We start from the raw sequence: 111,981 nt of genomic DNA on the forward strand, positions 1-111,981 counted from the left end.
TATGATCGCCTTCAGCTGCGCCTGGCAGTCAGGGCGGATCAGGGTCCCCGGATAGTCCGAGCCGATCGAGAGATCGAAAAAGCGGTCTACCGGATCGCCGGCTTTCGAAACATCGAAATTTATGATCCGCACATTCTCCCCGGCCTGCGGCCCCGCCAGGGCGGGCTTTGTCGTCGCCGCTGCCGAGAGCGCGGCGATCACCGCGCGACGCGATACTTTCATGGCTACCCTCACAGCACGAAGCCCACGCATCTGCGGGCCGCCTCGGCCTTTGCTCCCGCTCGGGCCAAACCGGGCTATGGTAGCGATACCATAACGGGATAAACCAGCGAAGACGCTTCTGCGACATTCTTATCCACGAGGCGAAGTACGTGTGGATACTCGGAGTGGAGTTTGGCGACGCACCGGCCGAGCCCCGACGCCATCACGCTCGCCAAGCGTAAGCCCTAGTTCAAAGCAAGCGCTTCACTGGGCGGACCTCGGCCATGCATGTTGGAAGCCGCCGAATTTGAAATCGGCTGCCCGATCGCCGCCATGGCGGCGGAAGCACCCCGAACTCTCAAACCTCGGCGAAACGGCCGCTCGCGGATTTTCGGATGGTCTGAGATCATCACCGATCAACTCAAGCCCTGAGGCACGGCAGACCAGCCGGCGTGTGATCTGGCGGAACCTATGATCGCGCGGTCAGCACCGAGCCGGCGTTGCCCCAAGAAACTCGCATCCGTGACCGGTGTCGCCAATCGGATACGTGAGCGATTCCGCGGCCATCCGGGTGGCTCAGAAAGGCGTTTTGGGGAGCGCTTCGTGGGGCAAAGGGGAGATCAGGTGACCGTTCTCGACCTAACCTTTTGAAAAACCTGGTGGATGCGACAGGGATTGAACCTGTGACCCCCTCGGTGTGAACGAGGTGCTCTCCCGCTGAGCTACGCATCCAGGCCAGGGAGGGCGAGCGTATAGCCCGGTCGCCCACTCACGGCAAGGGCCGAACGAAGCGCTCGGCGGCGTGGCTCCGAGAACCGCGAAAGGTTCAGCCGCAGCGGCGTTGCAGGAAAGACGGCCAGGTGTCGGATTGGCCCTGCCAGCGGTCGGCGCCGGGCAGTTGAGCGGTGGAGTCGTTCAGGCTGACCTCCTCCACCACGATCGACTTGTAGCGGCTGACCGAGACACGGGCGTTTTCGCCCGGGCGCAGTTCGCGGCGGATGGTATGGCCGCCGAAGGTCTCGATGATCTTGACGATGTTGCCGCTCTCGACGGCGTTCTCGACGAAAATGACGGTCATGGCGCGAACTGGTCCTGACACCGCAAGCTGCGGCGCCCAAAAGGCGGATGATGGGTTGAAAAAGGGCGCCCGCCGCTCGAGGGGCAGCGGCGGGCGTCAGGGGTGCTAACGAACGGCGATGCTGTCTGGGCGACGACGGTTGTCGCTGGCCTGCTTCAGCCAGTATTCGACCTCGGCGTTGACCGCGGCTTCCGAGCGCTTGCGGCGCAGGGAGGTCTGGGCGTGGTCGGCGCAATAGGATCCGACGCCATCGCGCGGTCGGCCGCAGAAGCCGAAATCGCTGGTCCCCGGATCGCCGATCGGCCAGCGGCAGGCGTGGCCGCCGAGGGAAAGAAGATTGGTGGTGGGCTTGAGTTCGAGATTGACCGGCGGCGCCACAGGCGCCGGACGCGGGGCAGGAGTGATGGTGGGGACGGTGGTGGCGCTGCGGTGCGCCTGGACCACGTTGGCGGCGGCGCGGCCAGAGCCGGCGGGGCGGCCGCCCAGCGAACGGGGCCGCGAGGGGGCCTGGCGGCTGTCGAGGCCCAGGCGGTGAACCTTTCCGATCACAGCATTGCGGCTGACACCGCCGAGCTGGCGCGCACATTGGCTGGCGCTCATGCCCTCGAGCCACATCTTGGTCAGTTGGGCCGTGCGTTCCTCATTCCAGTCCATGGCTGCGCCCCTCTTCCTTCAGGCCTGTAGCCGCGCGCCGAATACCCGAACAACACTGTTCAAGATAAGCAAAGCGACGAAACAGAACCGTCAAAAACTGTGATATCTGCCTGGGACGTCGCATCTCCCCGACGTCGTGACCTGAGTATTGCCGGCCGGAATTATGGTTAACAATGCGACATTCCGTGCGCACCCCGGCCGTCCGGACCACCTGAAACCGCCGAAAGCTTTGCCTGGCGAGACTGGAATAGCGTCGATCCGGGAAACGAATCTCATTTGTTGTGGGTCAAGCCATCCGCAGCCACAATCTGTTGTGGTCGCCACGCAGGACGAGCGGAAATCGCTGAGATTCACCCACCCGCTCGGGCGCAGCCTCGAAATCGCCCCTTTTGTAGGGCCCCATTCCCAATAAGCGTCGAATCTCAGCCTAAATTTATCCAATTATTTCAGATAATTAACCAAGCCGCAGTCGGCCGGCGGCCGATAAGCCGGCCCAAGTCCAGTCCCGCCTGTGCGACGCATTGGCACAGCAATGGAACCATCGTGGCCGGGCATCGCCAAGACGTTCCATTTTGTCGCACCCCCGATGAGTTCAACCCGCTTGATCGCCCCCAGGTTTTGGTAACTATTGATGCTCGCACCGAGCGCCACAAACGTGTCCTTAACAACAATAAATACAAGACGACGCTAGGTGTTGGACGATCTGCGCCGGGGGGCGCGTAAGATAGGTGCTGCGCCTTGTCAGTAAGAGAAATCGAATCCACAACCAAATCGGGCCGGCCGGTCAGTCTGCGCCAGCGCTTCCTGCGCGCCGGCATACTCCGGGCTTTTGTCGAAGCGGCCAACCTGCTGAGTCTCGACTGGGCAGGGCTGATGCGGAGCGCCGGGATCGACCCGGTGGTGCTCGACGATCAGGAAACCCGGGTTCCGGCCGCAGCGGTCGCGCAATTGTTGCACCTTGGCGTGGAAGCGTCCGGTCGCCGCGACCTACCCCTGGTGATCGCCGAGGTTTTCCAGCCCTCGATGCTTGGGCCGCCGGTATTGTGGGCCCTGCGCCAGGCGACGGTCGCCGAAGGCCTGGAGGTCTATGAGGACCGGCTGAAGAGCCGCAACAACTCGCTGCTGATCAAGGTCGAGCGCAAGGGCGACCTCGTGCTGTTCCAGCCGCTGATCCTGGATCCCGAGCTGCGCAACGACAGCCTGGACCAGGACCTGGTGATGGGCATGTGCCTGCGCCTGCTTCGCTGGCTGCTGGGCGAGGGCTGGTGGCCCCAGACCGCGTATTTCAGCTGCCCGCGGCCCCAGGATGTCTCCGCGCATCGGCGGCTGTTCGGCGAGGTCGTTTTCGACCATGGCTTCAGCGGCATGGCGATCGACGCCGCCGACCTGGAGCGGCCGATCCAGGCCGCCGACCCCGGCGTAATGGCGGTGATCCAGCGCCATGCCCTGGCCAACGCCCGCAGCGGCGGAGCCAGCGCGGTCGATGTTATGAGCGAGATGATCGCTCGCCTCCTGCCCACCGGCCATTGCGGCATAGACCAGGCCGCCCAGCGCCAGGGGGTCGATCGCCGCACCATCCACCGGCGCCTCGCTGCTGAAGGCTGCTCGTTCACCGACCTGGTGGAGCGGGTGCGGCGGGAACTGATCGCCGAGGAGATGAGCGATCAGAGCCGCTCCTTGACCAGGATCGCCGAGCTGCTGGGCTTCTCCAGCCTCAGCACCTTCTCGCGCTGGCACCGCCACGCCTACGGCGTCGCGGCCCGGGACGTGCGCAAGGGCCGTCACCCCGATCTTGCCAATGCGCCGAGATCGAGCGCGGCGTGAAGCCGGCGGGGTTCAGCCCCTCCCCTCCAGAATCTCCAGCGCCTGGGCGGCCAGGGGCGGGGCGCCGTTGATCGCCTCGCGCTCGCTGGCCAGCACCCCGTCCAGGGTCCGGCGGTAGACGCCCTGCGAGATCGAAGCCAGGCGGAATATCCCGAAGGCCATGTAGAAGTTCCAGTGGGGGATTTCGGCCCGCCCCGTGCGCCGGCAATAGGCGTCGACATAGGCCTCCTCGGTCGGAATGCCGCTGGTCGCGAAGTCGACCCCGTCCAGCGAGCCCCAACTCGGCGAATGCGAGCGCCACATGAAGGCGTTGTAGGCGATGTCGGCCAGGGGGTGGCCGATGGTGGAGAGCTCCCAGTCGAGCACGGCGATCAGCCGCGGCTCGGTCGGGTGAAACATCACGTTCTCCAGCCGGTAGTCGCCGTGGGCGATGGAGACGGAGTCATCCTCGGGAATACGCTCCGGCAAGGCGGCGATCAGGGCCTCCATGGCCGGGATGGTCTCGGTCTCGGCGCCGCGGTACTGGCGGATCCAGCGGGCCGCCTGGCGCTCGAAATAGGCGCCGGCCTTGCCGTAGTCGCCGAGTCCGACCGCTTGGTGATCGACCCCGTGCAGTCGCGCCAGGACCAGGTTGAGCTGGTCATACACCTCCGCCCGCTCGGCAGGCGCCAAGTCCGGCAGCGTGGCGTCGCGAAACACCCGGCCCTGCAGATAGTCCATAACGTAGAAGGCGGTGCCGATCACCGCCTCGTCCTGGCAGAGCAGGCGCATGACCGGGGTCGGCACGCCCGTGCCCTCCAGCGCCTTCATCACCCGGTACTCGCGATCGACCTGGTGGGCGCTGGCGAGCAGCTGGCCCGGCGGCTTCTTGCGCAGGACGTAGCGGCGAGGTCCGGCCGCCGTCTCGGTGGTCAGGAGGAAGGTCGGGTTGGAGGCGCCGCCCTGGAACTGGCGCACCACCATCCCTTCGCCGAAGCCATCGATGCGCGGCTTCAGATAGGCTTCCAGCTTGCCCTCGTCGAAGCGGTGGGCCGGGGCCACCTCGCGAACCGGCGCCGAAAGGGTCTCCATGAAACCCTCCCTCAGAGGACGATGACGCCGGGCCCGGGCGGCTCGGCATGTAGCGCCTCGACCAGGGTGTGGCGGCGCTCGAGGGTGGCGCGCTGATTGACGTAGCCCTTGTCGGTGATCTCGCCAGCGTCGATCGAGGGCGGCTCGGTCATCACCAGCACCCGGCCGATGCGGCGTGAAGAGCCGCCGGCGCCGGCGTTGAAGGCGCTGAGGCGCTCGCGAAGCGCTGCGGCCAGCGTCTCCAACGGATTTCCGCCTTGCGCCGCCAGGGTCTGCATCGCCGCCGGCGAGGGCCAGACCAGGGCGCCGATGAAGGCCTTGTCCTGGCCTGTGATCACCGCATCGAAAACATAGGGGCTGCAGGCCGCGATCAGGTCGGGCCTGAGCGCCCCCACCGAAACCCAGGTGCCGCTGTCCAGCTTGAAGTCCTCGGTCACCCGGCCGTCGAACACCAGGCCCTGCGCGGGCTCGTCGGGATCGACGAAACGCGCGGCGTCGCCCAGCTTGTAGAAGCCTTCCTCGTCGAAGGCCGCGGCGGTCTTTTCCGGGTCATTATGATAGCCGGTCGTGACGGTCGGCCCCTTGACCCGCACCTCGAGCTTGCCGCCGTTGGGGACCAGCTTGAGCACGATGCCCGGCAACGGCAGGCCGACCAGGCCTACCCGTTCGGCCAGCCAGTGGACCACGGTGATGCCTTGGGTCTCGGTCGCGCCGTACATGGTGGTGAGCGGGATGCGCTTGCCGGTCTCGGCGATGGCCAGGGCCTGCATGCGCTCATAGACATCGTTCGACAGGGTGGCGCCGCCATAGCCCATGTAGCGCAGGTTCCTGAAGAACGAGGCGCGCAGGACCGGATCGCGCTCCATGGCCTCGGCCAGCATGCCGAAGGCGATCGGCGCCGAGCCGAACACGATGGGCGAGACCTCATAGAGGTTCTTGATGGTGGTCTCGAACATGCCGGGCAGGGGCTTGCCCTCGTCGAGGTGCAGAATGCCGCCAGCCCACAGGTTGCCATTGAAGCCGATATTGCCGGCCGAGATGTGGCTCCAAGGCATCCATTCCAGGGAGACGGGGATCTGATCCGGATCCGGAACTTCGTCGCGCAGCCCCTCCTGGCCGGCGATCACCCCCGCCATCATGCCGTGGGTCTGAGGCACCCCTTTGGGCAAGCCGGTGGATCCAGAGGTGAACAGGTATTTAGCCACGCTGGCGGGGCCGAGGGCGGCGCGGGCGGCCTCGACCGCGGGCGTGGGCGCCGTCGTCGCCAGGTCGCCCAGGGCGATCTCGCCCTCGCCGGCGCCATCAGCGGTGATCACCAGAAGGCCGGGGTCCAGGGCGCGCAAGGCGGCGAGCGCGCGCTCGAACTGGGCGCCGCTCTGGGCGAACACGGCCTTGGGGCGCACCACGCCATAGCAGTGCTTCAGCTTGGCCAGGTCCTGCGACATCAGGCTGTAGGCCGGGCTGATCGGCGCCGCCGGGACTCCGGCTGTGTAGCAGCCCAGCATGACCAGGGCGTGCTCGATGGAATTGCCGGACAGGATCAGGACGCTGTCGCCCGCGCCCATCCCGCGGTCCAGCAGGGCCTGGGCCACGCCCTCGGCGGTCCGCAGCGCCGCTCCATAGCCGACCTCGCGCCAGGGGCCGTGACCAGGCTCGCGCTGGCGGATGAAGGGGCGATCGGGGTGGGCGGCGGCGCGCTCGGCGAGCAGGCGGGCGATGGAGACCGGCCCTTCGCCCGGCGGATGGTTGGAGGAAATCAGGATTGAGCCGTCCGCGCGGCGCTCGACCGAGACGTCCGGCCCCTTCATCGGCAGGGGCTTGAACGGCGGCGGAGCCGCCTGCGCTCGCGCGCCCAGATCGTCCGCCGGCGTCATGTCCTTGCTCCCTGCACATCTCGGTTTGCGCCAACCTACGCGCGGAAGGGCGCGCGGCAAGCGTGACCTGACGGAAGCTGGCGGCCTTAGTTGCTGGGCGGCAGGGGCACCACCAGGCTGGAATCGAACACCAGCCACTGGTCGGGCACGAGCGGGATGGAGAGCTGGTACTTGTAGGTCCAACTGACCCGCTCGACCGTTTCGGCCGCGCTGATCGTCTGCTGGGTGATGCTGACGGACAGGTTGTTGACCGGCACGTCGACCAGCAGGGCCTGGGCGGAGGCCTGGATGGTCGCCGCGGAGGTGTTGGGATAGGTGATCAGCGTGCGCGACGCGTTCTGCACGGCGCTGCGCACCGCCGAGCCGGCATAAAGCGCCAGGCCCATGTCGAAGATGCCGTATATCATCATGATGAGGGCCGGCGAGAGGATCGCGAATTCCAGCGCCGTCGCGCCGGAGCGATCCGCCGCGAACCCCTTGCCCCCTCGCCTGCGCGCCTGGCGCATCATCGGATACGGACCTGCTCCTGGGTGGCGATCGGCTGGGTTCCAGACGGTCCGCTGTAGGTTTCCGAGGCGCTGACGGTGATGAAGGCCTGGGGAACGCTCTGATCGGGGCACAGCACCGAGCAATCGGAGCTTGACGAGCCGCATAGGCACATCTTGGTGGCGGTGACGCTGGCGCTCGAACTGTGGCCCGACCAGGCCGACATGGCGACGGTCTGCACCGTCGGCAGGTCCTGGCCGCCGCTCATCACATATTGCGCGCCGGCGGTGACCCCGGTGCGCATAGCGTTGTAGGCCAGCATCAGGGTGGCGCCGTTGATCACCCCCAGGACGATGACGGCGATGACCGGCGCGATCAGGCCGAACTCGACCAGAGCCGCCCCCTTCTCGTCGCGCCAGCCTGCCCCGCCGCGCCGCGCCAAGCTCTTCATCCAGTGAACGATGCGCATCCGTTTACTCCGCGAGCTTGACGACGCCGCCGACCTGCAGGTTGTTCATCCCGTAGGCGGTGCAGTTGGCGGCCAGGTTGGCGTTGCCGCTCCAGGCCACGGTCAGGGCCACCACCTGGGTGCAGCCATTGGCCCCCGCCATGTCGCCCAGATAGGAGACCGGCTGGCTGGGGAAATAGATCGCGCCGGTCATGACGGAGCCGGCGGTGCCATTCAGCTTGATCAGCGACGAGCTGGTGTTGGAGCGGCTGCCGAAGAACAGCATGCCGGAATAGGTTCCGCTGGTCGGCGCCGAGAGGTTCAGCGAGGCGTTGCCGTTGAAGGTCAGCGAGGCGTTGTTGGCGAGGAAGAAGGTGACGCCGGAACCGGTGATGTTGGCGCTGCCGTTGGCGGTCAGCGAGCCGCCATCGATGATGTAGACGCCCGGCTTGAGGTTGACCGTCCCGTTCAGGGCGAGGCCGCCGCAATAGCGTCCAGGCTGCAGGGTCTTGCCGCTGGAGGGCTGGCAACTGCCGCTGACGGTCGGCTCCGGCACGCTGCGGAACGGGTCGGCCACCGGAGCCAGGTTGGTCATGGCCGACTTGCAGCTCGTCTGGGTGACCAGCGCGTTGAGCGCCACGCCGCCGGCGCTCATCAGGCAGGGCACAGTGACGGTGGTGGCCCCCTGGCTGTAGATCGCCGAATTCGAGATCGAATTGGCCATTACATTGCAGCCGCTGAAACTGACCGTCGAACTGCCGGAAAAATAGACCGCCTGGCTGACGCTGGGATCGAGGGCCAGCACGCAGGCATTGGCGGCCGTGGTGAAGGTCGCGACGGCGCGGGCGGTCACATAGACCGGCGTGGAGCTGAACACAGCCGAGAAATAACGAGTCTCCTGGCGCTTCAGGATCACCTCGGCGGAGTTGGCGTTCTGGTTCGGCCCGGAGGTCGGCGGGGTGTTCATGGTGAAGGTGTCGGTGACGGTGGTGAAGCCGTCGCTGGCCGCCGCAGCCTGGGCGGCCGAGGACATCACCCCGGACGAAGCGCCTTCCCGATCCTCCATCGCCGCGGCGTAGGCGCCGGCGTCGGCGGCCTGCTGCAGCTTGAGCTGGTCGTAATACCAGGACCCGACCTCGAGGCCGAGCGCCGCACCGGCCGCAATAACCGGCATCGACAATGCGAAAACGATCGCGACCGAGCCAGATTTCGACCGCGAAAACTCGGAGTATGGTGTCAAATATTTCAGCATTTCGATGCCATACTACTTCGCACGATTGAGCATTCAGATTCGCACAATCGTCATTAACAAGTGTCCTCCAACATTCGTTAATCGCAGATTCAGCACTCTTAGGTTGTTGAAAATTCAAACACTTTATAATTTTTTCTAATATCTCTTCAGTAGCACGGGGCGATGCCACCCGGATCGCGCGTCATGCGCCCGCGGGGAGGGCGCCCGTTTGAAGGCGATTTCGAACCGCAACCGGCTCACGATGTCTCCAGCGCCTCGCTGACGCGGGCCTGACCATGCTAGCCAAGAGGCGAGTCGGAGGGGCGAATCCATGGACTGGCTGCAGCGTTTGACCTTGCGGATTGGCGCGGTTCTCGCGGGCTTGAGCCTGGCGGGCGGCGCTCTGGCGTCCATGCCCCACAGGACCGAAGTGCGGGTCGTGGTCGTCACCACCTGGGAATCCACGCGTGGCGGCGAAGACCATGGCGAGCTGCACGCCTGGCAGGCGCGATGGCCGCTGAGCCAGGCCTTGCCGTTTCCGGTGGGCGTCCATTCCCTGCAATACGACCCCAAGCGGCATGTTCTGGCGATCCTGACCGGCATGGCCACGGCCCGCGCCGCCGCCTCGATCATGGCCCTGGGGACCGACCCCCGTTTCGACCTCAGCCACGCCTACTGGATCGTCGCCGGGACAGCGGGGGTGGATCCCAAGATCGGGTCCGTCGGTTCCGCCGCCTGGGCGCGCTGGGTGGTGGATGGGGATCTGGCGCAGGAGCTGGACGCGCGCGACATGCCGGCCGACTGGCCGACCGGCATCCTGCCCTATGGCCGCACCCGCCCCTACGAGCAGCCGGCGCCCAACGCGCACAATGCCGACGGCAACGTCGCCTACGCGCTGAACCCCAGGCTGGTCGACTGGGCCTTTTCCAGGACCCGCAACCTCACCCTGCCCGACGATCCGGCCCTGGCCCGGCTGCGGGCGCCCTATGCCGGGGCCGGCGCCAGGCCGCCCTTCGTGCTGGAGGGCGAAGGCCTGATGTCGGCGCGCACCTGGTACGGCGCGCGGATGAACGACTGGGCCGAGCGGTGGGTCGACTACTGGACCGGCGGCAAAGGCCAGTTCGCCATGTCGGCCGAGGAAGACACCGGGATCATGCAGGCCCTGACCTTCCTGGCCAGGGACCGCCGGGTGCGGCTGGACCGGGTGCTGATCCTGAGGGCCGCCAGCGACTACACGGTCCAGCCGCCGGGCGTGACGGCCGCCGACTTCGTCGCCCAGGAGGCCAGCGCCGGCTTCCCGGCCGAACCCCAGGCGCTGGACTCGCTTTACCGCGTCGGCGAACCGGTGGCGCGCGCCCTGGCCGACGACTGGAAACACACGCGGGACGTCACCCCCGGCGGCGCGCCCTGAGCGGATTTGACTCGGCCACCAGCGCCTGGGCCGTCAGCCCGACCAGGAGCGCGCCCAGCATGTACCAGGCCGGCGCGAGCGGGCTCTTCGCTGCATCGGTCAGGGCCTTTATAGCGAACTGGGCGACGCCGCCGCAGACCGCGACCGCCACGGCATAGATCAGAGCCAGGCCGCCGGAGCGGATGCGCCGCGGCAGGGACTCGGTGACGGTGATGAAGGCCGGGGCGCTGCCGATCTCCTGCAGCACGGTGAGCACCGCGACCACGGCATAGACCGAGACCGCCGAATGCAGCCGGCTCATCACCATGAAGCCGGGGATGACCAGGATCGCCATCACGGCGCCCGCGCTGATCATCACCGGCTTGCGCCCCAGCCGGTCGGAGAGAAGACCCGCGATTGGCGAGGCCAGAAGGCCGCAGACGCCGAGCACGATGGTGGCGCCGAACGCCTGGCTGACCGGCAGCTTCAGGCTGTCCTGGGCGTAGGTGGTCATATAGTCCAGGCCATAGGCGCAGCTGGTGGCCGAGCCGATCATGACCAGGCCGAGGATAATCAGCCGCAGCGGCGGCCTGGCCGTCTGGGCGGCGTCGCCCTCCTCGCCGGGCGCCGCCAGGGTCTCCGGCAGGCGGCGGCGCAGCACCAGCCCGATCGGGATCACCGCAGCCCCGACCAGAAAGGCGCACCGCCAGCCCCAGGCGTCGAGCGCCGCCGGTGAAAGCGCGCTGGAAAGGCCGAAGCCGACCAGGCCCGCGGCCAATGAGGCGGCGTACTGGGTGGTGTCCTGCACCGCTACGTAAAGGCCGCGCCGGTGCAGCGGGGCTGCTTCGACCAGATAGGCGGTCGATGGGCCGATCTCCCCGCCAAGCGCAAAGCCCTGCAACAGGCGGAAGGCGACCAGCAGCACCGGTGCGGCCGGGCCGATCTGGGCGTAGCCGGGCGTCAGCGCCAGGCCGGTGATGGCCACGCCCATCAGGCTGAACGACACCACCATGGCCGGACGGCGCCCCAACCGGTCGCCCAGCCGCCCGATCACCAGCCCGCCCAGCGGCCGGGTGAGAAAGCCGACGCCAAAGGTCGCCAGTGTCAGGCTCAACCCCCTGCCCGCCTGGCCGGCCGGGAAGAAGCAGTGGCCGATCTGCACGGCGAAGAAGGAGAAGGTCAGGAAGTCATAGAATTCGAGGGCGTTGCCGAGGGCCACGGCGGCGAGGCTTAGGGCCGAAGGTCGCTTCGTCATGACCTGGCCGTCGGCGCTCGCCTGCATTCCGCATTCCTCCGCAACGGCCCGAACGGCGCACGCGCCTTCGGCTTAGCCTGTCGCGAGGCGCGCCGCCTCATCAAATGTGTTCGGTCCCCAGGGGCTCCGAGCGGCGCCAGGATGGCGGGCGCAACTCAGCGCAGGCCCGGCAGTTCGCCGCGGCTGGCGGCGATGCCGAGCTGCAGGCTCTCGGCGATCATCTGCGACTTGGCCACGGCCAGGGCTGCGGCCTCCGGCGGCCAGAGGGCCTCGGCGGTCTGCTGGAACAGGTGCAGCCAGCGGGCGAAGTGGGTCCCGCGAATCCCGGCGATGCGGGTGTGGGCGACCATGGGCTGGCCCTTGAAGCGGCCGCTCATCAGCAGGACCGACGACCAGAAATCGCACATCCGCGCCAGGTGCGGGTCCCAGCCGTCGCCGATTACCCGGTTGAAGATCGGCCCCAGCGCCGGGTCGCGGCGCACCTGGGCGTAGAAGGCATGCACTAGGTCGTGGATCATCTCATCGGTCACCCCGGCCGCCACACCCGGCCCGACCCGCTCGGCTGCGCTCTTCATCGGCCTCCCCCTCAGGCGACCTGCCGGATGATCACCCCGATGCCGGCGACGCCGAAGGCGACGGCGAGGGGCACGGTCAGCATCTGGGCCAGGGCCGCGCCGGCGGAGACCCGGCCCGTCCAGGTCACCAGGCCCCGCTCAAGGAAATCGGCGAAATCGGGCCGCGGCCCGGCCTTGGGCTCCATGCGTAACAGCACGGCCGGCGCCCCGACATACATGACCAGATAGACCGCGCAAATCGCGATCATGAAGGCGGCCCCTGCCGTGGTCGCGAAGGCCAGGGCGAAGGCCCCCAGGAGCGCAGCGTAGGAGCCGGCGATCAGCACCCCGACCGTCACCGGCAGATCCGGCGCCGCAGCCTCGGACATGACCGGTGCCCTGGCGTCGTTGGCCGGCTGCAAGCTCTCGGCGACAGGAATAGCGGGCGCGCGCCAAGCGGCGACGGGTTGCTCCGGGACTGCAGGCGCCTTGGGCAGAACGGCGACGGTCATGGCGAGGTCTCCTGGATCGCTTAAATATTCATATGAAATACCTCTAATGAGACGCGCTATAAGATGCAAACGAAATATGGATTTGATAGGCAGACGCGCTTGATACCGATCAAAGCGCCGGAGGCCTCGCTGGCGCAGGCGTCCCGATTGGTGCATACTGAATGCATCTTACGCCGCTCCGGCGGCGCCGCTCCGAGCCACAATGCGCCTGACCCGCTTCACCGACTACGCCGTGCGCGTGCTGCTGCATCTGGGGGCCAAGGGCGAGGCGCAGTCGTCGATCGCCGAGATCGCCGAACTCTACGGCATCTCGCGCAACCACCTGATGAAGGTGGTGCAGGACCTGGGCCATGCTGGCTTCGTGCGGACCGTGCGCGGCCGTGGCGGCGGCATCCGGCTCGGCCGGCCCGCCGAAGAGATCAACCTGGGCGCCCTGGTGCGCCAGACCGAGGACGGCTTTCAACTGGTCGACTGCAGCGATTGCCTGGTGGCCGGCGCCTGCACCCTGCCTCGGGTGCTGAACGAGGCGACCGCGGCGTTCCTGGGCGTGCTCGACAAATATACCCTGGCCGACCTGCTGGGCCGGCGGCAGGATCTGCGCCAGATCTTCGGCCTTGCCGGGTGAGCCCGAGGATTAGCGCGACGGCTCTTCGCCTTCGACGATGGTGCGGTGCATCTCTCGACGATAGCCGTCGTGGTCGTTGAACGCCTGGTGGATGCACAGGCGGTTGTCCCAGAGTGCGAAAGTGCGCGGCGCCCAGCGCAGGCGACAGGTGAAGGCCGGCTGGGTCACGTGGCTCTGCAGGAAGGCGATCAGGGGCGCCGCCTCGCGGTCGGTCAGGCCCTCGATGCCGCGGGTATAGGTCTCGTCGACATAGAGGGCCTCGGCGCCGGTCACCGGATGCCGGCGCACCAGCGGATGGGCCGCCCCCTCGACCATGGGCCCGGCGTCCGCGGATATCGCGGTCGAGCCCAGTCGCCCGGGTTGGCCGGTGGCGGCGGCGATCTCGTTCATGGTCCTCAGGACCTCGCCCGCCGACATGCGCACCTTCAGCGGACGCAGGATCTCCTGCATGGTCGGGCTGAGGCAGCGGAAAGCCAGTTCAGTGTCGGACCAGATGGTGTCGCCGCCGAAGGGCGGAATCTCGAACCCGTAGAGCAGGCTGATGGCCGGCGGCCGGGCCAGGAACGGCGAGTCGGTATGCCAGCCGCTGCCAAAGATCAGGGGCGTCCTGGCGTCGGCCTCCTTGACCACGCGCTGCACGTCGGGATGGCCTTCGATCCCCTGCGTATAGGCGTCGCGGCCGAACGGGCCGAAGCGCAGGGTGAAGCGCTCCTGGTCGGCGAGGCCCATGTCCTGGTCGCGGAAGAAGATCATCTTGTGCCGGTAGAGGGCGTCGGCGATCTCGGCGAAGGCCTCGTCGGTAAGGCGGCTGACCTGCACGCCCCTGATCTCGGCCCCCATGGCGGCGGCCAAGGGCTCGGCGACAATGTGGACGTAGGACCTGGCCGAATTGTCGAACCGCCCCGTGGGGTGCAGGCGCATGGGCTTCCTCCGGTTCAGCGACTGGCGCGAAGGATGGCGGGTGACGCGGTTGGCGGCAAGCGGCTGCTGTTGGTGAACCATCGGTGGGTACGCCGCGCCCTTGACAATGACCAAGGGTCAGTAGTTAATGACCAACAGTCATTAGGATCTGGCCAATGGGCAAGCCGGCGCGCCGGCGCCTCCACCCCGAGGCGCGTAAGCGGGAGATCGTCGAAGCCGCCGAGCGCCTGCTCAATCAGGACGGCGCTCGGGTGCGGGTGGAGGACGTGGTGCGCGAGGCAGGCGTCGCCAAGGGCACCTTCTTTCTCTACTTCCCCACCTGGGACGACCTGCTGGAGACGGTCCGCCAGCGGCTCGTGTCCGAGTTCGACCTCGCCTATCCCTTGCCTGCGGAGGTCGACGGGCCGGTGGATTGGCCGGGGCTGATGGACGTCCAGGCCGCCGCCTTCATCGACTTCACCCTGTCGCGCCGGGGCGTCGGCGAGGCGGTGTTCCATTCCGATTTCGCCGAGCGCCGCCCCCTGGCCATCAACGGCGTCCAGCGGCTTTCGGCCGTCATCCGCGCCGGCCAGGAGGCGGGCGGCTTCGGCCCGGTCGATCCCGACCCTACAGCGCGCCTTCTGTTCGCCGCCATTCACGAGGCCGCCGACGCCGTGGCCGGCGGCTCTGACCGCCAGGCGGTCGTCGCCGCGCTGCAAGGCCTGCTGCGGCGAACCCTGGCGCCCTGAACCCAATCACAAGAATGAGGAGGAGCCCGATGAGCGAAACCGCCGTGAATGTCCGCTACATGGTCAGCGACGTGCAGGCCTGCGTCGATTGGTACGTCGACCACCTGGGATTCAGCCAGGTGATGAGCGCCGCCCCGGCCTTCGCCGCCGTGGAGCGCGGGCCGGTCCGGCTGCTGCTGAGCGGCAGGGCCAGCTCGGCGGGCCGGCCGATGCCGGACGGGCGCCTGCCGGAGCCCGGCGGTTGGAACCGGTTCCAGCTCGTGGTCCAGGACCTGGCCGCCGAGGTCGAGCGCCTGCGCGCCCAAGGCGTCAGCTTTCGCAACGACATCCTCAGCGGCCCCGGCGGATCGCAGATCCTGGCGGAAGACCCCTCCGGCAACGTCGTCGAGCTGTTTCAGCCGGCGGCCTGGGCCTGAGTTCGGCCGCGACAGAGCCTCACGGCTTCGGGCAATCCTTCACCGTCAGCCGGTAGTCTTGGCTGACGTCCTTTCCGGGGTTGGCCTTGTCGTGGATGCTGACCGAGAAATGGTACTTCCCCGCATCGTCAAGCGGGCCAAAGAGTTCGCCCGATTTATTGACGTCCAGGCCCTGAGGCGCGACGCCGTCGAGCAATCCGTAGTAAGGCGGCGCCCCGCCTTCTATGAGCTTGGTCTTGGGGTAGGGCTGGTTCGAGCAGCCGTCCGGCAGCGCCGTGACAATGAAATGGATCGCGCCGCCGTGGTGCTCCGCGGACTGGGCATAGGCGGTCCCCGCGGCCAGCAGAGCCGCTGCGAGTCCGATCCTGAGCTTTCTCATCATAGGCGCTTCTTGAGTTCGGCGACCTTTGACTGTGGAGCTTACACCCGATTGCGCGGGTTAGATACCGCCCGCCGATTTATCGCCCTCTGAACACCGGCTCGCGCTTCTCCACGAAGGCCTTGCTGGCCTCGCGGTGATCTTCGGTCTGGGCGCAGTGGACGTGATGGGTGGCCTCCAGGTCCAGGCAATCGTCCACATCGCCGGCCATGGCCCGGTTCAGGTTCTCCTTCATGTAGCGGTAGGCGACCGTCGGCCCAGAAGCCAGGCGCAGCGCGATCCGGGCCGTCTCTTCCGCCAGGGCGTCCGGCGCGACCACCCAGTTCGCCAGGCCGAGCCGCAACGCCTCCTGGGCCGAGACCCGGTCGGACAGGAAGTAGAGCTCACGCGCCTTGGCCGAGCCGACCAGCTGGGTCAGGAAATAGGTGCCGCCATAGTCGCCGGAAAAGCCGACCCGGGCAAAGGCCGTGGTCAGGAACGCAGTCTCGGCCATGATCCGAAGGTCGCAGGACAGGGCCAGCGACAGTCCCGCTCCGGCCGCTGCGCCCGGCAGAGCGGCGATGGTCGGCTTGGGCATGGAGAACAGCTTGCCGGCCGTAGCCCGCTGGTTGACCCGCTGGCGATGTATGGCGGCGTCGATGGAGCCGCCGCCTGCGCCGCCCTCCCCGCGCGCAGCCATGCCCTTGACGTCGCCGCCAGCGCAGAAGCCGCCGCCCGCGCCGGTCAGCACCAGGCACTTGACCTCCGGGTCCAGCTCGGCGCGAGCGATCTGCTCGGCCAGGGCCGCGTTCATCTCGCCCGACATGGCGTTGCGCGCTTCAGGCCTGTTGAGGGTCAGGGTCAGCACCCCCTCGTCCTGGCTGGCCAACAGGTGGGTGGTGCCGGTGTCGACGCTCTGGGCGGCCATGGCGCGCTTCCTCGTTGTTTTGAGAAACCGATGCTATCGCCGCCGGCCACGGGTTGCACGGCCGGAATCCTTGTTGCACAGTCGTAAAACAGTGCGAATGAGACGCGCTGGAAGAGGGACGCCATGACCAGAGGATTCATCGTCGCCGCCGTGCTGGCCGCGCTTGCGCCTACGGCGGCCCTGGCGGGCGTGTCCTATGTTCACGCCGGCCGGCTGGTGGATCCGGAGCAGGGTCGCGTCCTGACCGACCAGCTGATCCGCATCGAGAACGGCCGGGTCACCGCCGTCACCCCCTGGAGCGGCGCGCCCGCGGACGGCCCCGTGGTCGACTGGACACGCTACGAAGTCCTGCCCGGCCTGATCGACATGCACGTGCACCTGGCCGATGCGGACGAGACCAGGAACCCCTCCGAGGCCTTGATGCACTCGGTCGGCGAGATTGCCTATATCGGCGCCCGCCATGCCCGGCAGACCTTGATGGCCGGCTTCACCAGCGTGCATGACGTGGGCTGCTTCCGCGCCTTCGCCGACACCGAACTGCGCGACGCCATCAACCGCGGCGACGTGGTCGGCCCGCGCATGAGCGCGGTCGGCGCCTATATCACCATCCCCGGCGGCGGCGGCGAGGTCACCGGGTCAGCGCGTGATGTGAAGCTTCCCGACGACATGCGGGTCGGGGTGGTCACCGACCCCAACGACGTGCGGCTCAAGGTCAACTACCTGTTCCAACACGGGGCGGACTCGATCAAGCTGATCGCCACGGGCGCCGTCCTGGCCGAAGGCACCGAGGTCGGCCAGCAGGAACTGTCGGAGGACGAGATGCGCGCCGCGGTCCAGACCGCCGCGGCCCACGGCGGCTGGGTCACCGCCCACGCCCACGGCGCCGAGGGCATCAAGTCGGCCATGCGCGCCGGCGTAAAGGCGATCGAGCACGCCTCGCTGATCGACGACGAGGGCATTGCGCTCGCCAAGGCCAAGGGCGTCTATCTCGACATGGACGTCTATAACGGCGACTACATCGACGAAGTCGGGACCCGCGACGGCTGGCCGGCCGAATATCTGCGCAAGAACCGCGAGACCACCCTCGCCCAGCGCCAGGGCTTCCAGAAGGCGGTCAAGGCCGGGGTCAAGATGACCTTCGGCACCGACGCCGGGGTCTATCCGCACGGGCTGAACGCGCGCCAGTTCAAATACATGGTCCAGTGGGGCATGACGCCGATGCAGGCGATCCAGGCCGCCACGGTCAATTCCGCGGCCCTGCTAGGCTGGTCCAAGGACGTGGGCGCGCTGTCGCCTGGCCACTATGCCGACATGGTCGCGGTGGAAGGCGACGCCCTGAAGGACATCACCGTGCTGGAGCACGTCTCCGGCGTGATCAAGGGCGGCGAGGTGGTGAAGTCGTCCCTATCTATTGGGCCTTGAGTTCCCGCCGGCGCCGCTTCATTGCTCCGCTGTCGGCGACATCGCCGCAGGTTGGCTTGGAGGCCCCATGTTGGACGAGATCATCGCCGCCGCGATCGCCGCGGGCGAGGCGATCCTCGAAATCTATCGCCAGGCGGACTTCGGGGCCCGGGTCAAGGGCGACGGCTCGCCGGTGACTGAGGCCGACGCCAGGGCCGAGGCGATCATCCTGGAGGCCTTGGCCAAGGCCGCGCCCGGCGTGCCGGTGGTGGCCGAGGAGGCTGTCGCCGCCGGCCACATCCCGATCTGCGGCCAGCGCTTCTTCCTGGTCGATCCCCTGGACGGCACCAAGGAGTTCCTGAACCGCAACGGCGACTTCACCGTCAATATCGCCCTGATCGAAGACGGCGCCCCCGTACTGGGCGTGGTCTATACCCCCGCCCACGGGGACGTCTTCGTCGGCGAAGCCGGCAAGGGCGCCCGGCGTGCTCGGTATGAAGATGGCCGGATCGGCGAATGGCGCCCCGTGACGGTGCGCCAGCGTCCCGCCGAAGGTCTCGATGTGGTCGCCAGCCGCTCGCACCTCAGCCAGGAGACCAAGGACTTCATCGACCGCTTTCCGGTCGCCGAGATGGTCTCGGCCGGCTCGTCCCTGAAGTTTTGCCGCGTGGCGGCGGGCGAGGCCGACCTCTATCCCCGCCTCAGCCGCACCATGGAGTGGGACACGGCGGCTGGCGACGCCGTGCTGCGCGCGGCCGGCGGGCGGGTGGTGACCCTGGACGGCCGTCCCCTCACTTACGGCAAGCAGGACCAGGTCGAAGACAGCGCTTTCGCCAATCCCTGGTTCGTCGCCTGTGGCCCCTTCGATCCGCTGACCGAGCCGGCCTGAAGCCGGCCGGCAGATTAAGCTTTTGTCAGACTAGGCCCGCGCGCTTGACGATAGCGGCGGGCATGGCGTTCAAGCCGGGCGGGTCATTGCTCACGCGGCGGAGTCTCAGTTTGCGTTTACTCTCTCCAGCCCTGGCGACCTTATGCCTTGCGACGGCGCTCGCCGGATGCAGCGCTCACGCTACCAAAGGCCAAGGCCAGGATCAGGGCCCGCCGACGGTGGGCGTGGTCACGCTGAAGACCGAGGCGGTGACCCTGACGAGCGAACTGCCCGGCCGGACTGCGCCCTATGAAATCTCGGACGTGCGCCCGCAGGTCGGCGGCATCGTGATCGATAGGCCGTTCACCGAAGGGGCCGAGGTCAAGGCCGGCCAGGTGCTCTACCGCATCGACCCGGCCCCGTTCCGGGCCGCCTACGACCAGGCCAAGGCCCAGCTGGCCAGCGCCGAGGCCAATCTGACCACGACCAGGCTCAAGGCCGAGCGCTACGCCGACCTGGTCAAGATCAACGGCGTCGGCAAGCAGGACTATGACGACGCCGAGGCCGCCTTCCGCCAAGCCGCCGCGGCCGTCGAGCAGCAGCGGGCCGCCGCCGAGACGGCGAAGATCAATCTCGCCTGGTCGACCATCCGCGCGCCGATAACGGGGCGCATCGGCCCCTCGGCGATCACCGAGGGCGCTCTGGTCACCCCTGGCCAGGCCACCGCCCTGGCTACGATCCAGCGGCTGGACCCGATCTATGTCGACGTCACCCAGTCCGCCGCCGAGGTGCTGAAGCTGCGCCGCGCCGTCGCCGCCGGCCAGCGAGACGCCAAGAGCGCGGCCAGCGTGGCCGTGCGGCTGAAGCTGGAGGACGGCTCGGACTATCCCCTGGAAGGTCGGCTGCAATTCACCGACGTCACCGTCGACCAGGCCACCGGCGCAGTCACCCTGCGCGCCCTGTTCCCCAATCCCGGCGGCCTGCTCCTGCCCGGCATGTACGTCCGCGCCGAGGTGGCCCAGGGAACCGCGCCCCAGGCGCTGCTGGCGCCCCAGCAGGGCATCTCGCGCGACGAGAAGGGCCTTCCCATCGCCATGGTGGTCGACGCCCAGGGCCGGGCGCAGCAGCGCTCGGTGCAGACCGACGGCGCGGTGGGCAACCAGTGGCTGATCCTGGGCGGGCTGAAGGCCGGCGACCGGCTGATCGTCGAGGGGCTGCAGAAGGTCAAGCCCGGCGAGCCCGTGCACGTGGCCCAGGCCAATCTGGCCCTGACGCGGTAGCCGCCCCATGTCGCGCTTCTTCATCGAGCGGCCGATCTTCGCGACCGTGATCGCGGTCGCCGTCATGCTGGCCGGCGCCCTGGCGCTCTTGACCCTGCCGATCGCGCAGTATCCGAACATCGCCCCGCCGCGGGTGTTCATCGGCGCCACCTATCCCGGCGCCGACGCCGCCACCGCCGAAGCCTCGGTGACCCAGGTGATCGAGCAGCAGCTCAAGGGCGTCGACCACCTGCTCTACTTCTCGTCCACCAGCGGCTCGGACGGCTCGATCAACATCACCGCCACCTTCGAACCCGGGACCAACGCCGACATCGCCCAGGTGCAGGTGCAGAACAAGCTGGCCCAGGCCACCCCTCTCCTGCCCGCCCCGGTGCAGCAGCAGGGCCTGTTCGTCGGCAAGTCAGGCGCCAGCTTCTTGATGGTGCTGGCGCTCTACGACACCACCGGCAAATACAGCGACGTCGACATCTCCGACTACCTGAACAGCCGGCTGCGCGACCCGATCTCGCGGGTCAACGGCGTCGGCAATGTCAACGTGTTCGGCGGCCAGTACGCCATGCGGATCTGGCTCGACCCATACAAGCTGAACAATTTCAAGCTGATGCCGTCGGATGTTAAGAACGCGGTGCTGGCCCAGAACGTCGAGGTGCCGGCCGGCCAGGTCGGCGCCCAGCCGGCCGTGCCGGGCCAGGCGCTGAACGCCATCATCACCGCCCAGTCGCGCCTGCAGACCGCCGAACAGTTCCGCGACATCGTGCTGAAGACCCAGCCCGACGGCTCGGTGGTGCGCCTGGGCGATGTGGCCCGGGTCGAGATCGGCGCCGACGGTTATGGCGTGGTCAGCCGCCTGAACGGGCGCCCGGCCAGCGGCATCGGCATCTTTCTGACCCCCGGGGCCAACGCCCTGACCACCGCCGAGGCGGTCAAGAAGCGGGCCACCGAGCTTTCCGCCGGCTTCCCGCCCGGGATCAAGCTGGCCTTCCCGGTCGACACCACCACCTTCATCAAGCTCTCCATCGAACATGTGATCGTCACGCTGTTCGAGGCCATCGCGCTGGTGGTGGCGGTGATGTTCCTGTTCCTGCAGAACTGGCGCGTGACCCTGATCCCGGCCCTGGCGGTGCCGGTGGTGCTGTTGGGCACGTTCGGGGTGCTGGCCGCCTTCGGCTATTCGATCAACACCCTGACCATGTTCGCCATGGTCTTGGCCATCGGCCTCCTGGTCGACGACGCCATCGTGGTGGTCGAAAACGTCGAGCGGATCATGAGCGAGGAAGGCCTCTCGCCCAAGGACGCCACCATCAAGTCGATGAACGAGATCACCGGCGCCCTGGTGGGCATCGCCCTGGTGCTTTCAGCGGTGTTCCTGCCCATGGCCTTCTTCCCCGGCTCGACCGGGGTGATCTACCGCCAGTTCTCGGTGACCATAGTTTCGGCCATGACTCTGTCGGTGCTGGTGGCCCTGGTCCTGACCCCCGCCCTCTGCGCCTCCTTGCTGAAGCCGATCGACAAGGATCATCCGGCCGGCCAACGCGGCTTCTTCGGCTGGTTCAACCGCACCTTCGAGGCCACCGTCGCCCGCTACAACGCCACTGTGCGGGGCGTGATCGGGCGGCCACTGCCGGCGCTGGCGGCCTATGGCGTGGTGATCGCGGCCATGATCGGGCTGTTCTTCGTCCTGCCCGCGGGCTTTTTGCCGGCCGAGGACCAGGGGACCCTCTTCACCATCTACAATCTGCCGACAGGCGCAGTGGAGGACCGCACGGTGGCGGTCGCCAAGCAGGTCGAGAGCTACTATCTGAACCAGGAGAAGGCCAACATCGACACGGTGTTCGTCGTCACCGGATTCAGCTTCGCCGGCTCCGGCCAGAACCAGGGCCTGGCTTTTGTCCACCTGAGGAACTGGGCGGACCGCCCTGGCGCCAGGAACCGCGCCCCGGCCATCGCCCAGCGCGCCATGCAGGCTTTCTCCAAGATCCGCGACGGCATGGTGTTCGTGCTGGTGCCGCCGGCCGTGCAGCAACTGGGCAATTCCTCGGGCTTCGACCTGGAGCTGCAGGACCGCGCCGGCCTGGGGCACAAGGCCCTGACCGAGGCGCGCGACCAGCTGATCAGCATGGCTTCGAAGGACCCGATCCTCAGCGGCGTGCGTCCCAACGGCCTGGACGACACCCCGCAACTGCACGTCGATATCGACCAGGCCCGCGCCGGCGCCCTGGGCCTGGCCCAGGCGGACATCAACGACACCCTGAGCTCGGCCTGGGGCGGGTCGTTCATCAACAACTTCATCGACCGCGGGCGGGTGAAGCAGGTCTATGTCCAGGCCGACGCGCCGTTCCGCCGCTCGCCCGAGGACCTCGGCCTATGGTTCGTGCGCGGCGCGTCTGGGGCCATGGCGCCCTTCTCCGCCTTCGCCAACTGGCGCTGGACCACCGGCCCGGCCCAGCTGGAGCGCTACAACGGCATCGCCTCGATGGAGATCCAGGGCGGCCCGGCCCCCGGCCAGAGCACCGGGGTGGCCATGACCGAGATCGCCAAACTGGTCGGCAAGCTGCCCCAGGGGATAGGCTTCGACTGGACGGGCCTGTCGCTGCAGGAGCAGCAGTCCGGGTCCCAGGCCCCGGCGCTCTATTCGCTCTCGATCCTGGTGGTGTTCCTGTGCCTGGCCGCCCTCTACGAGAGCTGGTCGATCCCACTGGCGGTGATGCTGGTGATCCCGCTGGGCGTGGTGGGCGCCCTATTGGCCGCCACCTTGCGCGGCTTCAACAACGACATCTATTTCCAGGTCGGCATGCTGACCACCATCGGGCTCTCGGCCAAGAACGCGATCCTGATCGTACAGTTCGCCGACGAGGCCGAGCGACGTGGCGCAAGCCCCGTCGAGGCGGCGATGGAAGCCGCGCGCCTGCGCCTGCGCCCGATCCTGATGACCTCGCTGGCGTTCATCGCCGGCGTGTTACCCCTGGCCATCTCTACCGGCGCCGGGGCCGGCAGCCAGAACGACATCGGCACCGGGGTGATCGGCGGCATGCTGTCCGCCACCATCCTGGCCATCTTCCTGGTGCCGCTGTTCTTCGTCTTCGTCCGCCGCGCGTTCCGCAAGCAGAGGGCCTGAACCATGGCCCGCTCGCTTCCCGCCCTGGCCCTCGCCTTCGCCCTGCCGACTGCCGCCTGCGTCGACCTCGCCCCGGCCGATCGCCGGCCGCCTGCGCCGGTCCCCGCGAGTTTCCCGGCCGGACCGGCCTACGCCCCGGCGACCTCAGAACGCGCCCTGGCCGGCTGGCGCGCCTTCTTCGCCGATCCGAAGCTTAAGCAGGTCATCGAGCAGGCCCTGGCGAATAACCGCGACCTGCGCATCGCCGTCGCCAATGTCGCCGCCGCCCGCGCCCAGTTCCACGTCCAGCGCGCCGCCCAGCTCCCGACGGTGACCGCCAACGCCGCCGCGACCCAGTCCCGGGAGCCGGCCGCCGTGGCGGGCGCACAAGGCTCGGGCGCCGTCGACACCCGGCTCTATAGCCTCACCGCCGGGGTCAGCGCCTACCAACTCGACCTGTTCGGCAAGCTGCGCGACCAGAGCCGAGCGGCCCAGGAGCAGTACCTGGCCACCGCGGCTGCCCGCGACGCCGCCCAGATCACCCTGGTCTCCGAAGTCGCCGGCGACTACCTGACCCTCGCCGCCGACCGCGACCTGCTCAAGATCGCTCAGGACACGCTGTCCTCCAGTTCGGAAAGCCTGAAGGTGATCCGCAGCCGCTTCGAGCACGGTGTCGGCAGCCAACTCGATGTCAGCCAGGCCGACACCATCGCCCAGCAGGCCCGCTTCGATGTCGCCCGCCTGACCACCCAGGTCGCCCAGGACCGCAACGCCCTGGAGTTGGTGGTGGGCGCGCCGGTGGGCGACGAGCTTCTGCCCGCCGGCCTTGGCGCCCCGGTGGCCGTGCTGGAGCAGTTGCCGGCCGCGGTCAGCTCCAGCGTGCTGTTGGGGCGCCCGGACGTGATCCAGGCCGAGGACCAACTCAAGGCGGCCAACGCCAATATCGGCGCCGCCCGCGCCGCCTTCTTCCCAGACATCAGCCTGACCGGCTCCGGCGGCCTGACCAGCCTGGCCCTCTCCAGCCTGTTCAAGAGCGCGTCCGGAACCTGGAGCTTCGCGCCCGCCGTCAGCCAGACCCTGTTCGACGCCGGCGCCAACCGGGGCGATCTCGACTACGCCAAGGCCCAGCGCCAGCTACGGTTGGCGACCTACGAAAAGGCGATTCAGACTGCCTTTCGCGAGGTGGCGGACGCGCTGGCTCAGCGCGGCACGATCGACGAGCAGGTCACCGCCCAGCGCGCCCTGACCGCCGCGGCGGCCGACAGCCTGCGCCTTTCGACCGCTCGCTACGAACGCGGTAGCGACACCTATCTCAATGTGCTGGTGGCCCAGCGCACCTACTACGGCGCCGAACAGACCCTGGTGGCGACCGAACTGGCCCGCTCCACAAACCTGGTCGCCCTCTATACCAGCCTGGGCGGCGGGCTGAACTAGGCCGGCGGCATGTGGCTGGGGTCGCGCGCGCCCGGCCCCGGGATCGGCCGCACGTCGCGCGGCGAAACTTTCTCGCCGCAGGCCGAGCAGGTCATCACCGGATCGAACAGGCAGCCGCACTTCAGATGCCGGTGCAGCAGCGGCCGCCCCGCATCGCTGGCCAGGTGCATATCGCCGAAATGGACCAGCGACATGATCACCGGATAGAGGTCCAGCCCCTTGGGGGTCAGGCGATATTCATAGCGGGTCGGCCCCTCCTGATAGGCGACCTTGGCCAGGATGCCGCCGCCGACCAGCTTCTTCAGCCGGTCGGCCAGGATCGGACGGCCGATCCTGAGACGCGCCTGGAACTCGTCGAACCGGCGCACGCGCAGGAAGCAATCGCGCAGGATCAAGAGCGTCCAGCGGTCGCCGATCGCCGACAGGGTGCGGGCCAGGGAACAGGCCTCGCCATCGAGTTCGCTCCACTGCATCGGTGCGTTCCTACCAGGCCTCGCTCCAGGGCCTCAGGTCCATCTCGTGGGTCCAGGCCGACGGCTTCTGATGGTAGAGGGCGACATAGCTTTCGGCGATGTCGGCGGGCTTAAGCACCCGGTTTTCCGCCAGGCGCTGGTCCAGGTCGGGGATGTTCTCGCGCGAGAACACCCCGTCGATCGATCCGTCACAGATCACATGAGCGACGTGGATCCCCTTGGGCCCCAGTTCGCGCGCCATGCTCTGCGCCACGGCCCGAAGGCCGCTTTTGGCTGCGGCGAAGGCGGCGAAGCCCTCGCGGCCGCGCTGGCTGGCGGTGGCGCCGGTGAAGAAGATCGCCCCCCGACCCCGCGGAACCATGACCTTGGCCGCCTCGCGCCCGGCCAGGAAGCCGGCGAAGCAGGCCATTTCCCAGACCTTGGTGAAGACGCGCGCCGTGGTCTCCCGGATACCGAAGCGGACATTGGCCCCGATGTTGAACACCACCACCTCCAAAGGGCCGATCTCCCGCTCGATGTGCTCGAACAGGGCGACAGTCTCCTCCTCCGAGCGGGCGTCGACGCCCATGGCGTGGGCTTTGCCGCCGGCCGCGGCGATCTCGTCCGCCAGGGCCTGAAGCTGATCCAGGTGGCGGGCGCGGCGGGTGACCACGACCTCGAATCCGTCCTGGGCGAAGGCCTTGGCGAGCGCTCCGCCGACCCCGTCGCCGGCCCCGATCACCAGGCAGACCCGTTTGGCTGCATCCTGCGGCATGGCAAATTCCTGTGGTTGAAAATCCTCACCCGGCCTTCTGGGTCAGGATCTCGTCCTCGACCTCGCCTAGTCGGTCCTTGCCGAAGAACAGCTCCCTGCCCACCAGGAAGCTGGGGCTGCCGAACACGCCAGCGTCGACCGCGGCCTGAGTGTTGGCCACCAGCCTGGCCTTGACCTCGTCGGTCTGGGACAGGCGCAGAAGTTCGTCCGTCGGCAAGCCGGCATCGTCCAGGGCGGCGCGGATCACCTCCGGCTCGTCCATCTTGCGCCCGCGCTCCCACATGTCGGCGAACACCGCCTCCACATACGGCTTGAACACACCCGCGACCTGGGCGGCCACGGCGCCGCGCATGATCTGCAGGGTGTTGACCGGGAAATGCGGGTTCATGCGGAACCGCTCCAGCCCGTGGCGGGCGATGAAGCGGCGCATTTCCAATTGGTCGTAGGCCAGCTTGTTCTTGATCCCGGCGAAGGCCAAGGCCGGCGACTGGTTGCCGGTTAGCTTGAACACCCCGCCTAGCAGCACCGGCACGTAGTCGAAGGGGACCCCGGTGCGTTCGCTCATCGCCGGGATAACCTTGTGCGCGAGATAGGCGTTGGGGCTGCCGAAATCGAACAGGAACTCGACTTTGACCATTCCAACGCTCCTCGCCCTTTCGAGTTCTATTTTAGAACTTACCAGCCGAAACCGGGATTGCAAGCTGAGCAGGGCGAACGAAGTTCAGAGCGCGGCGCGTTCGGCGGGCTTGCGAGCCACGGCGGGGCGGCTCCAGCGGGCGACCTTGTCGATCAGTTCGGCCACCTGCAGAGGCTTGGCGATGTGGTCATCCATGCCCGCCGCCAGGCACTGGGCGACCTGATCGGCCATCACATTGGCGCTGAGCGCCAGGATCGGCGTCGCCGCGTTGGCCCCGCCGCCATCACGGATCAGCCGGGCGGCGGTCATGCCGTCCATGCCCGGCATCTGTACGTCCATCAGGATCAGGTCGAAGGGTTCGGCGATGCTGGCCGAGACCGCCTCGGAGCCGCTGGCGGCCTCGGTCACCGCGTGGCCGATCGCCTCCAGCAAAAGGCGCACCAGTTCGCGGTTCTCGACGAGGTCATCAACGATCAGGATGTGCGCGGCGCCCGGGGCGAGCTCTTCCGGAGCCGGCGCGGTCACAAGCGGGCGCGGCCGGGCCGACGCCACGGGCGCCAGGATGTCGAAGGTGAAGCTCGCCCCGCGGCCGACGGTCGAATGGACCGAGATCTGGCCGCCCATCAGTTCCACCAGGCTCTTGCAGATCGCAAGGCCGAGGCCCGTACCCCCATGCCGGCGATTGATAGAACCGTCGACCTGCGAGAAGCGCTCGAACAGGCGGTCGAGCTTGTCGGCCGGAATGCCGGAACCGGTGTCTTCGACCGTGACCCGCAGGCGCCGCTGGTTGGCCAGGTAGGAGGCGACGAGCGTCACCCGGCCGGCCCCGGTGAACTTCAGGGCATTGCTCAGGAGGTTCAGCACGATCTGGCGCAGGCGGGAACTGTCGGCGCGGACCAGGGCCGGCAGGTCCGGGGAGAGGTCGAGGACGAGCTCCAGCCCCTTGGCCTCGGCCTGGGCGGCCACAAGCTCGACCGCTTCGTTCAGCGCCTCTGTGGGATCGAAGGGCTGCGGGTCCAGTTCGACCTGCCCCGCTTCCAGCTTGGAAAAGTCGAGGATGTCGTTGACCACCGCCAGCAGCGTGCGGCCGCCGTTGGCGATGCGGCGGGCGTAGAGCCGGGCCTCGTCATCCAGGGCCGGCGTCCGGTTCAGCATGTCGGAGAAGCCCAGGATGGCGGTCAGAGGCGTCCTGATCTCGTGGCTCATATTGGCCAGGAAGTCCGACTTGGCCAGAGCCGCAGCCTCGGCCGCCTGGTGCGCTTCGGCCAGGCGCGCCTCGGCGGCCTTGCGTTCGGTGATATCGCGGATCACGTCCTGCACCGAGAGATACTCGCCGGTCTCCGAGTAGTTGATCCGCGGGCGTCCCTCGATCCAGATCAGCCGCCCGTCGCGATGTCGGGCGCGGTACTCTACGACCGTCGGCGGAGCGTCGGGGCCGGTGGCGACCAGTCGCTCGATGAAGCCCACCAGGCCATCCAGGTCGTCAGGCGCGACGAAGTCGGCCATCGGCCGTCCGATCATCTCGTCCGGCTCGTAGCCGACCAACGCGGCGCAACTCGGTGTGACGAACAGCACGACCCCGTCGGCGCCGACCTGGATGATCACGTCGGTGGCGTTTTCCGCCAGGAGGCGATAGCGCGCTTCGCTGCGCGCCAGGGCCTCGGCCGCCTCCTTCTGCGCGGTGACGTCGCGCATCACCGTGACCATGCCGCGCACCTGGCCGGTGCTGGGATCGAAGGTGAAGGTGGGCTTGCCCTCCAGCCACACCCAGTGGCCGTCCTTGTGCCGGGCGCGATAGGCGTTCAGCCGCGGCTCGGCCGACGGCCCCTCCGCGATCTGCTCGAGGTTGGACCGGATGACCCGCTCGATATCGTCCGGGTGCACATAGGCCAGGGTCGATCCGCCGGGGTCCTCGTCCTGGCCGTAGCCCAGGACCTTGGTCACGGCGGGGCTGACATAGGTCAGGCGGCGATGTCCATCGGGCGACACCGTGGTCTGCATGATCATGTCATTGGACTTGTCGGCCAGCAGGCGGAAGCGCTCCTCGCTCTCGCCGAGCGCAATCTCGCGCCGCTTCGCATCGGTCACGTCGAGGATCGCGCCATAGACCGTGACGATCCGCCCCTCCGCGTCACGCTCGGCGGCGCCGTTGGAGACGACGTGCCGGACCTCCCCGTCTTCGCGCAGCAGCCGAGCTTCGAGCGCAAAGGGCGTTCCGTCACGCATGGCCCTGGTCAGGCAGTCGTTGATGAGCGCGCGATCCTCCTCGGCCCAATAGCGCGGCAGGGAATCGGGACCTGGCGCAGCCTGGCGCTGATCGAGGCCGACGATGCGATAGACCCCTTCGGACCAGAGGAACTGCCGGCTGGCCACATCCAGCCGCCAATGCCCCACCCCGGCCAAGGCCTCGGCCATCGTGGCGATTCGATGCGCCTCTTCCAGCCGGCGCGCATTGGCCTCGGCCCGGTCGGTGGCTTCGGCCAGTCGGCGACGGCTGCGCACGAGATGGTCGTGCAGCGAGCGGAACACCAAGAACACTGCGAACGGGCTGGCGACGACGGTGACGATTTCCTGCGGACGATGATGGCTCAGGCGCAGGTACGAGGCCGCGACCTGGACCAGCACGATGGAAGCGGCGGGCGGGATCAGGTCGATGACCAGCCGGCGGGGGTTCTGGTATTCGCGCACCAGCACGTCGAACAGGATCACCCCGAACAGGGTCACGCCCAGGGTCTGGGCGGCGCCGGTATGCGCCATCACCAGATAGAGGGCGCACAGCGAATAGCCTGTGCTGAGCGGCCAGGACGGCAGGCCCCGGCCCTGCCCGCCGGTCTCGTCCGCTGGCCGCGCAGCCAGGGTCAGCACCGCCATCGCCACGAACCAGGCGCCCGGCAACGCCGCCCCGGCGAAGGGGACCACCGCCACGGCCACCACCAGCGGCAGCAGCAACCGCGCCCAGACCGCAGGCGTCAGACGCCCGCCCGCAACGCGCCGCGCGCGGGCCAGCAGGCCCGTGCGCCCGGCCGAGCCCGGCGCGGCGACGGGGGCCTTCGAACTGGCGAGATCGACGTTCAGGGTCATACGAACGGGCGTGAGCGGACCATGGTGAATCGCGTAACGACGCTATAGGTGCCACGCCGAGCTTTATCTCACCTTAAGCCCGTGGCGCGCGCGCATCCGTAAGACTACGTAGCCACCGGCCGGCGCACACATAGTATTTTCATATAAATCAATTGGATAATGGGAACCAATCCCGCGCCGCCCGCATACCTGCGACGATCGGCGCGGCGGCGCCAGCGCTCAAGTTGGGGCGCCGCCGCATGATCGTCGCACGACCAGACGCGTCGGCAGCATCCGGCTCTCCACCGTCTGCTTGCCGATCTGGCCGATCAGGGCGTCGACCAGGGCCGCCCCGGCCTCGCGCGAATCCTGGGCGATGGTGGTCAGGGGCGGATTGGCGAAATTGGCCGCCAGGATGTCGTCGAAGCCGGTGACCGCGACGGTGTCCGGCACCGCAAGCCCGTGCTCCTGCAACGCCCGGATGGCGCCGATGGCGATCAGGTCGCTGGCGCAGACCACGGCGTCGAAATCGAGGCCCCGCCCGATCAGGGTCAGCGCCGCTTCGTGCCCCGATTCCTCGGTGGAGATGGCGTCGACCTGATTCGCAGCCAGAACCGGCAGCTCCGCCTCGCTGAGCGCCTTCACATAGCCCCGGTAGCGGTCCTGGAATTCCGGATAGCCTGATGACGCGGCGCCCAGGAAGGCGATCCGCCGCCGCCCCAGGCCGATCAGGTGACGGGTGATCTCGTAGCCGCCCTGCAGGTTGTCGCAGCCGATGGTGATTCCCGGCTGGCCCTCCTGCACCGAACCCCAGCGCACGAAGTTCGCCCCCTCGGCCACCAGCTTGTCCAGTCGCCAGCGGTATTCGTCGTAGTCGCCGTAGCCCAGGAGGATGACGCCGTCGGCCTTGCCGCTGTCCTGGTAGTCGGTGTGCCAGTTGCCGGACAGCTGCTGGAAGGAGACCAGCAGGTCATAGCCCCTGATCGCGCAATTGCGGGTGATCGAGCCGAGCATAGACAGGAAAAACGGGTTGATCAGCGAATCGTCCGGAGTCGGATCCTCGAACAGCAGAAGGGCCAGGGTGTTGGTGTGCTGCGAACGCAGATTCGAGGCGTTCTTGTCGACCTTGTAGTTCAGCTGCCGGGCGATCTCTTCGATCTTGCGCCGCGTAGCCTCGCTGACCGTCGGGCTTCCCCGCAGGGCCCGCGACACGGTCGGCTGGGACACCCCTGCCAACTGGGCGATGTCGAACGAGGTGGGCTTTTCCTGCATCGGGCGATTTTATCCGCCTCCCTTGCCCGCACCTATAGGACGCCGTGTCACGGCTCCTCCAGGCCCGTTTTGCGTCATGCTCAGCGCACATTACGAACGTGTCATATGCGCAACACCAGTGTTCAGGCGGGTCATTGAATACGTATGTGGCGGGATTGCGTTTCGGTGGGCTCAGGATACGAAATTGATCCTGCACGATAGGCACTCTGCCTAAGAACACGACAATAAGTTCAGCGCGACCGAGTGGTGCGTTCTGAAAGGGGGATCTGCTTCAAATGAGATCTAACAATAATCGCCGGCGAGCGAGTGCTTCCGCGCGCCTTACTCGTAGCGCGAGCACCCAAGTCTTGGGTTGGGCGCTGCTGTTCGCCGCCACCGGCGCGGCGGCCCAAGCCCAGGCTCCGGCGTCGTCTTCGAGCTCGCTCGACGAGATCGTGGTCACCGGCATCCGCCACAGCCAGATCAGCGCCCTGAAAGTGAAGCGCGCCAACGAGGACATCGTCGAAGCGATCTCCGCAGAAGACATCGGCAAGCTGCCGGACGACTCCATCGCCGACTCCATCGCCCGCCTCCCGGGCCTGGCGGCGCAGCGCGACAACAGCGGCCGCACTCAGGACATCTCCATCGACGGCCTGCCGTCGGCGATGAACACCACCCTGCTGAACGGCTTCATGCAGGCGACCACCGACAACAACCGCACCACCCAGCTCGACCAGTATCCGGCCGAGATCATGAATTCGGTGGTGGTGTACAAGACCGGCGACGCCTCGCTGACCGGGGCCGCGATCGGCACCATCGACATGCGGACGGTTCGTCCGCTCGACTATGGCAAGACCAACCTGTTCCTGGGCGCGCAGGGCGAATACGCCCTCGAAGGCAAGCTGCAGCCCGGCGCCACCGACACCGGCTATCGCGCCAATCTCACCTACATCACCCAGCTCGACAACGACAAAATCGGCGTGATGTTCGGCTATTCGCACATCGAGACGCCCAACCAGATCATCGCACAGCACCCTTGGGGCTACTATGCGGCGAACGATCAACTCGAGGGCGGGCTGCAGGATCAGCTTCGCAGCGATACACTCACCCGCGACAGCGGCGTTGTGACGATACAGTACAAGCCGACAGACAATCTCGAATTCGTCGTCGACGCCTTCGACTCCTCTTACGATGACGACGCCATCATTCGGGGGGTAGAGTTTCCGCTCAGCGGAACTCCGACCAACGTAGCAAACGGCACGAGTACCTGGTCGGCGCTGGCGCCGCAGCTGGAGAGCTACGACTACCGGCAGACCTCGCGCTTGCGGTCAGCCGATTTCACGATGAACTACAAGTTCGGCAACGGCTGGAAGATGCATGCCGACTACGGTTACTCCGACGCCGACAACCACTTTGACCAGCTGCAGCTGTACAACGGCTTTGGTCTCAACGGTCAGCAGAACACCACCACTGCGACCTTGACCGAAGGCAAGGGCCCCGGCGGGAACATCGGCATCTCCAACTGGAGCGAGAACCTCGTGAACGTGGCCTTGGGGGAAAACCAAGGCTGGTCAAACTATATTCCGGCTGGCTTCCCGGGCGCCTGCCCCGGCGGGGTCGTGTCTCCGAACAATCCACCTCAATGGGGCAGCACCTGCAATGGTGGGCCCGACGCTGACCAGATGGGCGGCGCAGGACAAAACCTGATCCAACGCACCTTCGACAGCATCCAACAGACCAAGTGGTCCTTGAGCAAGGATATCCCCGGATCGATCAGCAACATCGAAGCCGGAGTTTCCTATAGCGTCCGCAAGAAAGACTACCGCGTCGAAGAAGACGAGCTGTTTCTGCTCAGCGGGAACGAATCCCAGCCTATTCCGGCGAGCTGGCTTTCGTCCCCGACCAATATGAGCGTCTTCGGGCTGCCGGATATGTACAGCATCAATCCGCGGCAGGCCTTCAATAGCGGCCAATACGGCTCGGTCGCTGACTATCGCGCGCCCGGCGGGGGCAACGGGGCGTCGCTATCCGATTGGTCCATCAGCGAGCGGGTGATCACGCCCTATTTCAAAGCCCAGATCCGCACCGAGGTCGGCGGCCATGACCTGACCGGCAATTTCGGAATCCAGGCCGTCAATACCTCGCAAAGCGTCACGACGTCATTCGAATACCCGGCGGGCGGGACTGTCTTTAACTACGTGGCCATACCGTCATCCACGGAATACTGGGACGTTCTGCCGAGCCTCAACCTGACTCTGCATTTGAACGACAGCCAGGACATTCGCTTCTCGGCTGGCCGGTCGATGGCTCGTGCGCGGTTCGACCAGATGGGCGGCGGCTCAAGCGTGAGCTTCAACTTCGCCGCCTCCGGCAATACCAGCCCGTGGAGCGGCAGCCTCGCCAACCCCAGCCTGAAGCCATGGATCTCAGACGACGTCGAGCTTACCTATGAGCGATACTTTGCTCCGGGCGAAGGCATATCGCTCGACTTCTTCTACAAGAACCTCGAAACCTACATCTATCAAAGCAGCTCGACCGCTAATTTCTCCGCCTACTATGCCGCCACCGGCCCATACACAAACAACGGCGTAACAATACCCGCGCCGATCATGACCGGTCCGGTGACCCAGTGGGTGAATGGCAATGGCGGCGCGCTCTATGGCGTCATCTTCTCGGGCAATTTCCAGCTGAAGCACCTGTCCCAGGTGTTGGACGGCTTCGGAATATCAGGCACGGCGGGGGTAATCGAAAGCACGGTCAAGATTCCGACGGCTCCTGGCTGCGCTCTCAACAACATCAATACTTACCAGACCCCTTGCCAATCCGGCACGCCGGACGGCAATCTTCCCCAGTATTCGAAGTATGTCGCCAACGTCAGCCTGTACTGGGAAAAGAACGGTATTTCTCTGCGCCTCAACGACCGCTATCGCAGCAAATATGACCAGGAAGTTGTGGACTACAACGGCGGCCTGCAACCAGTCCTGGGCGCAGCCGAAAACATCGTGGACTTCCAGGCCGGTTATGATATTACGTCGGGCCCGCTCAAGAACCTGAGCTTCACCTTCGCAGCTGAGAACATCACCAACGAGGCGATGAACAGCTATACCGGCAGGTGGAACTCCGCCACGAACTCGGCCACCTCTCCCGACCCGAAAAATACCGTCTACTACAAGCTGTTCGGCACCAATCTGCTGTTCGGCGTGCATTACAAGTACTAGCACCTGCTCTGAACTGCGGCCTTGCAAATAGGCCCGAGCGAACATGGTGGGCTTCGAGGGTGCGCCCTTGAAGCCCACCATGATCCTGACCGCCGGAGCACCCAATCCGTTGGGTCGGGCGGGGACCGGATTTTCCCGCGATCGGCAGGATGCGATTGGTTTATTTGAAGCGTCCGCCTTCCCTTGTCAGCGCGGGCGGCGGGAGCAAGCATGAATACCGACAGCGTTGAAGCGACCGCTTCCAATGTCTCCCCACTGGCGATCCGCAAGGTCGTCATCGTCGGCGGCGGCACCGCCGGCTGGATGAGCGCCGCCCTGCTCTCCAAGACTTTTGGCGCAAAGCTCGACATCACCCTGATCGAGTCCGACGAAATCTCCACGGTGGGCGTCGGCGAGGCGACCATCCCGCACATCCAGTCGTTCAACCGCCTTGTCGGCGTCGACGAGAACGACTTCATCAAGGCCACCCAGGGCACCTTCAAGCTCGCCATCGATTTCCGCGACTGGACTGGGCCGGGAAGCCGCTATTTCCATGCTTTTGGCCCGATCGGGCAGCATGTCGGCTGGCTCTATCCGCATCAGTACTGGCTGAAGGCCCGGCGGCTCGGACGCGCCGGCTCAATGGACGCCTTCTGCATCGGCGCCCAGGCGGCCCTGCGCAACAAGTTCATGCCCGCCGACCCCAAGGCCGGCAATTCGCCCCTGGCCGAGATCAGCCACGCCTATCATTTCGACGCCGGGCTCTACGCCGCTTATCTGCGCAAGCGGGCCGAGAGCCAGGGCGTGACCCGCATCGAAGGCAAGATCGTCGGCCACGCCAAGCGGGCCGAGGATGGCTTCATCGAGTCAGTGACGCTGGAGCGCGGCGAGACGGTTGCGGGCGAGCTCTTCATCGATTGCTCCGGCTTCCGCGGCCTCCTGATCGAACAGGCCCTCGGGGCCGGCTTCGAGGACTGGTCGCACTGGCTGCCCTGCAACCGGGCGCTCGCGGTTCCCTGCGCCTCGGTCACCCCCCTGACCCCCTATACGCGCGTCACCAAGCGCGAGGCCGGCTGGCAGTGGCGCATCCCGCTACAGCACCGGATCGGCAACGGTTATGTCTATTCCAGCGACCACATCAGCGACGACGAGGCGGCGTCCAACCTGCTCGGCCGTCTCGACGGGGAAGCGCTGGGCGACCCGCGACCGCTGCGCTTCACCCCTGGCAAGCGCAACAAGGCCTGGGTGAAGAACGTGGTGGCCGTCGGCCTGGCCAGCGGCTTCCTGGAGCCGCTGGAGTCCACCAGCATCCACATGATCCAGACGGCCCTGTTCCGCCTGCTCTCCCTGTTCCCGGACAAGCGGTTCGCCTGCGCCGATATCGACGCCTACAACGACCAGACGGATGTCGAGTACAGGTGGATCCGCGACTTCATCATCGCCCACTACAAGCTGGTCGATGAACCCACGCCGCTGTGGCGCTACTGCCGCAACATGGCGGTTCCGGAATCGCTGCAGGAAAAGCTCGACGTCTTCGCCTCGGCCGGCCGCATCTTCGCCAACACGCACGATCTGTTCCGCGAAGTGTCCTGGATCCAGGTGCTGATCGGGCAGGGCCTGATCCCGGAACGCTACGATCCGGCCGTGGACCTTACCTCGCCTGAGGACATCCTCGCGCACCTGGACGGTGTCGAGCAGGTGGTCAGCAAGTGCGTGAATTCGATGCCCTATCATAGCGACTATATCGCGCGGACCTGCCGCGCCGGGCCGATCTCGGCATGAAGTCGAGCTTGGCGATGCTGGCCGCTTTGCTGCTCGGCGCCGGTTCGCTCGCGCCGATGGCCTGGGCGAGCGAACCGGCCGGCCCCGCCGCCTCATTCCGCGACCGCCTGCCCGAGGACGAGGTCGTCTACTTCCTGTTGCCCGACCGGTTCGCCAATGGCGATCCGGCCAACGACCGCGGCGGCCTGGGCGGCGACCGGCTCTCGACCGGCTTCGACCCCACCTCCAAGGCCTTCTACAACGGCGGCGACCTGAAGGGTCTGACCCAGCATCTGGACTATATCCAGGGCCTCGGCGTGACCGCCGTCTGGGTGGCGCCGGTCTTCACGAACAAGGCTGTCTCAGGCCCGCCGGGCCACGAATCGGCCGGCTATCACGGCTACTGGATCACCGACTTCACCGACATCGACCCGCACTTCGGCACGCGAGCGGACTTCAAGGCCCTGGTCGACGCCGCGCACGCCCGCGGGATGAAGGTCTATATGGACATCGTCGCCAATCACACGGCCGACGTGATCCGCTATCGCGAGTGCCCCAAGAACGACTGCACCTACCGCTCCAAGGCCGACTATCCCTATGTGCGGCGCGGCGGGGTGAACGGTCCGGCGATCAATGACGGCTTCCAAGGCGACGACGCCGACCACCAGACGATGGAGAACTTCTCCAAGCTCAAGGACCCGGACTGGGCCTACACGCCCTATGTCCCGGCGGGCGAGGCGCGCGCCAAGAAGCCGGACTGGCTGAACGATCCGATCTACTACCACAACCGCGGAAACTCGATCTTCAAGGGCGAAAGCTCGATTTATGGCGACTTCGCCGGCCTGGACGACGTCCAGACCGAGGATCCGCGGGTGCTGGCGGGCTTCATCGACATCTATGGCCGCTGGATCGACGATTTCGGCGTCGACGGCTTCCGCATCGACACCGTGCGGCACGTGGGCCGCGAGTTCTGGACCGCCTTCGTCCCGGCCATGGCCGCCCGCGCCAAAGCCAGGGGCATTCCGAACTTCCATGTGTTCGGCGAGATCTATGACCCCGACCCCGCGGTCCTGGCCAGCTTCAGCCGAGCGGCGCCGCCGCTGGCGCCGCTGGACTTCGCCTTCCAGGGCGCGGTCACCGACGTCGTGGCCAAAGGCGAAGCGCCGTCGCGGCTGGCGCGGCTGTTCGCCGCCGACGCCGACTATGCCGGCGGCCCGGACAGCGCGCGAAAGCTGCCGACCTTCCTCGGCAACCACGACATGGGCCGCTTCGCCTGGTTCGTAAAGCAGGCCAATCCCACGGCCAGCGACGACGAGGTCCTGCGCCGGGTGGTCCTGGGCCATGCCATGATGTTCTTCCTGCGCGGCCAGCCGGTGATCTACGCCGGCGACGAGCAGGGCTTCGTCGGGACCGGCGGCGACCAGGACTCGCGCCAACCGCTGTTCGCCAGCCAGGTAACCGAATACATCAGGACACCGCTGATCGGGACCAAGGCCTCGGCGGCCCAGGACCACTTCGACCCCGGCCACCCCATCTATCGCGCCCTGGCCGAGATGGCCGCCGTACGGGCCGCCGACCCGGCCCTGCGCCGCGGCGACCAGGTGGTCCGCGCGGCCGACGAGGCGCCCGGCCTGTTCGCAGTCTCGCGCCACGACCCGGTCTCGGGCGCCGAGACGCTGGTGGTGTTCAACACCAGCACCGCGCCGATCACCGCCAGGATCAGCGTCGACGACCGATCACGATCCTGGCGCGCCCTGCATGGGACCTGCGCTTCCGCCGCCGCCGCGCCGACCAGCTATCCGGTCAGCCTCGCCGGCCTCGACTACATCATCTGCACCTCGTCCGGCGTTCAATGACCTCAGTCCGTCCCGATCCCCGCCAAGCTGCGCCCGCCCCCTCGCCCAAGCCTGAATGGTGGCGCGGGGCGGTGATCTATCAGGTCTATCCGCGCAGCTTCGCCGACACCAACGGCGACGGCGTGGGCGACCTGCCCGGCGTCACCGCCCGCCTTGACCATATCGCCTCGCTGGGCGTGGACGGCATCTGGCTCTCGCCGTTCTTCAAGTCGCCCATGCGCGACTTCGGCTACGACATCTCGGACTATCGCGCCGTGGACCCGATCTTCGGGACCCTGGACGACTTCGACCGGCTCCTGGCCCGCGCCCACGCCCTGGGCCTGAAGGTGATCATCGACCAGGTCTATTCGCACACCTCCGACCAGCACGCCTGGTTCCAGGACAGCCGCTCGGGCCGCAACAGCGACAAGGCCGACTGGTACGTCTGGGCCGACGCCAAGCCGGACGGCTCGCCGCCCTCGAACTGGCAGTCGGTGTTCGGCGGCCCCTCCTGGACCTGGGACGCCCGCCGCGGTCAGTACTACCTGCACAACTTCCTGCCCAGCCAGCCGGACCTGAACCTGCACAACGCCGAGGTCCAAGCGGAGGTGCTGGCCACCGCCCGCTTCTGGCTGGACCGCGGGGTCGATGGCTTTCGCCTGGATGCGATCAACTTTTCCATGCACAACCCAGCCCTGATCGACAATCCGCCGGTCACCGAGCCTGGCAAGCGCACCCGGCCGTTCGACTTCCAGCAGCACATCCACAACCAGTCCCAGCCTGGCATCACCGACTTCATCGAACGGGTGCGGCTGGTCACCGACCAGTATGGCGCCTTCACCGTGGCCGAGGTCGGCGGCGAGCACGCCGAGCGCGAGATGCGGTTGTTCACCGAGGGTGAGCGGCGGCTGAACAGCGCCTACGGCTTCGACTTCCTCTATGCCGACCAGTTGACCCCGGACGTGGTGCGCCAGGCCTTCGAGACCTGGCCCGAGGCCGAGGGCGTGGGCTGGCCCAGCTGGGCCTTCTCCAATCACGACGCGCCGCGGGCCGTCAGCCGCTGGGCGGCGCCTGAGCATCGTGACGCCGCCGTGCGCCAGGGGCTGCTGCTCTTGATGGCCCTGCGTGGCAACGTCTTCCTCTACCAGGGCGAGGAGCTGGGCCTGCCCCAGGCCGAGGTGCCGTTCGACCGGCTGCGCGACCCCGAGGCGATCGTCAACTGGCCCCAGACCCTCGGCCGCGACGGCGCGCGAACGCCCATGCCGTGGAGCGCGAGTGCGCCCCATGCCGGCTTCTCCGACGCCGAGCCCTGGCTGCCGGTCGATCCCCGTCACCTGGCCCTGGCGGTTGACGCTCAGGAGGCCGACGCAAAATCCGCTCTCGCCCTCACCCGCCGCCTGATCGCCCTTCGCAAGGCCTCGCCGGCGCTGCGCCTCGGCTCGTTCGTGCTCGTTGCGGCGCCCGAGCCGATCCTGGCCTTCGAGCGCGCCAGCGACGGCCAGGCCCTCATCTGCGTCTTCAACCTCTCGCCCAACCGCCAGACCTGGACGTCGTTCGCCGGCGGGCGCGTACTGGCCCAGGTGGGCGAGACGGATCCCGCCTCTGGACAGCTCGGCCCCTATGCCGGCCTGATCCTGGAACAGCAGGCGTGACCGAGGGCGGGGCCGTGCAGAAGCCGAGATTGAGGTTCGGGCAGATCTGGAACCTGTGCTTCGGCTTCTTCGGCATCCAGATCGGCTTTGGCCTGCAGAACGCCAATACCAGCCGCATCTTCCAGACCCTCGGCGCCGATGTCGACAAGCTGGCCATTCTGTGGATCGCCGCGCCCCTGACCGGCATGCTGGTGCAGCCGATCATCGGCCACATGAGCGACAAGACCTGGGGTCCGCTCGGCCGCCGCCGACCTTATTTCCTGGCGGGCGCCCTGCTCTCCACCGCCGCCCTGCTGTTCATGCCCAGCGCGCCGGTGCTGTGGCTGGCTGCGGGGACCCTCTGGGTGATGGACGCCTCGATCAATGTCACCATGGAGCCGTTCCGCGCCTTCGTCGGCGACCTTCTGCCCGAGGAGCAGCGCACCACCGGCTTCGCCACCCAGAGCTTCTTCATCGGCGCGGGGGCGGTGTTCGCCTCGGCCCTACCTTGGATGCTGAGCCACTGGCTGCATGTGGCCAACACCGCCCCGGCCGGCGTGACGCCGCCCTCGGTGCGCATCGCCTACTATGTCGGCGGGGTCTGCCTGCTGCTGGCCGTGCTCTGGACCATCGCCAGCAGCAAGGAATATTCGCCGGAAGAAGCCGCCCGCTTCGCCAGCCCGGTCGATCCGACAGCCGTCCATGCGGCCCGCCGGTCGCCGAGCTTCTACCTCAAGGGCGGCGGCCTCTGCCTCGCCCTGGGCGCCCTGGTGACGCTGGCGGTGCGCGCCTTCGCGCTCGGCAAGGAGGTCTATGTCCTCGGCGGCTTGATCGCCCTGTTCGGCCTGGCCCAGCTCGCGGCCGGGAGCTTGCGGGCCGCGGGCCGCGGAGCCGGCGGCCTGACCGAGGTGGTCGACGATCTCTTCGCCATGCCCAAGGTCATGCGGCAGCTGGCCGTGGTGCAGTTCTTCACCTGGTTCGGCCTGTTCGCCATGTGGATCTACACCACCGCGGCGGTGACCAGCTTCCACTACGGCGTCCATGACACCGCCTCGAAGGCCTACAACGAAGGCGCCGACTGGGTCGGGGTGCTGTTTGCGGTCTACAATGGCGTGGGCGCGCTGAGCGCCTTCGCCCTGCCGGCGCTGGCCGCCCGCATCGGCCGGCGGCAGGCTCATGCCCTGGCCCTCACCCTGGGCGCCCTCGGCCTTGCGTCCTTCATGCTGATCCGCGATCCGCAGATGCTGTGGGCGCCGATGATCGGGGTGGGAATCGCCTGGGCCTCGATCCTGTCCGCGCCCTATTCGATCCTCTCGGGCGCCGCGCCGGCCGCCAAGATGGGCGTCTATATGGGCATCTTCAACATCTTCATCGTCACCCCCCAGCTCCTGGCGGCCACCCTGCTTGGCCTGATGCTGAAGACCTTCTTCGCCGGCCAGCCGATCTGGGCCCTGGCGGTCGGCGGCGCCTCCCTGGGCCTCGCCGCCCTCGCCGTCCTGGCCGTGGCCGACGACGCGGACCCGGCGCGGGCGAAACGGGCCGTCGCCTGATTGCCTAGCGCCGCCGCCCGGCCCATTCTCGGCCGGTGCAGCAGAGCCTCGTCCGCCTGATCATCCACGGCCGTGTCCAGGGCGTCGGCTACCGCGCCTGGGCCGTCGACGAGGCCCGGCGCCTCGACCTCTCCGGCTGGGTGCGCAATCGCCGCGAGGGCACGGTCGAGCTCGTGGCCAGGGGCCTCGAGACCGACGTCGAACGGCTGATCGAGGCGTGCCAGCGCGGCCCGGCCGGCGCGCAGGTGACCCGGATCGAGCGGGCTGCCGCGGAAGATGACGGCGGCCAGGGCTTTCACCATCGACCGACGGCCTGAGCCTTGCCGCGGCCGCGTTCCGCGTCATCCTGCCAGGGCTCGCGGGGTCGCGAGTCGGAACTGCGTAGATCGGGGGCGACGCATTGACCATCACGGCCGGCCTGGACCGCCATTTCCGACTGGCCGAGCGCGGCACGAGCCTGCGCACCGAGATCGCCGCGGGCGTCACCACCTTCCTGACCATGGCCTATATCGTGGCGGTCAATCCCTCGATCCTGGGCCTGGCCGGCATGCCCGTGGCGGCGGTGGCGGCGGCGACCTGCTTTTCGGCCGGGATCGCCAGCATCCTGATGGGCCTGACCGCCAACGTGCCCCTGGCGCTGGCCCCCGGCATGGGGCTGAACGCCTATTTCACCTTCACCGTGGTGCAGCAGATGCACGTGGCCTGGCCGACGGCGCTGGGCTGCGTGTTCCTGTCGGGCTGCTGCTTCATGCTGCTGACCCTGGCCGGCGTGCGGCGAATGATCGTCTCGGCCATTCCGCCCAGCCTGTTCGCGGCGGTGGCGGGCGGCATCGGCCTGTTCATCGCCTTCATCGGGCTTCGCAACGCCGGGGTGGTGGTCAGCAATCCCGACACCAGCGTGGCGCTTGGAAACCTCAAGGCGCCCGGCGCGGCGCTGTCGGTCCTCGGCCTGGTCCTGATCGTCGCCCTCACCGCCTGGCGGGTGAAGGGCGCCATGCTGATCGGCATCCTGGCGACCACCGCCGCCGGCTGGGCGATCGGCCTGGTCCACTTCACGGCCCAGCCCTACGGCCTGACCGAGCTCGGCAAGACCGCCTTCGCTCTCGATATCCCCGGCGCCTTCCGCCTGGGCGGCGGCGGGCTTCTGTCCATGGCCGAGATCGTGTTCGTGTTCCTGTTCGTCGATGTGTTCGACAATATCGGCACCCTGGTGGCTGTCACCCGCCGCGCAGGGCTGCAGACGCCCGAGGGCGAAATCCCCAATCTGAACCGCATCCTGATCGCCGACGCCGCCGCCAGCATGATCGGCGCCCTGGCCGGCACCAGCACCGTCACCAGCTATGTCGAGAGCGCGGCCGGGGTCCAGGCCGGCGGGCGCACAGGCCTCGCCGCCATCGTCACCGGGCTGCTGTTCCTGGCGACCATGCTGGCCGCGCCCTTCGCCCAGGCCGTGCCGCTGGCGGCCACGGCGCCGGCCCTGATCCTGGTCGGCGCCCTGATGATGGCGCCGGTGGCCGAGATCGCCTGGGAGGACCCGGTCCAGGCCATCCCCGGCTTTCTGACCCTGATCATGATCCCCCTGACCTTTTCCATCGCCAACGGCCTCGCCTTCGGCGTCACCGCCTATGCGGCGATCAAGCTGATCCGCCGCGAAGCTCGTGTTGGCGACTGGCTGCTGTTCCTGCTGGCGGCCCTCTTCGTCGCCCGCTTCGTCTATATGTCGGCCGCCTGAAGACTTAGGAGGCGTTACATGAGCGATCTCGACGGCTTCATCGCCGGCCTGCCCAAGGCCGAACTGCACCTGCACATCGAAGGCAGCCTGCAGCCGGAAATGATGTTCGCCCTAGCCCGGCGAAACCGCATCGCCATCCCCTTCGACAGCGTCGAGCAGCTCAGGGCAGCCTACACTTTCAGCCGACTACAGGACTTCCTGGACATCTACTATCAGGGCGCCGACGTGCTGAGGACCGAGGAGGATTTCCACGACCTCGCCCTCGCCTATTTCGACCGCGCCGCGGCGGACACTGTGGTCCACGCCGAGATCTTCTTCGACCCTCAGACCCACACTGCGCGCGGAATCCCCTTCGGCGTGGTCGCCGAGGGCCTATTGGCCGGGATGCGCGAGGCCGAGGCGCGGCACGGCCTGACCTCGAAACTGATCCTCTGCTTCCTGCGCCACCTGTCGGAAGACGACGCCTTGGCCACCCTGCGCGAGGCCGAGCCCTGGCTGGAGCAGATCACGGGGGTGGGTCTCGATTCCTCCGAACTCGGTCACCCGCCCTCCAAATTCCGTCGCGTGTTCACCGCCGCGGGAGAGCGCGGCCTGAAGCGCGTCGCCCACGCCGGCGAGGAAGGCCCGCCGGCCTATGTGATCGAGGCCCTGGACTTGCTGCACATAGACCGCCTGGACCACGGCAATCGCTCGCTGGAGGACGAGGCCCTGACCCGGCGCCTGGCCGAGACCGGCATGACCTTGACCGTGTGCCCGCTTTCGAACCTGAAGCTGTGCGTGGTCCGCGATCTTGGGACCCACCCGATCGCCCGCATGTTGCAACTAGGATTGCGCGCTACGGTGAATTCCGACGATCCGGCCTATTTCGGGGGCTATATCAACGACAATTACCGCGCCGTGGCCCCCCTGCTCACCAGGGCCGATCTGGCTGCCTTGGCCAGGAACAGCTTTGAAGGCTCATTCCTCGACCAGAACCAAATCGCCTTGCGCGTGGCCTCAATCGAGGCCTACATCTCCGAATAAGATAATATAAATCAAGACTTTTGACGCTCGATAACAAATAAAATCTCGATCGATCCGCCCTCGATATTCCGACTATGCGCGCTTTTACGGCCGAGCTTGTGTGGAACCATTCGGCCAGCACCCACGTTGCTCGCCTCACTAGCGCCAATCATTGACGAAATCGTGATCGACACAGATTTCGGTCAGTGAGATCTCGCGCCTGTTTTCAGGAGCACGCTCATGACCAACCAGTATCGCGTCCAGACACCATCGGAAACTTCGACGGTCGAACGGCATCGCGACGGCCGCACTTCGATGATCGTCATCGGCATCGTGGCGGTCGTGGCCATCATTGCGGCCGCTGTCTATTTCACCAACCGCGACCAGACCACCGCGGTGAACCCCTCCAGCGCCCAGCAGGCCGCGGCCTCGGCTCAGATGTCCCGCGACCAGGCGACCACGGCCGACATCCAGGCCCGGACCGCCAACGCCGCGGCCAACGCCAGCGCCAATCAGGCCCAGAACAACGCCAACCAGGCGGCCAACAACGCCAGCCAGTCGGACAACAACGCCGCTCAAAGCGCCGCCGCGCCGGCCTCGGGCTCGTCGAACTCGAGCGCCCCGCCGCAATAGGCACCGAATAAAGGAAGGAAAATCCCATGAAACGGTTCATTCTGGCCGCCAGCGCCGCCAGCCTGTTGCTGGCCTCAGCCCCGGCCTTTGCACAGACCACCACTACCGACAGTCAGGCGAACCCTGACGGCTCGACCACCACCACCCAGACCACGGTGACCAAGAAAGGCAGCACCGGCGCCGGCGTCGGCGTGGCCGGCGGCGCGGTGGCCGGCGCGGTGGTCGGCGGCCCGATCGGCGCGGCTGTGGGCGCGGTGGCCGGCGGCATCGCTGGCGCGACGGTCGACCCGCCCAAGGAGGTCAAGACCTATGTGCGCACCCAGCGTGCGGCCCCGGTCGACTACGATGGTCCGGTCGCGCTTGGCGACACCCTGCCGGACAGCGTGACCACCTATGACGTGCCGCGCTACGAGCGCTATCACTGGACCTATATCCACGGCCAGAAGCTGTTGATCGACGAGCGCACGCACAAGATCGTCTCGATCGTCAACGACGAATGACGCGCGCGCTGCGGCCCGGTTTCCGATCCAGCGGAACCGGGCCGCTTCTCATTGATTGATGAAGGCATGATCGTCGCTTGTGCGGCGAAATCACAGGAGCCTCAAATGGGCATTCTTGCTTGGCTCGTGGTCGGGCTCGTCGCGGGGTGGATCGGCAGCTTGCTGGTCAATCGACGCGGCGAGGGCCTGGTCCTCGACATCGTCCTCGGGATCGTCGGCGCCTTTGTCGGCGGCTTCCTGTTCAATACCTTTGGCCACGCCGGGGTCTCCGGCGTGAACCTCTACAGCATCCTGGTCGCTGTCGTCGGTTCGGTGGTGGTGCTGGTGCTGTACCACGCCATCGCGGGGCGACGCGCCCTGTAGGCGGGCGATCAGTTCCACGGTCCCTGGCCGGTTCCGCTACGGCGGCGCCGGCCATTGGCTTGACGGCGATTGACCACCGCAATCAGCTTCAAGGCAGGCTCGCGGCCGGCGAAAATGAACACCCCTGATCCGATGATCGCGCCGATCAGCCAATAGATGTCCATGGTCTCGCCCTAGCTGCCTCCCATCATTCTGCCCAGGGTGCGGCGGCCTGACCATCGGACCGCTCGCCGCACCCTTAACCGGCGCCCGTATCAGAACTTGGCCTGCACGCGGAATTCCACCGTGCGCGGGTCGTTGCGGACCAGGAAATCGTTGCCATAGAAGGCCGGCGCCGACTGCCAGTTCAGTTGGTCGGTGACGTTGTAGACCGAGAGGGTGAAGGTGTATTTGCTGACCTCGTAGAACACCGCCATGTTCATGGTGTACTGCCAGGGAATGACCGGCGACTTGTAGTAGCCGCCATTGTTGATCACGCTCTGAGGCACGAAGAACGAATTGGCCAGGTCGAGCTTGCCAGACGTAGTGGTCTGAATCGGGCCGATCACCTGCACCCCGGCGCGGAAACCGAGCCCATTGTCGAACTTGTAGTTGCCCAGGAAGTTGAAGATCTGCTCCGGCACGCCTGGATCGTCGAATTTCTGACCGGGCGCGAAGGTGGCGAACAGGCCGGCGCCGTCGACGAAATTGTAGGGCTGGCCCGGATAGTTGTTCGCGTTGTCCGCCGGATAGTCGTAGAAGCCGGCCGCCTTGTTCAGCGTAGTCTTGACGTAGGAATAGCTGGCGGTGGCGAACAGGTTGCGGGTCGGCTGGTAGTTGGCCTCCAACTCCACGCCGCGGATATTGGCCTCGTCCGTCTGGGTTCCAGCCGCTCCCGTCGGAATCGAGCGCTTCTGGTCGAACGCCGCCGTGCCGATGAACAGCTTGTTGTTCAGGAGGTTGAACTTCAGCCCGCCCTCGAAGAGGTAGCTGTCCTTGCGCAGCAATTGGCTGTCCGGAACCTGGGTGAAGGCGTTGATGCCGCCGTTGCCGCCGTTGGGATCGGTGCTCTGGGTGAAGTCGGCGGTGATGTAGCCGCTGACCCAGGGCGCGGCCTTGTAGACTACGCTGATATTGGCGTTGCCGAGCCCATAGACCCCGGTGGTGTGGTCGATCGGAAAATCGGTGAAGCAAGCCCCGCAGACCGCTCCACCCAGGGGATCGTGCGTATGGGCCTGCACCGCGTCGACGCGGGCGCCGAACAGGGCGCTGAGCTTGGGCGTGAACTCCATCCGGTCCTGGAAGAACACGGCCGTATCGTACACGTCCGAGATGCCGGTATTGCCGAGGTTGACGGAATCCCGCCCCGGCGTGCCGTATTGTAGCCGCCCCATGGCCGACTTGTAGACGAAGGCGTCGCCGAAATTGATCTGTGTCGCCGGATCGAACACCCAGAGCTTGGGATTGCCGGTCAGATCATAAACCGAGGCCGGCTCGTCGTTGAAATTGCTGATATAGTTGACGTGAGCGAAGCGGAAGGTGAAGCCGGCCACAACCTCGTTGTGGATCGGCTCCATGCCCTTTCCGAAGCTAATATCGAAGCGGTCATGCAGGTCGGTGCGGCTCTCGAACGACCAGGAGTCCTTGGTCGAGTCGGCGAAATAATAGAAGTCCTGGTTGTCGCTGTTCAGGTAGTTGAAGAAGGTATTGTTCTCGATCCAGAGATCGTTGGTGAAGTAGTATTTCTGGATCAGCTGGGCGTTGTATTTCAGCGCGCGGGCGGAAGTGCCGGGCGTCTGGTCGATGGTGATCTTGGTGTTGAGCGGAACCTCGCCCGTCAGCTGCACCCCGGTCAGAATCGGCGCCGCCGGCGCATAGGGATTGCCGGGCGAGCCGACCGGGAAGGAGCCTGGGTCGCCGCCCAGGATGAAGGTCGCCCAGGGGTCGCCGGAACTCGGCGCGCCCTGCAGATAGAGCGTGTGGTCGATAAGGGCCTGGTTGACCCGGTTGACGCCCACATTCTCCGTATACTGCTCGGAATTGATCTCGGTGTTGAAGTCGAGCTGGTACTGGTCGTTCGGCTTCCAGCGCACCGCGCCATAGATCGCGTTCTTGCGGAAATAGTGGCCGTAGAAGTAGCTGCCGTCGTCGTCGCCGGCATAGCTGATGCGCACGCCGAGGTCGCCTCGGATCAGCGGGCCGCCGACGTCGACGCTCCAGCGACGGTTGCCGAAGGTGTCGATCGAGGCCGCGGCCGAGGCGGTCATGTGGAACATGTTCGGCCGCTTGGTGATGAAGTCGGCCTCCCCGCCCACGCCCGGCCCAGGGCCGTCGATCACGCTGGCCGGACCCTTGACGATGTTGATGGTGTCCAGGCTGTCGAAATTGGGCGGCGCGCCATAGCCGTTGACGGTGAAGCTGTCGCGCATGCCGTTGACGAAGGTGTCGGCGTACTGGCCGCGGATGCGCGGGATGTTCGGCGTGCCGAAGGCGCTGTCGGTGTAGCTGGACGCCGTCAGGTAGGAAAAGGCCCGCGGGTCCTGGATGTTCAGGGTCTGCAGCTGGGTGTTGGACAGCAGCGTGGTGTTACGCGGCGTGTCCATCACGTTGAGGTCCAGGCCATAGACCGAACTGGAAGACAGCCGGGTCGGCAGCACCGTCTCATGATAGGGAATGCCGTTGACCACGATTTCGGGCGTCTCGCCCGTCGCGGCGGGCTTCTGATCGGCCGGCGCGGCCGTCTGGGCCAGGGCCGCCGCCGGCAGCAACGCCGCCAGAACCAGCCCTGACGCCGCTGTCATAAGCCGCACGCCTCTCAGATTGCGATCTCGTGCCCCAAAGCGCATCGCGCCACCCCGTCTTCTGAAATTTATGATCTGACCCCAGCGGGCGCCGGCTTTACGCCGACTCGAATCCCGCGCCCATCCCGCAAGCTTGGCGAACGGGATCATGCGTCAAACCTGCGCCTTGTAAATCGGCAAGGCGGCGCGCCGTTCGCCTATTTTCTGGGCGACCGACTGCTGAGCGGGTGAGATTTTGACCAGCGGGCCGGCGAGCGGCGCCTCAGGCCGCGTGGCTCTGCCGCTTGATCACATCGTCGGCGAGGCGTCCGGTCAATTCGGCCATATGGTCGAACACGGCCTCGAACACGCCCAGGCCGTGGGTGATGCCGCGCAGTTCGGTGATGAAATCGCGGGTATGCACCTCGGGCATATAGGCCTCGATCTCGTCCCAGCCGGGCCAGCCGTCCTTGGGCGCAAAGGCCAGGATCTGGCCGCGCAGCGAGGACACCGCCGCGGTGATCTTGGGCGTGCTGGCGGTCGGGGCGGTGATGGTCAGTCGCTGTATCGGCTCCAACAGATAGGGATCGCAGGCCCGAAGCCCCTCGACCATGGCCAGGCGCCCGGCGGCGCGGAAGGCCATCTCGGACGAGTCGACGCTGTGATAGGAGCCGTCGATCAGCACAGCCTCCAGGTCGATCACCGGAAAGCCCAGCGGCCCTTTGATGGTCCCGTCGCGCAAGCCCTGCTCCACCGCTGGAATCCACTGCTTGGGCACCACCCCGCCAGTGATCTTCTGGGCGAAGGCGAAGCCCGTGCCGCGGGCTGCAGGGCGGATCTCGACCAGCACGTCGCCGAACTGACCGTGGCCGCCGGTCTGCTTCTTGTGACGGCCGCGCTGGGTGACGCCTTTGCGGATGGACTCTCGATAGGCGGTCGCCGGCCGGCTGGCGTTGACCTCCAGGCCAAAGCGACGGCGCAGGCGGTCGATGGTCAGGGTCAGGTGCCCCTCGCCCTGGCCTTCCAGCAGGGTCTGTTGAGTGTCGGCGTCGCGACGCACGGCCAGGGCCGTGTCCTCTTCCAGAAGCTTGGTCAGGGCGGCGGAGAGGCGCACGTCGTCCTTGCGGTCCTTGGCCTCGATGGCCAGGGCGTATTGCGCGGCGCGCCGGGGAGGAACCTTGGCCTCACGAGCCTTGCCGTCGGTGGAGAGGGCCATGCCGGGGGCCGCGTTCTCGATCTTGGCGATGGCGATCACGTCGCCGGCCGCACAGGATGAGACTTTCTTGGTCGCCCCGCCCGCCACGGCGAACAGGCCGCCGGCCCGGCTGTGCGAGCCGTCTGGCAGGGTGAAGTCGGCGCCGTCGGCCAACTCGCCGCCAAAGGCGCGGGCGAAGGCCAGCTTGCCCATCTGGCCGGCGTGCGAGACCTTGAACACGTAGGCCGCCGGCCCGTCGAGGCCGAGCCGGGCCGCCGCGGCGTCGGGCTTGGGCGCCTCGTGCCGCAGGGCTTTGAGGAGACGGCGGATGCCGAAGTCGCCGGTGGCCGAGCCCAGGAACACCGGGGTGATCTTGCGCTCCTGCATCTCGGTGACCAGGTCGGCGAACACCGTGTCCTGATCCGGCTGGATGTCGCTGACCAGTTGCTCAAGCAGGGTGTCGTCGTATTCGGCCAACTGCTCCAGCATGTGGAAGCGGGCGTCCGCCTCGGCCGGGCCGATTTCCTGCGGCATGTCGATCCGCGCCGAGGCCTGGCCGGCCCGGTAGACGAAGGCTCGTTCCAGGGCCAGGTCGACGAAGCCGGTGACCTTCTCGCCCTCGAACAGGGGCAGCTGGCGCGCCACCACCGGCAGGCTGGAGACCGCCTCCAGCGCCTTGATCAACTCGTCCAGCGGCCCGCGGGCCTGGTCGATCTTGTTGACGAACACGGCGTGCGGCACGCCCAGAGACTCGATGGCGCGCAGCACCGGCTGGGCCAGCACCGCCTTGTCCGGCTGGGGATCGACCACCACGATGGCGAGATCCACCGCCGGCAGGGCGATGTCTTCCGCGCCGCTGAACTCGGTCGAGCCGGGGCAATCGATCACAGCGAAGTGGTCGCCCAGATAGTCGAACCCGGCCAGGTTGGTCTCCACCGACTGGCCGCGCTGGCGGGCCTCTGGGCTACTGTCACCGACGCTCGAACCGGCCGCGACTTCGCCCTGGCGAGAGATCGAGCCGCTGGAGAACATCATCGCTTCCAGAAGGCTGGTCTTGCCCGATCCGGGCGGCCCCACCAGGGCGATGGTTCGGGTGGTTCCAGAAGCGCCTGACTGACCCATGACCGTCTCCCGTGTGGCGGATACTTTGGCCTTGTAGTTGCGTCTCGCTGCTCATCGTCCGCTGCGCCCGGCGATGGTGCAAGCGTGTCCGTCGAATTGGCGGGTCAGCTTGGCCGTGGACGACCGAAAACTGGCGCAGCCGTGGCGAACTCTACGCCCGGCGTCGGCCATTCCAAGTGTTAATTGTGGTTACTCGGGCCTCGTCCAAAGCCGTTCTATTTCAGCCCGCAGCGTCAGGGCCTCGCTCCAGCGGTCTGACAGCTCCAACCCATTGGCGCCGGTGATGGCGTAGGGCGGCGGGCCGAGTTCGCAGAGGAAGGTCAGGACGGCGTCCTCGCCAGCCCGCTTGCGCCAGGAGCCGATCCCCTGCCCCCACCAGGACAGGAACTGGTCCAGCCATTTGCGATGCTGGGGAAAGCCTAGCTGGACCTGCACCTGCTCGTTGGAGGCGACCCGCCCCTGGATCGCCCAGGAGCGGTCCAGGACCTGGCCGATCATGACCTCATCAGCCGGCGAGATCGGCAGCGCGAACTCGCGGTCGACCACGAAATGGCTGAGGTCGGCGCAGAGCCGCAACTCAGGGATCGCGTCCAGCAATTCCAAGGTCGGGTAGAGATCGTTCAGCAGGCCGTGGCGATGGGTTTCGAACAGCAAGGGAAAGCCGGCCCGCTCGGCGATGGCGATCCAGCGACGGGCGAGGTCGATCATGCCGGGAACGTCCCGGGGCATCACCTGGCCGATCACGCTGAGATAGGGCGCGCCGAAGTCGCGGGCCATGTCCAGCATGAAGGCCAGTTCGTCGTCGCTCTTGGGAAAGCCGTTGAACAGGCACTTCAGGCCATGGCGTTCCAAGAGCGGCCGAGCCTGGCGCGCCAGCGGCACGTCGTTCATGGCCAGGTCGAGGCCGGCGCCGGCATAGCCCGCCTCGGCGATCCGCTCGATCCAGCTTTCCAGCGGCGCCTCGGACTCGCCGGGCCGGCGTTGCTCCATGGCCCAGAGGGACTGGTAGACCTCGAGCCGCTGCACGGCTCAGGCGGCCTGGGCGGCTTCGCGGGCGCGCCGGCGCAGGGTGGCGAAAATCTCGCGCTGGGCCTCAATATAGCCCAGAGTCGGCACCGGCCGGCCCAGATTGGCGACGATGTCCCCGTGCAACTCGGCCAGGCGGTGGAACGGCACCCCAGGGAAGCAGTGGTGGGCGGTGTGATAAGACATGTTCCACACCAGCCAGCGCATCACCGCCGGCCCCTTGAGGGTCCGGGTGTTCCTGAAGGTATCGCTGTCGTGGTCCAGACCGGTGTGCTCGCCGGTGTTCTGCAGCTGGTGGAACCACTTGGTCAGCAAGAGCGGCCCGATCCAGAACTCCACCGCGATCCACGAGCGGAAGGCGATCGAGGCCACTGCGATGGCGACCCACAGGGCCACATAAATGCGCGCCTCCAGGATCACCGCGTTGCGCTGTTCGTCGGTCAGCCAGTAGTCGCCCTCCAGCCCCTGGGCGAAGGCGGTCCGCACGATCATGCGGATACGCCGGCGCCAGAAGCCGACCGCGATCAGGTCGAGGAAATAGCTCCAGCTCGTATAGGGCTTCATGCCGATCAGCTCGGAATCCAGCAGCGGATCGTGGGTCGCCCGGTGGTGGGCGAAGTGGGCCCAACGGTCGGTATAGAACGGGTTCAGCGTCGCAAAGCCGAACACCTGGCCGACCCAGTCGTTGAGCGCCTTGGTCTTGAACGCCGTCCAGTGGCTCAGCTCGTGCTGGCCGGCATAGAGGCAGTTGATCAGGATCCCGTGCACCATCAGCACCGGAATCAGCAGCGCCGGCATATTGGCGGGAACCAGGATGATGGCGGCGGTGGTTCCGCAGATGGCCCCGACATGGCTCAGCGTCTGGGCCCAGCCGCGCAGGTCGGAGCGAACGCTGAGCGCGCGCAGCCGATCCCGCGGCACCACCTTGTGCCCGTTCCTGGCCATCCAATCGTCCATCGGCGCCTCCGTTCGCCCTATCCCTAGTCGATAGCGGCAGCGGCTTCATCTGGATTTTTCGAGGCTTGCCGAGCCGACCTCGCCCGTTGGCCAGGCCTGCCGGCTTACCCTATAAGCGCCGGGTCCCTCGGAAGGATCTGAAATCCAGTGGAAACCCGCTTCGAAGCGCTCCGTGCGCGCTTTCCCCTGCTGGCCCGCAAGACCTATCTCAACAGCGGCTCCTACGGCGCCCTGGCCATCGAGGTCGAGGCCGCCGTCCAGGCGTATTTGAGGGACCGCAACGAGGCCGGGGCCGACTGGGAGCTCTGGGTCGGCAAGCACGAGGCGGTGCGCCAAGGACTGGCAGTACTCCTGGGCGTCGCCGCCGACGAGATCGCCGTCACCGCCTCAGCCTCGGCGGGGCTGAACGCCCTGGCCAGCGCGCTCGATTTCACCGGCGGACGCGACACGGTGGTGACCACCGACTTCGAGTTCCCCACCAGCGCCCAGATCTGGCACGCTCAGGCCCCGCGCGGCGCCCGCGTGGTCCACGCCCATCCGCGCCAGGACGGCTACATCCCGCTGGAGGCTTTCGAGGCCCTGATCGACGAGCGCACCCGGATCGTCGCTGCGACCCAAGTCTGCTACCGCAACGGGGCCAAGCTGGACGTGGCTGGTCTCGCCCGCCTGGCCCATGCCCGCGGCGCCCTGATGCTGCTGGACTGCTACCAGACGGTGGGATCCGAGCCGATCGACCTGAAGGCGCTGGGCGTCGACTTCGCCATCGGCGGCATGATGAAGTACCTGATCGGCACGGCGGGTATCGGCTTCCTCTACGCCCGCGCCGAGCTGATCCCGGGCCTGGTCCCCACAGCCTCCGGCTGGTTCGCCCAGGCCGACATCGGGGCCATGGACATCACCGCCAACCACCCCTCGCCCACCGCGCGGCGGTTCGAGGCCGGCACCCCGGCCGTGGTCAACGCCTACGCCGCCGAGGCCGGCCTGAAGATCATCAGCGATCTTGGGACCCAGGCCATCGGCGACCGTGTGCGGTGCCTGACACGTCTTTTGCTGGACCGGCTGCAGGCGATCGGCTGGCCGGCGATCACCCCGGACCTGGACGCCCGCCGCGGACCGCTGGTGGCTGTTCCCTCGCGCGACGCCGCCGGCCTCTGCGCCGAGCTGGCGCGGCAGGGCATAGTCACCTCACACCGCGACGGCAACGTCCGGGCCGGCGTGCACGCCTACAACAACGAGGACGATATCGAGACCCTGATCGCGGCCCTGGAGGCGGCTCGCGGGGGCTTCCGCTAGACGCTTAGAACACCAGCCGGCTGCCGACCAGCACCAGGGCCGAGGCCAGCACTGGGCGCAGGATGCGGTCCGAGACCCGCGACGAAACCAGGCTGCCCAGTACGATCCCTGGGATCGATCCCGACAGCAGCGAGACCAGGAGGTGAAAGTCCACCGAGCCCATCATCCAATGGCCCATGCCGGCGATCAGGGTCAGGGGCACCGCGTGGGCGATGTCCGAGCCGACCAGTTTCCCTACCGGAAGGTCGGGATAGAGAACCAGCAGCACGGTTATGCCGATCGCCCCGGCCCCGACTGAGGACAGGGACACCAGAACGCCCAGGATGGCGCCGAGGATGACGGTGAAGATCGCCGTGCGGCGCGGATCGATCTCGCCGGCCCGCTCGCGGAAGTGCTTCAGTATGAAATTGCGGAATAGAATGGCGATGGCGGTGGCGATCATCGCCACGCCGAGCACCACGGTGATCAGGTGATTGGCTCCGGCGCCTTGCTTCTCGGCATGGGCCAGGATCGTCAGGGTGATGATGGTGGCCGGCGCGCTGCCGGTCGCCAGGCGCCGGACGACCCGCCAATCGACCGTGCCGCTGGCCCCGTGCACGGCGGTGCCGACGGTCTTGGTCGCGGCGGCGTAGAGCAGGTCCGTGCCTACGGCCGTGCTTGGGTGAATGCCGAACAGCAGCACCAGGAGCGGAGTCATCAGCGAACCGCCGCCGACACCGGTCAGGCCGACCAGTAGACCGACCAGGAAGCCGGACGCGGCGTAGAGGGGATTGATCGAAGCCAGAAGATGCATGCGGTGGAACGGGAACTCGCTGGCTCGCCGAAAGCGGCCTGGGCGCGGACGCTCAGCCCCCTCCCGGCAGGAAGGACAATCCTACCCGGATCAGAGGGATAAAGCTAAAGCCCATCGGCAGGCTCCGGGCGAAACCAGAAATATTCGGCGCGTCTATAGGATTTCAGGCCGGCGATCGGTGAAGGCCGGCGGCGATTCGCGTGCGGCGGACCGGAGCCGTCCCCCGGGCGTTCGGCGCCTCCCGCTGGCCAAAACGGCGCCCTCAGCCCGCTGCGAAGCTTGAAATCGTGTTTTTCCAACGGTTTTTCGACCCGCGCCTCTTGAGAACCGATCGCATCGGGTTCACTCTCGCGTCAGGTGTTCCGCATCCCTGATACGCGGGGGCGAGGGTGCGAGCCGTGGTCATGACCGTCACCCTGGAGTGATCCATGCCGCTGTCGCTTTTTCGCCTGCTCGTCGCCGCCCTGGCGTCGATATCGACGGTGCACGCCTCCAGCTCTTGCAAATATTCGATGCATGCCACCAGCCCCGGAGACCGCGTGCTGGCGGGCCTGCGTGAAGCGGTCAGCCAAGGCCCCTCCGGCGACTATGCCCGGGCAGGCGACGCGGGCGGCCGGGTCAGCGTCGCGCCTGAGGCCAAGCCGGCCGAGAGCGAGCGCCAGGGCTATGTGGTCGGCGTGGTCACCCGGGGCCGCTTCATCCTTAAGGAAGACGGCAAGCCGCCGCGCGTCCTGGGCCTGGGTGAGACCTTCTTCGAGCCGGCGGATGCGCCGGGTCTCAGGCTCGACAGCGCCAGCCCCAGCGCCTCGGCGCGGATGGTCGGGGTCTATCTGCCCAAGGCTTTCGCCCACCGCGCCCGTCGCGAACGTAGCTGAGCCAACGGGTCCCGGCGATCAACCCAACCCGCGCCGCTGGGCCAGGGCGGTGACGCTGGCGGTCCCGATCTGGCCGTCCTGGTCATGCAGCCAGCACTCGCCGATCGCCACCCCATCCGTCGCCTGGTGGCAGGTCACCTGAAACCCGACCCAGTCCTGGCGTGGCAGGCGATGCAGATAGAGGGTCACGTCGCTGTTGATGTAGCCAAGTCCCTTGTCCCCGGCGTTGGCGAACGGACTGGCGAAGTCGGCGGCCAGGGCCACACGGGTGAACGGGGTCATCGGCTCATCGTCGACCAGGGGGCGAACCTCGCGCATCCACAGGCGCCGCTCGCCAAGGTCGCCCCATCCGCCGACGATGGGTCGGGTCTCCCACATGCCGCCCAGATTGGCCCGCGGGTCTGCCGGCGTGGGCAGGGCGTCCGGCGGCGGCGAGCCCCAGGGCGGCGGGGTCCAGACGCGCCCCTCCGGGGCTTCGGTGCGGCGCAGCAGCTGGCAGGTGGCCCGGGCCATGCTCTGGCCTGCGCTGAAGAACTCCGCGTCGATCACCTTGATCCGCTTGCCCTCACGCACTGGGCGGGTGGTCACCTCGACCGGAGACAGGTCCGGCAGCTTGTACATGTCGACGGTCAGCCGGGCCGGAACGAAGTCCGGTTCGCCATAGAGGCGCTCGATCTCATAGCCCAGAAGGCCGATCACCACCCGCCCGTGCAGCGAAGTCTCGTTCCAGGGACCGCGGCTGATGGCGCTGGGGACATAGCGCGCGCCGTCGCGCGTAAAGAAAGGCTGGTTGCTCATGCGGCAAGCTTAGCCCGGCCTCTCGACTTCCGCCCAGCCCCGTGAATGATCGGCGATCAGGAATCATCACACCGTGAGTAAACGCGCATGAAGTCCGCCATCGCCCTGGCCGCCCTGCTGGCCGCAGCCCCTGCCGCCGCCCAGCCCTTGTCGCCGGATGTCGCTGCGTTCCGCGACACCTACAAGGAACTGGTGGAGACCAACACCGAGCTTTCCATCGGCAGCTGCACCGAGGCGGCGGAGAAGATGGCGGCGCGGCTGAAGGCGGCGGGTTATGCCGACGGCGACGTGCATGTCTTCACCGGGCCGGACCACCCCAAGGAAGGCGGCGTCGTGGCTGTGCTGCACGGCTCGGACCCCAGCGCAAAGGCGATCCTGCTGCTGGCGCATATCGACGTGGTCGAGGCCAAGCGGGAGGACTGGACGCGCGATCCGTTCAAGCTGGTGGAGGAGAACGGCTACTTCTACGGGCGCGGCGCCAGCGACGACAAGGCCATGGCCGCAGTCTGGGTCGACACCATGATCCGCTACAAGAAAGAGGGCTTCCGTCCCCGGCGCGACGTCAAGATGGCCCTGACCTGCGGCGAGGAGACCTCGGGCGCGTTCAATGGCGCCGACTGGCTGGTCCGTAACCAGCGCCCCTGGGTCGATGCGGCCTTCGCCCTCAACGAGGGGGCCGGCGGACGGCTGGACGAAAAGGGCGACCGCGTCAGCCTGGGGGTCCAGGCCGGCGAGAAGGTCTATCAGGACTACCAGTTGGAGACGACCAACCCCGGCGGCCACTCCTCGCGGCCGGTCAAGGACAACGCCATCTATCGCCTGGCCGATGGCTTGGCGCGGCTGCGCGACTACGACTTCCCGGTGCAGTTCAACGACGCCACGCGCCTCTATTGGGATCGCATGTCCAAGATCGTCGGCGGCGAGAATGGCGCGGCCATGCAGGCGATTCTGAAGGACCCGGCCGACGCCAAGGCGGACGCAACCCTATCCAAGGACCCGAGCTGGCACTCGATGCTCCGCACGACCTGCGTGGCCACGCGCCTGTCCGGCGGCCACGCCAACAACGCCCTGCCCCAGCGCGCCGACGCCAACGTCAACTGCCGCATCTTCCCGGGCGTGCCGATCGAAGACGTGCGCCAAGCCATCGTCAAGGCGGTGAACGACCCGCAGATCGCCGTCACGGTGGTCGAGCCTAAGTCCCCCGCCCCACCGGCACCGACGCTGACCCCGGCCATGCTGGGCCCGGTCGAGAAGGTCTCGGCCGAGCTCTGGCCCGGCGTGCCGGTCGTGCCGACCATGTCCACCGGCGCCACCGACGGGGTCTACACCAATGCCGGCGGCATCCCCACCTATGGGCTGTCCGGCATGTTCGGCGATCCGGACGGTGATGGCGTTCACGGTCTGAACGAGCGGATTCGCGTACGCTCGCTCTACGAAGGGCGCGACTTCCTCTACCGGGTGGTCAAGCTCTACGCCGACCAGAAGGGCTGATCCCGAAACTTGCTGGCTGGGGCGCGCGTCGCGGCTTTACCTTGACGTGCGCGCCGGGCTGTTTGCGCGCTCAAAGACCTGCCTCCTGCAAGCTCTTACCGCTCTGCTTGTGGCGCAAAAGCAACAGCACGAAAACTTGAATTCAAGACCGGTGAAGGTGGGAACAATGGCGCCTATCTTGCGTCTGGATAGCAAGGGGCGAGCCCGCGAATACTTGGCATCAGCGCTCCCCCAGTGGAGCATGAACCATGGCTGCGTCGCACCTGACTGCGGTTACCAGTACTCCTGACACCGGCGCCCCTGCGGCGGAGGTCGTCGATCTGGGCCGCGAAGTCGAGACCGGAGCCCAGCGCATCCGGCGGCTGCAGCAGGAAGCGCGCACACTGGCCCGAGAACAGCTGGAGGCCTTCGAGCGAGACCTTAACGCCTTGGCCGAACGGGCCATCGAAATCGCCCAGGGCGGCGAGGTCTACCCCGTCGGCGCGCGCGAGCTGGCGGCGCGCTTGGCCGAGGAACTGGCCAAAAAAGCTCAGACCCTGGAAAGCATCATGAGCCGCGCCGCCCACTGAGGCTTATCAAGCCGGCGATTGTGAATTGATCGGCCGAGGTTTCCGCCCGACCCTGAACCCGCGCGATCAGTCCCCGCGTTGAGGTAGCGTGATGAGCGTCGGCCTTCTGCTGATGACCAACGCCGCAGGCTCGGCGGCCTGCTACCTGATCCTATGGTCGATCGCCCTTCGGCTGAGGGACGTGACGTTCGTCGACGCCTACTGGCCGCTCGGCATGATGCTCCTGGCCTGGAACAGCTTTTTCGAGACCGGGCCTGCGACGTCGCACAAGCTGGCGCTGGGCCTGGTCTGCGCGGCCTGGGGCATCAGGCTCGGCTCCTACCTGCATTGGCGCTGGCGCCGGCGCGGGCCGGACCGTCGCTACCAGGCTTTGCTGGACAAGGCGGAGCGCAAGGGCGGCCTGGACTTTCCAATCGCCTCCCTGGTCATGGTGTTCGCCCTGCAAGCCGTTATGCAGTTCGTGGTCAGCTTGCCGGTGCAACTGGGCATGCTGGCCGGGCCGGGGCGCGAGCTGGGGCCCGAGGCCCACGCCGGGATCGCGCTCGCTCTGGTCGGCATCGTTTTCGAGACAGTGGGCGATTGGCAGCTGGCCCATTTCCGCGCCGACCCGCGCAACCGGGGCCAGGTGCTCGAGACCGGCCTGTGGCGCTATTCGCGCCATCCCAACTATTTCGGCGACGCCTGCGTCTGGTGGGGGCTCTATCTGATCGCGGCCGAGACCCCGCTGGGCCTGTGGTCCCTGCCAGGGCCGATTCTCCTGACCCTGATGCTGATCGGCGGGCGCGGCGCACCGGCGATCGAGGGCGAACTGCGCCGCACGCGGCCCGGCTATGAGGCCTATGCGCGGCGCACCTCGGGCTTCATCCCCCTGCCGCCCAAACGGCTGGCGGCGAGTTGATCTGCCGATTTGGCGCATCGGTGGTAACCAGCGCGACGGCGAGAGCGTATGAAAAGCCAGAAGGTCCCAGCCTGAAACACCCGGAGGCCCCATGCGCGCCGCAGCCGCGATCGTCACCGCATTCGCCTTCACCGGCCCCGCCGCCGCGATGCAACTCACCAGCCCCGACCTGAAGGCCGACGCACCCATGCCGCTCCTGCACGTCTATACGCGCTGCGGCGGCCAGAACACCTCGCCGGCCCTCGCCTGGAGCGGCCAGCCCAAGGCCGCCAAAAGCCTGGTCCTGACCATGATCGACGAGAGCGTGAAACCGGCCGGCTGGTCGCACTGGGTCGTGGTCGATTTGCCGGCGTCGGCCTCGGGCCTCGGGCGAGGCGCGGCGCCGCCGGCCGGGGCGCGGGCGATCGTCAGCAATTTCGGCGACGCCGCCTATGCCGGCCCCTGCCCTCCGCACGGAACCGGCGTGCATCGCTATGTGGTGACCGTTTGGGCCATGCCGACCGCCAAGCTCGAGATCGGCGCCGACGCCAAGGCCGCCGAGGTCTCGGCCATGCTGCAGAAGGCCGCGCTCGATCACGCCTCGATCGCGGTCACCGCCGAACGCTGAACGGCGCGCCAAACCCCGATCGACAAATTTGAACCGCCGGCGCTGCGGACGGGATACACAGACAAGTCCCCTCCGACCGGAATAGAGCGGCCCATGACATGCGTGCGTAACTTTATAGCGAGGCGCTGGTCCCCGGGCCGACTGTCCAGCTTGGAATAGACAGAGCTTCAAACCGCTTACAATTCAACCGAAGACAGGGCGCCGGCCTTCGCTCGCGCTTGCCCCGACATTTTGACCTTCAATATCTGCCAGAGGCGCCGATGCAGCTCAATCTGGACTGCGCGAGGCTGCTCGCGCTCCTGACCGTCCTCGCAGCGAGCCTGGCCCAGGCGGCGCCTGCAAACGCCGTCCCGGCCTTCGCCGCCCAGACCGGCCAGCCCTGCCAGATGTGCCATGTGGGCGGGTTCGGGCCGCAGCTCACCGTGTTCGGCCGCAATTTCAAGCTGCACGGCTACACTCAGCGCGCAACGCCGTTCAGCATCCCGCTCTCGGCCATGGTCGAGGCGTCCTACGTCCGCACCACCAAGGCGCAGGCCGCTCCGCCGGCGCCCGATTTCGCACGAAACGACAATGTCGCCCTGGACCAGGCCAGCCTGTTCTTCGCCGGCGGCTTCGGCGAGCATTTGGGCGCCTTCGTCCAGGCCACCTATGACGGCGTGGCCAGGGCCTTCAGCTGGGACAACCTGGATGTCCGGGCCACAACCACGACGCAGCTCGCCGGGCATGACGTGGTCGTGGGCGCCAGCCTGAACAATGCGCCGGGCGTGCAGGACGCCTGGAACACCCTGCCGGCCTGGGGCTTCCCCTATTCCGGCTCCAGCCTTGCGCCGGCGCCCGCGACCACGCCCCTGATCGACGGCGCCCTGGCCCAGACCAGCCTGGGCCTTACCGGCTACGCCTGGATCGACTCCAGCCTGTATCTCGAAGGCGGCGCCTACGGCTCGCCGGGCGCCACGAGCCTCGCCCGCCTGGGCGCCGATCCCACCTCGCCTGGCGACATATCCGGCCTGGCCCCCTACGGCCGGATCGCCTTTCAGAAGATGATGGGCAATGCGGCGCTCGAGGTCGGCGCCTTCGGCGTCGACGCCAGCATCCATCCCGGCCTCGACCGCTCGACGGGCTTCCTGGACCGCTACACCGACCTGGGCGTCGACGCCTCCTACGAGGCGCCCCTGGCCCATGGCGACATCTTCGCCGTCAACGCCCGCTACACCCATGAGCGCCAGGCGCTGCAGGCGACCTGCGCCTTGGCGATCGAAGGCCGCCCGGGCGGCTGCGGGCACAGCCATCTCGACGAGATGACCGCCGACGTCTCCTACTATTGGCATGGCTGGCTGGGCGCGACCCTGGCGGGGTTCGACACCACCGGCTCGGCCAACCCCGTGATCTACGCCGGCAACCGCACCTTCAGGCCCGACAGCACCGGGGTGATGCTGCAGCTCGACGCCACCCCGTTCGGCGGGCGGCCACAGCCGGCGCGGCGGGCGAACCTGAGGGTCGGGCTGCAATACACCGCCTACACCCGCTTCGACGGCGCCGGGGTCAATTTCGACGGCGCTGGGACCCGCGCTTCGGACAACAACACCTTCAGGGTATTCACATGGCTCGCCTTCTGATCCTGACCGTGCTCGCCGCACTGGCGGCCCCCCTGGCCCAGGCTGTCGCCGGGGCCGACCCTGGCCAAGGCCGGGCGGTGTTCGCCGCCCAGTGCGGGGTTTGCCATTCCAACGCCCGTAGCGGCGGGGTGATCGTCGGGCCGCCTCTGTATGGGGTGGTAGGGCGCAAGGCCGGCACGGTGGCCGGCTTCGACTATTCACAGGCGATGAAAGGCGCCGGCTTCGTCTGGACCCCAGACCGGCTGCACGCCTACCTGCCGGCGCCGCGCGACTACCTGCCGGGGGTCAAGATGACCTATGCCGGGCTGAAGGACCCGAACAAGCTCGACAGCCTGATCGCCTATCTGCAGACGCTCCGGTGAGACCTCAGATCCCAGCGAAGGCCGCCCTGACGCGCTCGACGCCAGCGCCCTCGGCCAGCAGAAGCTGCAGCAGCACCCGCGCCTTGCGCGCGTCCAGGGGCCCGGCGCCGATCAGGCCCTTGGCCAGAAGCTCGATCTCGCCGCCGCCAAAGCCGTAGGAGTTCTGCAGAGTCTCGCCGGCGCCGGTGCGGCTGGCGAACACCACCGGACGCTCGGCCGCCAGAGCCGCCAGCGGGGCCACCGCCGCGGCCGCCACATGGCCGGCGCCCGGCAAGGCCACCACCAGGCCGTCGCAGGCCGGCGCCAGGGCCTCGACCACCTTTGGCTCCAAGCCCGGCCCCGCCTCGACGATCGGAACCACCGGCTCGCCGCCGGGATAGGCGAGGTGTGGCAGGTCGAAAGCGGGCTTGAGGGCGATGCGGACCCGTCCCTCGGCCACCCAGCCGATCGGGCCGAACGGGGCGGAGGAGAAGGCATGCGGGCGGAAACTGTGGGTCTTGCGCACCAAGGCCCCGACATGGATCTCGTCGTCGCTGACTACGAGCAACCCGAGGCCCCGCGCCTTGGCGCTGGCGGCGACGCGGATCGCGGCGGCCAGATTGGCCGGGCCGTCGGCGCCCAGCTGGTCCGGCCGGCGCATAGCCGAGGTCATGACGATCGGCGCCTCGGCTCGGGTCAGGAGGGCCAGGGCGAAGGCCGTCTCCTCCAGGGTGTCGGTGCCGTGGGTGATGACCACGCCGTCGAACATCTCGGCCGCCTCTTGCGCCGCCGCGGCGATCCGGCCGAGGTCGCTCAGGGTGAAGCTGGCGCTGGGCTTGGCCAGGACCGGCCGCACCTCGATCTCGGCTAGCGTCTCTATGCCCGGGACCGAGGCCGACAGCGCCGCCCCGTCCAGGGCCAGCTGCCCGCCTCTACCGCCTTGGGCGGTCATGGCGATGGTGCCGCCGGTGGTCAAAAGGGCGATGCGCGGGCGAGGCGGATTCTGAGTCATGGCCGAGGCTTAGGCCCTTTTTCGATCAGCCGTCCAGCGCCTCGTAGCGGCGGAAAATGCCGCCCTCGTTGAACGGGATGCGCCGCTCCGACGCCAGATAGTCCGCCACCCGCGGCAGGGCGGCGACCCGGTTGCGCAGGGCGATCAGGTGCAGCCAGGACGGCTCGAGCCGCGCCATGGCTTTGGGAAAGGCGTACCGCAGGCCCTCGACCACCTGGAACAGGGAGAGATCGGCGCAGGTCAGTCCTTCGCCGACCAGATGTTGCGGCCCCGCTGGATTGGCCGCCAGCACACCCTCGAAATAGCCGAGATACTTGGGAATGCGGTCTTCGCGGAAGGCCTTGGCCCGGCGCGTCGCCTCGGGCTTCTGGTCCTCATAGTAGAGGCTGACGTCGATCGGATGGTGGGTGTCGTGCGCCTCGTCGACCAGATCGGCGATGGTCAGTTGAAGCTGATGAGCGAACAGGCGCCCGCCCTTGTCCTTGGGCGCCAGGCCCAGACTCGGGCCGAGATAGAGCAGGATATTGGCCGTCTGCGCCACGATCAGACCCTCGTGCCGCAGAAATGGCGGGGCGAACGGCCGATGCGCGAGCGCCGGATCGCGCATCACCGCCATCATGGCCGGAACGCCGTCCTCGCGCGCCACGTCTCGATAGGACGCGCCGGCCGCCTCCAGCGCCAGGCGGACGAACTCGCCGCGCCCCTGGATCTGCGGCCAATAGAACAGCTGGTAGGTCATGATGCGTCCATCCATTCAGGCCGGCGCTTTTCCAGGAAGGCGGCTATGCCCTCGGCCGGATCGGACTCCAGCATGTTGATGGCCATGACCTCGCTGGCGCGGGCGTAGGCCTCAGCCAGGTCCAGGTCGAGCTGCTGCTGGAACAGGCGCTTGCCATAGGCGATGGCCTGGGAGGAGCGGGTGGCGATGTGGGTCGCCATGGCCATGACGGTCGCCTCGAGCTCGCCCGCAGGAACCACCCGGTTGACCAGCCCCATGGCCAGAGCCTGCTCGGCGCCGACGAATTCGCCCATCAACAGCATCTCCATGGCCTGCTTGCGCGGCACGGCGCGGCTGAGCGCCACCATGGGCGTCGAGCAGAACAGGCCGTTATTGACCCCCGGCGTGGCGAAGCGAGTTCCGGCCTCGGCTATGGCCAGGTCGCAGCTCGCCACGAGCTGACACCCCGCGGCGGTGGCGACCCCACGCACCGCCGCGATCACCGGCTTGGGCGCGGTCACGATGGCCTGCATCAGAGCCGAGCAGTCCCCCATCAACCGGCGAAAGAAGGCGAGGCCCCGGTCGGCGTCAGCCAGGTGGCCGTACATCTCCGCGAAATCGTGGCCGGCGGAATAGACCGGCCCGGCTGCGGCCAGGACGATGACCCTTACGCCCTCGTCTTCCACCGCTCGGGCCAGGGCCTCGCGCAAGGCGGCGATCATGGCCTGAGACAGGGGATTGCGCCGCTCCGGCCTGTTCATCACCAGGCGGCGCACGCGGCCATGGTCTTCGGCCAGCACCAGGGGTTCGTCGCTCATCTCGCCTCCCTCGCCGTGGCGTCCGGGGCCCGGCATTTCGAGGGAGGTTACGCCCAGGCGGCCGGCGGCTCTACTCCTTCCCGGCCGCCTCGAGCGCGGCGATGTCGAGCTTGCCCATGCCCATCATGGCCTCGACCGCGCGCTTGCCGCCCACGCCCAGCAACGCCGGCAGCTGCTTCGGCGCCACCTGCCAGGAAAGGCCGTAGCGGTCCTTCAGCCAGCCGCAGCGCCCCGGCTCGCCGCCCTCGGTCAGGGCGCCCCACAAACGGTCGACCTCGGTCTGGTCGTCGCAGGTGATCGCCAGCGAGACGGCTTCGGTGAACTTGAACACGGGCCCGCCGTTCAGGGCCGTGAAGGGCCGTCCGTCCAGCTCGAAGGCCACTGTCAGCACCGTCCCCTTGGGCATGGGCATGCCTTCGCCATAGTGGGACACCTCGCCGAGCTTTGAGTTCTTGAACAGCGACACGTAGAACTGGGCGGCTTCGAGCGCCTGGGTGTCGAACCAGAGGCAGGGGGTGATCTGCTGCATGAGGGCCTCGCTGGATGGCGATGAGGAGGGAACGCCTCCCAAGGACGCGCCGCAAGCGCCAGCGCCGACACCGGTGGCCGAAAAAGCTTCTCCCACGGCCAGGGCCTGGCGCTGGATGAGGAGCCGGCGCTCGGCGCGCGCGCGCCATGCGGTCCGCGTAGCCGTGGCCGCGGCGGCGAGCTACGCTCTGGCCACGGTGTTCAGCCTGCCCCAGGGCTATTGGGCGGTGATCACGGCCATCGTCGTGGTGCAGGCCTCGCTGGGCGCCACGGTCGGGGCCTCGCGCGACCGGATGATCGGCACGGCGGCGGGGGCGGCGGTGGGCGCCCTGGCCGCTTGGCTGGCGCCGAAGACTCTTGGCGGCGAGATCGCCGCCTTGGCGGTTTCGGTCGGGGTGCTGGGCTGGGCCGCAGCCGCTCGGCCCAGCCTGAAGATCGCGCCGGTCACCGCGGTGATCATGATCCTGGGCTCTACGAGCAGCCAGAGAGGCTTTCTGGAAGCCGCCGGCCTTCGGGTCGCTGAGATCGCCGTAGGCGCCGCGATCGGGTTGGCGGTCGCCCTGTTCGTGTTCCCGGCCCGCGCGCGCGACATCGTCTCGGCCAAGGCGCAGGAAGTCATGAAGGACCTTGCCGAGTTGCTCGGGCTCTATGCCGCGCGACTGGACAGCCCGCCCCAGGCCGAGCCCCTGACCGCGCTGCACGACAAGATCCGCGCCGGCCTCTCCGCCATCGAGACCGCAGTCGGCGAGGCCTCGCACGAGAGCGCGATCCGGCTCAGCGGCGCCCTGACCGCAGATGCGATCCCGCGTACCCTTTGGCGCCTGCGGAACGATGCGGTGATGATCGGCCGCTGCACCGCGCCGGGCCTGCCGGCGCCCATGGCCGCGCACTTGGCTGAACCGGCCCAGGCCGTGCTGAGGGCCGACGCGGCGCGCCTGACCGCCCTCGCCGCCACCCTGGCTGCTGGGCAGCGGCCTGCCGCCTATGTCGGCAGGCCGCAGCTCGGCGACTTTCGCGCGGCCTTCCAGGCCGCCGAAGCAGAGACCCGGCCCGCGGCGCTGAACTTCGACCAACTGGAGCAAGTGTTCGGCCTCGCCTATGCGCTCAGCGCCTTCGACCTCAATCTCGCCGATCTGGCCGATCGGATCAGCGAACTGGTCGCGCCGACGGCGGACTGACCGCCTACGGCCACCCCGCCCGCGGCGCATCGACCTCGGCGACAAGCAGTTTGCCGGTCGGGGCCTGGGCCGCCTCATGGCCGATGGAGGTCTTGGCGGTGAGCATGAACAGGGTGCGGCCATCCTCGCCGCCCAGCATACAGGCATAGCAGGGCTGGCCGGTGTCGATCACCTCGACCACCTCGCCGCCCTCGGCGAAGAGCACGCATTCCGGAGCGATGGGATTGGCCAGCCAGACCCGACCCTCGGCGTCCAGGGCGATGCCGTCGGGCACGCGCGGCCAGGTCGAGGCCCAGACCCGGCGGTCCGAGAGGTCGCCCTCGGCGCCGATGTCGAACGCGGTCAACCGCCCAGCCAGGGTCTCGCCGATGATCAGGGTCGCGCCGTCCGGGGTGATCACCGTCCCGTTCGGGAAATGCATGTCATCCGACACCATCCGCACCGCCCCATTGGGCTCGATCAGGGCGAGCCGCGCGGTCGGATGCTCGGCGATCACCGCCTCGGTCCCGCGCGAGGTCAGGGCCGCGTCCAGGTCAAAGCCGAAATTGCCGACATAGGCGCGGCCGTGGGCGTCCACCACCATGTCGTTGCAGTGGAAATCGGCGATCTGGGACAGGTCGGCATGCCGGCTGATCGACCCGTCCGGCGAACGCTTCAGGACCTGGCGCTTCTTCATCGAGACCACCAGCATGGAGCCATCGGGCATCCAGCCCAGGCCTGACGGCTGGTCGTCGATCTCGAATTCGGTGCGCAGGTCGCCAGCCAGCGAGACCGACTTCACCGCATGGGCGTAGAAGTCGCTGAACCACAGCCGACCGTCATGCCAGCGCGGCCCTTCGCCGAAATAGATCCCTTCGGCGAGCAACCGTGTCGTTCGTCCCATGATCTCCTCCCGCTTGCCCCGAACCGGATCAGAGACCCGGATCTCCCGCGAAGCAAGCGAGGATCAACCGCCGCCCGGCGTCTGATCCTGGGCCTGGGCCGCCTGGGCTGCGGCGTTCAGATCAGCGACGGTCTGCCGCGAGCGGCTGAGCAGGGCGTTGAAACCGTCCATGCCCGCCGGCCGGCGGAACAGGAAAACGCGCAGATCCGGGTCCCAGACGGCCTTGCCCCGCTGCAGCATGGCGATCAGCTGACCCTGCTCGTCGATCCACTTCTGGCTGAGGTCCCACTGCCGGTCGCTGGCGGCCTTGCGCTTGGCGACAGCGGCGTCGAACTGCTGGATGGCTTTGCGTCGCTCGTCCTCCTCGGCGAAGGTCTGGCTGATGGTGTCGCGCTCCTCCGCCTGCCGCTGAATGTAGAGCGCGCGGTAGCGGGTCATCACGTCGCGGGCCTTGGCCACAGCCTGGGCTGCGTGCTCGAAATTGCGATCGTGCGCCAGCTGTTGCGGATCGCTGAGCTCCGGCAGGCCGGTCGCGCGCAGATTGGCGTCGAGGTCCATCGTGTCCTGGCCGAGTTGACCCCGGTATTCCTGCTCCAGGCTGGCCATCCGGGCGTCGGCATAGGTCCGCGTCGGCCCGCCGCCACCCGAGGCCAGCCCGCCCTGCAGGACGATATTGGTCGCCAGGGCGGCCGCCGTCATCGCCGCAAATGACGCCGGACCATGCGGGCCGCGCAGCTTGACCAGGAAGGCGGCGAACAGCGGCGTCCAGACCAGGAGGGCCGGCAGCAGCGACGCCCCCACGAGATAGCCCAGGCCGTGGCTCGGATGAGCGACCGATTTGCCGGCCGCAGGGCCCGTAAGGGCGCCGCTCGCCAGCATGTGCAGCGAGACGGTCAGCACCACCGCCAGGGCGACGCCGCCCGCATAGTAGGGCCAGGCCGGCCGCTTCCTTGACAGACGCTTGGGCGGCAGGCCCACCATTGGCGTATCTTCGATAGACATATCAGCCCCCACAACCCGAGGAGAGGCTAGAGCCCAGCCTCCTCTACGGTCAAGGTTGGCGCGGGCCTATTGGCCGCCGGTACGGACCCGGGAGGTAACGGCGCAGCCTGGGCCGGCGCCCTGGCAGGCGACAGTGGTGGTTCGAGGCGTCGCGCGGGCGGCCATCTTGCCGATCCAGTCGTCCAGGCCCGGGCGCGGCTCCTCGTAGCCCGGCGAGACATAGCCGACCCCGGCCACGCCCTCGGGCACGAAATCTCCTCTCGTCGGCAGTCCGCGCTGGACATCGCCGTCGATCGGCAAGGTCGGGAAGGAGACCTCTGCGTCGCCGGTCAGATCCTTGGCCGGGCAGGACGTGCCGCCGGTCGCCATGGGCCACACCGCCTTGCCCAGCGAGGTGCCGGCGCGCGGCTGCACATAGACCTCGCTGAAGCGGATCGGATAGGTCTCGCGGCAGGACGGTTCACGGGTCAGCCACAGCATCTGGCCGCCGTTGTTGCCGGGTCCCCAGACCTGCTTTCTGATCGCGACCAGATTGACCCGGCTGAGGTCGGCGAAGCCGATCGGGCCGAGCTCGGTGTCCAGGGTCAGGCCCTGATAGCCGGAATAGCCGGTCAGCTTGTCGACCCGCAGGCCTGCGACGCCGCCGAACGGCTTGATCACGTGGGCGTGGAACTGGTTGTGGAATCCGTAGACGCCGTCGATGCGCACGTTCTCGACCTGCACGGTCGAGCGGGGGGCCGAGATGTCGATGCCGTCCGACATGCCCATCGCCGAGGCGTCGATCAGCACGCCCTCGATATGCACCGTGCCGACATTGTCCTTGATGTAGATGGCGCTGGAGTGGGCCGTGTCGGTCTGGTCGGCCTGCGGCGGCAGGGTGATGTAGCCGCCCATGATCACCACATTGTGGCCGCCCTCGATGATGGTCGCCCCGACCTTCCTGGTCTTGGGCAGCTTGATCACATAGTCCTGGTCGTCGTTGAGGCGGGTATAGGTCGGTCCGTCCCCAAGCTCGATCACGGTCGGATTGACCATGGCCGGCGGCGCCCAGCGCAGCTTGCCGCTGTCGTCCTGGCGGCCCACGACCTCCACGCCGCCGCTTTGGGCGGCGCCGGCGCCGCCAGCGGCGCAGATCATGGCGAAAGCCGCGGCGGCGGCGAACAGTTTGCGATCGGGCTTCATCGCCCCCTCCTTTGCGAACGGAACGCCGGGGGCGGGCCTGGATGTTCATCCTGGCACAATCGCCCGACGCTGCTCGGGGGGATTGCAAGCGGCAAGCCAGACGGGCGAGTGCGGCGTCCGCCATTCGCTTGGCGGGGGAGCATGCCGCTGGCCGCTGGGGCGGGGCTTTTCCGATCGCGACAGACGTCGTTAAATGATAACAAAATGTCGCAATCAGAAATCATATGAGCGAGCTTGATGTTATTCTTCCGCAAACCAGCGGAGCCCGCATCGGGCCGGCCAGGAGGATGTCATGGCGGACGACGGCGAACTCGACTTGCGCAGCCTCAGCGACGAGGAGTTGGTCGAGCAGATGCACGACGACCTCTATGACGGCATGCGCGAGGAAATCGAGGACGGCACCCGTATCCTGCTGGAGCGTGGCTGGAGCGCCGAGAAGGTGTTGAACGACGCCTTGGTCGAGGGCATGCGCATCGTCGGCATCGACTTCCGCGACGGGATTCTGTTCGTCCCCGAAGTGCTGCTGGCCGCCAACGCCATGAAGGGGGGCATGGAGATCCTGCGCCCGATCCTGGCCGCCTCCGACGTCGCTCCGATCGGCAAGGTCGTCATCGGCACCGTCAAGGGCGACGTGCATGACATCGGCAAGAACCTGGTGGCCATGATGCTGGAAGGCGCCGGCTTCGAGGTGATCGACATCGGCATCAACAACCCGGTCGAGAACTATCTGAAAGCGCTGGACGAGCACCGGCCGGACATCCTCGGCATGTCAGCTCTGCTCACCACCACCATGCCCTACATGAAGGTCGTCATCGACACCCTGAAGGAGAAGGGCCGGCGCGACGACTTCATCGTGCTGGTCGGCGGGGCGCCCTTGAACGAGGCCTTCGGCCAGGCGGTGGGCGCCGACGCCTATTGCCGCGATGCGGCCATGGCGGTGGAGATGGCCAAGCAGCTGATCGCCGAGCGCCGCCAGGCCCCGAGCCTGAGGGCCTGATCCCCATGGGCGAGAAACGGCCCCTGCTGCTGATCGCCTGCGGCGCCGTCGCCCACGAGACCATGGCCGTGCTGCGCAAGAGCGGCATGGACGGCATCTCCGTCCAATGCCTGCCGGCGCACCTGCACAACACCCCGCAACTGATCCCCGGCCGCATCCGCGAGAAGATCCGCGAGGGCAAGGAGCAGTTCGAGCGCATCTATGTGCTCTACGGCGACTGCGGCACCGGCGGCCTGTTGGACGACGTCCTGGTCGAGGAAGGTGTCGAGCGCATCGCCGGCGCCCATTGCTACGAGTTCTTCGCCGGCGGGATCGACTTTGCGGCCATGGCCGACGAGGAGCCCTGCACCTACTACCTGACCGATTTCCTGGTGCGCCATTTCCAGCGCTTGGTGATCGAGGGCCTGGGCATCGACCGTCATCCGCAGCTGCTGCCCATGTATTTCGGCAACTACGTCCGCGTCGTCTACCTGTCGCAGCACCCGACGCCGGAGCGCCTGGCCGAGGCCAAGGCGGCGGCCGACCGGCTGGGCCTGGCCTTCGAGCATCGCGACGTCGGCTATGGCGACCTGGAAAAGTCGCTGGTCGCCGAGCGGCGGCGCATCGACCGCGCCAAGGCGCCGGTGGCGGCGGAATAGCGGCCGGGCGATGTACGCGATCCGCCTCTGGTCCGTCCGCCACGCCCGCGGCCTCGAGGCGTTCTACGCCGCCTTCGAAAACGCCCTGGTCGGCCTGCATCCGCTGATGAAGGCGGTCGGCTACCAGCGCCTGGAAAAGCCGGTCGCCGCGATGGAAAAGGCGGTCAAGGGCGTCCTGTTCGACTGCCAGATGTGCGGGCAGTGCGCCCTGAGCCAGACCGGCATGTCCTGCCCGATGAACTGCCCCAAGACCCTGAGGAACGGCCCCTGCGGCGGAGTCAGGGCCAACGGCATGTGCGAGGTCAAGCCACACATGCGCTGCGTCTGGGTCGAGGCCTATGCCGGCAGCGAGCGGATGCGCAAAGGGCCCGAGGCGATCCGCGCGGTGCGCCCGCCGGTCGACCGCACCCTGGCCGGGACCTCCTCCTGGCTGCGAGTCGCGCGCCAGCGGGCCGAGGGCGCTGCGCCATGAGGTTCCACGACGAGCCGGAACCGGGCGCGCCCCTGCCCATCCTGCCGGGCCACAGCTCGCCGGGCCGGTTCGAGCGCGTGCTGCGCGCCGGCGGCTTCACCGTCACCGCCGAGCTCGCCCCGCCGGACTCGGCCGACCCCGAGGACGTCTATGATCGGGCCCGGATCTTCGACGGCTATGTCGACGCCATCAACGCCACCGACGGCTCGGGCGCCAATTGCCACATGTCCAGCGTCGCGGTCTGCGCCCTGCTGACCCGGGTCGGCTATTCGCCGATCATGCAGATCAGCTGCCGCGACCGGAACCGCATCGCCATCCAGGGCGAGATTCTGGGCGGGGCGGCCATGGGCGTTTGCAACATGCTGTGCCTGACCGGCGACGGGGTGCAGGCCGGCGACCATCCCCAGGCCAAGCCGGTGTTCGACTACGACTGCATGGCGCTCCTGGAGACCGCCGTACGCCTGCGCGATGAGGGCCGGTTCGAGAGCGGGCGCCAGCTGACCAGCCGGCCGCATGTGTTCTTCGGCGCCGCCGCCAATCCGTTCGTGCCGCCCTACGACTGGCGCCCTGACCGCTTGGCGCTGAAGGTCGCCGCGGGGGCCCAGTTCATCCAGACCCAATACTGCTTCGACGTCCCCCGCCTCAGAACCTTCCTCAGCCGGCTCGATGACATCGGCGTGCTGGACAAGGTGTTCATCCTGGTCGGTGTCGGCCCCCTGCCCTCGGCCAAGACCGCGCAATGGATGCGCCACCACGTCCCGGGCGTGCATATCCCCGACGCCGTGGTCGAGCGCCTGTCCAAGGCCGCCAAGCCCAAGGCCGAGGGCCGCAAGCTGTGCATCGAGCTGATCCAGGAGATCCGCGAGATCAAGGGCGTGCACGGCGTCCACATGATGGCCTACCGCCAGGAAGAGGCGGTGGCCGAAGTCATCCAGGCATCCGGGGTGCTGGCGGGGCGCGTCCCCTGGCACCCACACAGAGACAAAACCGCTCCCATGGAAGAGGCCGTCCCATGACCAGAACCGTCGTCAGTTCCGCCACCAAGGAGGTGGTCATCGGCTTCGACGAGCCGTTCGTGATCATCGGCGAGCGGATCAACCCCACGGGCCGCAAGATCCTGGCCGAGGAAATGGCGCGCGGCGACTTCCGCCGTGTCGAGCGCGACGCTCTGGCCCAGGTCGCCGCCGGCGCGCACATGCTGGACGTCAACGCCGGCATCCCCCTGGCCGACGAGCCGGCGATCCTGGCCGAGACCATCAAGCTGGTGCAGTCGATCACCGACGTGCCCCTGTCGATCGACAGCTCCATCGTCGCCGCTCTGGAGGCGGGCCTGGCCGTCTATCAGGGCAAGGCCCTGGTCAATTCGGTGACCGGAGAGGAAGAGCGGCTGGAGACCGTGCTGCCGCTGGTGAAGAAGTATGGCGCTGCGGTGATCGCGATTTCCAACGACGAGACCGGCATCTCCGAAGACCCGGACGTGCGCTTTGCCATCGCCAAGAAGATCGTCGAGCGGGCCCAGGACTACGGCATTCCCGCCAGCGACGTGGTGGTCGACCCGCTGGTCATGCCCCTGGGCGCGGTCAACCAGGCGGGCGTCCAGGCCATGCACGTGATCCGGCGCCTGCGCGACGAGTTGAAGGTCAACACCAGCTGCGGCGCCTCGAACATCAGCTTCGGCCTGCCGGCGCGGGGCGGGATCAACGCCGCCTTCCTGACCATGGCCATCGGCGCGGGCATGACTTCCGCGATCACCAATCCGATCCACGACGAGACCATCCGCGCGGTGATGGGCGCGGACGCCATGATGGGCCACGATCCTCATTGCATGCGCTGGCTGAAGAAGTACCGCGAACCGGCGCCGGCTGGGGCGGAAGGCGAAAGCGGCGAAGGCCGCGGCCGCCGCGAGTCGCGTCGCCGCCGTGGCTGACGACGCCCTCATCGTCTTCACGCCCTCGGGTCGCCGGGGGCGTTTCCCGCTGGGCACGCCGGTGCTGCAGGCGGCGCGGTCGCTCGGCGTCGACATCGACAGCGTCTGCGGCGGGCGCGGCATCTGCGGCCGCTGCCAGGTGACCCAGGCCGAGGGCGAGTTCGCCAAGCACGGCATCGTGTCGGCGGCGGACCACCTGTCGGCGTTCGGCGTGGTCGAGGAGAAGTACCAGCGCCTGCGTGGTTTGCAGGATGGCCGGCGCCTCAGCTGCTCGACCCAGATCCTGGGCGACGTGGTCATCGACGTGCCCGAGACCAGCCAAGTCCACCGCCAGGTGGTGCGCAAGGCGGTCGAGGCGGTGGACATCGAGCTCGATGCGGCGGTGCGCCTGCACTATGTCGAGGTCGCCGAGCCCGACATGCACCTGCCGGCCAGCGACCAGCGCCGCCTGCTGGACGCGCTGGAGCGGGAATGGGGGCTGAAGGACCTCGCCTGCGACCTGTCCCTGACGCAAAGCCTGCAGCCCGTCCTGCGCAAGGGCGGCTGGGCCGTCACCGCCGCCGTCTATGACGAGCGCGAGGTGGTCGCGGTCTGGCCGGGACTGAAGGAGACGGTCTACGGCATGGCGGTCGATGTCGGTTCGACCACCGTCGCCGCCCATCTTTGCGATCTCTCGACCGGCGAGGTCGTGGCCTCGGTCGGGCGCATGAACCCGCAGATCCGCTTCGGCGAGGATCTGATGAGCCGGGTCAGCTACATCATGATGAACCCGGGCGGCGAGATCGACCAGACCGCCGCGGTGCGCGAGGCGCTGAACGAGCTGGCCGCCCAGGCGGCGGCGGAGGCGGGAATCGAGGTCACGGACATTCTGGACGTGACCCTGGTCGGCAATCCGGTCATGCACCACCTGCTTCTCGGGATTAACCCGGTCGAGCTGGGTGGCGCCCCCTTCGCCCTGGCCACCGACCAGGCGACCGCGCTCAGGGCCAGCGAGCTGGAACTGAAGCTGAATCCCGGCGCCCGGGCCTATGTGCTGCCCTGCATCGCCGGCCATGTGGGCGCCGACACCGCCGGCGTGATCCTGGCCGAACGGCCGGACCAGGGCGAGACCCTGACGGCGCTGGTCGATGTCGGCACCAACGCCGAGATCGTGCTGGGCAATCGCGAGCGCCTCCTGGCCTGCTCCAGCCCTACCGGCCCGGCGTTCGAAGGCGCCCAGATCTGCTGCGGCCAGCGCGCCGCGCCGGGCGCGATCGAGCGGGTGCGGATCGACCCCACGACTCTCGAACCGCGTTTCAGGGTGATCGGCTGCGACCTGTGGTCGGACCAGCCCGGCTTCGCCGAGGCGACGGCCCAGATCGGCGTCACCGGCATCTGCGGCTCGGGCATCATCGAGGTGCTGGCCGAGCTGTTCCTGGCCCGGGTGATCAAGGCCGACGGGACTATCGACGGGGCCATGGCGGCGGTCAGCCCGCGTGTGCGGCCCGAAGGCGTGACCTTCGCCTACGACCTGCGCCTGGGCGCCCAGCAGATCACGATCTACCAGACCGACGTGCGGGCCATCCAGCTTGCCAAGGCGGCCCTGCAGGCGGGCATCCGCCTCCTGATGGAGCGGATGGGGGTGGACGCGGTGCAGCGCATCCGCCTCGCTGGAGCGTTCGGCAGCCATATCGACGTCAAGTACGCCACCGTGCTCGGCATGCTGCCGGACTGCGAGCTCAGCAACGTCAGTTCGGCCGGCAACGCCGCCGGCACGGGCGCCCGCATCGCCCTACTCGACAAGCGCAAGCGCGGCGAGATCGAGGCCCTGGTGCGCCGGGTGGAGAAGATCGAGACCGCCATCGAGCCGAACTTCCAGGCCCAGTTCGTCGAGGCCATGGCCATTCCCCACCGCAGCGCCCCCTACCCGCACCTGGCCCAGGTTGTCGACCTTCCGGAGCCGGAAGCTGGCGGGGGTCGCCGAGAGCGCAGCGGAAGGCGGCGGCGGGAGACTCAGCAATGACCATTTCCCCCGCTCATCCCGGCGAATGCCGGGACCCAGATCCTAAGGCTCTGCCTCTATTCCAGACATCACCCCACCATTCAGCACCCTACGATCTGGGTCCCGGCATTAGCCGGGATGAGCGGATCTTTGGGCGCAACGCCAGGAGGAACCACCCATGAACGACCAAGCCCCCTCTGGCCGCGCCGGACGCGGCGGGCGTGACGCCAAGCGGGCCGCGCGCCTGGCCGCAGCCGCCGCCCATATCCCCTTCATCACCCGCAACATCCCCTATTACGAGGTGCTGTCCGAAGAGGGCCTGGCCCTGATCGAGCACAACGCCGACACCGTGCTGGAAGAGATCGGCATCGACTTCAAGGACGATGCGGAAGCTCTGCAAATCTGGAAAGACGCCGGCGCCGACGTCCAGGGCGAGCGGGTGCGCTTTCCCCGCGGCCTCTGCCGCTCACTGGTGGCGACCGCCCCGCGCGAATACACGCAGCACGCCCGCAACCCGTCCCGCAGCGTGGTGATCGGCGGCAAGAACACGGTTTTCGCGCCGAACTACGGCTCTCCCTTCGTGCGCGACCTCGACGGCGGGCGCCGCTATGGCACGATCGAGGACTTCCGCAACTTCGTGAAGCTGACCTACGCCTCGCCCTGGCTGCACCACTCGGGCGGCACGGTGTGCGAACCGGTCGACCTGCCGGTCAACAAGCGGCACTTCGAGATGGTCTATGCGCACATGCGCTACAGCGACAAGCCGTTCATGGGCTCGGTCACGCATCCCGAGCGCGCCCAGGACACGGTCGACATGTGCAGGATCCTGTTCGGCGACGACTTCATCGATCCGATGACCGGCAAGCCCAAGACCGTCACCACCTCGCTGATCAACGCCAATTCCCCCCTGACCTGGGACGCCACCATGCTGGGGGCGCTGAAGGTCTATGCGCGCAACAACCAGGCCTGCCTGATCACCCCGTTCATCCTGGCCGGAGCCATGGCCCCGGTGACCCAGCTCGGCACCTGCACCGTGACCCTGGCCGAGGCCCTGGTGGGCATGGCGACGGTGCAGCTGATCAACCCCGGCTGCCCGGTGATCATGGGCAGCTTCGCCTCGTCGATCTCCATGCAATCGGGTGCGCCGACCTTCGGTACGCCCGAGCCGGCCCAGGTGCTCTACATCATGGCCGCCCTGGCCCGCCGGCTCGGCGTGCCTTTCCGCTCCGGCGGGGGCCTTTGCGCCTCCAAGGTTCCGGACGCGCAAGCCGCCTACGAGTCGGCCAACACCATGCTGCCGACCTGCCTCGGCGGGGTGAACTTCGTGCTGCACACCTCGGGCTGGCTCGAGGGCGGCCTGACGGTGAGCTATGAAAAGTTCATGATGGACTGCGACCAGGCCGGGTCGTTCCACGCGCTGCTGGCCGGTGTGGATATTTCGGAGAACGGCCAGGCCATGGACGCCATCCGCGAAGTCGGTCCCGGCAAGCACTTCCTGGGCTGCGCCCACACACAGGCCAATTTCGAGACCGCCTTCTTCCGCTCGTCCCTCGCCGACAACAACAGCGCCGAGCAATGGGAGGCCGAAGGCAGCCTGGACATGGTCGCCCGCGCCAACGCCCAGTGGAAGAAGGTCCTGGCCGACTATGTGGCGCCCGAGATCGACCCCGGCGTCGACGAGGCCCTCCGGGAGTACATGGATCGGCGTCGGGCTTCGTTCCCGGATTCCAACGTTTGATTGCAGGCGCTCATGCCGCCAGAGTCGCCGCCGCCCAGATCAGGCCATCGAGGTCGCCGCCCAGGGCCTCGATGGTCGAACGGCGGACCACGGCGATAAGACAGGTCGAGAGCGCCTCGGCGGCGAAGCGGTGGACGGGCGCGGCGTCGAAGCCGAACACGTCGCCCTCGACATAGCAGGCGCCGTACCGCACGCGACCATCGTTCAGGACCCGCATCTCCCTCACGGCGCCGCGAACGACGCGGTAGATCAGGTCGGTCTCTTCGTCCTGGGCGTAGATTTCGTCGCCCCTGGCGAACGGGATACGCGCGGCGAAGCGGTCGATCAGGTCGAGCTGGTCGTCATAGGCCCCGATCAGCGGGTCGGTGGCGGGGTCGTGATGGACATCGTGGGAGGCGGACATGGTGGGCCTCGTTCAGCTGACCGGCCCTGATTATGCTTCTCAGATGCGATGCGAAATTCGGGTCGCAACCCTAAGGAAATCTACGGAGCAGCGGCGGGCCGGCCGCGCTCAGTCGTCCTGCGTCAGCTCCGCCTGCAGAAAGACCACGTCCGGCCCATCCAAGCGGACAGCGGTCAGCACCCCGGTCTGGTAGGCGCCGGTGTCGACGCCGATACGATGCGGCTCCCGGTTCGGCCGGGGACCGGCCCAGGTGTGGCCGTGGACGATGATCTTGTCGAAGGCCCCGTCATGGTCGAGGAAGGGGTCGCGGATCCACAGGAGGTCCTGCTCAGCCTGGTGCTCGAGGGCAACGCCTGGCCGCACGCCGGCGTGCACCACGGCATAGGCGCCCACCACCAGCATCAGCTCCAGAGTGTGAAGCAGGTGAAGGTGTGGCGCAGGCATGTTTTCAAGCAGCTGGTCGCGCGCCGAGATCAGGCTTTCGGCCATCAAGCCGCCCTCCAGGGCTACGCCATAGGAGGCGAGGGTCTCCGCGCCTCCGAAACGCAGCCATCCGGCCGCCTCGACCGGCTCGCGCAGGAAGTCAAGCATGGCCTGCTCGTGATTGCCCTTCAGTAGACGTACGTCGATGTCCGTGCGCCGCCGGAGCTGGATCACCGCCTCCATGACCTTGGCCGAGTCCGGCCCGCGGTCCACATAGTCGCCGCAGAAGATCACGATCGGGCGGCGGCCGAGCGCGCGCTCGCGGCTGTCGGCGACAATCTTGCCCAGGAGAGCGAGCATCAGGTCGAAGCGGCCATGCACATCGCCGACCACGTAAATCAGCTGGCCGTCCGTATCGGGCCGGGTTTCAGCGTTCCTGGCGATGACCGAGACCCTCCCCTTCTGCGAGGTAGGCGCCCCGCGAACGGGCGGGGGACTCTGCACCGTGGGTGAAGCGATCCAGGTCGTGAGCCAGGTTGGCGTAGTTGCCGACCAGGATCTGGGGCGAGTCGGCGCCGTCGCTGCGGAGATGGTCCAGGCGCCGACGCATGTCCGCCAGCCTTGCGTCGGAGCCGCCGGACCGTGCGGCGCGGGCATAGGCGTCTGCGACCATCTGGTCGGCGCGGCTAACCGTCTGGCGGTCGCAGGGACCGCCGCCTTCGCAGCTGGCGACCAGGCTGCGCAGCCGCGCGGCGGCGTCAGCGTGTTGAGGAACGATTGTTCGGGAGCCGCGCCGCGCCTCGCGAACGGAATGTTCCGGTGGCGCGCGCTCGGGCGCCCGCAATGGCCGAAGGTCGGAGATCGGAGGCGAGGCGGCGGCCAGGGGTGGGCTGGCCGGCGGCGAGGCGGGCGGCGGCGGGCTGGCCTGTGGGGGCGTCACAAGCGGAGCCGGCGGCGGAGGCGCGGATGGCGGAGGCGCAGGTGGTGCGACATTGGCCAGCAGCGCCAGCGGCGCAGGACGCTGAACCCCGCCGGCCGGCTTTCTGGCCAGATAGGCTCCACCAGCAAGGCCGACAATGGCCAAGGCGACCCCGGCAGCGATCGGCGCCACGACCGGGCGCTTGCGCTTCGGCTGAGGTCGCACGCTTCTCACCGCCTCGGCGAGCGCAATCCAGCCAGGATCACGCGCTGTCTGGCCTGGGCCCTCTAACACCTCGGCCAGGGCTTCAGCGACAACCCGGGAAAGCTCTTGCGGAGCGACCGGTTTCACTGGCCCCGGCGCAGAGCCGACGCGTTCCGACGCTGCCTTGTCCAGCTCCCAATCCATCCGACCTGTCGCCTGAATCCACCCCGCCCGACACCTCAATTGCCCGCGCGGCGGTTGGTTCCATCGGCGAGCGCCGGAGGATCGTTGGTGTTGCGGCGGTGCACCAGCCTAACATCGCCTATCGGCGGCGAAGCTTGGCGCGTTAAGCGGGTTCGGCCTGCTCCTCCTGCGCCACAAAGCCCTTCCAGCTGGCCATGTAGTCGAGGAAGGCCGGACCAAGGCCCTCATTGCGCAGATACTCGCGGGTCACCGGCACCGGCACGGAGCGGAAGGCCGCGTCGGCGGAGAGGCGGGGGAAATCGTGATGCAGGATGGCGCCCCGTCCGATCAGCACGAAGTCGCAGCCTGCTTCCAGGCACTCGCGAGCCTTGGCCGCGGTCATGATCTTGCCGGCGACACCCAGACGAACGTTCCCGCGGTCCAGCTCGGTGAACCAGGCCATGAGGCTCTTGCCCTTGAATTCGGCCTCCTCCGGCTCCTTGCTCACGTCCCACAGCGACATGTCGAGGAAGTCGATATCGCCTTCGCTCATCAGCGCCTGGGCGAAGGCGCGGATCTCGGCCAGCTTGACCCCGAACCGTTCGGGGGACAGGCGAAGGCCGAGAATGAAGTTGGGGCGGCAACGGGCGCGGACGCCCTTGATGATCTCGCGGATCACACGCTCGCGGTTCTCGGCCGAACCGCCGAACCGATCGGTGCGCCGGTTGATTTCGGACGAGAGGAACTGGCAGAGGATGTAGCCGTGGGCGCCGTGGATCTCGACCCCGTCGAAGCCGGCGCGCTCGCTGCGCACGGCGGCGGCGACGAAATCCTCGATCAGCTGCTCGACCTCGGCCTCGCTCAGGGCCCGAGCGCCCGTCTCTTCATTGTCCGACGGGCAGACCGGCGCCTCGCCGATCAGCTCCTTGGGCGAGCGCATGCCGGCGTGGTGCAGCTGGACCATGGAGACGCTGCCGGCGGCCTTGATGGCAGCGGCGAGCCGGGTCAGGCCCGGCAGGTGAGCGTCGGAGAACACGCCCAGTTGGCCTGGAAAGCCCTGGCCGATCCGCTGCACGTGGGCCGCGCAGGTCATGGTCACGCCGAAGCCGCCCTCGGCCCGCTTGGTCAGCCAGCGAAATTCGTCCTCCGACAGGGTCCCATCCGGATGGCTCTGCAGATTGGTCAGCGGGGCCAGCATGAAGCGGTTCTTCATCGCCGGGCCGCGGGCGAAACTCAGAGGGGCGAACAGGTCGGGCTGGGACAAGGAGCTCTCCAGAGCGTCGATCGGGGAACGGGTCTTAAATTGCAACGAAGCTACGCCGATGCAAGGCGCCGCAGCGATCGGGGCTTGATCCTGCGCGTGCGAGGCTTCAGGCTGGCTATATAAACACCGATCACTCACGGCGAGCAAACGCCGGTCGAAAGAGGACGAGGAAGCCGCCGTGACCATCGCCGCCGAGACTGCGCCTACAGAATCCGAGGACCTGGGCTTCGATCCCGAGGCCCTGAAAGCGCGCTACCGGGCCGAACGCGACAAACGGCTGAGGACCGACGGCAACGAGCAGTACCAGAACATCGTCGGTGAGTTCGCCCACTACCTGGACGATCCCTACGTCGAGCCGGGCTTCAACCGCGCGCCGGTCACCGACGAGGCCGAGGTGGTGGTGGTCGGCGGCGGCTTTGGCGGCCTTCTGACGGGGGCGCGGCTGCGCGAGGCGGGGATCGCCGACATCCGCCTGATCGAGAAGGGCGGCGACTTCGGCGGCACCTGGTACTGGAACCGCTATCCCGGCGCGGCCTGCGACATCGAGAGCTACATCTACCTGCCGCTCCTGGAAGAGGTCGGCTACATGCCGGTCGAGAAGTATTCGAAGGCGGCCGAAATCCTGAGCCACAGCCGCGCCATCGCCGAGCGGTTCGACCTCTATCGCGGCGCCCTGTTCCAGACCGAGGTCACCGAGATGCGCTGGGACGAGGCGGCCTCGCGCTGGATCGTGGCCACCAACAGAGGCGATGCGATCCGCGCCCGCTTCGTGGTCATGGCCAACGGGCCGCTGCATAGGCCCAAGCTGCCAGGCATCCCCGGCGTGGAGAGCTTCAAGGGCCACTCGTTCCACACCAGCCGCTGGGACTACGCCTATACCGGCGGGGATGCGACCGGCGGGCTGACGGGGCTGAAGGACAAGCGCGTCGGCATCATCGGCACCGGCGCGACGGCGGTGCAATGCGTACCGCACCTGGGCGCGGGCGCGAAGGAGCTGTTCGTGTTCCAGCGCACCCCCTCCTCCATCGATGTGCGCGCCAACCGGCCCACCGATCCGGACTGGGCCGCGACCCTGAAGCCGGGCTGGCAGCAGCAGCGGATGGACAATTTCAACGTGCTGGTCTCGGGCGGCTTCCAGGAGGAGGACCTGGTCAGCGACGGCTGGACCGACATCATCCGCAACCTCCTGATCCTGGCGCGGCGGGGCGAAGGCGCGGGCCAGGACCCGACCGACCCCGCCAGCCTGGTGCAACTGGCTGACTTCAAGAAGATGGAGAGCATCCGCGCCCGTGTGGACGGCGTCGTCGCCGACAAGGCCACCGCCGAAGCGCTGAAGCCCTACTACAACCAGTTCTGCAAGCGGCCCTGCTTCCACGACGAATACCTGCAGACCTTCAACCGGCCGAACGTGACCCTGGTCGACACCGAGGGGCGCGGCGTCGAGCACATCACCGAGCGCGGGGTAGTGGTCAAGGGCGTGGAATACGAGCTGGACTGCCTGATCTACGCCACCGGCTTCGAAGTCGGCACTAGCTACGTGCGGCGCTCGGGCTACGAGCTCTATGGCCGCGACGGCCAGTCCCTGACCGACAAGTGGAAGGACGGGGTTGCGACCCTGCACGGCATGTTCAGCCGCGGGTTCCCCAACTGCTTCATCGTCAGCAACGCCCAGTCCGGCTTCACCGCCAACTATCCGCACATGCTGAACGAGCAGGCCCGTCATATCGCCCATGTGGTCGGCGCGGCCAAGGCGCGGCAGGCGACCCTGGTCGAAGTGTCGGAAGCGGCCGAGGCGGAGTGGGTGCAGGTGATCCTGGACAGCGCCATCATGCGCCAGAAGTTCGCCGAGGAATGCACGCCCGGCTACTACAACAACGAGGGCCAGCCCTCGGACCTGGCGGCCCGCAACGGCCCGTTCGGCCGTGGCCCGATCCAATTCGTCAAGATCCTGGAGGACTGGCGCGCCGCGGGCGAGTTGGAGGGCCTGGAGCTTCGATAGCCGGCCCTAAACCCTCCTGGGGATCACCACCGGCAAGCGCTCGTAGCCGCGCACGAAGGTGGAATAGACCCGCTTGGGCTCGCCGGTGACCTCGATCGTCGGGAAGCGCTTGAGGATCTCCTCCCAGACGATGGTCAGCTGCAGCTCGGCCAGTCGATTGCCGACGCAGCGGTGGATGCCGAAGCCGAACGACATGTGCTGGCGCGGCCGCGGGCGGTCGATGATGTAGGCGTCCGGGTTCTCGATCACCGCCTCGTCGCGGTTGCCCGAGAGGTACCACATGATGACCTTGTCGCCCTTGCGGATCAGCTTGCCGCCCACCTCGGTGTCGGCGACGGCGGTGCGGCGCATGTGGGCCAGAGGCGTCTGCCAGCGAATGGTCTCGGAGACCATCGATGGGATCAGCTCAGGGTGCTCTCGCAGCTTCTGGTACTGGTCGGGGTTCTGGTTCAGGGCCAGGACGCTGCCGGTGATCGTGTTGCGGGTGGTGTCGTTGCCGCCGACGATCAAGAGGATTACGTTGCCGTGGTACTCGCGCGGATCCATGTTCCGCGTCGCTTCGCCGTGCGCCAGCATCGAGATCAGGTCGCCGGCCGGCGGCGCATTGACCCGCTCGTTCCACAGCTCGGTGAAGGCGGCGAAGCATTCGCGGAAGATGGCCATCTTCTGCTCGAGCGTGTCGACGATCCCATGGCCCGGCACGGCGGTGACCACGTCCGACCACCAGGTCAGCTTGCGCCGCTCCTCGAACGGAAAATCGAACAGGGTGGCCAGGGTCATGGTGGTCAGTTCGACCGAGACCTTGTCGACCCAGTCGAACTCCTCGCCGATCGGCAGGCTGTCCAGGATCAGGCCCGCGCGTTCGCGAATGATCGGCCCCAAGACCTGCAGGTTGGCCGGCGAGACCACCGGGCTGACGGTCTTGCGCTGCACGTCGTGGCGCGGAGGGTCCATGGCGATGAACATCGGCAGGGCCTCCGGCCCGCCCTGGCCGAAGATGGTGATGCCGCCGAGGAAGGCTTCGGAGGAGAAGGCGATGTGGTTGGTGTCGACCGCCATGATGTCGTTGTAGCGGGTGATCGACCAATAGGGGTCGTAATCGCTGTCGGCCGTGAAGTGCACCGGGTCTTCGCGGCGCAGGCGTTCGAAATAGGGCAGGATGGCGTCGGCCTGGAACAGGCGCGGCTGAGCCGGATTAATCCGGTCGAGCGGGATCGTAGCGGCCTCGTCGCGCAGGGACTGGGCCAGATCGATGGCGCCGTCGGGCATGGCTCGCCTCCGCTTCGCCGCATTTGCGCGGCCTGTCTTGGCCGGAACGTGAGCCCGGCGTCAGATTTGTATCTTAACGCCGTTCAGCCAGGAAGAGGCGGCCAGGCCGCAGGCGATCACTTCCGCACGAAGGCGCAGAGCTTGTGACCGTCCAGATCGCGGACATAGGCGGCATAAAACACCGGATCCATCCCCTCGCGCACGCCGGGCGGCCCCTCGTCTCGGCCGCCGTGCTCCAGGGCGGCGGCGTGGAAAGCGTCGACCGCAGCCCGATCGGGGGCCAGGAAGGCCAGCATGACTCCGTTACCGGTGGTCGCCTCGCCGCCATCGAAGGGCCGGGTGAGGAAGAACCGGGCCTTCTCGCCGGCCCTAGAATAGCCGGTCCAGGTCTTGCTGGTGGTGTCGCGGGTGACGCCCAGCGGGGCGAAGACGGCGTCGTAGAACACCACCGCCTGGGCCATGTGGTTCACGCCGAGGGTGGAATAGGCGAGCATGATCGGCTCCCGAACCCGAGTTCAGGCGCCCATTTTGGCATCCCGCACTCGAATGGCCAGCCCTATCAGGCCGCGTTCACCCGCGCGTGGATCTTGCCGATCTGCTGCCAGGCCGACTCGATCGCCCCGGCCTGCCAGCCTGGCATGTAGCTGAGATGCTCGCCCGCCAGATAGAGCCGCCCGTCCGGCTCGCACAGGATCGGATAGGCGGTCTGGCGGCCCTCCTGGCTCCAGTCGGCCCAGCCGCCCTTGTTGTACTGGGCCAGGTGCCAGGAGAAGGAGAAGGCGGTCTCGAAATTCTCGGCGTACTCCGGAAATATCTTCTGGCCCGCCTGGACCGCGAACTTGGCGCGCTCCGCCGGCTTCAGGCCGCTGACCCTCGCAGCGTCGGTCCCGAACGCGTAGTAGCCGAGGATCACACCCTTCTGGCCCATCCAGCCAGTCGACGGGAAGGTGATCGAACCAATGCCGCGGATGTCGTTGTAGACGTGGCCGCCATAGATGAAGTGGTCTTCCTCCCAGAACCGCCGCTTCATCTGCAGGCCGATCTTGTTGACCATCGCATAGGAGACGCCGGCCATGGCCTGCTTGAACCGGTCCGAAACGGCCAGGTCGATGCTCTTCAGCACCGACAGAGGGATGGTGCAGAGGCAATAGTCGGCCTTGATCGACGCCCCCTGGCCGTTGGCGGACTTGTAGAACACCTCCACCCCGCGATCGTCCTGGGCGATCTTCTGCACCTCGCAGGAATAGCGGATCACCGGGCCCAGGTTGCGCACGAAGCCCTTGGCGATCTGGTCCATGCCGCCCACCGGCTGGAACATGGTGCGCTGCTGGTCGTATTCGGTGACCGAACTCAAGACCTGCCAGGCGTTCGAATCCAGCACGTCCTTGAAGGCGAAAGGGGTCGAGGGCTTGCCCGGACCGGGATCGACACCGGCGCCCGGGTGCACGTCATAGCCGCGCCCGTCCGTGCCGTGATAGCCGAGGTCCTTCATCGACAGCCGCCCGTCCGTCACCAGATAGGCGATGAACTTTTCCTTGTCCTCCGGCGACAGGCCGGCGTCGAGATCGCCCTTGCCGGCGCATTTGGCCAGCATTTCGGCGGCGTAGCCGCGGGCGTCGGCGGCGATCATGCCCTTACGCACCGGCTTGCCGGCCAGGGGCCCATTGCCCTTCTCGAAATAGACGTAGGACGCGTCGTTGTCGTTGACGAACACCTCCACCGGCACGCCGAACTGCTTGATGTAGTGCAGGGTCGAGCGGTGATGGTAGGGCACCCGCCAGGGGCCGTGATTGATATAGAGCCCTTCGTCGAAGTCGCAGACTTGGGTGTTGCCCACAAGGTCGGTGTGCTTGAACCCGCGGCGGGCGGTCTGACAGCGGCCGCCGGCGAAGTCGCGGGCCTCCAGCACCTGGCAGTCGTAGCCGGCCTTGCCCAGTTCATAGGCGGCGGTCATGCCCGCCAGGCCCGCGCCCAGGATAACCACCTTCACACCCTTGCCCCTGCCGGCCAGGGTTGGCGGCGCGGCCTGGGCCGAAGTGAAGCCGAATCCCAGCGCCTCCATGCCCGCCATGGCCAGCGAGGTTCCGCCGATGGCGGCCAACTCCTCGATGAACTGTCTCCGACTTAAGGCCATGCTCCCTCCCGACATTCGCGTCGTGTCGTTCGCGTTCATTTGCGCCCCGCATGGCTACGGTTGCAAGCGCCGCGGCTTTGACCATTCGACGCCCCTTCGCCGGGCGCCTGATCCGCTCGGGACAGAATCGGTCGAAACTCGCTCCATGAACCTGCCACCGATCTCGCCGCTGGAACTCGCAGGCCTGGCCGTCTACCTGGCCTGCTGGCTGGGCTACGCGCCCCTGCTGCGGCGATTGCCGCACGCAGGCGGTGTGATCAACGCCAATCTGAACGTGGTCCGCACCGGCTGGATGACGCGCATGGCCCTGCGCAAGGACCGGTTCATCGACAGCGCGCTTCTGGGCCACGCGATCAATTCGGCCTCGTTCTTCGCCTCGTCCAACCTGATCCTGATCGCCGCGCTGACCGGGGCCTTGGTGGGCGGCGAACGCACCTGGAGCACGGTGCACAACCTGCCCCTTGTCGAGCGCACCGCGCCGCTGCTGTTCGAGGCCAAGCTGGCCCTGATCGTGGTGTCGATGGCCAGGAGCCTGCTCGACTTCATCTGGTCGATCCGCCAGCTCAACTACTGCCTGGCGGCGATCGGAGCCCTGCCGCTGGCGGCGTCGGAGGAGACCCTGCGCGCCTATGCCGCAGCTACCGCCTCGATCCTGAACCCGGCCCTGGGCTCGTTCAGCGCCGGGGTGCGCGGCTATTATTTCGCCTTGGCCGCCGCCGGCTGGCTGCTGGGGCCGATCCCCCTGATCATCACCAGCCTGGGCGCCACCTTCCTCCTGGCCTGGCGCCAACTCGCCTCGCCCTCAGCGCACGGCCTGCGCCAGCTCCGGCTGCTGATCGACTCGGAGACGATGTAGCGGCCCGATCAGGCAGCGACCGGGAAGGTCGGCCAGCGTCCGACGATCTCGCCCCCGTCATAGACTGCCAGGTCGCCATACTGCAGGAAGGTCCCCTCGCTTTCCTTGGGCCGGAAGAAGATGAAATCGTCCTGGTTCAGCGCCACCCGGGCAGAGCCAGTCAGCATGGCCCGCTCACCATAGAGCGGACTGAACTTCAGCCCGGGCGGCGAGACCGGCTCGGCGTCGCCATAGCCATAGGCGAAGAAGCCCCGCCGGCTGTTCGGATCCAGCACGTCCAGCGCACCGGCCAGGGGTTCCAGGGTCGGGATCAGGGCCTGGTCCATACGCTTCAGCACCGGCTCGGCGATGAAGGCGGCCGGAAGGTGCGCCGTCAGGGTCGGCCGGTCGAAGTCCAGTGGCTTGACGAAGGCCGAGCCGATGGCGAGTTCGTTGGCGACCTTGTCGTCCAGGTGCAGGCGATAGGTCGGGCTGCCAGCGGTGTTGAGCGTGCGGCTCGGATCGTGACCCAGCTTGGCCACGAGGACGTCGTTCGCCGCCGCGTACTGCCGCTTCACCCGCGCCAGCTCCGCCTTCGGGAACGGCACGCCCGCGACTTGCGCGTCATAGCCCATCAGGCCAGTCACCGTGGCCAGCGGCTCGGCCTTGGCCAGCTCGATCATCTCCGCCACGGCGCGCGCGTCCGGCAAGCCGCCGCGATGCAGGCCGACGTCGATCTCCAGGTTCAGATTGACCGGGGTTTGCCGCGCCCGCACGATGGCCAGGTATTCGGCCAGGCGCGAGGGGCTGTCGACCAGCCATTGTGGCTGGGCGGCGGGCGTGGCGTCGTCGCCATGCCGGCGCACGAAATCATCGACCAGCACCCCCGGCAACGGCCGGCCCAACAGCACCTCGGCGGCGGGGATTTGATCCAGGATCGCCTGCAGCATGACGCTGTTGAACACCATCAGCCGCTTGGTCTGGCAGCCGATCATCACCGACTCGAGCAGCCTCGGCGCTTGCAGCGACTTGGTCACCACCCGAAGGGCCAGGGGCGTTCCGGCCAGAGCCTGGCGCACCACGGCGATATTGGCCTCCAGCCGCTGGCGGTCGATCACCAGGGTCGGCTCGGCGATCCCGGCCCGCTTCAGCGCCGCTTGCAGCCTGGCGAAATAGGGCGGATGGCCGCCCTGCCCCTGGTCGCGGGGCAGCAGCACCGCGGCCCCGCCGGCCACGGCCGCAACCGCGCCGGCCACGATCGCCCCGCGCCTGGAAATGCGCACGCCCGTCTCCCCCGATGCCTTTTGAGGCAGAGCATGGCCCCGGGCGGGGCGAACATCACCCTTTTTTCGCGGGTGGCCAGGCCTACTCCGCCGCCATGGCCAGGGGCGCGCCGCGGGTCAGGGTGGTCTTGGACGCCAGGTCCGCCTTGGCCGCCTCGTATTCGCCGGCCAGGCGCGCCACCAACTCGGCCGCGGTCGGCACGTGCTTCACCGCGCCGATGCCCTGGCCGCAGCCCCAGATGTCCCGCCAGGCCTTGGCTTCCTGGTTGCCGCCGGAGCCGAAGTTCATCTTCGAGGGATCGCTCTGCGGCAGGTTTTCCGGATCCAGCCCCGCCTTGATCACCGAGGGCCGCAGATAGTTGCCGTGCACGCCGGTGAACAGGTTGGAATAGAGGATGTCGTCGGCCGAGCTCTCGACGATCATGTCCTTGTAGCCCTGGGCGGCGTTGGCTTCCTGGGTGGCGATGAAGGCCGAGCCGATATAGGCCAGGTCCGCGCCCATGGCCTGGGCGGCCAGAACCGCGGCGCCATTGGCGATCGAGCCCGACAGGGCCACCGGCCCGTCGAACCAGGCGCGGATCTCCTGGATCAAGGCGAAGGGCGAGAGGGTGCCGGCATGGCCTCCGGCGCCGACCGCCACCGGGATCAGGCCATCGGCGCCCTTTTCGACCGCCTTGCGGGCGAAGCGGTCGGTGATCACGTCATGCAAGGTGATCCCGCCATAGGAATGGATGGCCGCATTGACGTCCTCGCGCGCGCCCAGCGATGTGATCACCACCGGCGCCTTCCACTTCACGCACAGCTCGAGATCTTCCTCGAGCCGGTTATTGGTCTTGTGCACGATCTGGTTCACGGCGAAGGGCGCAGAGGGCGCCTCCGGGTGGTCGCGATCCCAGGCGGCCAGCTCCTCGGTGATGCGGTGCAGCCACTCGTCCAACAGCGAGACCGGCCGGGCGTTCAGCGACGGGAACGAGCCGACGATGCCCGCCTTGCACTGGGCGATGACCAAGTCCGGCCCCGAGATGATGAACAGGGGCGAGGCGATGACCGGCAGGCGGAGGCGGTCGCGCAGGACGGGAGGCAGGGCCATGAAAGCGTTTCCTTGGGGGCTTGAAATGCGGCGGGTTGTCGATGATCGCTAGGTAATGTACTAAGTATATTTACAAAGTACGCGACGCTTTGCAAGCCGGAAACGAGGCCCGCCCTGCCCCGCCCCCTGACCGACCACGAGGTCGCCGAATTCCGCGACCGGCTTCTGGAAGCGGCCACGCGCCTGTTCTCGGCGCACGGGGCCGAGGGCTTCACCATGCGCACCCTGGCCGCCGAGGCAGGCTGCAGCCCCATGACCCCCTACCGCTATTTCAAGGACAAGGACGAGATCCTGGCCGCCGTGAGGGCCCTGGCCTTCGACCGCTTCTCGGACGCCCTGGAGGCCGCGGCGAACGGGTCGGGCGATTCTCGGGCCCGCTCCACCGCGGTCGGCGAGGCCTATGTCCGCTTCGCCCTGGAGAACCGCGAGGCCTACCGGTTGATGTTCGCTATGAGCGTAAGCGGCGACGAGCGTTTCCCCGACCTCGCCCGCGCCCGGGCGCGCTCGAACGGCAACATGACAGCCTACGTCCAGGCGATGATCGATGAGGGCGCGCTGAAGGGCGACGCCGGCGCCATAGGCCAGATGTTCTGGGCCGCCATCCACGGGGTGGTGATGCTGGACATGACCGGCCTGCTACGCGACGGCGCCGACGCCCTGAGGCGCGAGATGATGCGCACCCTGTTCATCGGCCTGAACGCGGCGCCGGCGCGAAGCTGAGGCCGATCAGGGCTCGCACCGCTCGGTCGTGCGGGTCACCGGCGAACCGTCCGCGGCATAGTAGGTCTCCTCGCGCCGGGTACAGGTGCGGCCATAGTGGTCGTGCCACATGGTGATGGTGGTCGGTGCGTAGGTCGGCGGCGGCGGCGCGGGCTGCACATAGGCGACGGGCTGGGGCGCCGGTTGGCCGCACGGCTGCTTGGAGCGGCTCATCTGGTTGCCGACCACCGCCCCGCCGGCCGCGCCGACCAGGGCGCCGTCGCCCTTGTGGCCGTGGCCCGCCACCGCGCCGCCCAGAAACGCGCCGGCTGCGGCGCCGAACAGCGTGCCGATCACCTTGTTGTCGTGCTTGACCTGTTCGCAGCTGCTGTCGGCGGCGCGGGCGGCGCCCGGCGCGACCAGGGCCAGGGCCGCCATCGCCAGAAGCGCGTGCTTGATCGTCTGCATCTTGAAAATCCTCCAGTTCCGCGGGCGCAATGGCCGCGCTTGTTGGAGGAACGACGCGTCCGCCGGCTTTCATCCCGGCTGGAGCAAAAAAGTTTCAGCCCAGGCTGACAGCCCGTCGCCGGTCGTTGGGTTTGGCCCCCAGACTGACGCCGCCTTCGACATAGCGGGTTGCGTCGATAGCCCGCAGCATCAGGTCCGCGGTCCATTTGTGGGCGCGGAACACGTCGACCACCAGTTCGACCGGCAGGAAGGGCAGGAAACTCTCGCCCAGGGCCGTGACCAGCGAGCGCGCGCTCAGCAGGACAAGGCCCGTGACGAGGGTGGCGACGGGCAGCCTGGCGCGCCAGCCCTGCAGCAGGAGATAGCCGCCGGCGCCGAGGCTATAGAGCGTGCCCACCGCCGGGACCCAGGCCAGAAGGCCATCGAGGCCGATGCCGAAGCGGCCCAACTGCAGGATGTTGTCCGACAGCCGGCCGACGTTTTCCAGCGAAGCCCGGATGCGGGCGACATCGTCAAGGGTCTCGGCGCGCTTGAAAGCCAGGTCCATCCCAGGACCATGACCGGGATTGGCCGGGTCAGCAAATCCCGGCGCGGTCGATGCGACCTACTTCTTGGCCGGCGGGCGGCGCGGGGCGCGGACGGTCGGGGCGGCGACGACGGCGGGCTTGGCGGCCGGCGCCTTGGGCTTGACGGCCTTGGGCTTAGGCGCGGGCTCGGGCGGGGCGGCGTCGACTTTCGGGGTCACGAGCGGGGTCGCTTCGACGATCTCTGCGGCGGCTTCGACGATCGGCTCAGCCAAGGCGTCCGCCGCAGGTTCGACGGGTGATGCGATAGCGGCTTCGGCAACCTCTTCGACCGCTTCTACCACCGCGTCCTGGGCTGCCTGCATATCTTCGGCCACGGCTTCCACCACCTCGACCGCAGTCTCGGCTAGCGTGGCGACCATAGCGGCCTCGGTTTCGACGATCGCCTCGACCGCGGCCACATCCGACGGTTCAGGCGGCGCCAGCAGGGCCTCAAGATTGGCGGGGCGCATCCAGCGGGTCATCCACCAGTAGGCGACGCCAGCGCTGGCGGCCGCGCCGAAGGCCAGCCACAGCGGCGAGACGGCGCCGAGGGGCGCTCGCAGGGCGCGGTCAGGCGAGAGCGTCTCGCCGAAAAAGCCGAAGGTGGGGGATTGAGGGGCAGCCATCACACGCACTCCTATTGCCGGCGCAGACGCATTGTGCAGCGCAGCATAACACAGCCCAGAGCCTTCGCATCTGCAAAATGGCTGGATTGGGCGATTTCCCTAAAGGAAACGTGTGACGGTCATATGCGCCAGACGCGCGCCTCTCCGCCAGGCTGCCCCAGATGGCTCACGGTCCATTGGCACGCCTCAGCCAGCACAGGCTGCAACGATGCTGGAGGATTGGCCGTCACCAGGGCGCAGCCGTTCATCTTCATCGGGTCGGACAGGGGCCGCAGCCGCGCCTCGGCCACCAGGATTGGCGGCGGATCGCCCGCCTCGATCCCTCGCAGGAAGGCGTCGAACGTCTCCAGGTCCTTCAGCGGCAGCCAGACCATCACCACCGCGGCCGGATTGCGGGCCAGGACGCCGGCCAGGGCCCGGCGGGACTGCGCGTAATCGTCACCGCGTTCGAACGGCGGGTCGATCAGGACAAGGCAGGCGCCCTTGGCCGGGGTCCGCGCCGGCGCGGTCGCAAAGCCGTCGCCAACCACAGTCTCCAGCAAGCCTTGGGCAGGCGGCAGGCTGCGCTTCAAGCCCTGCGCGTCCTCGGGCCTGAGTTCGCAGGCGATCAGCTTGTCGCCTTGGCGCAGCGCCGCCGCCGTCAGCCAGGGCGAACCGGGGTAGAACCGCAAGGCCCCGCCTGGATTGGCCCGCCGCACGGCCCGGACCAGGGGCGCCAGGGCCGCCGGCGCATCATCGGCCGCCATCAGCCGCCCGATCCCCGCCTCGGCCTCGCCCGACTTCCTGGCCATCTCGCCACCCAGGTCGTAGAGCCCCGCCCCGGCGTGGGTGTCGATCACGGTCAGCGGCCCGCCCTTGCCGGTCATCTCGGTCAGCAGGGCCAAGAGGCCGGCGTGCTTGACCAGGTCGGCGAAATTGCCGGCGTGAAAATGGTGGCGATAGTTCACTCTGGCTTTCCTTGGGCTACCCCGGGGGTATCATCCGCAAAAGCTCGGCCGGCAAGGGATTGACGGCGACGGAAACTGACGTTCGCGGAAAGCCCCTTGCCATCCCCTACGTAAGGTCGGTTTGATCGGCTCAACTCATCATCGATAACTTTCGGAGGATTGCATGGGCGAAGCTTATATCGTGGCTGCGGCGCGCACCGCGGGCGGGCGCAAGGGCGGCCGTCTGGCGGGCTGGCACCCGGCGGACCTGGCCGGCAAGGTGCTGGACAATCTGATCGACCGCGTCGGCTGCGATCCCGCCCTGGTCGAGGACGTGATCATGGGCTGCGTCAGCCAGGTCGGCGAACAGGCCACCAACATCGCCCGCAACGCGGTCCTGGCCTCCAAGCTGCCCGAAAGCGTGCCCGCGACCTCGGTCGACCGTCAGTGCGGCTCATCGCAGCAGGCCCTGCACTTCGCCGCCCAGGCGGTGATGTCGGGCTCGATGGACATCGTCATCGCCTCGGGCGTCGAAAGCATGACCCGGGTGCCGATGGGCTCTTCGGTGGTGCTGCACGCCAAGGCCGGCATGGGCGTGCCCAAGAGCCCGAAGATGGAAGAGCGCTACCCGAACATCCAGTTCAGCCAGTTCGTGGGCGCTGAGATGATCGCCAAGAAGTATGGCCTGTCAAAAGACGAACTGGACGAGTTCGGCTTCTCCAGCCAGTCGCGCGCCATCGCCGCCACCCAGAGCGGCGCCTTCAAGGACGAGATCGTCGCGCTGGAGATCACCACCGCCGACGGCAAGACCGAACTGCACACGGTCGATGAGGGCATCCGCTTCGACGCCAACCTGGACGCCATCCGCGGCGTGAAGCTGCTGCAGGAGGGCGGCGCCCTGACCGCGGCCACCTCCAGCCAGATCTGCGACGGCGCCTCGGGCGTCATGGTGGTCAACGCGGCCGGGCTGAAGACCCTGGGCGTCGAGCCCCTGGCCCGCATCCACCACATGACCGTCATCGGTGGCGACCCGGTGATCATGCTGGAAGCCCCGATCCCCGCCACCGAGCGGGCGCTTAAGAAGGCCGGCATGAGCATCGACGACATCGACCTCTATGAAGTCAACGAGGCCTTCGCCTCGGTGCCCAAGGCCTGGCTGCAGGTGCTGGGCGCCGATCCCGACCGGCTGAACGTCAACGGCGGCGCCATCGCGCTCGGCCACCCGCTGGGCGGCTCGGGCACCAAGCTGATGACCACCCTGCTGAACGCGCTCAAGGCCCGCGGCAAGCGCTATGGCCTGCAGACCATGTGCGAAGGCGGCGGCCTGGCCAACGTGACCATCGTCGAGCGGCTGTAAGTCGGTCGCAGCCTGACCTCGGAAAGGCGCGGGCTTCGTGGCTCGCGCCTTTTCTTCTGAACTTTCGCAGCCGGGCCATTCGCGGCCAGCGGTTGCGATCGTCACGGTCCCGCTCCATCTCCGGAGCCGTGGATCGAACCACAGCCAAGCCAGTACGGGAGGAGACTGCATGTTTTCGCACATCATGATCGGGACCAACGACCTGGACAAAGCCAAGTCGTTCTATGACGCCCTGCTCGGGACGCTGGGCGTACCGCCGGCCCGGGTGGACGGCCACCGGATCTTCTACTTCACCCCCACCGGCATCTTCTCGGTCTCCAAGCCGATCAACGGCGAGCCGGCCACCTTCGCCAACGGCGGCACAGTCGGCTTCGCCTGCTCATCGCCGGACCAGGCCGACGCCTGGCACGCGGCAGGGCTCGCCGCTGGCGGGACCACCTGCGAAGACCCGCCGGGCGTGCGCGAAGGCGCCACCGGCAAGCTGTACCTCGCCTATCTGCGCGACCCCGACGGCAACAAGCTCTGCGCCCTGCACCGGATGCAGTAGGGCGCCGGCTTAGACCGAAAGCGACCGATCAGCCGCCCGCCTCATCCTGTGGGGTGGGCGGCTCTGTTTTGCCGTCGTGCTTCTTGTAGGGCTTGTCCGGCTTGACGCCGAGTTCGACAGTGACGTCGGCTTGGTCCGGCTTCACGTGTTCGTTCAGCTTCAGCGGCGCGATCTGTTCGGCCAGCAGCGCCTTCTTCCACGGATTCATGCCGATGCAGTAGCCGGTAAGGTCGCCGCAGGCGCGCACCTCGCCGGTGACGGTGTCCTGCACGACAATGATGATCTGGTCGTCGATTGGCTGGGCTGTGCTCTCGTCCTTAGTCTGCTGCGTCGAGATCAGCTTCGTCCACTGCTTGCTCGGGCCGTAGAGGCCTACCCCCGCGTAACGGCCATGCTGAGCGGCCTGCCGTTCCTCCGCCGCAGGTTCCGACAACTTCTTGCAGCCCGACAGGGCGAGACCCGCCAGGACCAGGGCGGTGAACGGGCGATGGCTCAACTGAGTCCACTCCGGGGAGGATTGATCACGGTTTCGTGATCGTGAACCCTGGCCGGGAGGAGTCAAGGGTTTCAACCGATGATCGCCTGGGGCGGCTGGTGGCGGGCCTGGCTTGGCCCGGAGAATTGTAGCCCTCGCGACTACAACCTAGTGTGCAGCTTAGGTCGGCGTCGATTCTTGTGGGGGCGTGATGATTGGGCGCGGTGTAGTCTTTGGCCTTGCGTTATTGGCCTTGGCCATCTTTGCGCCGATCTCCGCCCAGGCGGCCGACGTATTGGCCTATCCGCAATGGAGTTCCGACCAGATCCGCGCGGCGCGGCCGGTGGAACCGGAGGGCGCCCTGGTCTTCGACCTGAAGACTGAAGAGGTCGGCGGCAAGACGCCCAAGACGACCACATCTGCGGTGACCTTGGAGCCGAGCTTTACCCTGGTGGTCACAGGCGCTCAGCACGTCCTCTATGACCATCGGCTCTGCCGCACACTCATCTGGACGGAAGGCAAGCCGGGGCTGCACAGCATGAGTTGCTACGCTGCGCCGGCGTTCAAGACCTTTGAGCTCACCAACCGGCGCTACCTGGCCAAGATCACGAGCGCGCTCGGCAAGGCGTCGCCGCTCGACAACGATCCATACTGGGCCGAGGCCGAGTTGGGCTACCAGGACAAGCCGGCCGATCGGCTCGCGAGCAGCCGCTCCGGAGACAAGACCGAGTACCGCCTGGGCGGCGAGGTCGTCGCCCGCTTCGGCGGATCGCTTGGCCCGATCAATGACGAGGAGCGTCGGCGGTTCATCCGCTATCTGGCCGACGCTCAGCCTATCCATCCCCAACTCAGGCACGACCTGAAACAGAATTCCGATCTGCCGGCCCGGCTGGAGGTCGAAACCACGGCCCTGCAGGACAAGCACTGGATCATCCTGTCCCTCGGCGGCCTCAGGCGCGAGCAGCGCCCCTACCCGCTGCCGTCCGGGCTGCAGTCGGATCTGCGCCTGGGCGACGGCTTCGAAAGCCCGTTCGAGGCCAAGGGCGTCGCCCAGGCCCTGATGGCGATCGACGGAACCTCGACCATTCCCAAGCCGGCGCCGGACGCCCTGCTGGACCAGATGGAGACCGCCGCGAACCAGGGCCAGAACACCACCGCGCTGATGCTCTTCTTTGAGTACACCCAACAGTACGGTGTCCTCATCAAGGGGCCGGACGGCCCCCGAATCCTGGGACGCGTGCGCGCCGTCTTGGCCAAGATCCGGCAGGACGGCGAAGTCTCCAAGTTCCTCGAGGCGAACCGCTTGGCTGGAAGCAGCGACGAAACAGGCGACCGGCAGGCCGCAGCCCGCTACCTCGCTGGCGCCTCGGCGCTCGACCGGCTGCCCTTCGGGACATTCCGGTACGTGACCTTCACCAATCTGGTCATGATGTCGAAAGATGCGTCCTCTTGGGACAAGGTCATCTTCAGCACCATGCCGCCAAGGCCGGAGGACGAGTTCTGGACACACATCGCCGCCTATCCCTGGGCTAGCAACGCCTACAAGGATTTGGGCGATCTCTACCTGGACGGCTTCGACGCCGACAAAGCGTGGCTCGCCTTCGATCTCGGCCGCGCAGTGGATAAGGACTGGAAGGCCGGGAACCTCAGGCTGCCCGCAGAGTTCGAGGACCGGTTGAGGGCGAGCCAGGCCGACGCTTTCTGAATTCAGCCGACCGCCTACTTCTTCATCCAGGGCTTCGAGGCCCCAGCCGTGACGCCCGCCACCTGCTCGCGGTGGACCTTGCCGCGGCCCGGCGGTTTCGGCTTGGCCTGGTCCGCCGCCCGCTTCATGCGCAGGGCGCGTTCCATCGGCGTTTCGGCGGATTCGCTCTTCGTGTGATCGCTCATCCGCTTGGAATAGCACAGCCATGACGCTCGTGCTCGGCCACCCGGATCATGAACTATTATTCATAACAAGCTACCTTGCGCCGCAAGATACCTATTGATATCCACTAGCCCATCGCAAGGAGGTGTTCTGGTGGTCGAAGCGGTGCAGGTTCAGCTGAAGAAGGGGGTGCTCGAGCTCTGCGTGCTCGCCTTGCTCTCCGGCGGCGACGCCTATGCCTATGAGATCGCCAGCCGCCTCGCCAAGGGGATCGATATGGGAGAGGGCACCATTTATCCGTTGATGCGGCGGATGCAGGTGGACGGGCTGGTCGACACCTATCTGGTGGAGAGCTCCTCCGGGCCGCCGCGCAAATACTATCGCCTGACCGCCGCCGGCCAGGCCAGCCTGACCGCGCAGAAGGCGGAATGGGCCGCCTTCTCGGCCGCGGTCGACGAGATCGTCGGAGGCGCGCAATGAGCCGCCAGGCCTTCATCTCCCGCCTGCGCCTGGGCCTTTCCGGCCTGCCGCCGCAGGTGATCAACGACATCGCCGCCGACTACGAGGCCCACTTCGACGAGGGCGCCGCCGCCGGTCGCAGCGAGGCCGAGATCGCCGCCGCCCTGGGCGACCCCGACCGCCTGGCGCGCGAGTTGCGCGCCGAGGCCTCGCTGAAGAACTGGGAGGCCCAGCGCAACCCTTCCGCAGCGGCCGGGGCGATCTTCGCCATACTGGGCCTGGGCGCGATCGACCTTCTGGTGCTGTTGCCGATCCTGATGTCGATCGGCGGGACCCTGTTCGGCTTCGCGATCGCCGCCCTCGCCTGCTTCGCCGCCGGCGCGGTGGTGTTCGTCGCAGGGCCAGTGTTCGTGCACGGCCTGCCGATTGCGGCGGTGATGATGGCGGGCCTGGGGATCATGGCCCTGGCCACCTTCATCGGCTCGCTGACCACCCTCGTCACCATCGGTTTCGTCAACGCCCTGGTCTGGTACGGACGCCTGCACATGCGCGTCCTGAAGCCGGCCCTGGAGCCCACCGGGAGCGCCGCATGATCCGCACCCTCGCCCTGATCGCCGCCGTCAGCTTCGTGCTGGCCATCGGTTGCTTCGCCGGCGTGATGGCCAGCGCCGGCGGCCCCTTCTGGATCGACGATAGCGGCCAGGTTCACCGCGGAACCTGGAGCCACTGGGACCACGACCATGAGGACCATGAGCATTGGAACCGCTCGCATGACGACGACGGCGACCGCTCGCCGGCCGCCCAGCGCGACTTCACCTGGACCGGCGGCCACAAGCTGATCATCGACGTCCCCGCCGACGTCACCTATCAGCAAGGCGCGGCCACCAAGCTGACCATCAGTGGGCCGCAGGCGGTGCTGAACCGGCTGCGCGTCCAGAACGGCGAGATCTCGACCGACGGCTTCGGCTGGGATGACGGCCGGCTGAAGATCAGCCTGACCGCGCCGGACGTGGACAGCTTCGAGGTCAACGGCTCGGGCGACCTGGCCATCACCGGCTTCAACCACGACCAGCTGTCGGTGGAGATCGCCGGCTCGGGCAAGGCCGCCGCCGAGGGCCAGGCCAAGCGGGCCGAGCTGCACATCAGCGGCTCGGGCGACGCCGACTTCACCAACCTGAAGCTGGACGAGGCCAAGGTCGAGGTCTCGGGCTCGGGCGACGCGGTGATCGGCCCCAAGCAGATGGCCCAGGTCGACATCTCCGGCAGCGGCAATGTGCGGCTGCTGAACGCGCCCAAGACCCAGAAATTCAGCGTCTCCGGCTCGGGCCAAGTGACCCAGCCGAACAGGGGCTGAAGCCCAAGAGCGCCGCGCGCGATTCGGGAATCGCGCGCGGCGCTCTAGTTTTTTGATGTCGCATCGTTTTTGCGGAAAACCGGCATCCACTTTTCCGCACGATGCTTTAGCGATCCCAGATCGAGCGGAAGCTTCCACGGCCCGTCAGGCGCTGCTGGGGGCTCTGCTTGTCGATGTGGCCGATCAGGCCGCGATAGACGCCATAGCCGATCAGCTCCTGCAGCCGGGGCGAAAAGCCCCTCACCTGCGCCGGGTCCAGGCCCAGCTGCTGGTTCTCCTGCTGGCGGATGAAGCCGGCGCAATAGTTCATCGCCACCCCCATGCGCCGCCGGTCCGTGCGATTGGCGCCGCCGCCATGCCAGAGCGCGCCGTCCCAGATCAGCACCGAGCCCTTGGCCATCTCGGCCGGGATGGTGTCATAGGCGCCGCCGTACTCGGGATTGGCCTTCAGGTGGGAGCCCGGGACCAGGCGGGTGGCGCCATTGGGCTCGGTGAAGTCGGTCAGGGCCCACATGGAATTGCAGACTAGCGGACGATGCGGCTTGTCCAGCGGGATCACCTGGTCGTCGGCGTGGATCGGCTGGGCGACCTCGCCGGGGTCGATGGCGATCGAGGACAGGGACGAGATCAGGCAGCCGGCATCAAGCACGCCCTCTACGATTGGCAGCACCGCGGGGTGAACCGGAACGCGGTCGAAGGGCGCGCCGAAGGCCAGGAGGTTGTAGATGCGCACCGTGTGACGGCCTTCGAAATCGTTGCCGGCGGGGCGGACGTCCCGCTCCCGCTCGATCCGCGCCAGGGCCTCGTTGAGGGCGTCGACCAGGTCGGGCTTTATGGCGTTCTCGACGATCGTGTAGCCCCGCGCCTGGACCTGAGCGATATGGGCCTCCGCATCCATGGTCTTTCCCTCACCTCTGTCCGGAACAAGGCCTATCGTCAGGCGCTATCGCGGCGTGCATGATCATCCCCAACAATAACGGGAGCCGGCGCATGGGCGAGATCAATCGTCAGATCCAACTGGTGGCCTCGCCCCAGGGCAAGCTGGGCCTGGAGCACTTCAAGCTGGTCGAAGGCGCGATGCCGACGATCGGCGAGGGCCAGGTGCTGTTGCGCACCCGCCTGCTCTCGCTGGACGCCGCCAACCGGGCCTGGATGCAGGGCGCGACCTACCGCTCGGCGGTGGAGGCGGGCCAGGTGATGGCCGGCGGCGCGGTGGCCGAGGTCGTTCAGTCGACCGCGGCCGGCTTCGCCCCCGGCGACCTGGTCTTCGCCGACACCGGCTGGCAGGACTTCTCCGCCCTTCCGGCCACGGGCCTGCAGAAGCTGGCGCCGATGGAGCCGATGAGCCACCTGCTCAGCGTCTATGGCGTGGCCGGCCTGACCGCCTATTTCGGCCTCCTGGAATGCGGCCAGCCCAAGGCCGGCGAGACCGTGGTGGTCTCGGCCGCAGCCGGTTCGGTCGGTTCTCTGGTGGGCCAGATCGCCAAGATCAAGGGCTGCCGCGTGGTCGGCATCGCCGGAGGCGCGGACAAGTGCGCCTATCTGACCGGCGAACTCGGCTTCGACGCGGCCATCGACTACAAGGCGACGCCGGTCGGCAAGGCCCTGCGCGAGGCCTGCCCGGGCGGGATAGACGTCTATTTCGACAATGTCGGCGGCGACATCTTCGAGGCCTGCCTGTTCAACATGAAGCTGCACGGGCGCATCGCCTGCTGCGGGGCGGTCTCGCAATATGACGGCGCGCCGCCGCCGCATGGGCCGCGCGGTGTGCCGGGCTTGATCGTGGTGCGTCGCTTGACCCTGCGTGGCTTCATCGTCTCGGACTTCTACGACCAGCAGTCCAAGGCCCTGGGCGACCTGAAGGGCTGGGTCGAGTCCGGCCAACTGAAGGTCCCCGAGGATATCATCCAGGGCCTGGAGAACACTCCCGCCGCCCTGATCGGCCTGCTTGCCGGCCAGAACGTCGGCAAGCGCATGGTGCGGGTCAGCTAGGGGGACCCCTGGTCAAACCCGGTCGCCTCACCCACATCCACAAACGCAACCCACATCCGCCGCCAGACGCCCGGAGCCTGCCGCATGACCGAACCCACCGAGTACATCCCGCCCAAGGTCTGGGTCTGGAACAAGGAAAGCGGCGGACGCTTCGCCAATATCAACCGGCCGATCGCCGGGCCGACGCACGACAAGGTGCTGCCGGTCGGGCGCCACCCGATGCAGCTCTACTCCCTGGCCACGCCCAACGGGGTCAAGGTCACGGTGATGCTGGAAGAGCTCCTGGCCCTGGGCCACGCAGGCGCCGAGTACGACGCCTGGCTGATCCGCATCAACGAGGGCGACCAGTTCGGCAGCGGCTTCGTGGCCGTCAATCCCAACTCCAAGATCCCCGCCCTTCTGGACCGCAGCGGCCCCGAGCCGATCCGTGTGTTCGAGTCGGGCGCCATCCTCTTGCACTTGGCCGAGAAGTTCGGCGCCTATCTGCCCACCGAGCCCAAGGCGCGGGCCGAGTGCCTGTCATGGTTGTTCTGGCAGATGGGCAGCGCCCCCTATCTGGGCGGCGGCTTCGGCCACTTCTACGCCTACGCCCCGACCAAGATCGAATACGCCATCGACCGCTTCGCCATGGAGGTGAAGCGCCAACTGGACGTGCTGGACCGGCGGCTGGCCGAGGCCGAGTTCCTAGCCGGAGACCAGTACACCATCGCCGACATGGCGGTCTGGCCCTGGTATGGCGCCCTGGCCAAGGGCCTGCTGTATGAGGGTGGCGAATTCCTCAGCGTGCAGGACTACAAGAACGTGCAGCGCTGGACCGACCACATCGCCGAGAGGCCCGCGGTCAAGCGCGGACGGATGGTCAACCGCGGCTGGGGCGATCCCGCCAGCCAGCTGATCGAACGCCACGACGCCTCGGACTTCGAGACCCGCACCCAGGACAAGCTGGCGCCGGCGGCGGAGGGCTAGACCCGTCCGGCCACGCCCCACTCGTTCCAGCCCACCGGCCGCGGGGTCTTGGGCAGGTACATGTGCTCGACCCGCTCCAGCGAAAAGCCGGCCTCCGCGATCGCGGAGGCTATGGGGCGGGTCAGGTGGCAGCCGCCGGCGAGCCGCTTCCAGACCGGCTCCAACCGTCTCTGCCAGCACGCCACGCCCTCGTCGGGCGCCCCGCCGTGCTCGCAGAACAACATCCGCCCGCCAGGTTTCAGCACCCGCCGCGCCTCGGCCAGCACCGTGGCCGGCGTGCAGACCGAGCACAGGGTGAAGGTGCAGACCACGCTGTCGAAGCCGGCGTCCTCGAACGGCAGGGCCTCGCCCACGCCATCCAAGACGCTCACGGACAGCCCCTCCGGCCGCGGCGCCGCCAGAGCCCGCGCGCGCAGGGCCTCGGAAGGATCGACGCCGAACACGCCCGAGACTTTGGCCGGATCGTAGAAGGGAAGGTTCAGCCCGCCGCCTATGCCCAGCTCCAATACCCGCCCCTCGGCCAGGGGCACGACCTTGGCGCGCTGCTTCATGATCGGGCGCGCCGAGCAGGCGCAGCCGATCAGCCGCGGCATGATGTGGCGATCATAAAACGAAGTCATAGGGGAAGCTTACGCACGCTCTGCGCCATCTGTCAGGATGTTACTTCTTTGACGACGCCTGGTGGACTTCGGCAGCCCGACCTCAGACGGATTTTTGCATTCCGAGAAGCGCAAGATGAATTCTCCGACCTTGACCTACCGCACGAACCACGCTCGCTTCCATCCGAGCGCCAGCCACATGCTCCCGGCGGCGATCGCAGGCGCCCTGGGCCTGTCACCGAAGGCCACGGAGAACATGATCTTCACCAGCTTCCGCTACTATCCGTTCTAAAAGTCAGGACTTTTCGAAAGTCTGCGAAGGGCGCGCCTCGGCGCGCCCTTTTTGTTCGGTTGGGTGGCTGAGGCGCTTCAAATGGAAATTGGGTGCGAGGCCCCACTCACAACCGTACATATACGTAGTCGGTCGGCCGATCGTTGATCCCCTGGTCCGGCGGCGCGATCCAGGACGCCATCTTGCCCGGCTCGGTCACCGGCCGCATCAGGCTGTGAACGAAGGCGCGGTCGGCCTCGGTCGGCAGCCAAGCGTCCTTTTGGACGGCGAAAGCTTCGGCGCTGATCGGCCGGCCGTCGAGGTCCACGCTCGCCCCCGCCCAGGCCCCGATCTGGCGGTTGAAGCGCCGGTTGGGCAGGCGGTAGCGGAAGTCGAACCCGGCTGCAGCGATGATCCGGTTCCACCGCTCCATGAATATCTCGCACTCCTCGACATAGGACGAGCGGATGGTCTCGTTCAGCGCGTTGCGCAGGGGGATCTCCTCGCTGGCGACGCCGCCGCGCCCGTCGGGGCTTTCCAGGGTGAAGGTCTGGCCCTGGGCCAAGTGGTCGTCATAGCGCGCCTCGTCGGGGCGCCCTTTCAGGCCGCCGGCGAAATAGGCGGCGGCGTTGGAGGAAGCCTCCGAGCCGAACAGGTCGACCGCCGACGAGAACCAGAAATTGATGTACCGCTGGATGGTCGGCAGGTCGATCGCGCCGGCCGCGCGGATCGCTGCGGGATCGTCGGTCCTGAGCTCATTCATCACCTCGATGGTCCGCTTGGTCACCCGGGCCAGGCCCGTGTGACCGATGAACATGTGGTGGGCTTCCTCGGTCAGCATGAACTGGCAGGTGCGCGCCAGGGGATCGAAGGCGGATTCCGCCAGGGACATCAGCTGGTACTTGCCGTCGCGGTCGGTGAAGAAGGTGAACATGAAGAAGCTCAGCCAGTCGCTGATCGGCTCGTTGAAGGTGCCGAGGATGCGTGGCTTGTCGGCGTCGCCCGAATGACGGATCAGCAGTTCCTCGGCCTCTTCGCGCCCGTCGCGGCCGAAATGGGCGTGCAGCAGATAGACCATGGCCCAGAGGTGGCGGCCTTCCTCGACATTGACCTGGAAAAGGCCGCGGAGGTCGTAGAGCGAGGGCGCGGTCAGGCCCAGGAGGCGCTGCTGCTCCACCGAGGCCGGCTCGGTGTCGCCCTGTGTCACGATCAGGCGGCGAAGGGTCGAGCGGTGCTCGCCGGGCACCTGCTGCCAGGCCGGCTTGCCGTATTCGTCGCCGAAGCCGATGGTCCGGTCCGGGGTGGGATCGGCCAGAAAGATACCCCAGCGGTAGTCGGGCATCTTCACGTGCCCGAACGAGGCCCAGCCCTTGCGGTCGACCGAAACCGCCGTGCGCAGATAGACGTCGGCGGACTGGAAGTCGCTGGGCCCCAGGTCGCGCCACCAGTCGAGGAAGCGGGGCTGCCAGTGCTCCAGCGCGCGTTGCAGCGTGCGGTTGGACGCGAGGTCCACATTGTTGGGGATGCGCTCCTGGTAGTCGATGGCCATCAGACTCGCTCCCAATTGAATTGCGGCTTGGATCCCGAGCCGAACAGCTTCAGGGCCCCGGCCTCGCCGGTGGCGTTCGGGCGGTTGAACACCCAGTTCTGCCAGGCTGACAGCCGGCCGAAGATCTTGGTGGCGAGGCTTTCGCGGCCGGCGAAGCGCAGGGACGCCTCCAGGCCGGTCAGGGCGTCCGGCGACAGGGCGGCCCGCTCCTCGATGGCGATGCGAATCTCCTCGTCCCAATCGAGATCGTCGGGCGCGACCGTGACGAGGCCGTGCTCGAAGGCCTGGTCGGCCCCGAGGGACCGCCCGGAGAGCTGGCGCAATTCCCCCAGGCGGACCTCGTCGCCCGAAAAGCGCGCCGCCAGCCGGGACTGGCCCGTCAGATCCGGCAACAGGCCGAAGTTGAGCCCGTCCAGGGCGATCGAGACGGCTTCCGGGTCATCCTCCGGCAGGGTCAGCATGTAGCTGCGGTCGGCCGCCAGGGCGACTTCGAACAGCAGGCCCGCAAAGCATGAGGCGCGGTCGATCACCGCGTAGAGACTGCGCGAAGTGGCGTCCAGACGATGCAGGGTCCGGCGCAATAGGCCCACCGTCTCGCGCGCCAGCCAATGGTCCTGGTGCTCGATCAAGCCACGGTCGGCGGCCAGCACGGCGGCCGGATCGCCCTCGCTGCGGATCACCCAAAGGCCGAGTTCCGGCTCGTTGGCGCGCAGCATCAGGATGGCGTCGTCCAACTCCCGCGCCAGGGCCAGCGGCCACCAGTCGGCGCCGCGAGCGGTGATCTGGTCGAGAGACAGGCTTTCGACCGTTTCAGGCGCCTTCAGGGTCAGATGAACCGTGCGGCCTGCCCTGTCGAAGCGGGCGTCGACGTGCCGATAGTGGTAGCCGGTCTCGTCAATGCAGCGTTCGAGCGGCGTAAGGGCGATCCCGTCAGCGCTTTCAGGCCGCGAAGACTTCGCGACCAGCGCTTCGGCCCGCTCGCGCACCTTGGCCGGGAACGCGTTCGGGGCGGCGATATGGTCGACCAGACCCCAGGCCAGGGCCTTGGCGCCCTTGACCCCATCGGCGCTGGTGCAGAACAGGTCGGCCAGGTCGCGCCGCACCTTGCGCTTGTCGACCACGCGCGTCAGGCCGCCGGTGCCGGGCAGGACGCCCAAAAGCGGCACTTCCGGCAGGCTGACCACGCTGGAGCGGTCATCGATCAGCACGATTTCGTCGCAGGCCAAGGCGACTTCATAGCCGCCGCCGGCGGTGGTCCCGTTCAGCGCGGCGACGAACTTCAGGCCGTCGTGTCGCGAAGAGTCTTCCAGGCCGTTGCGGGTCTCGTTGGTGAACTTGCAGAAATTCACCTTCCAGCCGTGGCTGGAGTGGCCCAGCATGTAGATGTTGGCGCCGGCGCAGAACATGCGGTCCTTGCCGCTGGTGATCACCACGCAGCCGACCTGGGGGTGCTCGAAGCGAATCCGCTGCAGGGCGTCGTAGAGCTCGATGTCGACGCCCAGGTCATAGGAATTGAGCTTGAGCCGGTAGCCCGGGACCAGTCCGCCTTCCTCGTCGACATCCAGCGTCAGGGTGGCGATGCGGCCGTCCACCGCCAGGCGCCAGTGGCGATAAGCCGTTGGCGTGCGATCGAAGGTGATCATGAACGACTCCCTATTCAGGAGTTATAATGCATCTCAAATTCAGCCAAGCAAGCATTATATTGCATATTTCTGTCACCCGAGCGCATTGACCATGTCATCCAGAGCCTCTTCCGCCGATCGGCCGCTGGTCGAGACTTCAAGATCCGCGCGGGCATAAAGGGGGCCGCGGGCCTCCAGAATCCGCTTCAGGTCGGCCATGGACTCGTCGTTGTCGGCCATGGGACGCATGTCGCCCTGGGCGATCACGCGCTGCATATGCTCGGCCGGACTTGCCTTGAGCCAGACTGTCCGGCAGCGCGCCAGGAGCAGCTCGAAGGTGGCGGGGTCGGAGACCAGGCCGCCACCCACCGCGATCACAGCGGCTGGATGGGCTGCGATCGCCCGTTCCAGCGCCTGACGTTCCAGGCGGCGAAAGCCGGCCTGGCCGTAGAGGTCGAACAGGGCGGCGAGCGGCATGCCGGCGGCGGCTTCGACCGCTTCGTCCAGCTCGATGAAGGGAACATTGAGCCGTTGGGCGAGAAGCCGACCAAGCGTCGATTTTCCTGCGCCTTTCAAGCCGATCAGGGCGATGCGGCGGCGGCGCTCGGCCTCATCGCCGCCATAGGTTCGGGCAAGCCCCCGGCAGGCCTCGGCCAGGGCGTCGGGCGGAAGGCGGCGCAGCAGTTCGATGGCGTGCGCCAATTCGGTCGGTGGTTCGGCCTCAACCGCCACCAGGTCCTGCAGCGAGGCGTTGAGGGCCTGGGCGATCTGGCGCAGCAGGAGGATGGAGACGTTCCCTCGACCGGCCTCCAACTGAGCCAAGTATCGCTCCGAAACGCCGGACTCGCGAGCGAGGATCTTGCGGGTCACCCCATGGCGGGCGCGCAGGCGCCGGACCTGCTCGCCCAGCCTGAGCAGGTAGAGCTGATCGGCGTCATCGACGCGCCCGTCCACGGTCGTCGTAAGGGCTTCGCTCAAGCCATGCCTCCGCGCCTGACATGCATTATCATGCTTGTTGCTTCGCTGGAATGCGCTAAAGTTCCGATCAGGATCGATCCCACCTGCCGTCCGCCGCGGCAAGAGCGCATGAAGGCGCCCGGACGGTCCATCGAACCGTAGGGGTGATCGTGAACGACGGGTTGCAGGTATCGAAGGGCGACTTCAACGCGGCCCAGGCCCTGATCGAAGCCAACCTGCCAAGGCGGGCCAACAAGATCGCCATCATCGACGGCGCCGGCGCCCACACCTATGGAGAGCTGGCCGCTCGCATCGACGCCTGCGGCGCGGCGCTCCTGGCGGAAGGGGCGCGCCCAGGCGACCGCGTAGCCCTCTGCATGCTCGACAGCTTGGATATGGTTGCGTGCTTTCTGGGCTCCATCAAGGCCGGCCTGATCCCGGCCCCGCTGAACACGCTGCTGCAGGCCGGCGACTACGCCCACATCCTCGCCGACAGCGGCGCCCGCCTCGCTGTGGTTTCGTCACATATCCTCGATCGGGTCGGCGCGGGCGCGGCCAGTGCGGGCTGGGCCGGCCGCATCATCGCCTCCGACCCGAGCGACCCGGCCCATTGCCAGCTGAGCGATCTCGCCCGCTCCACCGGGCCGCTAGCAGCCGCGCCGGCGGATTCTGCCGCGCCCGCCTTCTGGCTCTATTCCTCAGGCTCGACCGGCCGCCCCAAGGGCGTGATCCATCGCCACGCCAGTCTTGGCCACACCGCCGACCTGTTCGCGCGCCAAGTCCTCGGCCTGCGCGAGGACGATGTGATCTATTCCGCCGCCAAGCTGTTTTTCGCCTATGGCCTTGGCAACGCCCTGACCTTCCCCTTGAGCGTGGGAGCGACCGTGGTGCTGCTGCCGGATCGGCCGACGCCAGAGGTAGTCTGGCCGTTGCTTCGCAGCCATGACGTCACGATGTTCTTCGGCGTTCCGACCCTATACGCCTCCATGCTGGCCCATCCCGAGGCCGCGTCCGGGGCCCCGGCGCTTCGGCTGTGTGTTTCGGCGGGTGAGCCGTTGCCGGCGGAGATCGGGCGACGCTGGCGAGAGCATTACGCGACCGAAATCATCGACGGGGTCGGCTCCACCGAAATGCTGCACATCTTCGTCAGCAACCGGCCCGGCGCCGTGCGCCATGGCGCTTCCGGAATCGCCACGCCGGGCTACGAATTGCGCCTCGTCACCGAGGATGACAGAGAGGCCGCCGAGGGCGAACTTGGCGAACTTCACGTGCGGGGCCCTTCGGCCGCGGCCGGTTACTGGAATCAGCCGGAGAAGAGCGCGGCCACATTTCAGGACGGCTGGGTCAGGACGGGCGACCGGTTCCGCCGCGACGAGGCCGGCCATTTCGTCTACTGCGGCCGCGCCGACGATATGCTGAAGGTCAGCGGCATCTGGGTCTCGCCGACAGAGGTCGAGGCGGCGCTGGTCGAGCATGAGGCCGTGCTGGAGGCCGCCGTGGTGGGGGTGACCGACCAGAACAATCTTACGCGCGTCAAAGCCTATGTCGTGCCGAGGGCCGGCGTCGAGGGCGACGTGCTCCTGGCCGAAAAGCTGAAGGCCTTCGCCAAGGCGCGACTGGCGCCCTACAAGTACCCCCGCCAGATCGAATTCGTGCCGGAACTGCCCAAGACTGCGACGGGGAAGGTCCGCCGTCACGTGTTGCGCGAGCAGGGCTGATCAGGCCAGGGGCTCGCCCTGTAACGCAAGCTGGGCCTCATCCGCGAGCTCGAGATTCTCGGAGCCGGCTGCTTTGTGGAGCCTGCGAAGACCCTGTAGAACCCACCCATGGCGATGATCGAATTCACGCTCAACGGCGAGCCGGCCCGCATCGACGCGGACGAGTCCGAGGTCCTGCTGGACGTGCTGCGTGGGCGGCTTGGCCTCTTTGGCGCGCGGTTCGGTTGCGGCGCGGGCCAGTGCGGCGCCTGCGCTGTTCTGGTCGACGGGCGATCGGTGGCCGCCTGCCAGATCGAGATGGCAACGCTGGCCGGCAAGTCGGTCACGACGCTCGAAGGCCTGGGCGGCCCCGAGCGGCCACACCCGCTGCAGGCGGCGTTCCTGGAACTGCAGGCCGGCCAATGCGGCTACTGCCTTTCGGGAATATTGGTCAGCGCCCAGGCCCTGCTGGACCACAACCCAGATCCAAGTCGCGCCGAGATCGCCGAAGCGCTGGACTGGCACCTTTGCCGCTGCGGCGTGCACAACCGGGTGATGGAGGCGGTCGCCCTGGCTGCGCGCCGGATGCGTGAAGGGGACCGCTCATGATCGCGCCGATGCTGGCCGCCAATCCGCAGCTCAGCCGCTGGGTGAGCTTCGAGCCGGACGGACTGGCCCGGATCGCGTTCGGGCGCATGGAGTATGGCCAGGGGATCGGCACCTCGCTCGCCCAGATGGCCGCCGAGGAGTTGGACCTGCCGCTGGGGCGTCTCCGCATCGTCCCGGCCGCAACCGGAGATATCCCCGACGAAGGGCTGACAGTGGGCTCGATGTCCACCGAGATGTCCGGATGGGCGATCCGCAGCGCCTGCGCGGAGGCGCGCGCTCTATTTCTGGCCGCGGCGGCCGAGCGGCTGGGCTGTGAAGCGTGCGCCCTGTCCGTACGCGACGGCGCAATCATTAGGGACGGCGAACCCACCGGCCTCGACTATTGGACGCTCGCGGACAAGGTGGACCTGGATCGCGCCGCAACGGGTGAAGCGTCGCTGAAGAGGCCGGACCATTTCAACGTCATCGGCGTCAGTCAGCCGCGCCTGGACCTGCCGGCGAAGGTGTTCGGCCAAGCCTTCCTGCACGATCTCGCCCTGCCTGGCCTTCGCCACGCCCGCGTTCTGCGCCAGCCTTCACCCCAGGCGCGCCTGGGCGGCCTTGACGAGGCGATGGTCCGCAGAGCAGCGCCCGAGGTCGACATCCTCATCGATGGGCGTTTCGTCGCCCTGATCTGCGCGACCGAAGCCGAGGCCGCGCGCGCCCATGCCGCGGCCGAGCGGGCCGCCCGCTGGGAGGACGTGGGCGAGATCGACCCCGCGCTCGCCGAGGCGCCGTCACTCAAATCCCTACCGAACGACGTATTCACGGCAGGTGATCCGACCGAGGAAGGCTCCAACCGCCGCAGGATCTCTGCACGCTACTCAAAGCCCTATATCAGCCATGGCTCGTTGGGCCCCTCGACCGGGATCGCTCGCTTCGACGGTGGAAAGCTCACGATCTGGACCCACAACCAAGGCGTCTATCCGATGCGGGCGCTGGCGGCGCGGATCACCGGCCTGCCTGTGGAGGCTATCGAAGTCATCCATGCCCAAGGGCCCGGCTGCTATGGTCACAACGGCGCCGACGATCCGCCGATCGACGCAGCGCTGATTGCGATCCGCCGGCCCGGCCCGCCGGTGCGCGTGCAGTGGCGGCGCGAGGACGAATTCGGCGCCGCGCCGGTCGGCACGGCCATGCTGATGGAACTCTCGGCCGAGCTCGATGCCTCCGGGCGACTCGTCGACTACACGGCCGAGATCTGGAACACGCCGCACACAGGCGCCAGGGGCACCGCGGTGGCCGAGAGCGCGCTTCCCGGTTACCAGGCGCCGCCCAAATCGCCCGTGCGGCTGATGCCGGACGGGCGCCGGTTCTCAGGCGGCCTGCTCAACGCAATCCCGTCCTATGACATCCCTGCGACCCGGACGATCGAGCATGTTATCGACCCGCCGCCAATCCGCACCTCGTCGCTGCGCAGCCTGGGGGGCGCGCCCAACACTTTCGCCGGCGAAAGCTTTATCGACGAACTGGCCGAGGCGGCCGGCCAGGACCCGCTGGCCTATCGCCTGGCGATGCTCGGCGACGAACGCGGCCGCACCGTCTTGACGCGGCTGGCAGAGCTCTGCGGTTGGGCCAGGCGGTGGGAAGCCGGGAGCGGTCGGGGCCTCGGCCTGGCTTACGACCGCCATCGCGGCATGGGAGCCTATGTGGCCTGCGCCGCGGAAATCACCGTCGACGTCGAGGTCAGCCTGACCAGGCTCTGGTGCGTCTGTGACGGCGGGTTGATCATCAATCCGGACGGGGCCCGCAACCAGCTGGAGGGCGGCATGATCATGGCCGCGAGTTGGGCGCTCAAGGAGCAGGTGAGGCTGTCGGGAGCCGGGATCTCGTCGCTGACCTGGGACGACTATCCGATCCTTCGCTTTTCCGAGGTCCCGCCGGTGGAGATAGAGCTCGTCAACACCACCGCGCCGCGCCCGTTCGGCATCGGCGAGGTGAGCCAGGGACCGACCATGGCGTCGATCGGCAACGCGGTCGCCCACGCGCTGGGGGCGCGCCTGCGGGACCTGCCCTTGACCCGCGAGCGCATCGCCGCCGCGCTGCTCAAGGCCTGAAGCCAACCTGGAAATTCCACATAGGCGGAGCATCCTCTGCCAGCCGGGAATATGAGGCTTTGGCAGAAATCGTAAGTCAGCCGCCTTCAAGATGCTCGCCGCCCCGACTGACGACCTTCCGGTTTCCACGTATGGTTCCGGCAAAGGCGTTAGGAAGGGCTGAGCGGCGTGTTCAGACAGCTGTTGACTCCGGTGGCCGGAAACCTGGCGTTGTCCTTCCTGGCCGCCGCCGCGCCGATCCTGGCGGTGCTGCTGTTGCTGGGCGCGCTACGGCGACCGGCTTGGCAGGCGGCGCTGGCCGGGCTCGTGGCGGCGCTCGCCCTCGCCGTCGGCGTCTGGCGAATGCCAGTCGGCCTGGCGGCGGCGTCGGTGGCCGACGGGGCGATGTTCGCCCTGTGGCCGGTGATGTGGATCGTGGTCAACGCCCTCCTACTTTACAATATCGCCGTCAGATCGGGGCGGTTCGACGCCTTCCGCGACTGGATCATCGCCCACCTGCCCAATGACCGGCGGGTGGTCCTGGTGGTGGTCGGCTTTTGCTTCGGCGCCCTGCTCGAAGGGGTGGCAGGCTTTGGCGCGCCGGTCGCCATCACCAGCTCACTGCTGATTCTAGTCGGGTTCCCGGCGCTGGAGGCGCTGGTCTTCGTGCTGATCTTCAACACCGCGCCGGTCGCGTTCGGCGCGCTCGGCGTGCCGGTGACGGTGCTGGGGGCGGTGACGGGCCTGCCTGCAGCGAGCCTAGCCGCCATGATCGGCCGCCAGCTGCCGGTGATGGCGCTCATCCTGCCGTTCTATGTCGTAGGCCTCTATGGGGGCTGGCGCTCGATCCGGGCGCTGTGGCCCGTGCTGATCGTCGCCGGCGGCGCCTTTGCGACCGGCCAGTTCCTGACATCGAACCGCCTCGACTACACGCTGACAGACGTCATCGCCTCGCTGCTGTCCCTGGCCGCCACGCTTGCCTTCCTCAGAATCTGGCGCCCTGCCCGCGACGAAGCCTACGCCCTGGCCGGGGCGCCGCGCGAGGCCGAGACCAAGGTTCCAGCTTGGCAGGGCTGGCTCCCCTGGGTGATCGTCTCGGCGACCGTGATCGTCTGGACGACCTTCAAGGTCGCCAGGATCGGCGAGCAGAGCATCCATTGGCCAAGCCTGGACAACGCGATCTCCATCACCCTCTACAACGACAAGCCCTACGCCGCGGTCTGGGCCTTCCAGCCCCTGGCTACGGGCACCGCGATCCTGCTGGCCGCCCTGATCACCGGCGCGGTGGTCGGCCTGTCGCCCCGCGAGCTGATGGCGTGCGTCGGCCGGACCTTAGGACAGGTCTGGCAGGCCATCGTCACGGTGATGCTGATCATCGGGCTGGCCTATCTGATGAATTATTCGGGCATGGCCTACACCCTGGGCAAGGGCGTGGCCTCCACCGGCGCGCTGTTCGTGCTGCTGTCGCCGTTCCTTGGGTGGTTCGCCGTCATGCTCTCCGGCAGCGACACTTCGGGCAATGCCCTGTTCGGCAACCTTCAAGTGGTGGCGGCGCGCCAGCTGCACCTGAATCCGCTGCTGTTCGCGGCCGCCAATTCGTCGGGCGGAGTCATGGGCAAGATGATCTCGCCGCAGAACATCGCCACCGGCGTCGCCGTCACCGAACTGGCCGGACAGGAGGGCCAGGTCTTCGCCCGCACCTTCGTTCACAGCATCATCCTGACCTTGATCCTTGGCCTTCTGATCGCCGCCCAACAGTACCTCGCGCCCTGGATCATTCCGCTGGCGACAGGATCGGCGCATTGACGGGAAACGAGCACATGATGCTGACGGGTGGCTGCGCGTGCGGCCGGGTCTCCTATGAGGTCGA

At 67.6% G+C, this 111,981-nt stretch carries 107 protein-coding genes, 1 tRNA gene and 1 pseudogene (2 of these 109 cut by a window edge); 55 read left to right on the plus strand and 54 right to left on the minus strand.

Going from position 1 to position 111,981, the window contains the following annotated elements; genetic code table 11:
- Positions 1-222, minus strand: partial view of a GH39 family glycosyl hydrolase gene (locus KCG34_RS05720; protein WP_211939430.1) — the 5' portion only. It extends 1,386 nt beyond the left edge of the window; only the first 222 of its 1,608 coding nucleotides appear in the window; its start codon is at positions 220-222; its stop codon lies off the left edge, out of view.
- Between the two features lie 267 nt (positions 223-489).
- Here KCG34_RS05720 and KCG34_RS05725 point away from each other — a divergent pair, with 267 nt between their 5' ends.
- Positions 490-633: a hypothetical protein gene (locus KCG34_RS05725; protein WP_211939431.1), complete on the plus strand. Its 144-nt coding sequence runs from the start codon at positions 490-492 to the stop codon at positions 631-633.
- A gap of 225 nt (positions 634-858) precedes the next feature.
- Here KCG34_RS05725 and KCG34_RS05730 read toward each other — a convergent pair.
- The 3 genes from KCG34_RS05730 to KCG34_RS05740 all read right to left on the minus strand — a co-directional run bounded on the left by KCG34_RS05730 (position 859) and on the right by KCG34_RS05740 (position 1,933).
- Positions 859-933, minus strand: a tRNA-Val gene (locus KCG34_RS05730).
- 94 nt (positions 934-1,027) lie between these two features.
- A complete protein-coding gene (locus KCG34_RS05735; protein WP_211939432.1) occupies positions 1,028-1,279 on the minus strand; it encodes a hypothetical protein in 252 nt (83 codons plus the stop codon).
- A 105-nt stretch (positions 1,280-1,384) separates the two neighbouring features.
- Entirely contained in the window at positions 1,385-1,933 is a 549-nt protein-coding gene (locus KCG34_RS05740; RefSeq protein WP_211939433.1) for a GcrA family cell cycle regulator, read from the minus strand.
- A 738-nt stretch (positions 1,934-2,671) separates the two neighbouring features.
- Here KCG34_RS05740 and KCG34_RS05745 point away from each other — a divergent pair.
- Entirely contained in the window at positions 2,672-3,757 is a 1,086-nt protein-coding gene (locus KCG34_RS05745) for an AraC family transcriptional regulator (protein ID WP_211939434.1), read from the plus strand.
- Positions 3,758-3,769: 12 nt separating this feature from the next.
- On the opposite strand, the gene KCG34_RS05750 is transcribed toward KCG34_RS05745, so the two are convergent.
- The 5 genes from KCG34_RS05750 to KCG34_RS05770 all read right to left on the minus strand — a co-directional run bounded on the left by KCG34_RS05750 (position 3,770) and on the right by KCG34_RS05770 (position 8,810).
- Positions 3,770-4,828: a phosphotransferase family protein gene (locus tag KCG34_RS05750; protein WP_211939435.1), complete on the minus strand. Its 1,059-nt coding sequence runs from the start codon at positions 4,826-4,828 to the stop codon at positions 3,770-3,772.
- Positions 4,829-4,839: 11 nt separating this feature from the next.
- Complete coding sequence (locus KCG34_RS05755) at positions 4,840-6,702, minus strand: AMP-binding protein (protein ID WP_211939436.1); 1,863 nt, start codon at positions 6,700-6,702, stop codon at positions 4,840-4,842.
- An 86-nt stretch (positions 6,703-6,788) separates the two neighbouring features.
- Positions 6,789-7,211: a TadE/TadG family type IV pilus assembly protein gene (locus KCG34_RS05760; RefSeq protein ID WP_211939437.1), complete on the minus strand. Its 423-nt coding sequence runs from the start codon at positions 7,209-7,211 to the stop codon at positions 6,789-6,791.
- The gene (locus tag KCG34_RS05765; RefSeq protein WP_211939438.1) at positions 7,208-7,657 is read right to left on the minus strand and encodes a TadE/TadG family type IV pilus assembly protein; all 450 of its coding nucleotides are present in this window, start codon (positions 7,655-7,657) and stop codon (positions 7,208-7,210) included. Before KCG34_RS05765 ends, KCG34_RS05760 begins: the two co-directional genes overlap by 4 nt.
- Before the next feature lie 4 nt (positions 7,658-7,661).
- Complete coding sequence (locus KCG34_RS05770; protein WP_211939439.1) at positions 7,662-8,810, minus strand: pilus assembly protein TadG-related protein; 1,149 nt, start codon at positions 8,808-8,810, stop codon at positions 7,662-7,664.
- A gap of 388 nt (positions 8,811-9,198) precedes the next feature.
- Here KCG34_RS05770 and KCG34_RS05775 point away from each other — a divergent pair, with 388 nt between their 5' ends.
- The gene (locus KCG34_RS05775; RefSeq protein ID WP_211939440.1) at positions 9,199-10,278 is read left to right on the plus strand and encodes a purine-nucleoside phosphorylase; all 1,080 of its coding nucleotides are present in this window, start codon (positions 9,199-9,201) and stop codon (positions 10,276-10,278) included.
- Here the strand turns inward: KCG34_RS05775 and KCG34_RS05780 are convergent.
- From KCG34_RS05780 to KCG34_RS05790, 3 genes are all read right to left on the minus strand, one after another.
- The gene (locus tag KCG34_RS05780) at positions 10,256-11,539 is read right to left on the minus strand and encodes an MFS transporter (RefSeq protein ID WP_211939441.1); all 1,284 of its coding nucleotides are present in this window, start codon (positions 11,537-11,539) and stop codon (positions 10,256-10,258) included. The two genes, KCG34_RS05775 and KCG34_RS05780, sit on opposite strands and share 23 nt — an antisense overlap.
- 128 nt (positions 11,540-11,667) lie before the next feature.
- Complete coding sequence (locus KCG34_RS05785) at positions 11,668-12,087, minus strand: group III truncated hemoglobin (RefSeq protein ID WP_211939442.1); 420 nt, start codon at positions 12,085-12,087, stop codon at positions 11,668-11,670.
- An 11-nt stretch (positions 12,088-12,098) separates the two neighbouring features.
- Entirely contained in the window at positions 12,099-12,578 is a 480-nt protein-coding gene (locus KCG34_RS05790; RefSeq protein ID WP_211939443.1) for a hypothetical protein, read from the minus strand.
- A 202-nt stretch (positions 12,579-12,780) separates the two neighbouring features.
- Here KCG34_RS05790 and KCG34_RS05795 point away from each other — a divergent pair, with 202 nt between their 5' ends.
- A complete protein-coding gene (locus KCG34_RS05795) occupies positions 12,781-13,203 on the plus strand; it encodes an Rrf2 family transcriptional regulator (RefSeq protein ID WP_211939444.1) in 423 nt (140 codons plus the stop codon).
- 9 nt (positions 13,204-13,212) lie between these two features.
- Here KCG34_RS05795 and KCG34_RS05800 read toward each other — a convergent pair whose 3' ends face one another.
- Positions 13,213-14,124: a TauD/TfdA dioxygenase family protein gene (locus tag KCG34_RS05800; protein WP_211939445.1), complete on the minus strand. Its 912-nt coding sequence runs from the start codon at positions 14,122-14,124 to the stop codon at positions 13,213-13,215.
- Between the two features lie 155 nt (positions 14,125-14,279).
- Between KCG34_RS05800 and KCG34_RS05805 the strand changes: the two genes are divergently transcribed.
- Both KCG34_RS05805 and KCG34_RS05810 read left to right on the plus strand, forming a co-directional pair.
- Positions 14,280-14,852 carry a TetR/AcrR family transcriptional regulator gene (locus tag KCG34_RS05805; protein WP_211939446.1) on the plus strand — a complete coding sequence of 191 codons (573 nt, stop codon included), beginning with the start codon at positions 14,280-14,282 and terminating at the stop codon, positions 14,850-14,852.
- Positions 14,853-14,881: 29 nt separating this feature from the next.
- Entirely contained in the window at positions 14,882-15,268 is a 387-nt protein-coding gene (locus tag KCG34_RS05810; RefSeq protein ID WP_211939447.1) for a VOC family protein, read from the plus strand.
- Between the two features lie 19 nt (positions 15,269-15,287).
- On the opposite strand, the gene KCG34_RS05815 is transcribed toward KCG34_RS05810, so the two are convergent.
- Positions 15,288-15,647: a hypothetical protein gene (locus KCG34_RS05815; protein ID WP_211939448.1), complete on the minus strand. Its 360-nt coding sequence runs from the start codon at positions 15,645-15,647 to the stop codon at positions 15,288-15,290.
- Positions 15,648-15,726: 79 nt separating this feature from the next.
- On the minus strand, positions 15,727-16,554 hold the full coding sequence (locus KCG34_RS05820) for an enoyl-CoA hydratase-related protein (RefSeq protein WP_211939449.1): 828 nt from the start codon (positions 16,552-16,554) through the stop codon (positions 15,727-15,729).
- Between the two features lie 123 nt (positions 16,555-16,677).
- Between KCG34_RS05820 and KCG34_RS05825 the strand changes: the two genes are divergently transcribed.
- From KCG34_RS05825 to KCG34_RS05845, 5 genes are all read left to right on the plus strand, one after another.
- Positions 16,678-17,976 (plus strand): Xaa-Pro dipeptidase, encoded by a 1,299-nt coding sequence (locus KCG34_RS05825; protein ID WP_211939450.1) that lies wholly within the window; start codon positions 16,678-16,680, stop codon positions 17,974-17,976.
- A 67-nt stretch (positions 17,977-18,043) separates the two neighbouring features.
- On the plus strand, positions 18,044-18,844 hold the full coding sequence (cysQ, locus tag KCG34_RS05830; RefSeq protein WP_211939451.1) for a 3'(2'),5'-bisphosphate nucleotidase CysQ: 801 nt from the start codon (positions 18,044-18,046) through the stop codon (positions 18,842-18,844).
- A gap of 218 nt (positions 18,845-19,062) precedes the next feature.
- Positions 19,063-20,103, plus strand: coding sequence for an efflux RND transporter periplasmic adaptor subunit (locus tag KCG34_RS05835; protein ID WP_249138233.1), 1,041 nt, complete (start codon positions 19,063-19,065; stop codon positions 20,101-20,103).
- A 7-nt stretch (positions 20,104-20,110) separates the two neighbouring features.
- Positions 20,111-23,218, plus strand: coding sequence for an efflux RND transporter permease subunit (locus KCG34_RS05840; RefSeq protein ID WP_211939453.1), 3,108 nt, complete (start codon positions 20,111-20,113; stop codon positions 23,216-23,218).
- Between the two features lie 3 nt (positions 23,219-23,221).
- Entirely contained in the window at positions 23,222-24,631 is a 1,410-nt protein-coding gene (locus tag KCG34_RS05845; RefSeq protein WP_211939454.1) for an efflux transporter outer membrane subunit, read from the plus strand.
- Here KCG34_RS05845 and KCG34_RS05850 read toward each other — a convergent pair.
- From KCG34_RS05850 to KCG34_RS05870, 5 genes are all read right to left on the minus strand, one after another.
- Positions 24,628-25,104, minus strand: a complete 477-nt coding sequence (locus tag KCG34_RS05850; RefSeq protein ID WP_211939455.1) for a winged helix-turn-helix transcriptional regulator — start codon at positions 25,102-25,104, stop codon at positions 24,628-24,630. The genes KCG34_RS05845 and KCG34_RS05850 overlap by 4 nt on opposite strands.
- Positions 25,105-25,114: 10 nt before the next feature.
- A complete protein-coding gene (locus tag KCG34_RS05855) occupies positions 25,115-25,858 on the minus strand; it encodes an SDR family NAD(P)-dependent oxidoreductase (protein ID WP_211939456.1) in 744 nt (247 codons plus the stop codon).
- A gap of 25 nt (positions 25,859-25,883) precedes the next feature.
- Positions 25,884-26,495 (minus strand): 2-hydroxychromene-2-carboxylate isomerase, encoded by a 612-nt coding sequence (locus tag KCG34_RS05860; RefSeq protein WP_211939457.1) that lies wholly within the window; start codon positions 26,493-26,495, stop codon positions 25,884-25,886.
- 84 nt (positions 26,496-26,579) lie between these two features.
- The gene (locus tag KCG34_RS05865; protein ID WP_211939458.1) at positions 26,580-29,576 is read right to left on the minus strand and encodes a PAS domain S-box protein; all 2,997 of its coding nucleotides are present in this window, start codon (positions 29,574-29,576) and stop codon (positions 26,580-26,582) included.
- A 219-nt stretch (positions 29,577-29,795) separates the two neighbouring features.
- Positions 29,796-30,827, minus strand: coding sequence for a LacI family DNA-binding transcriptional regulator (locus KCG34_RS05870; protein ID WP_211939459.1), 1,032 nt, complete (start codon positions 30,825-30,827; stop codon positions 29,796-29,798).
- Positions 30,828-31,174: 347 nt separating this feature from the next.
- Here KCG34_RS05870 and KCG34_RS05875 point away from each other — a divergent pair, with 347 nt between their 5' ends.
- The 11 genes from KCG34_RS05875 (at position 31,175) to KCG34_RS05925 (ending at position 45,010) form a co-directional block, all read left to right on the plus strand.
- Positions 31,175-34,024, plus strand: coding sequence for a TonB-dependent receptor (locus tag KCG34_RS05875; RefSeq protein WP_211939460.1), 2,850 nt, complete (start codon positions 31,175-31,177; stop codon positions 34,022-34,024).
- A 210-nt stretch (positions 34,025-34,234) separates the two neighbouring features.
- Positions 34,235-35,785 (plus strand): tryptophan halogenase family protein, encoded by a 1,551-nt coding sequence (locus tag KCG34_RS05880; protein ID WP_211939461.1) that lies wholly within the window; start codon positions 34,235-34,237, stop codon positions 35,783-35,785.
- Positions 35,782-37,620, plus strand: a complete 1,839-nt coding sequence (locus tag KCG34_RS05885; RefSeq protein WP_211939462.1) for an alpha-amylase family glycosyl hydrolase — start codon at positions 35,782-35,784, stop codon at positions 37,618-37,620. Before KCG34_RS05880 ends, KCG34_RS05885 begins: the two co-directional genes overlap by 4 nt.
- Positions 37,617-39,251 carry an alpha-amylase family glycosyl hydrolase gene (locus KCG34_RS05890; protein WP_211939463.1) on the plus strand — a complete coding sequence of 545 codons (1,635 nt, stop codon included), beginning with the start codon at positions 37,617-37,619 and terminating at the stop codon, positions 39,249-39,251. Before KCG34_RS05885 ends, KCG34_RS05890 begins: the two co-directional genes overlap by 4 nt.
- Before the next feature lie 14 nt (positions 39,252-39,265).
- Entirely contained in the window at positions 39,266-40,780 is a 1,515-nt protein-coding gene (locus KCG34_RS05895) for an MFS transporter (RefSeq protein ID WP_211940727.1), read from the plus strand.
- A gap of 35 nt (positions 40,781-40,815) precedes the next feature.
- A complete protein-coding gene (locus KCG34_RS05900; protein ID WP_211939464.1) occupies positions 40,816-41,097 on the plus strand; it encodes an acylphosphatase in 282 nt (93 codons plus the stop codon).
- An 83-nt stretch (positions 41,098-41,180) separates the two neighbouring features.
- The gene (locus KCG34_RS05905) at positions 41,181-42,512 is read left to right on the plus strand and encodes an NCS2 family permease (protein ID WP_249138234.1); all 1,332 of its coding nucleotides are present in this window, start codon (positions 41,181-41,183) and stop codon (positions 42,510-42,512) included.
- A gap of 18 nt (positions 42,513-42,530) precedes the next feature.
- A complete protein-coding gene (locus KCG34_RS05910) occupies positions 42,531-43,535 on the plus strand; it encodes an adenosine deaminase (protein WP_211939465.1) in 1,005 nt (334 codons plus the stop codon).
- Positions 43,536-43,754: 219 nt separating this feature from the next.
- Positions 43,755-44,147 (plus strand): hypothetical protein, encoded by a 393-nt coding sequence (locus tag KCG34_RS05915; protein ID WP_211939466.1) that lies wholly within the window; start codon positions 43,755-43,757, stop codon positions 44,145-44,147.
- 26 nt (positions 44,148-44,173) lie between these two features.
- Positions 44,174-44,647: a DUF1236 domain-containing protein gene (locus KCG34_RS05920; RefSeq protein ID WP_211939467.1), complete on the plus strand. Its 474-nt coding sequence runs from the start codon at positions 44,174-44,176 to the stop codon at positions 44,645-44,647.
- Positions 44,648-44,752: 105 nt separating this feature from the next.
- Entirely contained in the window at positions 44,753-45,010 is a 258-nt protein-coding gene (locus KCG34_RS05925; RefSeq protein WP_211939468.1) for a GlsB/YeaQ/YmgE family stress response membrane protein, read from the plus strand.
- Between the two features lie 8 nt (positions 45,011-45,018).
- Here the strand turns inward: KCG34_RS05925 and KCG34_RS05930 are convergent, their stop codons facing one another.
- From KCG34_RS05930 to KCG34_RS05950, 5 genes and pseudogenes are all read right to left on the minus strand, one after another.
- A complete protein-coding gene (locus KCG34_RS05930; RefSeq protein WP_211939469.1) occupies positions 45,019-45,174 on the minus strand; it encodes a hypothetical protein in 156 nt (51 codons plus the stop codon).
- Positions 45,175-45,264: 90 nt separating this feature from the next.
- Positions 45,265-47,790, minus strand: coding sequence for a TonB-dependent receptor (locus KCG34_RS05935; RefSeq protein ID WP_211939470.1), 2,526 nt, complete (start codon positions 47,788-47,790; stop codon positions 45,265-45,267).
- Between the two features lie 262 nt (positions 47,791-48,052).
- Positions 48,053-50,056, minus strand: a pseudogene (locus KCG34_RS05940) (elongation factor G); the annotation flags it as partial.
- Between the two features lie 219 nt (positions 50,057-50,275).
- Entirely contained in the window at positions 50,276-51,112 is an 837-nt protein-coding gene (locus tag KCG34_RS05945; protein ID WP_211939472.1) for a sugar phosphate isomerase/epimerase family protein, read from the minus strand.
- 3 nt (positions 51,113-51,115) lie between these two features.
- Positions 51,116-52,069 carry a fatty acid desaturase gene (locus KCG34_RS05950; protein ID WP_211939473.1) on the minus strand — a complete coding sequence of 318 codons (954 nt, stop codon included), beginning with the start codon at positions 52,067-52,069 and terminating at the stop codon, positions 51,116-51,118.
- A gap of 147 nt (positions 52,070-52,216) precedes the next feature.
- On the opposite strand from KCG34_RS05950, the gene KCG34_RS05955 reads away from it, so the two are divergent.
- A complete protein-coding gene (locus tag KCG34_RS05955) occupies positions 52,217-53,362 on the plus strand; it encodes an aminotransferase class V-fold PLP-dependent enzyme (RefSeq protein ID WP_211939474.1) in 1,146 nt (381 codons plus the stop codon).
- Positions 53,363-53,366: 4 nt separating this feature from the next.
- Here the strand turns inward: KCG34_RS05955 and KCG34_RS05960 are convergent, their stop codons facing one another.
- The gene (locus KCG34_RS05960) at positions 53,367-54,155 is read right to left on the minus strand and encodes a sulfite exporter TauE/SafE family protein (protein WP_211939475.1); all 789 of its coding nucleotides are present in this window, start codon (positions 54,153-54,155) and stop codon (positions 53,367-53,369) included.
- A 428-nt stretch (positions 54,156-54,583) separates the two neighbouring features.
- Between KCG34_RS05960 and KCG34_RS05965 the strand changes: the two genes are divergently transcribed.
- Positions 54,584-55,030, plus strand: a complete 447-nt coding sequence (locus KCG34_RS05965) for a cupin domain-containing protein (protein ID WP_211939476.1) — start codon at positions 54,584-54,586, stop codon at positions 55,028-55,030.
- An 18-nt stretch (positions 55,031-55,048) separates the two neighbouring features.
- Here the strand turns inward: KCG34_RS05965 and KCG34_RS05970 are convergent, their stop codons facing one another.
- On the minus strand, positions 55,049-55,828 hold the full coding sequence (locus tag KCG34_RS05970) for a thioesterase family protein (protein WP_211939477.1): 780 nt from the start codon (positions 55,826-55,828) through the stop codon (positions 55,049-55,051).
- An 87-nt stretch (positions 55,829-55,915) separates the two neighbouring features.
- Between KCG34_RS05970 and KCG34_RS05975 the strand changes: the two genes are divergently transcribed.
- From KCG34_RS05975 to KCG34_RS06000, 6 genes are all read left to right on the plus strand, one after another.
- Positions 55,916-57,319: a M20/M25/M40 family metallo-hydrolase gene (locus KCG34_RS05975; RefSeq protein ID WP_211939478.1), complete on the plus strand. Its 1,404-nt coding sequence runs from the start codon at positions 55,916-55,918 to the stop codon at positions 57,317-57,319.
- A 248-nt stretch (positions 57,320-57,567) separates the two neighbouring features.
- Positions 57,568-57,888, plus strand: coding sequence for a hypothetical protein (locus KCG34_RS05980; RefSeq protein ID WP_211939479.1), 321 nt, complete (start codon positions 57,568-57,570; stop codon positions 57,886-57,888).
- Between the two features lie 91 nt (positions 57,889-57,979).
- Positions 57,980-58,786, plus strand: coding sequence for a DUF1295 domain-containing protein (locus KCG34_RS05985; RefSeq protein ID WP_211939480.1), 807 nt, complete (start codon positions 57,980-57,982; stop codon positions 58,784-58,786).
- Between the two features lie 91 nt (positions 58,787-58,877).
- Positions 58,878-59,393, plus strand: coding sequence for a YbhB/YbcL family Raf kinase inhibitor-like protein (locus KCG34_RS05990; RefSeq protein ID WP_211939481.1), 516 nt, complete (start codon positions 58,878-58,880; stop codon positions 59,391-59,393).
- Between the two features lie 260 nt (positions 59,394-59,653).
- Positions 59,654-61,009, plus strand: coding sequence for a hypothetical protein (locus tag KCG34_RS05995; protein ID WP_211939482.1), 1,356 nt, complete (start codon positions 59,654-59,656; stop codon positions 61,007-61,009).
- The gene (locus KCG34_RS06000; RefSeq protein WP_211939483.1) at positions 60,994-61,371 is read left to right on the plus strand and encodes a c-type cytochrome; all 378 of its coding nucleotides are present in this window, start codon (positions 60,994-60,996) and stop codon (positions 61,369-61,371) included. The genes KCG34_RS05995 and KCG34_RS06000 overlap by 16 nt, the downstream gene beginning before the upstream one ends.
- Before the next feature lie 4 nt (positions 61,372-61,375).
- On the opposite strand, the gene KCG34_RS06005 is transcribed toward KCG34_RS06000, so the two are convergent.
- The 4 genes from KCG34_RS06005 to KCG34_RS06020 form a co-directional block, all read right to left on the minus strand.
- Complete coding sequence (locus KCG34_RS06005; RefSeq protein WP_211939484.1) at positions 61,376-62,362, minus strand: asparaginase; 987 nt, start codon at positions 62,360-62,362, stop codon at positions 61,376-61,378.
- A 25-nt stretch (positions 62,363-62,387) separates the two neighbouring features.
- Positions 62,388-63,101: a glutathione S-transferase gene (locus KCG34_RS06010; RefSeq protein ID WP_211939485.1), complete on the minus strand. Its 714-nt coding sequence runs from the start codon at positions 63,099-63,101 to the stop codon at positions 62,388-62,390.
- Positions 63,098-63,898: an enoyl-CoA hydratase gene (locus KCG34_RS06015; RefSeq protein WP_211939486.1), complete on the minus strand. Its 801-nt coding sequence runs from the start codon at positions 63,896-63,898 to the stop codon at positions 63,098-63,100. The genes KCG34_RS06010 and KCG34_RS06015 overlap by 4 nt, the downstream gene beginning before the upstream one ends.
- 70 nt (positions 63,899-63,968) lie before the next feature.
- Positions 63,969-64,427, minus strand: coding sequence for a VOC family protein (locus KCG34_RS06020; RefSeq protein ID WP_211939487.1), 459 nt, complete (start codon positions 64,425-64,427; stop codon positions 63,969-63,971).
- On the opposite strand from KCG34_RS06020, the gene KCG34_RS06025 reads away from it, so the two are divergent.
- On the plus strand, positions 64,426-65,604 hold the full coding sequence (locus KCG34_RS06025; protein ID WP_211939488.1) for an FUSC family protein: 1,179 nt from the start codon (positions 64,426-64,428) through the stop codon (positions 65,602-65,604). The two genes, KCG34_RS06020 and KCG34_RS06025, sit on opposite strands and share 2 nt — an antisense overlap.
- Before the next feature lie 4 nt (positions 65,605-65,608).
- Here the strand turns inward: KCG34_RS06025 and KCG34_RS06030 are convergent, their stop codons facing one another.
- From KCG34_RS06030 to KCG34_RS06040, 3 genes are all read right to left on the minus strand, one after another.
- On the minus strand, positions 65,609-66,487 hold the full coding sequence (locus KCG34_RS06030) for an SMP-30/gluconolactonase/LRE family protein (RefSeq protein WP_211939489.1): 879 nt from the start codon (positions 66,485-66,487) through the stop codon (positions 65,609-65,611).
- Positions 66,488-66,550: 63 nt separating this feature from the next.
- Positions 66,551-67,489 carry a hypothetical protein gene (locus KCG34_RS06035; protein ID WP_211939490.1) on the minus strand — a complete coding sequence of 313 codons (939 nt, stop codon included), beginning with the start codon at positions 67,487-67,489 and terminating at the stop codon, positions 66,551-66,553.
- Positions 67,490-67,555: 66 nt separating this feature from the next.
- Positions 67,556-68,671, minus strand: a complete 1,116-nt coding sequence (locus tag KCG34_RS06040) for a hypothetical protein (protein WP_211939491.1) — start codon at positions 68,669-68,671, stop codon at positions 67,556-67,558.
- Positions 68,672-68,963: 292 nt separating this feature from the next.
- On the opposite strand from KCG34_RS06040, the gene KCG34_RS06045 reads away from it, so the two are divergent.
- The 7 genes from KCG34_RS06045 to KCG34_RS06075 all read left to right on the plus strand — a co-directional run bounded on the left by KCG34_RS06045 (position 68,964) and on the right by KCG34_RS06075 (position 76,424).
- Positions 68,964-69,668, plus strand: a complete 705-nt coding sequence (locus KCG34_RS06045) for a cobalamin B12-binding domain-containing protein (protein ID WP_211939492.1) — start codon at positions 68,964-68,966, stop codon at positions 69,666-69,668.
- 5 nt (positions 69,669-69,673) lie between these two features.
- Positions 69,674-70,306, plus strand: a complete 633-nt coding sequence (locus KCG34_RS06050) for a DUF1638 domain-containing protein (RefSeq protein ID WP_211939493.1) — start codon at positions 69,674-69,676, stop codon at positions 70,304-70,306.
- 10 nt (positions 70,307-70,316) lie between these two features.
- On the plus strand, positions 70,317-70,778 hold the full coding sequence (locus KCG34_RS06055; RefSeq protein WP_249138235.1) for a methylenetetrahydrofolate reductase C-terminal domain-containing protein: 462 nt from the start codon (positions 70,317-70,319) through the stop codon (positions 70,776-70,778).
- On the plus strand, positions 70,775-71,794 hold the full coding sequence (locus tag KCG34_RS06060) for a methylenetetrahydrofolate reductase (protein WP_211939495.1): 1,020 nt from the start codon (positions 70,775-70,777) through the stop codon (positions 71,792-71,794). Before KCG34_RS06055 ends, KCG34_RS06060 begins: the two co-directional genes overlap by 4 nt.
- On the plus strand, positions 71,791-72,705 hold the full coding sequence (locus KCG34_RS06065) for a methyltetrahydrofolate cobalamin methyltransferase (protein ID WP_211939496.1): 915 nt from the start codon (positions 71,791-71,793) through the stop codon (positions 72,703-72,705). The genes KCG34_RS06060 and KCG34_RS06065 overlap by 4 nt, the downstream gene beginning before the upstream one ends.
- Complete coding sequence (locus KCG34_RS06070) at positions 72,698-74,707, plus strand: ASKHA domain-containing protein (RefSeq protein WP_211939497.1); 2,010 nt, start codon at positions 72,698-72,700, stop codon at positions 74,705-74,707. The genes KCG34_RS06065 and KCG34_RS06070 overlap by 8 nt, the downstream gene beginning before the upstream one ends.
- Before the next feature lie 157 nt (positions 74,708-74,864).
- Positions 74,865-76,424, plus strand: coding sequence for a trimethylamine methyltransferase family protein (locus KCG34_RS06075; protein ID WP_211939498.1), 1,560 nt, complete (start codon positions 74,865-74,867; stop codon positions 76,422-76,424).
- Between the two features lie 10 nt (positions 76,425-76,434).
- Here KCG34_RS06075 and KCG34_RS06080 read toward each other — a convergent pair whose 3' ends face one another.
- From KCG34_RS06080 to KCG34_RS06090, 4 genes are all read right to left on the minus strand, one after another.
- Positions 76,435-76,827, minus strand: a complete 393-nt coding sequence (locus KCG34_RS06080; RefSeq protein ID WP_211939499.1) for a cyclic nucleotide-binding domain-containing protein — start codon at positions 76,825-76,827, stop codon at positions 76,435-76,437.
- Positions 76,828-76,935: 108 nt separating this feature from the next.
- The gene (locus tag KCG34_RS06085; RefSeq protein WP_249138236.1) at positions 76,936-77,754 is read right to left on the minus strand and encodes a metallophosphoesterase family protein; all 819 of its coding nucleotides are present in this window, start codon (positions 77,752-77,754) and stop codon (positions 76,936-76,938) included.
- A complete protein-coding gene (locus KCG34_RS25795; RefSeq protein ID WP_249138237.1) occupies positions 77,678-78,361 on the minus strand; it encodes a hypothetical protein in 684 nt (227 codons plus the stop codon). Before KCG34_RS25795 ends, KCG34_RS06085 begins: the two co-directional genes overlap by 77 nt.
- A 358-nt stretch (positions 78,362-78,719) precedes the next feature.
- A complete protein-coding gene (locus KCG34_RS06090; RefSeq protein ID WP_211939501.1) occupies positions 78,720-79,820 on the minus strand; it encodes an NADH:flavin oxidoreductase in 1,101 nt (366 codons plus the stop codon).
- Positions 79,821-79,998: 178 nt separating this feature from the next.
- Here KCG34_RS06090 and KCG34_RS06095 point away from each other — a divergent pair, with 178 nt between their 5' ends.
- Positions 79,999-81,819 carry a flavin-containing monooxygenase gene (locus tag KCG34_RS06095; RefSeq protein ID WP_249138238.1) on the plus strand — a complete coding sequence of 607 codons (1,821 nt, stop codon included), beginning with the start codon at positions 79,999-80,001 and terminating at the stop codon, positions 81,817-81,819.
- 6 nt (positions 81,820-81,825) lie between these two features.
- On the opposite strand, the gene KCG34_RS06100 is transcribed toward KCG34_RS06095, so the two are convergent.
- From KCG34_RS06100 to KCG34_RS06110, 3 genes are all read right to left on the minus strand, one after another.
- The gene (locus KCG34_RS06100; RefSeq protein WP_211939502.1) at positions 81,826-83,088 is read right to left on the minus strand and encodes a cytochrome P450; all 1,263 of its coding nucleotides are present in this window, start codon (positions 83,086-83,088) and stop codon (positions 81,826-81,828) included.
- 116 nt (positions 83,089-83,204) lie between these two features.
- A complete protein-coding gene (locus KCG34_RS06105) occupies positions 83,205-83,582 on the minus strand; it encodes a VOC family protein (RefSeq protein WP_211939503.1) in 378 nt (125 codons plus the stop codon).
- A gap of 65 nt (positions 83,583-83,647) precedes the next feature.
- Positions 83,648-85,222: a flavin monoamine oxidase family protein gene (locus KCG34_RS06110; RefSeq protein WP_376788213.1), complete on the minus strand. Its 1,575-nt coding sequence runs from the start codon at positions 85,220-85,222 to the stop codon at positions 83,648-83,650.
- Between the two features lie 145 nt (positions 85,223-85,367).
- Between KCG34_RS06110 and KCG34_RS06115 the strand changes: the two genes are divergently transcribed.
- Positions 85,368-86,078 carry a DUF599 domain-containing protein gene (locus tag KCG34_RS06115; RefSeq protein WP_249138239.1) on the plus strand — a complete coding sequence of 237 codons (711 nt, stop codon included), beginning with the start codon at positions 85,368-85,370 and terminating at the stop codon, positions 86,076-86,078.
- A gap of 8 nt (positions 86,079-86,086) precedes the next feature.
- On the opposite strand, the gene KCG34_RS06120 is transcribed toward KCG34_RS06115, so the two are convergent.
- Entirely contained in the window at positions 86,087-87,340 is a 1,254-nt protein-coding gene (locus KCG34_RS06120) for an alanine racemase (RefSeq protein WP_211939505.1), read from the minus strand.
- Between the two features lie 82 nt (positions 87,341-87,422).
- On the minus strand, positions 87,423-88,430 hold the full coding sequence (locus tag KCG34_RS06125) for an NAD(P)H-dependent flavin oxidoreductase (RefSeq protein WP_211939506.1): 1,008 nt from the start codon (positions 88,428-88,430) through the stop codon (positions 87,423-87,425).
- A 216-nt stretch (positions 88,431-88,646) separates the two neighbouring features.
- Here KCG34_RS06125 and KCG34_RS06130 point away from each other — a divergent pair, with 216 nt between their 5' ends.
- Complete coding sequence (locus tag KCG34_RS06130; RefSeq protein WP_211939507.1) at positions 88,647-89,150, plus strand: TetR/AcrR family transcriptional regulator; 504 nt, start codon at positions 88,647-88,649, stop codon at positions 89,148-89,150.
- A gap of 6 nt (positions 89,151-89,156) precedes the next feature.
- Here KCG34_RS06130 and KCG34_RS06135 read toward each other — a convergent pair whose 3' ends face one another.
- The 4 genes from KCG34_RS06135 to rlmJ form a co-directional block, all read right to left on the minus strand.
- Positions 89,157-89,597: a glycine zipper 2TM domain-containing protein gene (locus KCG34_RS06135; RefSeq protein ID WP_211939508.1), complete on the minus strand. Its 441-nt coding sequence runs from the start codon at positions 89,595-89,597 to the stop codon at positions 89,157-89,159.
- A 94-nt stretch (positions 89,598-89,691) separates the two neighbouring features.
- On the minus strand, positions 89,692-90,144 hold the full coding sequence (locus tag KCG34_RS06140) for a DUF4112 domain-containing protein (RefSeq protein WP_211939509.1): 453 nt from the start codon (positions 90,142-90,144) through the stop codon (positions 89,692-89,694).
- A gap of 57 nt (positions 90,145-90,201) precedes the next feature.
- Positions 90,202-90,789 (minus strand): hypothetical protein, encoded by a 588-nt coding sequence (locus tag KCG34_RS06145; RefSeq protein WP_211939510.1) that lies wholly within the window; start codon positions 90,787-90,789, stop codon positions 90,202-90,204.
- Positions 90,790-90,908: 119 nt separating this feature from the next.
- Positions 90,909-91,736, minus strand: coding sequence for a 23S rRNA (adenine(2030)-N(6))-methyltransferase RlmJ (gene rlmJ, locus KCG34_RS06150; protein ID WP_211939511.1), 828 nt, complete (start codon positions 91,734-91,736; stop codon positions 90,909-90,911).
- 163 nt (positions 91,737-91,899) lie between these two features.
- Here rlmJ and KCG34_RS06155 point away from each other — a divergent pair, with 163 nt between their 5' ends.
- Positions 91,900-93,072, plus strand: a complete 1,173-nt coding sequence (locus tag KCG34_RS06155; RefSeq protein ID WP_211939512.1) for an acetyl-CoA C-acetyltransferase — start codon at positions 91,900-91,902, stop codon at positions 93,070-93,072.
- Positions 93,073-93,241: 169 nt separating this feature from the next.
- The gene (locus KCG34_RS06160; RefSeq protein ID WP_211939513.1) at positions 93,242-93,619 is read left to right on the plus strand and encodes a VOC family protein; all 378 of its coding nucleotides are present in this window, start codon (positions 93,242-93,244) and stop codon (positions 93,617-93,619) included.
- A gap of 28 nt (positions 93,620-93,647) precedes the next feature.
- Here KCG34_RS06160 and KCG34_RS06165 read toward each other — a convergent pair whose 3' ends face one another.
- Entirely contained in the window at positions 93,648-94,115 is a 468-nt protein-coding gene (locus KCG34_RS06165) for a hypothetical protein (RefSeq protein ID WP_211939514.1), read from the minus strand.
- Positions 94,116-94,347: 232 nt separating this feature from the next.
- Between KCG34_RS06165 and KCG34_RS06170 the strand changes: the two genes are divergently transcribed.
- Positions 94,348-95,799: a hypothetical protein gene (locus KCG34_RS06170; protein ID WP_211939515.1), complete on the plus strand. Its 1,452-nt coding sequence runs from the start codon at positions 94,348-94,350 to the stop codon at positions 95,797-95,799.
- A gap of 14 nt (positions 95,800-95,813) precedes the next feature.
- On the opposite strand, the gene KCG34_RS06175 is transcribed toward KCG34_RS06170, so the two are convergent.
- Positions 95,814-95,984 (minus strand): hypothetical protein, encoded by a 171-nt coding sequence (locus tag KCG34_RS06175; RefSeq protein ID WP_211939516.1) that lies wholly within the window; start codon positions 95,982-95,984, stop codon positions 95,814-95,816.
- Positions 95,985-96,114: 130 nt separating this feature from the next.
- On the opposite strand from KCG34_RS06175, the gene KCG34_RS06180 reads away from it, so the two are divergent.
- From KCG34_RS06180 to KCG34_RS06190, 3 genes are read left to right on the plus strand one after another with little or no spacing between them, the layout of a single operon-like run.
- Positions 96,115-96,441: a PadR family transcriptional regulator gene (locus tag KCG34_RS06180; RefSeq protein ID WP_211939517.1), complete on the plus strand. Its 327-nt coding sequence runs from the start codon at positions 96,115-96,117 to the stop codon at positions 96,439-96,441.
- Positions 96,438-97,013: a DUF1700 domain-containing protein gene (locus tag KCG34_RS06185; protein WP_211939518.1), complete on the plus strand. Its 576-nt coding sequence runs from the start codon at positions 96,438-96,440 to the stop codon at positions 97,011-97,013. The genes KCG34_RS06180 and KCG34_RS06185 overlap by 4 nt, the downstream gene beginning before the upstream one ends.
- The gene (locus KCG34_RS06190) at positions 97,010-97,774 is read left to right on the plus strand and encodes a GIN domain-containing protein (protein WP_211939519.1); all 765 of its coding nucleotides are present in this window, start codon (positions 97,010-97,012) and stop codon (positions 97,772-97,774) included. Before KCG34_RS06185 ends, KCG34_RS06190 begins: the two co-directional genes overlap by 4 nt.
- A gap of 106 nt (positions 97,775-97,880) precedes the next feature.
- Here the strand turns inward: KCG34_RS06190 and KCG34_RS06195 are convergent, their stop codons facing one another.
- A complete protein-coding gene (locus tag KCG34_RS06195; protein WP_211939520.1) occupies positions 97,881-98,672 on the minus strand; it encodes a phytanoyl-CoA dioxygenase family protein in 792 nt (263 codons plus the stop codon).
- 92 nt (positions 98,673-98,764) lie between these two features.
- Between KCG34_RS06195 and KCG34_RS06200 the strand changes: the two genes are divergently transcribed.
- Both KCG34_RS06200 and yghU read left to right on the plus strand, forming a co-directional pair.
- Positions 98,765-99,766, plus strand: a complete 1,002-nt coding sequence (locus KCG34_RS06200; protein ID WP_211939521.1) for an NADP-dependent oxidoreductase — start codon at positions 98,765-98,767, stop codon at positions 99,764-99,766.
- Between the two features lie 84 nt (positions 99,767-99,850).
- A complete protein-coding gene (gene yghU, locus KCG34_RS06205; protein ID WP_211939522.1) occupies positions 99,851-100,732 on the plus strand; it encodes a glutathione-dependent disulfide-bond oxidoreductase in 882 nt (293 codons plus the stop codon).
- Here yghU and KCG34_RS06210 read toward each other — a convergent pair.
- The gene (locus tag KCG34_RS06210) at positions 100,729-101,352 is read right to left on the minus strand and encodes a class I SAM-dependent methyltransferase (RefSeq protein ID WP_211939523.1); all 624 of its coding nucleotides are present in this window, start codon (positions 101,350-101,352) and stop codon (positions 100,729-100,731) included. The two genes, yghU and KCG34_RS06210, sit on opposite strands and share 4 nt — an antisense overlap.
- A 115-nt stretch (positions 101,353-101,467) precedes the next feature.
- Between KCG34_RS06210 and KCG34_RS06215 the strand changes: the two genes are divergently transcribed.
- Positions 101,468-101,623, plus strand: a complete 156-nt coding sequence (locus KCG34_RS06215; RefSeq protein WP_211939524.1) for a hypothetical protein — start codon at positions 101,468-101,470, stop codon at positions 101,621-101,623.
- Positions 101,624-101,729: 106 nt separating this feature from the next.
- Here KCG34_RS06215 and boxB read toward each other — a convergent pair whose 3' ends face one another.
- The 3 genes from boxB to KCG34_RS06230 all read right to left on the minus strand — a co-directional run bounded on the left by boxB (position 101,730) and on the right by KCG34_RS06230 (position 105,751).
- A complete protein-coding gene (gene boxB / locus KCG34_RS06220; protein WP_211939525.1) occupies positions 101,730-103,151 on the minus strand; it encodes a benzoyl-CoA 2,3-epoxidase subunit BoxB in 1,422 nt (473 codons plus the stop codon).
- Positions 103,151-104,794 (minus strand): 2,3-epoxybenzoyl-CoA dihydrolase, encoded by a 1,644-nt coding sequence (gene boxC, locus KCG34_RS06225; protein ID WP_211939526.1) that lies wholly within the window; start codon positions 104,792-104,794, stop codon positions 103,151-103,153. Before boxC ends, boxB begins: the two co-directional genes overlap by 1 nt.
- 72 nt (positions 104,795-104,866) lie before the next feature.
- Positions 104,867-105,751, minus strand: a complete 885-nt coding sequence (locus KCG34_RS06230) for a helix-turn-helix transcriptional regulator (protein ID WP_211939527.1) — start codon at positions 105,749-105,751, stop codon at positions 104,867-104,869.
- A 149-nt stretch (positions 105,752-105,900) separates the two neighbouring features.
- On the opposite strand from KCG34_RS06230, the gene KCG34_RS06235 reads away from it, so the two are divergent.
- The 5 genes from KCG34_RS06235 to KCG34_RS06255 all read left to right on the plus strand — a co-directional run.
- On the plus strand, positions 105,901-107,448 hold the full coding sequence (locus tag KCG34_RS06235) for a benzoate-CoA ligase family protein (RefSeq protein ID WP_211939528.1): 1,548 nt from the start codon (positions 105,901-105,903) through the stop codon (positions 107,446-107,448).
- A 108-nt stretch (positions 107,449-107,556) separates the two neighbouring features.
- Positions 107,557-108,036, plus strand: a complete 480-nt coding sequence (locus KCG34_RS06240; protein WP_211939529.1) for a (2Fe-2S)-binding protein — start codon at positions 107,557-107,559, stop codon at positions 108,034-108,036.
- Complete coding sequence (locus KCG34_RS06245) at positions 108,033-110,132, plus strand: xanthine dehydrogenase family protein molybdopterin-binding subunit (RefSeq protein WP_211939530.1); 2,100 nt, start codon at positions 108,033-108,035, stop codon at positions 110,130-110,132. Before KCG34_RS06240 ends, KCG34_RS06245 begins: the two co-directional genes overlap by 4 nt.
- Positions 110,133-110,300: 168 nt before the next feature.
- Positions 110,301-111,917 (plus strand): L-lactate permease, encoded by a 1,617-nt coding sequence (locus KCG34_RS06250; RefSeq protein ID WP_211939531.1) that lies wholly within the window; start codon positions 110,301-110,303, stop codon positions 111,915-111,917.
- Positions 111,918-111,931: 14 nt separating this feature from the next.
- Positions 111,932-111,981, plus strand: the 5' portion of a protein-coding gene (locus KCG34_RS06255) for a GFA family protein (RefSeq protein ID WP_211939532.1). 355 nt of this gene lie beyond the right edge of the window; 50 of the gene's 405 nt are visible here — the first part of the coding sequence; it begins with the start codon at positions 111,932-111,934; its stop codon lies beyond the right edge, outside the window.

The organism is Phenylobacterium montanum, from assembly GCF_018135625.1.
GTDB classification, from domain to species: domain Bacteria; phylum Pseudomonadota; class Alphaproteobacteria; order Caulobacterales; family Caulobacteraceae; genus Poindextera; species Poindextera montana.

Coding starts and splice junctions, on each gene's coding strand:
- KCG34_RS05910 (WP_211939465.1), top strand. CDS start 42,531: ATGAGCGATCTCGACGGCTTCATCGCCGGCCTGCCCAAGGCCGAACTG.
- KCG34_RS06080 (WP_211939499.1), bottom strand. CDS start 76,827: ATGTCCGCCTCCCACGATGTCCATCACGACCCCGCCACCGACCCGCTG.
- KCG34_RS05770 (WP_211939439.1), bottom strand. CDS start 8,810: ATGCCGGTTATTGCGGCCGGTGCGGCGCTCGGCCTCGAGGTCGGGTCC.
- boxB (WP_211939525.1), bottom strand. CDS start 103,151: ATGGCCATCGACTACCAGGAGCGCATCCCCAACAATGTGGACCTCGCG.
- KCG34_RS06030 (WP_211939489.1), bottom strand. CDS start 66,487: ATGGGACGAACGACACGGTTGCTCGCCGAAGGGATCTATTTCGGCGAA.
- KCG34_RS05880 (WP_211939461.1), top strand. CDS start 34,235: ATGAATACCGACAGCGTTGAAGCGACCGCTTCCAATGTCTCCCCACTG.
- KCG34_RS05860 (WP_211939457.1), bottom strand. CDS start 26,495: ATGGTCAAAGTCGAGTTCCTGTTCGATTTCGGCAGCCCCAACGCCTAT.
- KCG34_RS06140 (WP_211939509.1), bottom strand. CDS start 90,144: ATGGACCTGGCTTTCAAGCGCGCCGAGACCCTTGACGATGTCGCCCGC.
- KCG34_RS06115 (WP_249138239.1), top strand. CDS start 85,368: ATGAACCTGCCACCGATCTCGCCGCTGGAACTCGCAGGCCTGGCCGTC.
- KCG34_RS05980 (WP_211939479.1), top strand. CDS start 57,568: ATGGCTGCGTCGCACCTGACTGCGGTTACCAGTACTCCTGACACCGGC.
- KCG34_RS06135 (WP_211939508.1), bottom strand. CDS start 89,597: ATGCAGACGATCAAGCACGCGCTTCTGGCGATGGCGGCCCTGGCCCTG.
- KCG34_RS06110 (WP_376788213.1), bottom strand. CDS start 85,222: ATGGCCTTAAGTCGGAGACAGTTCATCGAGGAGTTGGCCGCCATCGGC.
- cysQ (WP_211939451.1), top strand. CDS start 18,044: ATGTTGGACGAGATCATCGCCGCCGCGATCGCCGCGGGCGAGGCGATC.
- KCG34_RS06195 (WP_211939520.1), bottom strand. CDS start 98,672: ATGGATGCGGAGGCCCATATCGCTCAGGTCCAGGCGCGGGGCTACACG.
- KCG34_RS05890 (WP_211939463.1), top strand. CDS start 37,617: ATGACCTCAGTCCGTCCCGATCCCCGCCAAGCTGCGCCCGCCCCCTCG.
- KCG34_RS05820 (WP_211939449.1), bottom strand. CDS start 16,554: ATGGCCGCCCAGAGCGTCGACACCGGCACCACCCACCTGTTGGCCAGC.
- KCG34_RS05960 (WP_211939475.1), bottom strand. CDS start 54,155: ATGCATCTTCTGGCTTCGATCAATCCCCTCTACGCCGCGTCCGGCTTC.
- KCG34_RS06100 (WP_211939502.1), bottom strand. CDS start 83,088: ATGCCCGACGGCGCCATCGATCTGGCCCAGTCCCTGCGCGACGAGGCC.
- KCG34_RS06210 (WP_211939523.1), bottom strand. CDS start 101,352: ATGACTTCGTTTTATGATCGCCACATCATGCCGCGGCTGATCGGCTGC.
- KCG34_RS05740 (WP_211939433.1), bottom strand. CDS start 1,933: ATGGACTGGAATGAGGAACGCACGGCCCAACTGACCAAGATGTGGCTC.
- KCG34_RS06125 (WP_211939506.1), bottom strand. CDS start 88,430: ATGGCCCTGCCTCCCGTCCTGCGCGACCGCCTCCGCCTGCCGGTCATC.
- KCG34_RS05790 (WP_211939443.1), bottom strand. CDS start 12,578: ATGACCGTCGCCGTTCTGCCCAAGGCGCCTGCAGTCCCGGAGCAACCC.
- KCG34_RS06050 (WP_211939493.1), top strand. CDS start 69,674: ATGGGCGAGAAACGGCCCCTGCTGCTGATCGCCTGCGGCGCCGTCGCC.
- KCG34_RS05755 (WP_211939436.1), bottom strand. CDS start 6,702: ATGACGCCGGCGGACGATCTGGGCGCGCGAGCGCAGGCGGCTCCGCCG.
- KCG34_RS05795 (WP_211939444.1), top strand. CDS start 12,781: ATGCGCCTGACCCGCTTCACCGACTACGCCGTGCGCGTGCTGCTGCAT.
- KCG34_RS06155 (WP_211939512.1), top strand. CDS start 91,900: ATGGGCGAAGCTTATATCGTGGCTGCGGCGCGCACCGCGGGCGGGCGC.
- KCG34_RS06000 (WP_211939483.1), top strand. CDS start 60,994: ATGGCTCGCCTTCTGATCCTGACCGTGCTCGCCGCACTGGCGGCCCCC.
- boxC (WP_211939526.1), bottom strand. CDS start 104,794: ATGATCACCTTCGATCGCACGCCAACGGCTTATCGCCACTGGCGCCTG.
- KCG34_RS05815 (WP_211939448.1), bottom strand. CDS start 15,647: ATGAGAAAGCTCAGGATCGGACTCGCAGCGGCTCTGCTGGCCGCGGGG.
- KCG34_RS06045 (WP_211939492.1), top strand. CDS start 68,964: ATGGCGGACGACGGCGAACTCGACTTGCGCAGCCTCAGCGACGAGGAG.
- KCG34_RS06185 (WP_211939518.1), top strand. CDS start 96,438: ATGAGCCGCCAGGCCTTCATCTCCCGCCTGCGCCTGGGCCTTTCCGGC.
- KCG34_RS05935 (WP_211939470.1), bottom strand. CDS start 47,790: ATGACAGCGGCGTCAGGGCTGGTTCTGGCGGCGTTGCTGCCGGCGGCG.
- KCG34_RS05805 (WP_211939446.1), top strand. CDS start 14,280: ATGGGCAAGCCGGCGCGCCGGCGCCTCCACCCCGAGGCGCGTAAGCGG.
- KCG34_RS05850 (WP_211939455.1), bottom strand. CDS start 25,104: ATGCAGTGGAGCGAACTCGATGGCGAGGCCTGTTCCCTGGCCCGCACC.
- KCG34_RS05975 (WP_211939478.1), top strand. CDS start 55,916: ATGAAGTCCGCCATCGCCCTGGCCGCCCTGCTGGCCGCAGCCCCTGCC.
- KCG34_RS05970 (WP_211939477.1), bottom strand. CDS start 55,828: ATGAGCAACCAGCCTTTCTTTACGCGCGACGGCGCGCGCTATGTCCCC.
- KCG34_RS05925 (WP_211939468.1), top strand. CDS start 44,753: ATGGGCATTCTTGCTTGGCTCGTGGTCGGGCTCGTCGCGGGGTGGATC.
- KCG34_RS06105 (WP_211939503.1), bottom strand. CDS start 83,582: ATGCTCGCCTATTCCACCCTCGGCGTGAACCACATGGCCCAGGCGGTG.
- KCG34_RS05950 (WP_211939473.1), bottom strand. CDS start 52,069: ATGGACGATTGGATGGCCAGGAACGGGCACAAGGTGGTGCCGCGGGAT.
- KCG34_RS06215 (WP_211939524.1), top strand. CDS start 101,468: ATGAATTCTCCGACCTTGACCTACCGCACGAACCACGCTCGCTTCCAT.
- KCG34_RS05965 (WP_211939476.1), top strand. CDS start 54,584: ATGCCGCTGTCGCTTTTTCGCCTGCTCGTCGCCGCCCTGGCGTCGATA.
- KCG34_RS06130 (WP_211939507.1), top strand. CDS start 88,647: ATGCGCACCCTGGCCGCCGAGGCAGGCTGCAGCCCCATGACCCCCTAC.
- KCG34_RS05800 (WP_211939445.1), bottom strand. CDS start 14,124: ATGCGCCTGCACCCCACGGGGCGGTTCGACAATTCGGCCAGGTCCTAC.
- KCG34_RS05840 (WP_211939453.1), top strand. CDS start 20,111: ATGTCGCGCTTCTTCATCGAGCGGCCGATCTTCGCGACCGTGATCGCG.
- KCG34_RS05870 (WP_211939459.1), bottom strand. CDS start 30,827: ATGCAGGAAAAGCCCACCTCGTTCGACATCGCCCAGTTGGCAGGGGTG.
- KCG34_RS05995 (WP_211939482.1), top strand. CDS start 59,654: ATGCAGCTCAATCTGGACTGCGCGAGGCTGCTCGCGCTCCTGACCGTC.
- KCG34_RS06025 (WP_211939488.1), top strand. CDS start 64,426: ATGAGGGCCTCGCTGGATGGCGATGAGGAGGGAACGCCTCCCAAGGAC.
- KCG34_RS05915 (WP_211939466.1), top strand. CDS start 43,755: ATGACCAACCAGTATCGCGTCCAGACACCATCGGAAACTTCGACGGTC.
- KCG34_RS06245 (WP_211939530.1), top strand. CDS start 108,033: ATGATCGCGCCGATGCTGGCCGCCAATCCGCAGCTCAGCCGCTGGGTG.
- KCG34_RS06010 (WP_211939485.1), bottom strand. CDS start 63,101: ATGACCTACCAGCTGTTCTATTGGCCGCAGATCCAGGGGCGCGGCGAG.
- KCG34_RS05990 (WP_211939481.1), top strand. CDS start 58,878: ATGCGCGCCGCAGCCGCGATCGTCACCGCATTCGCCTTCACCGGCCCC.
- KCG34_RS06005 (WP_211939484.1), bottom strand. CDS start 62,362: ATGACTCAGAATCCGCCTCGCCCGCGCATCGCCCTTTTGACCACCGGC.
- KCG34_RS06075 (WP_211939498.1), top strand. CDS start 74,865: ATGAACGACCAAGCCCCCTCTGGCCGCGCCGGACGCGGCGGGCGTGAC.
- yghU (WP_211939522.1), top strand. CDS start 99,851: ATGACCGAACCCACCGAGTACATCCCGCCCAAGGTCTGGGTCTGGAAC.
- KCG34_RS05920 (WP_211939467.1), top strand. CDS start 44,174: ATGAAACGGTTCATTCTGGCCGCCAGCGCCGCCAGCCTGTTGCTGGCC.
- KCG34_RS05735 (WP_211939432.1), bottom strand. CDS start 1,279: ATGACCGTCATTTTCGTCGAGAACGCCGTCGAGAGCGGCAACATCGTC.
- KCG34_RS05985 (WP_211939480.1), top strand. CDS start 57,980: ATGAGCGTCGGCCTTCTGCTGATGACCAACGCCGCAGGCTCGGCGGCC.
- KCG34_RS05930 (WP_211939469.1), bottom strand. CDS start 45,174: ATGGACATCTATTGGCTGATCGGCGCGATCATCGGATCAGGGGTGTTC.
- KCG34_RS06040 (WP_211939491.1), bottom strand. CDS start 68,671: ATGAAGCCCGATCGCAAACTGTTCGCCGCCGCCGCGGCTTTCGCCATG.
- KCG34_RS06015 (WP_211939486.1), bottom strand. CDS start 63,898: ATGAGCGACGAACCCCTGGTGCTGGCCGAAGACCATGGCCGCGTGCGC.
- KCG34_RS05760 (WP_211939437.1), bottom strand. CDS start 7,211: ATGATGCGCCAGGCGCGCAGGCGAGGGGGCAAGGGGTTCGCGGCGGAT.
- KCG34_RS06035 (WP_211939490.1), bottom strand. CDS start 67,489: ATGTCTATCGAAGATACGCCAATGGTGGGCCTGCCGCCCAAGCGTCTG.
- KCG34_RS05810 (WP_211939447.1), top strand. CDS start 14,882: ATGAGCGAAACCGCCGTGAATGTCCGCTACATGGTCAGCGACGTGCAG.
- KCG34_RS05785 (WP_211939442.1), bottom strand. CDS start 12,087: ATGAAGAGCGCAGCCGAGCGGGTCGGGCCGGGTGTGGCGGCCGGGGTG.
- KCG34_RS06020 (WP_211939487.1), bottom strand. CDS start 64,427: ATGCAGCAGATCACCCCCTGCCTCTGGTTCGACACCCAGGCGCTCGAA.
- KCG34_RS06145 (WP_211939510.1), bottom strand. CDS start 90,789: ATGGCTGCCCCTCAATCCCCCACCTTCGGCTTTTTCGGCGAGACGCTC.
- KCG34_RS05885 (WP_211939462.1), top strand. CDS start 35,782: ATGAAGTCGAGCTTGGCGATGCTGGCCGCTTTGCTGCTCGGCGCCGGT.
- KCG34_RS05865 (WP_211939458.1), bottom strand. CDS start 29,576: ATGACCCTGAACGTCGATCTCGCCAGTTCGAAGGCCCCCGTCGCCGCG.
- KCG34_RS05775 (WP_211939440.1), top strand. CDS start 9,199: ATGGACTGGCTGCAGCGTTTGACCTTGCGGATTGGCGCGGTTCTCGCG.
- KCG34_RS06200 (WP_211939521.1), top strand. CDS start 98,765: ATGGGCGAGATCAATCGTCAGATCCAACTGGTGGCCTCGCCCCAGGGC.
- KCG34_RS06160 (WP_211939513.1), top strand. CDS start 93,242: ATGTTTTCGCACATCATGATCGGGACCAACGACCTGGACAAAGCCAAG.
- KCG34_RS05855 (WP_211939456.1), bottom strand. CDS start 25,858: ATGCCGCAGGATGCAGCCAAACGGGTCTGCCTGGTGATCGGGGCCGGC.
- KCG34_RS05780 (WP_211939441.1), bottom strand. CDS start 11,539: ATGCAGGCGAGCGCCGACGGCCAGGTCATGACGAAGCGACCTTCGGCC.
- KCG34_RS05765 (WP_211939438.1), bottom strand. CDS start 7,657: ATGCGCATCGTTCACTGGATGAAGAGCTTGGCGCGGCGCGGCGGGGCA.
- KCG34_RS06065 (WP_211939496.1), top strand. CDS start 71,791: ATGACCAGAACCGTCGTCAGTTCCGCCACCAAGGAGGTGGTCATCGGC.
- KCG34_RS06060 (WP_211939495.1), top strand. CDS start 70,775: ATGAGGTTCCACGACGAGCCGGAACCGGGCGCGCCCCTGCCCATCCTG.
- KCG34_RS06190 (WP_211939519.1), top strand. CDS start 97,010: ATGATCCGCACCCTCGCCCTGATCGCCGCCGTCAGCTTCGTGCTGGCC.
- KCG34_RS05845 (WP_211939454.1), top strand. CDS start 23,222: ATGGCCCGCTCGCTTCCCGCCCTGGCCCTCGCCTTCGCCCTGCCGACT.
- KCG34_RS05825 (WP_211939450.1), top strand. CDS start 16,678: ATGACCAGAGGATTCATCGTCGCCGCCGTGCTGGCCGCGCTTGCGCCT.
- KCG34_RS06175 (WP_211939516.1), bottom strand. CDS start 95,984: ATGAGCGATCACACGAAGAGCGAATCCGCCGAAACGCCGATGGAACGC.
- KCG34_RS05725 (WP_211939431.1), top strand. CDS start 490: ATGTTGGAAGCCGCCGAATTTGAAATCGGCTGCCCGATCGCCGCCATG.
- KCG34_RS06055 (WP_249138235.1), top strand. CDS start 70,317: ATGTACGCGATCCGCCTCTGGTCCGTCCGCCACGCCCGCGGCCTCGAG.
- KCG34_RS05750 (WP_211939435.1), bottom strand. CDS start 4,828: ATGGAGACCCTTTCGGCGCCGGTTCGCGAGGTGGCCCCGGCCCACCGC.
- KCG34_RS06240 (WP_211939529.1), top strand. CDS start 107,557: ATGGCGATGATCGAATTCACGCTCAACGGCGAGCCGGCCCGCATCGAC.